This window comes from uncultured Succiniclasticum sp. (genome assembly GCF_902793885.1).
Lineage (GTDB): Bacteria > Bacillota > Negativicutes > Acidaminococcales > Acidaminococcaceae > Succiniclasticum.
Genome location: NZ_CADBFF010000001.1, coordinates 1 through 115343, shown reverse-complemented (window position 1 = coordinate 115343; position 115343 = coordinate 1). Strand labels below are relative to the sequence as shown.

109 protein-coding genes and 2 pseudogenes (1 of these 111 running past the window's edge) are annotated in these 115343 nt (G+C 48.7%); 18 read left to right on the top strand and 93 right to left on the bottom strand.

Going from position 1 to position 115343, the window contains the following annotated elements:
- From QZV31_RS00540 to ispE, 38 genes are all read right to left on the bottom strand, one after another.
- Positions 1-1092, bottom strand: partial view of a translocation/assembly module TamB domain-containing protein gene (locus tag QZV31_RS00540; RefSeq protein ID WP_295356648.1) — the start only. Its footprint begins 3225 nt before the window's first position; only the first 1092 of its 4317 coding nucleotides appear in the window; it begins with the start codon at positions 1090-1092; the stop codon falls past the left edge of the window.
- Positions 1093-1427: 335 nt separating this feature from the next.
- Complete coding sequence (locus QZV31_RS00535; protein WP_295356645.1) at positions 1428-2879, bottom strand: TolC family protein; 1452 nt, start codon at positions 2877-2879, stop codon at positions 1428-1430.
- Between the two features lie 135 nt (positions 2880-3014).
- The gene (locus QZV31_RS00530) at positions 3015-4295 is read right to left on the bottom strand and encodes an MlaD family protein (protein ID WP_295356643.1); all 1281 of its coding nucleotides are present in this window, start codon (positions 4293-4295) and stop codon (positions 3015-3017) included.
- Positions 4292-5056: an ABC transporter ATP-binding protein gene (locus QZV31_RS00525; RefSeq protein ID WP_295356641.1), complete on the bottom strand. Its 765-nt coding sequence runs from the start codon at positions 5054-5056 to the stop codon at positions 4292-4294. The genes QZV31_RS00530 and QZV31_RS00525 overlap by 4 nt, the downstream gene beginning before the upstream one ends.
- A 10-nt stretch (positions 5057-5066) precedes the next feature.
- Positions 5067-5843 (bottom strand): ABC transporter permease, encoded by a 777-nt coding sequence (locus QZV31_RS00520; protein WP_093729057.1) that lies wholly within the window; start codon positions 5841-5843, stop codon positions 5067-5069.
- Positions 5844-5951: 108 nt separating this feature from the next.
- Positions 5952-7634, bottom strand: coding sequence for a SpoIVB peptidase S55 domain-containing protein (locus QZV31_RS00515; RefSeq protein ID WP_295356636.1), 1683 nt, complete (start codon positions 7632-7634; stop codon positions 5952-5954).
- Positions 7635-7794: 160 nt separating this feature from the next.
- A complete protein-coding gene (locus tag QZV31_RS00510) occupies positions 7795-9204 on the bottom strand; it encodes a phosphodiester glycosidase family protein (protein ID WP_295356634.1) in 1410 nt (469 codons plus the stop codon).
- 82 nt (positions 9205-9286) lie between these two features.
- On the bottom strand, positions 9287-10309 hold the full coding sequence (locus QZV31_RS00505; RefSeq protein ID WP_295356630.1) for a rod shape-determining protein: 1023 nt from the start codon (positions 10307-10309) through the stop codon (positions 9287-9289).
- A 94-nt stretch (positions 10310-10403) separates the two neighbouring features.
- Positions 10404-11672 (bottom strand): UDP-N-acetylglucosamine 1-carboxyvinyltransferase, encoded by a 1269-nt coding sequence (gene murA, locus QZV31_RS00500; protein WP_295356627.1) that lies wholly within the window; start codon positions 11670-11672, stop codon positions 10404-10406.
- A gap of 229 nt (positions 11673-11901) precedes the next feature.
- Positions 11902-12393 (bottom strand): hypothetical protein, encoded by a 492-nt coding sequence (locus QZV31_RS00495; RefSeq protein WP_093729052.1) that lies wholly within the window; start codon positions 12391-12393, stop codon positions 11902-11904.
- Between the two features lie 5 nt (positions 12394-12398).
- The gene (locus tag QZV31_RS00490; RefSeq protein ID WP_093729051.1) at positions 12399-12587 is read right to left on the bottom strand and encodes a hypothetical protein; all 189 of its coding nucleotides are present in this window, start codon (positions 12585-12587) and stop codon (positions 12399-12401) included.
- 67 nt (positions 12588-12654) lie between these two features.
- Positions 12655-13686: a hypothetical protein gene (locus tag QZV31_RS00485; protein ID WP_295356622.1), complete on the bottom strand. Its 1032-nt coding sequence runs from the start codon at positions 13684-13686 to the stop codon at positions 12655-12657.
- A gap of 200 nt (positions 13687-13886) precedes the next feature.
- Positions 13887-14309, bottom strand: coding sequence for an ATP synthase F1 subunit epsilon (gene atpC, locus QZV31_RS00480; RefSeq protein ID WP_176760348.1), 423 nt, complete (start codon positions 14307-14309; stop codon positions 13887-13889).
- A 4-nt stretch (positions 14310-14313) separates the two neighbouring features.
- A complete protein-coding gene (gene atpD / locus QZV31_RS00475; RefSeq protein ID WP_093729048.1) occupies positions 14314-15726 on the bottom strand; it encodes a F0F1 ATP synthase subunit beta in 1413 nt (470 codons plus the stop codon).
- A 15-nt stretch (positions 15727-15741) separates the two neighbouring features.
- Positions 15742-16641 carry an ATP synthase F1 subunit gamma gene (gene atpG, locus QZV31_RS00470; protein WP_093729047.1) on the bottom strand — a complete coding sequence of 300 codons (900 nt, stop codon included), beginning with the start codon at positions 16639-16641 and terminating at the stop codon, positions 15742-15744.
- 7 nt (positions 16642-16648) lie between these two features.
- Entirely contained in the window at positions 16649-18508 is a 1860-nt protein-coding gene (gene atpA / locus QZV31_RS00465) for a F0F1 ATP synthase subunit alpha (RefSeq protein ID WP_295356940.1), read from the bottom strand.
- Positions 18509-18616: 108 nt separating this feature from the next.
- Positions 18617-19099: a F0F1 ATP synthase subunit B gene (gene atpF / locus QZV31_RS00460; RefSeq protein ID WP_093729046.1), complete on the bottom strand. Its 483-nt coding sequence runs from the start codon at positions 19097-19099 to the stop codon at positions 18617-18619.
- Positions 19100-19159: 60 nt separating this feature from the next.
- Positions 19160-19411 (bottom strand): F0F1 ATP synthase subunit C, encoded by a 252-nt coding sequence (gene atpE / locus QZV31_RS00455; protein WP_093729045.1) that lies wholly within the window; start codon positions 19409-19411, stop codon positions 19160-19162.
- A 64-nt stretch (positions 19412-19475) separates the two neighbouring features.
- Entirely contained in the window at positions 19476-20162 is a 687-nt protein-coding gene (gene atpB / locus QZV31_RS00450) for a F0F1 ATP synthase subunit A (protein WP_093729044.1), read from the bottom strand.
- 24 nt (positions 20163-20186) lie between these two features.
- On the bottom strand, positions 20187-20594 hold the full coding sequence (locus QZV31_RS00445) for a hypothetical protein (protein ID WP_295356609.1): 408 nt from the start codon (positions 20592-20594) through the stop codon (positions 20187-20189).
- A 267-nt stretch (positions 20595-20861) separates the two neighbouring features.
- A complete protein-coding gene (gene wecB / locus QZV31_RS00440; protein ID WP_366508663.1) occupies positions 20862-22019 on the bottom strand; it encodes a UDP-N-acetylglucosamine 2-epimerase (non-hydrolyzing) in 1158 nt (385 codons plus the stop codon).
- 16 nt (positions 22020-22035) lie between these two features.
- Positions 22036-23040, bottom strand: coding sequence for an MraY family glycosyltransferase (locus QZV31_RS00435; RefSeq protein WP_256324715.1), 1005 nt, complete (start codon positions 23038-23040; stop codon positions 22036-22038).
- A gap of 115 nt (positions 23041-23155) precedes the next feature.
- Positions 23156-23623, bottom strand: a complete 468-nt coding sequence (locus QZV31_RS00430) for a cytidine/deoxycytidylate deaminase family protein (protein ID WP_093729041.1) — start codon at positions 23621-23623, stop codon at positions 23156-23158.
- A 124-nt stretch (positions 23624-23747) separates the two neighbouring features.
- Positions 23748-24368 carry a uracil phosphoribosyltransferase gene (gene upp, locus QZV31_RS00425; protein ID WP_295356603.1) on the bottom strand — a complete coding sequence of 207 codons (621 nt, stop codon included), beginning with the start codon at positions 24366-24368 and terminating at the stop codon, positions 23748-23750.
- A 39-nt stretch (positions 24369-24407) separates the two neighbouring features.
- Entirely contained in the window at positions 24408-24950 is a 543-nt protein-coding gene (locus tag QZV31_RS00420) for a TIGR01440 family protein (protein ID WP_295356600.1), read from the bottom strand.
- A gap of 15 nt (positions 24951-24965) precedes the next feature.
- A complete protein-coding gene (gene rpiB / locus QZV31_RS00415) occupies positions 24966-25403 on the bottom strand; it encodes a ribose 5-phosphate isomerase B (RefSeq protein WP_295356598.1) in 438 nt (145 codons plus the stop codon).
- Positions 25404-25643: 240 nt separating this feature from the next.
- Positions 25644-26759 (bottom strand): L-threonylcarbamoyladenylate synthase, encoded by a 1116-nt coding sequence (locus QZV31_RS00410; RefSeq protein ID WP_295356595.1) that lies wholly within the window; start codon positions 26757-26759, stop codon positions 25644-25646.
- 29 nt (positions 26760-26788) lie between these two features.
- On the bottom strand, positions 26789-27922 hold the full coding sequence (locus QZV31_RS00405; protein WP_295356593.1) for a HemK/PrmC family methyltransferase: 1134 nt from the start codon (positions 27920-27922) through the stop codon (positions 26789-26791).
- Positions 27923-27924: 2 nt separating this feature from the next.
- Positions 27925-28992: a peptide chain release factor 1 gene (prfA, locus tag QZV31_RS00400; protein ID WP_093729036.1), complete on the bottom strand. Its 1068-nt coding sequence runs from the start codon at positions 28990-28992 to the stop codon at positions 27925-27927.
- Entirely contained in the window at positions 28986-29954 is a 969-nt protein-coding gene (locus QZV31_RS00395) for a DUF1385 domain-containing protein (RefSeq protein WP_366508667.1), read from the bottom strand. The genes prfA and QZV31_RS00395 overlap by 7 nt, the downstream gene beginning before the upstream one ends.
- A 101-nt stretch (positions 29955-30055) precedes the next feature.
- The gene (rpmE, locus tag QZV31_RS00390) at positions 30056-30265 is read right to left on the bottom strand and encodes a 50S ribosomal protein L31 (protein WP_093729034.1); all 210 of its coding nucleotides are present in this window, start codon (positions 30263-30265) and stop codon (positions 30056-30058) included.
- A 54-nt stretch (positions 30266-30319) separates the two neighbouring features.
- Positions 30320-30940, bottom strand: coding sequence for an aminoacyl-tRNA hydrolase (pth, locus tag QZV31_RS00385; RefSeq protein WP_295356584.1), 621 nt, complete (start codon positions 30938-30940; stop codon positions 30320-30322).
- Positions 30937-31902 carry a polysaccharide deacetylase family protein gene (locus tag QZV31_RS00380; RefSeq protein WP_295356581.1) on the bottom strand — a complete coding sequence of 322 codons (966 nt, stop codon included), beginning with the start codon at positions 31900-31902 and terminating at the stop codon, positions 30937-30939. Before QZV31_RS00380 ends, pth begins: the two co-directional genes overlap by 4 nt.
- A 227-nt stretch (positions 31903-32129) precedes the next feature.
- The gene (locus QZV31_RS00375; protein ID WP_295356578.1) at positions 32130-33086 is read right to left on the bottom strand and encodes a ribose-phosphate pyrophosphokinase; all 957 of its coding nucleotides are present in this window, start codon (positions 33084-33086) and stop codon (positions 32130-32132) included.
- Between the two features lie 172 nt (positions 33087-33258).
- Positions 33259-34227, bottom strand: a complete 969-nt coding sequence (locus QZV31_RS00370; RefSeq protein WP_295356576.1) for an NTP transferase domain-containing protein — start codon at positions 34225-34227, stop codon at positions 33259-33261.
- Positions 34228-34411: 184 nt separating this feature from the next.
- Positions 34412-35230: a nucleotidyltransferase family protein gene (locus QZV31_RS00365; RefSeq protein WP_295356574.1), complete on the bottom strand. Its 819-nt coding sequence runs from the start codon at positions 35228-35230 to the stop codon at positions 34412-34414.
- Between the two features lie 9 nt (positions 35231-35239).
- Positions 35240-35956, bottom strand: a complete 717-nt coding sequence (locus tag QZV31_RS00360; protein WP_093729028.1) for a GntR family transcriptional regulator — start codon at positions 35954-35956, stop codon at positions 35240-35242.
- On the bottom strand, positions 35953-36813 hold the full coding sequence (gene ispE / locus QZV31_RS00355) for a 4-(cytidine 5'-diphospho)-2-C-methyl-D-erythritol kinase (protein ID WP_295356572.1): 861 nt from the start codon (positions 36811-36813) through the stop codon (positions 35953-35955). The genes QZV31_RS00360 and ispE overlap by 4 nt, the downstream gene beginning before the upstream one ends.
- Before the next feature lie 328 nt (positions 36814-37141).
- Between ispE and QZV31_RS00350 the strand changes: the two genes are divergently transcribed.
- Positions 37142-38050, top strand: coding sequence for a YitT family protein (locus QZV31_RS00350; protein WP_093729027.1), 909 nt, complete (start codon positions 37142-37144; stop codon positions 38048-38050).
- Between the two features lie 206 nt (positions 38051-38256).
- Here QZV31_RS00350 and ftsH read toward each other — a convergent pair whose 3' ends face one another.
- The gene (gene ftsH / locus QZV31_RS00345) at positions 38257-40464 is read right to left on the bottom strand and encodes an ATP-dependent zinc metalloprotease FtsH (protein WP_295356568.1); all 2208 of its coding nucleotides are present in this window, start codon (positions 40462-40464) and stop codon (positions 38257-38259) included.
- 328 nt (positions 40465-40792) lie between these two features.
- On the bottom strand, positions 40793-44233 hold the full coding sequence (locus QZV31_RS00340; protein WP_295356565.1) for a pyruvate carboxylase: 3441 nt from the start codon (positions 44231-44233) through the stop codon (positions 40793-40795).
- A 379-nt stretch (positions 44234-44612) separates the two neighbouring features.
- Between QZV31_RS00340 and QZV31_RS00335 the strand changes: the two genes are divergently transcribed.
- The gene (locus QZV31_RS00335) at positions 44613-46217 is read left to right on the top strand and encodes a hypothetical protein (RefSeq protein ID WP_295356562.1); all 1605 of its coding nucleotides are present in this window, start codon (positions 44613-44615) and stop codon (positions 46215-46217) included.
- 419 nt (positions 46218-46636) lie between these two features.
- On the opposite strand, the gene mutY is transcribed toward QZV31_RS00335, so the two are convergent.
- From mutY to QZV31_RS00285, 10 genes are all read right to left on the bottom strand, one after another.
- The gene (gene mutY / locus QZV31_RS00330; RefSeq protein ID WP_295356559.1) at positions 46637-47908 is read right to left on the bottom strand and encodes an A/G-specific adenine glycosylase; all 1272 of its coding nucleotides are present in this window, start codon (positions 47906-47908) and stop codon (positions 46637-46639) included.
- Positions 47878-51672 (bottom strand): autotransporter domain-containing protein, encoded by a 3795-nt coding sequence (locus QZV31_RS00325; protein ID WP_295356557.1) that lies wholly within the window; start codon positions 51670-51672, stop codon positions 47878-47880. Before QZV31_RS00325 ends, mutY begins: the two co-directional genes overlap by 31 nt.
- A 249-nt stretch (positions 51673-51921) precedes the next feature.
- Entirely contained in the window at positions 51922-53181 is a 1260-nt protein-coding gene (locus QZV31_RS00320) for an ATP-binding protein (protein WP_295356554.1), read from the bottom strand.
- Positions 53182-53403: 222 nt separating this feature from the next.
- Positions 53404-54858 carry an NADP-dependent phosphogluconate dehydrogenase gene (gene gndA, locus QZV31_RS00315; protein WP_295356552.1) on the bottom strand — a complete coding sequence of 485 codons (1455 nt, stop codon included), beginning with the start codon at positions 54856-54858 and terminating at the stop codon, positions 53404-53406.
- A gap of 208 nt (positions 54859-55066) precedes the next feature.
- Positions 55067-56119, bottom strand: coding sequence for an ABC transporter substrate-binding protein (locus QZV31_RS00310; protein WP_295356549.1), 1053 nt, complete (start codon positions 56117-56119; stop codon positions 55067-55069).
- A 233-nt stretch (positions 56120-56352) separates the two neighbouring features.
- Complete coding sequence (locus QZV31_RS00305; RefSeq protein ID WP_295356546.1) at positions 56353-57480, bottom strand: ABC transporter ATP-binding protein; 1128 nt, start codon at positions 57478-57480, stop codon at positions 56353-56355.
- Positions 57481-57626: 146 nt separating this feature from the next.
- On the bottom strand, positions 57627-59318 hold the full coding sequence (locus QZV31_RS00300) for an iron ABC transporter permease (RefSeq protein WP_093729017.1): 1692 nt from the start codon (positions 59316-59318) through the stop codon (positions 57627-57629).
- 257 nt (positions 59319-59575) lie between these two features.
- Entirely contained in the window at positions 59576-60433 is an 858-nt protein-coding gene (locus tag QZV31_RS00295) for a MurR/RpiR family transcriptional regulator (protein WP_295356545.1), read from the bottom strand.
- A gap of 246 nt (positions 60434-60679) precedes the next feature.
- Positions 60680-62167, bottom strand: coding sequence for a hypothetical protein (locus QZV31_RS00290; RefSeq protein ID WP_295356543.1), 1488 nt, complete (start codon positions 62165-62167; stop codon positions 60680-60682).
- A complete protein-coding gene (locus tag QZV31_RS00285) occupies positions 62167-63609 on the bottom strand; it encodes an MBOAT family O-acyltransferase (RefSeq protein ID WP_295356541.1) in 1443 nt (480 codons plus the stop codon). Before QZV31_RS00285 ends, QZV31_RS00290 begins: the two co-directional genes overlap by 1 nt.
- A 212-nt stretch (positions 63610-63821) precedes the next feature.
- Between QZV31_RS00285 and QZV31_RS00280 the strand changes: the two genes are divergently transcribed.
- A complete protein-coding gene (locus tag QZV31_RS00280; protein ID WP_295356539.1) occupies positions 63822-64181 on the top strand; it encodes a helix-turn-helix transcriptional regulator in 360 nt (119 codons plus the stop codon).
- A 122-nt stretch (positions 64182-64303) separates the two neighbouring features.
- Here the strand turns inward: QZV31_RS00280 and QZV31_RS00275 are convergent, their stop codons facing one another.
- The 10 genes from QZV31_RS00275 to QZV31_RS00230 all read right to left on the bottom strand — a co-directional run bounded on the left by QZV31_RS00275 (position 64304) and on the right by QZV31_RS00230 (position 73243).
- Entirely contained in the window at positions 64304-66001 is a 1698-nt protein-coding gene (locus tag QZV31_RS00275; protein WP_295356536.1) for a phospho-sugar mutase, read from the bottom strand.
- A gap of 169 nt (positions 66002-66170) precedes the next feature.
- Positions 66171-67406 carry an NADP-dependent malic enzyme gene (locus QZV31_RS00270; protein ID WP_295356533.1) on the bottom strand — a complete coding sequence of 412 codons (1236 nt, stop codon included), beginning with the start codon at positions 67404-67406 and terminating at the stop codon, positions 66171-66173.
- Between the two features lie 250 nt (positions 67407-67656).
- The gene (locus QZV31_RS00265) at positions 67657-68040 is read right to left on the bottom strand and encodes a GtrA family protein (protein WP_093729012.1); all 384 of its coding nucleotides are present in this window, start codon (positions 68038-68040) and stop codon (positions 67657-67659) included.
- A gap of 50 nt (positions 68041-68090) precedes the next feature.
- Complete coding sequence (locus QZV31_RS00260) at positions 68091-69398, bottom strand: ATP-binding protein (RefSeq protein ID WP_366508666.1); 1308 nt, start codon at positions 69396-69398, stop codon at positions 68091-68093.
- Positions 69399-69700: 302 nt separating this feature from the next.
- A complete protein-coding gene (locus QZV31_RS00255) occupies positions 69701-70459 on the bottom strand; it encodes a YdcF family protein (RefSeq protein WP_295356525.1) in 759 nt (252 codons plus the stop codon).
- Positions 70460-70518: 59 nt separating this feature from the next.
- On the bottom strand, positions 70519-70836 hold the full coding sequence (locus QZV31_RS00250; protein ID WP_295356522.1) for a type II toxin-antitoxin system RelE/ParE family toxin: 318 nt from the start codon (positions 70834-70836) through the stop codon (positions 70519-70521).
- Entirely contained in the window at positions 70833-71105 is a 273-nt protein-coding gene (locus tag QZV31_RS00245; protein ID WP_295356519.1) for a hypothetical protein, read from the bottom strand. The genes QZV31_RS00250 and QZV31_RS00245 overlap by 4 nt, the downstream gene beginning before the upstream one ends.
- Before the next feature lie 339 nt (positions 71106-71444).
- Complete coding sequence (locus tag QZV31_RS00240) at positions 71445-72464, bottom strand: virulence RhuM family protein (RefSeq protein ID WP_295356516.1); 1020 nt, start codon at positions 72462-72464, stop codon at positions 71445-71447.
- A gap of 162 nt (positions 72465-72626) precedes the next feature.
- Positions 72627-73022 carry a type II toxin-antitoxin system HicB family antitoxin gene (locus QZV31_RS00235; RefSeq protein ID WP_295356513.1) on the bottom strand — a complete coding sequence of 132 codons (396 nt, stop codon included), beginning with the start codon at positions 73020-73022 and terminating at the stop codon, positions 72627-72629.
- Between the two features lie 32 nt (positions 73023-73054).
- Positions 73055-73243, bottom strand: coding sequence for a type II toxin-antitoxin system HicA family toxin (locus QZV31_RS00230; protein WP_295356511.1), 189 nt, complete (start codon positions 73241-73243; stop codon positions 73055-73057).
- A gap of 372 nt (positions 73244-73615) precedes the next feature.
- Here QZV31_RS00230 and QZV31_RS00225 point away from each other — a divergent pair, with 372 nt between their 5' ends.
- Positions 73616-74320: a hypothetical protein gene (locus QZV31_RS00225; RefSeq protein ID WP_295356510.1), complete on the top strand. Its 705-nt coding sequence runs from the start codon at positions 73616-73618 to the stop codon at positions 74318-74320.
- Positions 74321-74582: 262 nt separating this feature from the next.
- Here QZV31_RS00225 and QZV31_RS00220 read toward each other — a convergent pair whose 3' ends face one another.
- The 27 genes and pseudogenes from QZV31_RS00220 to QZV31_RS00090 all read right to left on the bottom strand — a co-directional run bounded on the left by QZV31_RS00220 (position 74583) and on the right by QZV31_RS00090 (position 100110).
- A complete protein-coding gene (locus tag QZV31_RS00220) occupies positions 74583-75470 on the bottom strand; it encodes a BRO family protein (protein WP_295356507.1) in 888 nt (295 codons plus the stop codon).
- A 288-nt stretch (positions 75471-75758) separates the two neighbouring features.
- Positions 75759-76868: a UDP-galactopyranose mutase gene (gene glf, locus QZV31_RS00215; protein WP_295356505.1), complete on the bottom strand. Its 1110-nt coding sequence runs from the start codon at positions 76866-76868 to the stop codon at positions 75759-75761.
- Positions 76869-77003: 135 nt separating this feature from the next.
- The gene (locus QZV31_RS00210) at positions 77004-78119 is read right to left on the bottom strand and encodes a hypothetical protein (protein WP_295356504.1); all 1116 of its coding nucleotides are present in this window, start codon (positions 78117-78119) and stop codon (positions 77004-77006) included.
- A gap of 4 nt (positions 78120-78123) precedes the next feature.
- Entirely contained in the window at positions 78124-78861 is a 738-nt protein-coding gene (locus QZV31_RS00205; RefSeq protein WP_295356503.1) for a hypothetical protein, read from the bottom strand.
- Between the two features lie 3 nt (positions 78862-78864).
- Entirely contained in the window at positions 78865-80139 is a 1275-nt protein-coding gene (locus QZV31_RS00200; protein ID WP_295356501.1) for an AAA family ATPase, read from the bottom strand.
- A gap of 124 nt (positions 80140-80263) precedes the next feature.
- Positions 80264-82273, bottom strand: a complete 2010-nt coding sequence (locus QZV31_RS00195; protein WP_295356498.1) for an AAA family ATPase — start codon at positions 82271-82273, stop codon at positions 80264-80266.
- A gap of 167 nt (positions 82274-82440) precedes the next feature.
- On the bottom strand, positions 82441-83256 hold the full coding sequence (locus QZV31_RS00190) for a DUF2442 domain-containing protein (RefSeq protein ID WP_295356495.1): 816 nt from the start codon (positions 83254-83256) through the stop codon (positions 82441-82443).
- Positions 83219-84052: a hypothetical protein gene (locus QZV31_RS00185; RefSeq protein ID WP_295356493.1), complete on the bottom strand. Its 834-nt coding sequence runs from the start codon at positions 84050-84052 to the stop codon at positions 83219-83221. Before QZV31_RS00185 ends, QZV31_RS00190 begins: the two co-directional genes overlap by 38 nt.
- Positions 84053-84280: 228 nt before the next feature.
- Positions 84281-84976 carry a hypothetical protein gene (locus QZV31_RS00180; protein ID WP_295356491.1) on the bottom strand — a complete coding sequence of 232 codons (696 nt, stop codon included), beginning with the start codon at positions 84974-84976 and terminating at the stop codon, positions 84281-84283.
- A complete protein-coding gene (locus tag QZV31_RS00175; RefSeq protein ID WP_295356488.1) occupies positions 84960-85490 on the bottom strand; it encodes a hypothetical protein in 531 nt (176 codons plus the stop codon). Before QZV31_RS00175 ends, QZV31_RS00180 begins: the two co-directional genes overlap by 17 nt.
- 2 nt (positions 85491-85492) lie before the next feature.
- Entirely contained in the window at positions 85493-86332 is an 840-nt protein-coding gene (locus QZV31_RS00170) for a ParA family protein (RefSeq protein ID WP_295356485.1), read from the bottom strand.
- A gap of 634 nt (positions 86333-86966) precedes the next feature.
- Positions 86967-87410, bottom strand: a pseudogene (locus QZV31_RS00165) (UDP-galactopyranose mutase); the annotation flags it as partial.
- Between the two features lie 100 nt (positions 87411-87510).
- Positions 87511-88689 carry a UDP-N-acetylglucosamine 2-epimerase (non-hydrolyzing) gene (gene wecB, locus QZV31_RS00160; protein WP_295356481.1) on the bottom strand — a complete coding sequence of 393 codons (1179 nt, stop codon included), beginning with the start codon at positions 88687-88689 and terminating at the stop codon, positions 87511-87513.
- Positions 88690-88897: 208 nt separating this feature from the next.
- A complete protein-coding gene (locus tag QZV31_RS00155; RefSeq protein ID WP_295356478.1) occupies positions 88898-90202 on the bottom strand; it encodes an NAD-dependent epimerase/dehydratase family protein in 1305 nt (434 codons plus the stop codon).
- Positions 90203-90227: 25 nt separating this feature from the next.
- Positions 90228-91274, bottom strand: coding sequence for a polysaccharide biosynthesis protein (locus tag QZV31_RS00150; RefSeq protein ID WP_295356476.1), 1047 nt, complete (start codon positions 91272-91274; stop codon positions 90228-90230).
- Positions 91275-91307: 33 nt separating this feature from the next.
- Positions 91308-91874, bottom strand: coding sequence for a hypothetical protein (locus QZV31_RS00145; protein ID WP_295356475.1), 567 nt, complete (start codon positions 91872-91874; stop codon positions 91308-91310).
- A 257-nt stretch (positions 91875-92131) separates the two neighbouring features.
- Complete coding sequence (locus QZV31_RS00140) at positions 92132-92497, bottom strand: cupin domain-containing protein (protein WP_295356474.1); 366 nt, start codon at positions 92495-92497, stop codon at positions 92132-92134.
- Between the two features lie 58 nt (positions 92498-92555).
- Entirely contained in the window at positions 92556-93587 is a 1032-nt protein-coding gene (locus tag QZV31_RS00135) for a GDP-mannose 4,6-dehydratase (protein ID WP_295356473.1), read from the bottom strand.
- Positions 93588-93590: 3 nt separating this feature from the next.
- Positions 93591-94607, bottom strand: a complete 1017-nt coding sequence (locus QZV31_RS00130) for a hypothetical protein (protein WP_295356472.1) — start codon at positions 94605-94607, stop codon at positions 93591-93593.
- A 30-nt stretch (positions 94608-94637) separates the two neighbouring features.
- Entirely contained in the window at positions 94638-95942 is a 1305-nt protein-coding gene (gene gmhB, locus QZV31_RS00125) for a D-glycero-beta-D-manno-heptose 1,7-bisphosphate 7-phosphatase (protein ID WP_295356470.1), read from the bottom strand.
- A 13-nt stretch (positions 95943-95955) separates the two neighbouring features.
- On the bottom strand, positions 95956-96933 hold the full coding sequence (locus QZV31_RS00120; RefSeq protein ID WP_366508664.1) for a GDP-L-fucose synthase: 978 nt from the start codon (positions 96931-96933) through the stop codon (positions 95956-95958).
- Between the two features lie 246 nt (positions 96934-97179).
- Positions 97180-97563, bottom strand: coding sequence for a hypothetical protein (locus tag QZV31_RS00115; RefSeq protein ID WP_295356466.1), 384 nt, complete (start codon positions 97561-97563; stop codon positions 97180-97182).
- Between the two features lie 265 nt (positions 97564-97828).
- Positions 97829-97996, bottom strand: a complete 168-nt coding sequence (locus tag QZV31_RS00110; RefSeq protein WP_295356464.1) for a YvrJ family protein — start codon at positions 97994-97996, stop codon at positions 97829-97831.
- A 32-nt stretch (positions 97997-98028) separates the two neighbouring features.
- On the bottom strand, positions 98029-98250 hold the full coding sequence (locus QZV31_RS00105; protein ID WP_093729000.1) for a DUF2922 domain-containing protein: 222 nt from the start codon (positions 98248-98250) through the stop codon (positions 98029-98031).
- A 152-nt stretch (positions 98251-98402) separates the two neighbouring features.
- Positions 98403-98627 (bottom strand): DUF1659 domain-containing protein, encoded by a 225-nt coding sequence (locus tag QZV31_RS00100; RefSeq protein ID WP_295356462.1) that lies wholly within the window; start codon positions 98625-98627, stop codon positions 98403-98405.
- Between the two features lie 153 nt (positions 98628-98780).
- On the bottom strand, positions 98781-99407 hold the full coding sequence (locus QZV31_RS00095) for an N-acetylmuramoyl-L-alanine amidase (RefSeq protein WP_295356460.1): 627 nt from the start codon (positions 99405-99407) through the stop codon (positions 98781-98783).
- A 355-nt stretch (positions 99408-99762) separates the two neighbouring features.
- On the bottom strand, positions 99763-100110 hold the full coding sequence (locus tag QZV31_RS00090; protein WP_093728997.1) for a helix-turn-helix domain-containing protein: 348 nt from the start codon (positions 100108-100110) through the stop codon (positions 99763-99765).
- Between the two features lie 442 nt (positions 100111-100552).
- On the opposite strand from QZV31_RS00090, the gene QZV31_RS00085 reads away from it, so the two are divergent.
- From QZV31_RS00085 to QZV31_RS00060, 6 genes are all read left to right on the top strand, one after another.
- Entirely contained in the window at positions 100553-101323 is a 771-nt protein-coding gene (locus QZV31_RS00085; protein ID WP_295356456.1) for a sigma-70 family RNA polymerase sigma factor, read from the top strand.
- Between the two features lie 233 nt (positions 101324-101556).
- On the top strand, positions 101557-102699 hold the full coding sequence (locus tag QZV31_RS00080; RefSeq protein ID WP_295356455.1) for a hypothetical protein: 1143 nt from the start codon (positions 101557-101559) through the stop codon (positions 102697-102699).
- Positions 102696-103472, top strand: coding sequence for an ATP-binding protein (locus QZV31_RS00075; protein ID WP_295356454.1), 777 nt, complete (start codon positions 102696-102698; stop codon positions 103470-103472). Before QZV31_RS00080 ends, QZV31_RS00075 begins: the two co-directional genes overlap by 4 nt.
- A gap of 17 nt (positions 103473-103489) precedes the next feature.
- Positions 103490-104941 (top strand): replicative DNA helicase, encoded by a 1452-nt coding sequence (locus tag QZV31_RS00070; protein ID WP_295356453.1) that lies wholly within the window; start codon positions 103490-103492, stop codon positions 104939-104941.
- A 110-nt stretch (positions 104942-105051) separates the two neighbouring features.
- Positions 105052-105423, top strand: a complete 372-nt coding sequence (locus QZV31_RS00065) for a hypothetical protein (RefSeq protein WP_295356452.1) — start codon at positions 105052-105054, stop codon at positions 105421-105423.
- Positions 105416-106504, top strand: coding sequence for a HigA family addiction module antitoxin (locus tag QZV31_RS00060; protein ID WP_295356450.1), 1089 nt, complete (start codon positions 105416-105418; stop codon positions 106502-106504). The genes QZV31_RS00065 and QZV31_RS00060 overlap by 8 nt, the downstream gene beginning before the upstream one ends.
- 100 nt (positions 106505-106604) lie before the next feature.
- Here QZV31_RS00060 and QZV31_RS00055 read toward each other — a convergent pair whose 3' ends face one another.
- From QZV31_RS00055 to QZV31_RS00040, 4 genes are all read right to left on the bottom strand, one after another.
- A complete protein-coding gene (locus tag QZV31_RS00055) occupies positions 106605-107411 on the bottom strand; it encodes an MBL fold metallo-hydrolase (protein WP_295356449.1) in 807 nt (268 codons plus the stop codon).
- Between the two features lie 46 nt (positions 107412-107457).
- Positions 107458-108282: a polysaccharide deacetylase family protein gene (locus QZV31_RS00050; protein ID WP_295356446.1), complete on the bottom strand. Its 825-nt coding sequence runs from the start codon at positions 108280-108282 to the stop codon at positions 107458-107460.
- Positions 108283-108872: 590 nt separating this feature from the next.
- Positions 108873-109244 (bottom strand): DUF6864 domain-containing function, encoded by a 372-nt coding sequence (locus QZV31_RS00045; protein ID WP_295356443.1) that lies wholly within the window; start codon positions 109242-109244, stop codon positions 108873-108875.
- A gap of 6 nt (positions 109245-109250) precedes the next feature.
- Positions 109251-109742, bottom strand: coding sequence for a hypothetical protein (locus tag QZV31_RS00040; protein WP_295356440.1), 492 nt, complete (start codon positions 109740-109742; stop codon positions 109251-109253).
- Positions 109743-110035: 293 nt separating this feature from the next.
- Between QZV31_RS00040 and QZV31_RS12940 the strand changes: the two are divergent.
- The 8 genes and pseudogenes from QZV31_RS12940 to QZV31_RS12930 all read left to right on the top strand — a co-directional run.
- Positions 110036-110182 (top strand): annotated as a pseudogene (locus QZV31_RS12940) (integrase core domain-containing protein); the annotation flags it as partial.
- A gap of 57 nt (positions 110183-110239) precedes the next feature.
- Positions 110240-110446, top strand: coding sequence for an Ada metal-binding domain-containing protein (locus QZV31_RS12935; protein ID WP_366508662.1), 207 nt, complete (start codon positions 110240-110242; stop codon positions 110444-110446).
- A gap of 127 nt (positions 110447-110573) precedes the next feature.
- Positions 110574-110780, top strand: a complete 207-nt coding sequence (locus tag QZV31_RS00035; RefSeq protein WP_295356437.1) for a hypothetical protein — start codon at positions 110574-110576, stop codon at positions 110778-110780.
- Positions 110752-111216, top strand: a complete 465-nt coding sequence (locus QZV31_RS00030; RefSeq protein WP_295356434.1) for a DUF2335 domain-containing protein — start codon at positions 110752-110754, stop codon at positions 111214-111216. The genes QZV31_RS00035 and QZV31_RS00030 overlap by 29 nt, the downstream gene beginning before the upstream one ends.
- A gap of 336 nt (positions 111217-111552) precedes the next feature.
- Positions 111553-112044: a peptidoglycan recognition family protein gene (locus tag QZV31_RS00025; RefSeq protein ID WP_295356431.1), complete on the top strand. Its 492-nt coding sequence runs from the start codon at positions 111553-111555 to the stop codon at positions 112042-112044.
- A gap of 18 nt (positions 112045-112062) precedes the next feature.
- Positions 112063-112257: a hypothetical protein gene (locus QZV31_RS00020; RefSeq protein ID WP_295356429.1), complete on the top strand. Its 195-nt coding sequence runs from the start codon at positions 112063-112065 to the stop codon at positions 112255-112257.
- Positions 112254-112544: a 3D domain-containing protein gene (locus QZV31_RS00015; RefSeq protein ID WP_295356427.1), complete on the top strand. Its 291-nt coding sequence runs from the start codon at positions 112254-112256 to the stop codon at positions 112542-112544. The genes QZV31_RS00020 and QZV31_RS00015 overlap by 4 nt, the downstream gene beginning before the upstream one ends.
- On the top strand, positions 112511-112723 hold the full coding sequence (locus QZV31_RS12930) for a Lar family restriction alleviation protein (protein ID WP_366508661.1): 213 nt from the start codon (positions 112511-112513) through the stop codon (positions 112721-112723). The genes QZV31_RS00015 and QZV31_RS12930 overlap by 34 nt, the downstream gene beginning before the upstream one ends.
- 190 nt (positions 112724-112913) lie before the next feature.
- Here the strand turns inward: QZV31_RS12930 and QZV31_RS00010 are convergent, their stop codons facing one another.
- Both QZV31_RS00010 and QZV31_RS00005 read right to left on the bottom strand, forming a co-directional pair.
- Positions 112914-113462, bottom strand: a complete 549-nt coding sequence (locus tag QZV31_RS00010; RefSeq protein ID WP_295356425.1) for a hypothetical protein — start codon at positions 113460-113462, stop codon at positions 112914-112916.
- A 591-nt stretch (positions 113463-114053) separates the two neighbouring features.
- Complete coding sequence (locus QZV31_RS00005) at positions 114054-115244, bottom strand: IS256 family transposase (RefSeq protein WP_093731167.1); 1191 nt, start codon at positions 115242-115244, stop codon at positions 114054-114056.
- Positions 115245-115343 lie beyond the last annotated feature (99 nt).

The following is a 115343-nucleotide window of genomic DNA, read 5'->3' as shown; positions in this document are numbered from 1 at the left end:
TTCTAATTCATATACGCCCTGACCGCTGATCCTGCCCCCCCTGTACGCAGCGCTGAAATAATTGATTGCAGCCTTATTCCCGGCCATTACGGCTTCCGCTTCAATATTTGTGAGGGTTTCGCCCTCATACGAAACCTTCTCTGACCGTAACGAAAGATGTCCCTCCGGATTATCCAGGTCATGGATATCCACGGTACCGGAAAGAACAGCGGTCTGCCCGTTGATGCTTACCTGCAGCTGATCGGTCGAAATTACATGGTCTGCCGAAGACACCGCACCCGTGATTCGGAACGGCACATCCTGATCCTTCATCTGATAGCTGCCCCGTATATCCCGCAGGTTCATTTTACCTTTCAGTACGGTATTTTTTCCATCGTTGCTCCATTCTCCGTCAATATCGGTAACCAGACCGGCAGCACCTTTAACCTGTCCATACCGTAACGCAAGCGGATGATAAGGGGCCAGATCCACCCCGTCCGACTTCATGACGATTTTTCCGATTCCCTTATTGTCGATACTGCCTAAGACCGTTGCGGGCTCCATCCCCGGAGCGCTTACCTTAAAATTCAGATCAAACGCCGGATTATAACTGCCATCTACACTGCCGTCGATCTGATATTGCCAGGTTCCCTCCGGCAGCTGCACCACGGCAGTCCCCTGTTTTATGTTAATTTTCCCGTAAAACGGGGTCGTCTCAGACTGGGACGGTTTCAAAAGCTTTTCATAGTTCCAGCTTTCATCTTTGCTTTGGATAATATAAACAGTCGGCTTTTCCAGCTCTATCAAAGAAACTGCTTTTTCCAGCCCGGAAAATGCTTTGAACGGATTGACCGACACGCGGATTTCCGGTACGGTTGCAACATTCTGTTGCTTCTTGTCTCTGACCGTTACATCCCTGATCAAAAGCGTATTACTGCCGGGCCAGGTAATGGGACCGATCTGTACCGAGCCATTCACATAATCCGCTGCCAGCTTTTCCGCGTAAGGACCGGCCTGCTGCAGCAGACCTGGCAGCACGATCTGTGTTGTACCTAAAAACAAGGCGCAAAAAAGTACTGCAATGCCTGCAATCCATTTTGCCAGACGATTCATCGTGTATTCGCGCCTCCGTTAAATTACATGGTTTTATGGATAGAATATTAAGCATATTACTCGAAAACAATCCCGTACATTTCAGGATCGTTTCGATGCATAATTATATAAAACGAGTGATATAAAAACACTATTATCCCATATTAAAATAATTATAGCAGAAAACCCGCGGAATTACAGTATTTTTTTGTATCGCTTCTGTGAATTTTTCCAGCAGAACAACAGGGTTACAAACATTTTTTCAAAAAAACTGTTGGCCGGTGATCATCCGAAAATGAAATCGCAGCCAACAGTCCGTGTATCCAACATCTTTCAAATCAGTCTGATACGGTTATTCAGTTTTTCTTTTTTGCTGCCGACGCAGCTTTTCGCCGTTCTGCCCGGGCTTTTTCCAGCGTCTTCACCGTTTCTTTAATCGTTTTGTCGGAATCCGTAGCTTCTACCGCTGCATTATACACGGCTTTGGTCGCTTTATAACGTTCGCCGTAGGGCAGGTATTGGTAATCGGAAGGACGGGCTTCAATACCCATGGCGGTATCCAGCGCCACTTTGGCAAGGTTATAGTCGTACAAGGATGTGTTGAAATTATTCCGGGCCTGATGGAGTGCTACCTGCGCGTCCAATACGTCCGTGTTAGTACCTACGCCCGCCTCATAACGGACCTGGGCGATATGGTAATCTTCCTCTGCCTTGGATACGGCAACCTGGGTGGTAGAAATCCGCTTTTCCGCTTCCCGCAATGTGTTGTAGCAGTTCCGCACATCCAGTTCTACGTTATCCGTATCCTGCCGATAGGATTCCTTGGCAACCATCAGATTCGCCTTGGCTTTCGCCACATTCGATTTCGTTATTCCACTATCAAATACATTCATATCAACTCTAAACCCTGTACTCCAACTTGAATTATCATTGCCAGGCCAATGACCATCGTGCCAACTATTAGAAGCAACACCTGTCACCGACGGAAGCCAACCAGCTTTAGCCCCGTTCAACGCCGCCTCTGCCGCTTTTACCTGCAGACGGCTTTGCTGCAGGTCCAGCCGATGGAGCATCGCATAGTTGATACAGTTGGGGAGCACTTCTTTATACTCCTTATATCCCAATTCTTCCACCGGTTTCAGTTTGGTATCCTGGTCAATGCCTATCATATTGTTCAGTCGGGCTTCCGCAATGCTATGGCGGTTTTCCGCTTTGATCAGATCCTGCTGGGCCGAGGTCAGTTCCACCTCACTGCGGAGCAGATCCACCTTGGCCACTACGCCCACATCATACTGGGCCTGCACATTTTTCAGATGGTCTTGTAAAGCGACTACGGACTGCTCACAGACCTGTTGGGCGTCTATCGCTGCCAGCAGCGTATAGTATGCATTAGAAACTGTCTGCTTCATCGTAATAAACGCCAGTTCATCTCCCAGCACACTGCTCTGGTATTTGGCCTTTGCAATTTTTTCTGACGCATTTTTAGCAATATCGAAAATAGGTATTGACAAACTCAGAGAGTTATTATAGCTATTGCCTATAGTTCCGTTGTTCCAACGACCACCACGTCCTGTACTGTGGCTTAAAGAAACCTTGGGCCCGAAGCTTTCCCGGGCCGCATTATAGTCCGCCCGCGCCGCGTCCAGCGTGTATTCAGCTTTCTTTATATCCGCATGGGTTTTAAACGCCTTGTCGATGGCTGTCTGCAGATCAATCGACAGACTTTTTTCCGCAAACGCTCCCGGCGCCAGCAATACGGTAAACAACGCACTTAACAGAGCGGTACGTGCCGTTTTTTTCATTTCCATGTCCATACCTCCATTTTTCTGACTACTAAGTCAGCCAAATAATTATATATGGTTTTTGACAAAAAAGTCAAATTTATAACAGTAAAAACATTTCAACCGGCCTATCCGGTGAAAACGCTTTCTATAAATCAGTTCTCAGAAATAAGCTCTCACGCCCACATACACATCCCGCTTGCTGCCATGAAGCAGGTCCAGACCTTCTCCTACCAAGAATAATTTATCCTTGAGCATATATTCCCCGCCCAGCCGCAGTTTGCTGTGGCTGAAATCATACAACTGGGAATAAACCCGGAACCGGTCATTTATATTATAACCCAGTCCTACGCCAAATTTTCCCTGCATGGCGCCGGTGCTCACATCCAGGTTATGGAACCGCTTGCCAAAATACAGGTCCAGCTTGGTATCGTCCCCGATGCTGGAAGCGCCCAGATAGCCATAGGTTCCTTTCTTTTCCTTGTCAAACTGCATACCGAAATTACTGCGCCAGTTTCCGCCTTTGACGTTATGGAACACGTCCACATGAGTTTTCACTTTCATCCCGTCGCCCAGGCCCAACATCTTATTGGCCCGCTCTGTCACACCCCGGGCATTATGAATGGTCGCCTTCAGGTCCTCTTTTGTCTGGGGGTCCCGGGCCACGTCAGCCAGGGTCTGGGTAATATCTTCCAGATTTTTACTGGTCACAGCCAGATTTTTAGCCATGACTGCTACATTCCTGCCGGTCTGCCCATTAGCATCCGCGCCTTCCATCAGGCTTTCCAGGTGTCCCATGGCCTGATTCATTCTTACGCTCATCTGATTGAACTGGGCAATCATATTCTTTATTTCCGCCTGGTTTTCCTTGGCTGATTCAGCCATCACCTTGGTAAATTTGTTCAGATTATTACTGATTTCCCGGGCATTGATGAAGCCGTCCCGCATGGATTTTTGGACTTCTTTATCGCCAAACACGTTGTTCAGGGCATCCGCAATGCCTTCCACTTTTTCCAGTACCTTGCCGGAATTGGCCATAAACTCGTTGATATCTCCGCTGGACTGGCCGGTCAGACTGCTGCCCGGTTTCACAAATACCCCGCTGTACTTCTTAGGCGGGCGCACATCCACGAATTTTTCTCCCATCACACCGTCCGAGCCAATGGAAAACTCCGCTTCCTGGGGTATTTTTACATCGCCGTTGACACGCATGGTAACGACGACCTGTTCCGGTTCTACCCTGGCCGATTTCACTGACCCGATGGGAACCCCTGCATACCGTACCGCACTGCCGACCTGAAGACCGTTCACCGAAGGATAAGATACATGCAGGTCATACCCGCCGTCAAAAAGTTTAAAGGCCCCCAGAAAGCTGATCATCCCTGCCAGAATCACAGCTCCGCCCAGTGTCAGGGCACCGACCTTTGCTTCACTTGTTTTCATCGAAATGCCTCCGTCGCTCCTGCTATCTCTTCCCCGGTAATGAATCCCCGGATCAGGGGATTCTCCGAGTGTCTGAATTCCTCCGGTGTTCCTACTGCCACAATCTTTCCGTTGTTAATCAGCGCCACCCTGTCGGCCGCCTCGTATACCGAATCCATATCATGTGTCACCAGAATTGAGGTTACCTTATGTTTACGCTGCGTCTTTCGAATCAGACGGCTGATGTTCATCATGCGTATGGGATCCAGTCCGGCCGTAGGCTCGTCATAGAGCACGATACGCGGACCAAACGCCAGGGCTCTGGCCAGGCTTACCCGCTTTTTCATGCCGCCGGACAGTTCCACCGGATACATACCTTTGGCATCCAGCATCCCCACGTCTTGCAACAGTTCATCCACCTTCTGCCGGATTTCTTCTTCCTGCAGCCGGAAATGCTGCCGCAGACCAAACGCCACGTTTTCCCCCACATCCAAAAAATCAAACAGCGCGGAGTACTGGAACACCATCCCTATATGCTTACGGATCTCGTTCCATTCCTCCTCCGTCAGGTGGGAAACATCCTGTCCTTCAATGCAGACTTTTCCGCCTGTAGGTTCCAACAGCCCGATCAGCACTTTCAGGATCGTGCTCTTACCGGTACCCGACGGCCCGATGACCGCCATGGTCTCCCCTTTTTTTACTTCCAGGTCAACCCCCTGCAGCACTTTCTTTTCGCCAAAGGCCAACTCCACGCCCTGCAGGGAAATCACAGATTCCGCCATTATGCCTCGCTTATTTATCTACATACAACAGTACAGTCAGAAAGTAATCAAAGATAAAAATCAATATGATGGAGAGGACTACCGATGCCGTAGTGGCCAGACCGACCCCTTCGGCGCCCTGTTTTGCATTGAGTCCCTTAAAACATCCGACGATGCTGATGATAGCGCCGAACACAACGCCCTTGATCATCCCGCCAACCACATCAAACGTTACACAAAGCTGTCTGATAGAATTCAGATACGTCATGGAACCGATATCCGCATAGTAATGGGCTACAAAATAGCCGCCCGCATTACCGATAAAATTACCGAATACCACCAGCACCGGCATCATCATCGCGATAGCCAGAAACCGCGGCACTACCAGATACTGTACAGGACTTGTGGCCATGACCCGCAACGCATCGATCTGTTCCGTCACTTTCATGGTCCCCAGCTCTGCCGCAATCGCTGCGCCGATACGGCCTGCAACCACAACCCCTGTCAGGACGGGTACCAGTTCCCGCCCCATGGCAATGGCTACGATTCCGCCTACGGTTCCAGAAGCCCCCAGGGCTACAAACTCCTTGGCTGTCTGTACAGAGAACACCATGCCGGTACACAGCATGGTCAACAGGACAATTGGCAGAGAATCCGCCCCCAAAAGAGCCATCTGACGCAGCATCTCCTTAATGCTGACTTCTCTGACTTTTGACAGCGTATCCAAAAAAAGCAGCATCATTTGTCCGGTAACCCGGCAAAAATTCAGGACTACGGCACCGACAAAAGTGCATATATCTTGAAGCATATGCTGCTCTCCTTTCCATGTAATACAGGTCTCCGGTATTATGCCTTTCCAATCAGAACGCATAAAACCATAACCCCAGATACAGAATACGAAAAACTTATGACAAATTTAAGGCAGTTTTACAGTGACCTTCTGCTCTCCGTCAACAATATAGTCAATGGCTACCGACTGTTTATTGCGCCCGCCTGACAGCAGGGAGACCAGCGAAGCTTCTTCCTCTTCTCCCTCCCGGACAGCTTTCCGTTTTGTGTCCGGCGCGTATTCGATAATAATATCATTGTTGCGGTCCGCTTTGTTAACTTCCCGCACATAATCCGAAAGTTTTATATCCTTTTTCCGTTCTTCCTTTTTGGTCTGGGACTCGCCGCCTTCTTTCTGCTTCCGCAGCAGCTCCTGAATCCAGGCCAGAGACGCTCCGCCCCTCACATTTAAGCGGATGGTGCCGGAAGCATCACCAGGCAGCTTATAAGCAACTTTCCGGACGAACTCCTGTCCCCGGTATGGTTTCAGCGTAACTTTCAGGTGGATGGTATCCCCGGCTTTGGGTTCCTTTTCTACCACTTCCGCCTTTTTTATCTCTGCCACCAGACTTTCCGTACTGGCGTCCACATTCACGTCAATATTGGTGATTCGTACCCTTTCCAGCTTATTCTGCAACAGGACCTGTACGGTTTCCTGCAGTTCAGTCGGCAGCTGTTTTAGAATCGCCGCCTTGTCAAAATACATGTTTTCCCGGGAAATATGCAGCAATTCCCCTTTACTGTCCTGTGCCGTTATATCGAACAGAATACGGGCGCTGCCCCCTGTCCCGTGATCAGCAATTTTGGCAGCCTGACTGGTCAGCACAGAGGCCGCAAGCGTTGGAGCCAGATACTCGTCATTGACGATTTTTACCCTGGCGCTTCCGTTCCGGGACCGGGTAGAGTCAGACACGGAAACATATAACGGTATATAGGCAGGCAGACGTCCGATCTGTCCTGCAATCCCCGCATTGCGATCCTGATTGAAGGAACCGGCGGCCGCTCCGATAGTACCGATCTTATAGGCCGTCTGCAAATTGGGAATGGAAGCCAGCACCCATGTCCTGGTCAGGAAAAAATCAGCATTCCCCCGTTTCATAAAGGGATGGCCGAAGGCAAGGATCCTGCCCCGTTCGTCCGTCCAGGTCACGGTTCCCAACGCCCCCAGTGTCAGATCGCCCTGTATCAGGGCCGCCCCTACCGAACTTCCCGGTTCCAAGTCCTTATCAGAGGAAACGCCGCCGGAAGCCCCGGCATCGGTCACTGTCACGCCCATAGGCTCCAGAGTTTCCTGTAATACGGCAATACCTGCCGGTGCGAAGCCGCCTGCCAGCAAAGGCGTACCCTTCGGCAGCAAAGAAGCTTTTGCATCCGGCCGATGCGGTTCCGGTTTATCCAAAAGGTCCAGCATATCCTGGATGGGCGTCAGCAGGCAATAATGCGGATCGCTGAATGCCGTGCCATACGCAATGGCCCCCGCCAGTTTTCCGTCAATATACACCGGACTGCCGCTCATTCCCTGGGCGATACCGCCGCTGCGTTCCATTACGCCGCCGCCAGCCCGGATCAGAATCTGGTAACCCATGGACTCACTGCCCGTGACTCCCAGCACCTCCACCGGAAACGTCTCTATCGTATCACCGGAAATTACGGTTTTTGCATAACCCCGCATCCCCGCTTTCAAATTATCTACCGGCATCAGGGGTGTCCGCGCGAGAGCCTGAACCTCAACAGATAATAACAAACAGAGCAGGAGGAATAATCGTTTCATAGTTTTGTCCCTTACAATTAACGTACAATTCACCTATTATAATGTTTAATTATACAACGAATACCACATTTTGGCAAAGTGATTTACACCCGAATCACGGTTGCTGAATTTTATCGGACACAGTTTACCGCTATTCTATCATCTTCCGGCCTTTTGCCTGCTATTTTCTGAAAATGCCAAGCCCAATACTGACCGGCCGCTCCGAACCGTCAGACGGACGATTCATGATCTTTCCGTCCAACACCATCTCAGAAGAACCGCCACCGTCCAAATTCACAGCGGATACTGCGCCGAACCGTTTCAGATACGTGGCAAATTCTTTCAGGGACATCCCGGCGGAATACTGACTCCGGCCGTCCACTACCATCAGCAATACCGTTCCGTCAGCCTTGACGCCGACCCCTGTCCTGGGCGCGCGCCCGTAGGCAATATCCGAAGCCATAGATTCTTCCCGGGACCGGACATTGACTACTCCCTTTTCCACAAGCAGGGGACCGCCTCCGACAACCAGCCGGGCCTCGTCCGCCAGACGGCTTCCCAGCGTCTGGGCTATGGCAACCCGGTCACCGCGCCTTATATGTGCCAGCGCATCCGCATTTGCACCGTGACCGGACAGCACCAGAGAATCGTGATCCAGCCGCATATTCCCTTTGGCAGACACTTCCGTGGCGCGTCCCTTGCTGACCCGTACTTCCCGCCCATGCTCGTTGGTGCGGGTGCTGCCGGCATAATTCCGGTTAAACAGTACCAGATCATCTGTAATCCGCTGCCTGTTCAGACCTTTTATCGTAAGGGTCCGGCCATCCGGCAGAGAAACCGTTCCCAGATACGACAGGTCCTTCTGTATCGATGCCTTCCCCTCTTTATCTACTATAAATGCGCTGCGGGGCGTATCATCCACGCCAAAAAAGCTGCCATCCCATTTACAGTTGCCGATGACCCAGCCGTCTGTATCAAAATAGCAGGCATTTACCGCTGCCCTTGCCCCATTTGCGGCTACCGCTCTCGCCAGTCGGCCACGTCCATTGACAGCACCGGCGCCGGAAAACGGCCGCAGTTCGTATCGGCTGTCGGGAGCCAGGGTCAGGGCATATATGCGTACCGGCAGCCCGGACATATCATCCTGCCAGAATGTATAGGCCAGCCCATTTCCCAGATCTTTTGTAACTTTGACGATCTGGATACGATACACATCGATGACAAGACGGTTGGGTCTCTTCAATACAGTGACCTTATGCTGCGCCGGTTTCTTCAGGCCGACCACCAGTTGCGATTTCTTTTTCCCTTTCTTAATCAAAGAAATATCCGCGATGGAAGCGTCATCGATCTTACGCTGCATTTTATTGGCAGCCGTATCAATGTCAAGAACAACCCCGTTCTTCGTACTGTTGTCTTTATATTTTGCCGGCTCGTCCATGTCCAGCACGATGCGGATCCGTGTGGCGCCGCTTCCTACCCGCATACCTGTAATCTGCGCCTGTACAGATGCCTGCAGACACAGTAAAATAACCGTAAGTAACGGGATAATCTTTCCTGTTCCCGCAAAAACCCTTTGCAAAATATTATTCATAACCTTTTCCCTGTAAAATCAGCAGGACGGCATGGAGGCTGAACAATACGAAGCTTCCATAGCCGTCCCAAAACTTTTCAATTTAAAACATGGCGTTGCTGTATACTGTACCGGGGCGCAACTTGTCCAGATTGTCCAACGCCTTTCCGGTACCGAAAGCCACACAGTCCAGCGGATTGTCTGCCACAAATACACGGATCCCCGTTTCCTCTTCCAGTACTTTGGCAAACCCACCCAGCAAGGCTCCGCCACCGGTAAGATAGATCCCGTTATCCACAATATCGGCAGATAATTCTGGCGGACATTTTTCCAACAGGGAGCGAATCTTTCCGAGCAGTGTTTCCAGCGGTTCTTCCAAGGCCTTCCGAACATCCTCGGAGGTAACCTTCACAGTGGCCGGCAAGCCGTTAATCCCGTCTCTCCCGCGGACTTCCATCGTTTTAATCTCCGCACCCGGATATACATTCCCTATTGTTTTTTTGATTGTTTCCCCTGTGGTATCGCCAATCAGAATATTATATTCTTTCTTCACATAACGAACTATGCTTTCATCAAACTTATCGCCGCCAATACGGACGGAATCACTGTCAACCACGCCTCCCAGGCTTAAAATGCCGATATCCGTAGTGCCGCCGCCAATGTCTACCACCATTTTTCCGGAAGGCACCATAATATCCAGCCCGGCACCCAACGCAGCGGCCAGGGGTTCTTCAATCAGATAGGTCTTGGATACGCCGGCCTGAATGGTCGCTTCGAGTACGGCTCTCTTTTCCACAGAGGTAATATGCACCGGAATACAGGTCATCACCCGTGGTTTAAAAAAGAAACTTTTCCCTGCCACCTTATTTATGATATACTCCAGCATCTTCTGGGTTATTGTATAGTTGGCAATTACACCTTCTTTTAACGGACGCACCGCTATGATTCCCTGCGGCGTACGCCCCAGCATATCCCGGGCTTCCGTTCCTACTGCCAGTATCCGATTGCTTGCTTTTTCCACTGCGACAACGGAAGGCTCGTTCAGCACGATCCCTTTGCCTTTTACATAAACCAGAATATTGGCTGTCCCTAAATCAATGCCAATATCCGTACTTCCACCAAACATAATATTTCTCCTAGCAAACCCTAATACAAATCAGTATCATTCTGCATATTCCCTGCGGTTATGATGTAATGCAGACTATTTTACCCTAACGCGCTCAGTCCTTTACGCTGATGCGCTGGATATCGGCACCCAAACCTTTCAACTTTCCGACAATGTCTTCATATCCGCGGTCGATATGGTGCAGGTTTCCGACAGTGGTCGTTCCTTCCGCAACCAGTCCGGCCAGGATCATAGCCGCACCGGCCCGCAGGTCCGTAGCGCTCACCTCACAGCCCGTCAGCTTGGCAGGCCCTTCAATAATAGCGCCCCGGGCGCCTGTGGTTGCAATATTTGCGCCCATACGGTTCAACTCCACCACATGCATAAACCGGTTTTCAAATACCGTTTCCATCACCGTGCTGCGGCCCTGGGAAATGGTCATCATAGCCATGAACTGCGCCTGCATATCCGTGGGGAAACCGGGATAGGGCAAAGTCTTCACATTTACGCCTTTCAATTCTCCCGGACAGGCCACATGGATCCGGTCAATGTCCTCTTCAATCAGCACACCGGCTTCACGCAGTTTGGCCAGCAGCGGTTTCTGATGTTCCGCCAGCACATTCTCGATAATTACATCGCCATGGGTCATGGCAGCTGCAATCATATAGGTACCCGCCTCAATACGGTCGGGAATCGCGGTATGCTCCGCGCCATGCATGTGTTTTACACCTTCGATGCGGATCACATCCGTGCCTGCGCCCCGGATACGGGCTCCCATCTGATTCAGGTAGTTGGCCAGATCGACGATTTCCGGTTCCTCCGCCGGATTCTCCAGCGTGGTGGTCCCTTCCGCCAGACAGGCTGCCATCATGATATTTTCCGTGGCGCCTACGCTGGGAAAGTCCAGATAGATGTCCGCGCCTTTCAGCCCATTGGGAGCATAAGCTTCCACAAAGCCATGATCCTGGGAAATCTTTGCACCTAACGCTTCAAAGCCTTTTAAATGCAGATCGATGGGACGGCTTCCGATCGCACAGCCGCCCGGCTGGGAAATACGGGCATGACCCATACGGGCCAGCAACGGCCCTAATACCACGAAAGAAGCCCGCATGGTACGGACCAGTTCGTAGGGGGCTTCATAAGCGGTGATCCGGGACGTATCCAGGACCAGCTCATGTTCCTTACTGTCATCAATCTTAACTCCCAGATATTTTAAAACGCCGCAAATCGTGCGTACATCTTCCAATTTCGGAATCTCGTCCAGGTGACTGGGCGTCTCACCCAAAATAGATGCTGCAATAATCGGCAGCACCGCATTTTTCGCCCCGCTCGTCTTTACTGTGCCAACCAGGCGGTTGCCGCCTCTGACGATCAACTTATCCACAAGCTTACCCCCTACCGTTGATTTTATAAAATTCGTTTGATGTCTTATTTTATAAACACCGATTCCATGAGTTTGTGAGACGAATGAATCCGTGTTTTTCTTACAATTAACTCTATCATTATAAGCGTCATTTAGCAAGAGGAAACGAAAAAAAATTCCACTGCACCCTGCGTGCAAAAAAGAAAACGCCACGCCTGTAAGCGCAGCGCCCGTAATGAAATATATCCTACTACTTGTCCAGGTTGCTGAGATTCTTTGCCACGGTTTCCTGCAGCTTCTTTTCTTTCAGCTTTAACAGTTCGGCATGCTGTCTTTCCTGTTCCGCACGCTCTTCCTCCAGCTCCTTCATGCGCTTCGCCTTGGCAGCCTTGCGTTCCTGGCGAAGCTTTTCCAGTTCTTCCTCGCTGATCTGGTTCTTTTCGAGCTCGTGTTTGCGCTCTATCTCCATCTCGGCGCGTTCCGCCGCGATGCGCCGCTTTTCTTCTTCGCGCTTGTGATCAATCTCCAACTGCGCTTTTTGCTCAAAGGAAAGATCCACAGTGCGGGCCGCGCGTTGCCGGTAGAACAGGTAGACCACAACGACGGGCCAGAAAATAAAGGTTGCCGCTACCCAGAAGTTCTTGTTGGGAACCTCATGTTTTATAGCATCCTTGTAAACATAATACGCCACTACGCAGCGTATCGCAATCTGTGCCAAACGTATTAATAACTGCTCGTCCATGATGCTTAAAACCCTGCCCTTCGACGGTCAGCAAGTATATTATAGTAGGTTTCTTTTTCTCTGATAAGCTTTTTCAGCTCAGCGATCTTATCCGGTTCAAACTCTTTCCTGAGCTGGGCCTTAAGGTCCGCAATCTCACTCTTGAGCTGCCCCATACGGTTGCCGGCTAAACTGCTTAAAGCATCTTTTGCCATTTCTCCTTAGCCTCCTAAAAAACAGTGCGGCCTGGCCGCTGAATCTTCTCTTAAAGCCTCTCCCCTGTTACCTTTCGGGCGCATTGGGATCGGGAAGCGGCACCAGTTCCGCTGCCTGGCGTTTGCAGTCGTTGATAGCCATGGAGTTCAAAACGCACATATTGCCGCGCTTAAGAACCAGGTCCAGGCGCGTCAGCAGGCGCGTGGTCCTCTGCAGCATAACCGCAAATTGATAATCCTGCTTATCCGCAAGAATGAATTCATTGTAATCCGGGGTTCTCTGCACCAACAGACCGATGCCCTCTATCTTGCTCCTCCATACGTCCCGCAGGCGTTCTACATCACTCCTGATGCTCTCCACGGTATCGCCCAGACGGTTTATCCGGCCTACCGCGTCGGCAAGTTTCAGGCTGCGCCAGTCAATCTGATCCTTCAGAGCGAAAGCTTCCTCCTTGGTGAGTTCGGTTATCGGTTTATCGCAAAGTTCGGCATACAAGGCATCCGTATCCACAACGACAGGCACGCCCAGTATTCCATTCAGAACCGCACCTTCTTCTATCATACCATTGTCGCTATGGTGGGGGGCCGGAACGGTTCCCATCGTGTCAAGCACGCTGTCGCCTTCTTCGGTATCCGGGAACCCTTCGATGTGCAGTACCTGGTCTTTTTCCACTTTCTGCGTCATCGTCTTTCCATAAATGGCAAGACTCGTCAACATACCTGTGCCAACCACATCCCACTGCTGTTCATGAAGCGCCTTTAAAGCGGCTGTCATATTGCGGATATCATCCATCTGCGGACGTCCGGCATGCACACTTTCCATGCCCTTATAACTAATGAGGCCGGGCGGGTTAGTCATACGGCTGTAAAGCTGGGCCAAAGCACCAAACTCATCCCATAGCTCCAACTTGAACTTACCGTAATCAACAACCTTCTCGAGAACCTGCTTATTAACAGTATAGTAACGGATTTTCTCGTCATTGTAACGTTCCAAACTGCTTCTGACAATCTGCGCGGAATTACTCAAAGCCGTATACAACCTAAAACCCGCAACGGCAAGTCCCGCAACGGCTATCACAGCCCCCGGATGCACTGCCACACTTACACCTCCAGTAAGTTTCCAGACCTTCCGCCTGCAGTCATGAAAACACTCTTAAGGAAATACTGATCAAGGAAAATTCAGCAAACAATATTACAAATAGTTTGATAAAAAAGAGGTTCGTCCGAATGTAATTCCGGACGAATCCCTCCGTAAACCTTACTGACGCAGACCAACCTGTGGTCTGCCCGGAGATCTGGTCAGCGGGATTCCGCCGCCAGCCTTACGGTCTTCAGACGCGCTTCCGAACGGCGCAGGCTGCCCATAACGCGGTCCATATCAACCTCGTCATCCGGATTCGCCAGGCGCTCACGGGCACGCAACGCCGAAGCTTCGGCGCGGTCAACGTCAATTTCATCGGCAGTCTCGGCTGCCTCCGTCATAACCACAACCTTGTTGTCCTTAACCTCCATAAAGCCACCCTGTATACACAGGAAATGAGCAATGCCCTCGGCATCGCGGTACTTCAGCGGAGCTTCCTTAAGGGCGGCAATCAACGGGGCATGGCGCGGCAAAATGCCGACACCTCCCCACAGGGTAACCGCTTCCACATAAGAAATAGCATCCGACTTCAGTACATACTTGTCAGGAGCCAGGACCTCAAAACGCATTAAACTGGACATAGAATCACTCCACTTCCATGCTCTTGGCCTTCGCGATAGCATCATCAATCGTGCCGACCATGTAGAACGCGCCTTCCGGCAGATCGTCATGCTTGCCTTCCAGGATTTCCTTGAAGCCACGGATCGTTTCTTTCAGCGGAACATACTGACCGGGCTGACCGGTAAACTGTTCAGCAACGAAGAAGCTCTGGGACAGGAAACGCTGGATCTTACGGGCACGGGCAACGGTAATCTTGTCATCCTCGCCCAGTTCTTCCATACCCAGAATCGCGATGATGTCCTGCAATTCTTTATAACGCTGCAGAATGGCCTGTACGCCACGGGCTACCTTGTAATGTTCCTCGCCCAGAACCTGCGGGCTCAGGATACGGCTGGTGGAATCCAGGGGATCCACGGCCGGATAAATACCAAGTTCCGCAATCTGACGGGAAAGTACGGTGGTAGCATCCAGATGGGCGAACGTTCCGGCAGGCGCAGGGTCAGTCAAGTCATCGGCAGGAACATATACAGCCTGTACCGATGTGATGGAACCATGCTTGGTAGAAGTGATACGCTCCTGCAGGGCACCGATGTCATTAGCCAGCGTAGGCTGATAACCTACGGCGGAAGGCATACGGCCCAGCAACGCGGATACTTCGGAACCAGCCTGAATAAAACGGAAAATGTTGTCGATGAAGAGCAGTACGTCCTGACCGCCTACATCACGGAAATATTCTGCCATGGTCAGGCCGGACAGGCCTACGCGCATACGCGCTCCCGGCGGCTCGTTCATCTGACCGTAAACCAGTACGGTCTTGTCGATAACGCCGGACTCCTTCATTTCGCCCCAGAGGTCGTTGCCCTCACGGGTACGCTCGCCTACGCCGGCGAATACGGAATAACCGCCGTGCGCCGTGGCGACGTTATGAATGAGTTCCATGATCAATACTGTTTTACCTACGCCGGCGCCGCCGAACAGACCTACCTTACCACCCAGGGCATACGGTGCGATCAGGTCAACGACCTTGATGCCTGTTTCCAGAATCTGCTCAGAAGTGGCCTGGTTTTCCAGGGCCGGGGCAGGACGGTGAATCGGCCAGTAGTCGGCCGCTTCTACTTTTGTGTCATCATGATCCACGGTTTCGCCCAGTACGTTGAAAATACGGCCCAGGCAGCCGGGACCTACGGGAACCTTAATAGGCGCGCCCGTGTCAATTGCATCCATACCGCGTACGAGGCCGTCCGTAGAGCTCATGGCTACGCAGCGGACAACATCTTCACCGATATGCTGCATTACTTCGGCAGTCAGGTGAATCTTGATGTTTTCACCTACCGTGCCGTCAATATGAATAGCATTGTAGATCGCAGGGAGCTGTTTCGGCGGAAACTGAATGTCGATAACAGGACCCAGGACCGTTACAATTTTGCCAGTCGTCATCAATGCTTTCCTCCCTTAACTGTTCAGCGCTTCCGCACCGCCGACGATTTCGTTGATTTCGTTCGTGATGCCAGCCTGGCGGGCCTTATTGTAAGACAGCTCCAGGTTGCGGATGAGGTCCGACGCGTTATCAGTAGCACTGCTCATCGCAGTCATACGAGCACCCAGCTCGCTGGCAGCGCACTGCATAAGCGCGGCATAGATCTCCGTTTTTACATAATATGGCAGCAACTGTTTGATCACGTCTACGGGGTTCGGCTCGAAAATAATTTCGTTAGCCGAAGCCTGAGCCCCTGACGCACTACTGTCCTTCTCCTCCACCGCAGCCGGCGGAACGATGGGAAGTACATGCTTCGTCACCGGGGTAGACGACAGTGCCGATTTAAACTCAGTATAGATCAGCACGACCTCGTCCACGGAGCCGTTCAGGAAAATCTTGATGGCCGCGCGGGCAATATCGTTCGCGTTTTCATAACTGGGCTTATCGGAAAATCCAAACAACGCCTCGGAAATATCATACCCGCGGCGGCTGAAAAATTCCTTGGCCTTACGCCCAACTGTAATCAAAGTGTAATCGTCGCTGTCCATCAATTCCATCTGCGCGTGTTTCAGCACATTGGAATTGTACGGGCCAGCCAAGCCCTTATCGGAGCTTACTACAATGTAGCCGGTACGCTTAACAGGTCTCTGCTCCAGCAGCGGCATGCTTTTGGGATCGATATGCCCCAGAACGCTGCGGTCGCTTACCGCGTCCTGCAGAAGCTGTTTAATCTTTTCGGCAAACGGCTTGGTGGTAATAGCGCGTTCCTGCGCCTTACGCAGCCTGGCGGACGCTACCATCTTCATGGCTTTGGTTATCTGCCTGATATTGGTAACGGATCGCATATGCCGATGTATTTCGCGTGGGTTTGGCATAAATCAATCACCTCGCTTCACTGGAAGCAAAGGTCTGCTTAAAGTTCTTAATAGCGGTCTTGAGAACCTCTTCATTCTCAGAGGTAATCTTTTTCTCCTTCTTAATGGATTCGGCAACCTCGGGGTTGTTGGAAGCCATATACTGCAGGAGTTCTGACTCAAAACGACCTACATCGGAAACCGGGATATCATCCACATATCCGTTGGTGGCCGCGTACAGGGAAATAACCTGTTTTTCGACAGGCATAGGTTCATACTGCCCCTGCTTCAGGATCTCGGTCATGCGCTGGCCACGGTCCAGCTGCGCCTTGGTAGCCTTATCCAGATCGGAACCGAACTGTGCGAAAGCCGCCAGTTCGCGGAACTGGGCAAGGTCCAGACGAAGGGTACCGGCCACGGATTTCATAGCCTTGATCTGGGCGCTGCCGCCTACACGGGATACGGACAGACCTACGTTGATAGCAGGACGTACGCCGGAGTAGAACAACTCGGATTCCAGATAGATCTGACCGTCGGTAATGGAAATTACGTTCGTGGGAATGTAACCGCCAACGTCGCCGGCCTGGGTCTCAATAATAGGCAAAGCCGTGATGGAACCACCGCCGGCCGCTTCATTACGGCGTGCAGCGCGTTCCAGCAGACGGGAATGCAAGTAGAATACGTCGCCGGGATATGCTTCACGTCCGGGCGGACGGCGCAGCAGCAACGACATGGCGCGGTATGCAACCGCGTGCTTGGACAGATCATCGTAAATGATCAGAACGTCTTTCTTCTGGTCCATGAAATACTCGGCGATGGTTACGCCGGCATAAGGAGCCAGGAACTGCATGGGAGCGGGATCGGCTGCCGTAGCGGCAACAATGATCGTATAGGCGTTGGCGCCGCGCTCTTCAAAGGTCTTGGACAGACGGGCAACACGGCTCGCCTTCTGACCAATTGCTACATAAATACAGATTACGCCGGTATCCTTCTGGTTCAGAATGGTATCAATCGCAATCGCAGACTTACCGGTACCGCGGTCGCCGATGATCAGTTCGCGCTGTCCGCGTCCGATCGGAACCAGGGCGTCAATTGCCTTAATACCGGTCTGCAACGGAACGTCTACAGATTTACGGTCAGCAATACCGTAGGCCGGGGATTCAACACAGCGGGTCTCGCTGGTACGAATTTCGCCCTTGCCATCTATGGGCTGGCCCAGAGCATTAACGATGCGGCCCAGCATGGCCTCGCCTACCGGCACTTCCATGATGCGGCCGGTACGGCGTACTACGTCGCCCTGCTTGATCATCTGGTCATTGCCCATCAAAACGATACCGACCTCATTCGGGCGAAGGTTCTGTACCATGCCGGTTACGCCGTGAGGCAGTTCTACCAGCTCGGAAGCCATCGCGCCGCGCATGCCCGTTACCGTAGCGATGCCGTCGCCTACCTTCTCAACAATACCGAATTCTTCCAGGTCAACATCGGCTTTGTAGGCCTGAACCTTGGCAGCCAGGGCTTCAGCGATACCCTTGGGAGCGGAAAGGCTCTGCCCCGCCATATCTACCTTGCCTAACTCACCCTTTACACGCTCCAGCTGACGTTTGGTGCTGGCGTCATAAATCTGGTCGCCGATCTGCAGAATAACGCCTCCGATAATGGACGGCTCCACTACAGTTTCAAGGGCAACCTTCTCAGCGCCGAGACGGGCGCCGATCAACTTAGCTACGGCAGCCGTTTCTTCCTCGTTCAGGGTTGCGGCCACCGTAGCTTTAACTACAGCGGCGCCATCCTTAACGCAACGGTTAACGACTTCCGGATTCACCTGCAGACCCTGCAGGCTTTTTTCTATGAAAGAAAGCTTTTCATCCTTCATATTGTTATCCATCACCTCCATATCTCCCGCTTTCAGGCGGCGAGATTGCTTGCGGCGGAAAACCGCAAGGCTTCAGCCGGCTGCTAAGCCGGAAATACAGTCTCTAAAAAAGACATTTGATTACTTGTTCAAAACCTTGTCCGCCGTCTTGGCGATCAGGGCCTGGTCCTCAGCACCGGTAAGCTTTTCGGAAACGACCTTGCCGGCGATTTCCGTGGCGAGGGAAATAACCTCAGTACGGACATCGAGCATAGCCTGCTGCTTCTCCTGCTCAATATGCTCACGGGCGGTAGCCATGAGCTGTTCTTTCTCTTCCTGAGCCTGCGACATATAGTCGTCATGAAGTTTCTGGCCAATCTTGGTGGCCTTATCAACAATTGCAGTTGCCTCCGCACGGGCGTCAGCCAACTGCTGCGCATACTGTTTCTTCAGTTCCTCGGCCTCCAGGCGGGTCTGCTCAGCAGAGTCAAGGTTATTGATGATACGGTTACGGCGATCATCCATGACCTTCAATAACGGCTTATAGCAGAACTTAGCCAAAATAGCCAACAGGATTATGAAGTTTAGGACCTGCGCAATAATGGTTGCATCAATATTTACCAACTTCCCACACTTCCTTTTCTATAAATTCCTTCTATCGAGGTGTATCGGAATGTCCGGCTATCAGCCTACAAACGGGTTGGCGAATACCAGAACGATCGCGATAACGATGGCGATAATAGGCATGGATTCGATAAGGCCTACAGAGATGAACATGGTAACCTGAAAGTTGGACGCCTGCTCGGGCTGACGGGCCATGCATTCAATCGTCGTGCTGGTAACACGGCTGTTGCCCAGTGCTGCGCCCAAGGCCGCACCGGCACCAATCAAACCTGCAGCAAGTACAGAAGCTACTACCATAAGAGCATTTTCCATTTGTAAAATCTTCCTTTCTCTTTAAAAAAATAATAAATTTTTAAACAGTCCACAACTGTTACTATCAGCCGTGAACGGCTTTAAATACGGGGGCTAAAGCCACAATGGTCAGCATCGTGAAAATAAAGGCCTGTAAGAAACCGATAACCAGACTGAATCCAATCCAGATATCAGGAACCAGCCACGGGGTCAGCCTGTTCAGGACGACCAGCAGAATTTCGCCGGCCAGGATATTACCGAACAGACGGGCTGCCATGGTAATAGGACGGGCAAAATCTTCCAAAAGATTAAGCGGGAGCATGACGGGCGTCGGCGAGATAAGATGTTTGAAATATCCCAGACCGTGACGGGCTACACCGATTATATATACCAGAACGGCAACCATAACCGACAAACCCAGCGCCACATTTATGTCGTTGGTAGGTGAAGTGAAATGTACGCCAACGGCAGGCAGCATGCCCAGTTCATTGCCTACGAAGATGTAGAGGAACAGGGTGATGATGAACGGGGTCATCATGCGGCGCCCTTCGACGCCCATGTTCTTTTCCATCAGATCTCCCAGCCAGTCGATGAACATCTCCACTACATTCTGTACCCCCGAGGGAATCAGCTTACGCTGGCTCGTAGCCGCCGCAACAATAATGATGACGATAGCCATCGTAAGCCAGGACATATACAGCGTCTGCATATGAACGGTGGTACCTAAGAAATCAATCTTCTGAGGTAAATAATGAATAATCTCTGGACCCATATTATTCTCCTTTCCTCACGGCCCTCAGCTTTCCTTCTTCTGCTCCTTCCGGCCCGTGAAAATTAACAAATTTACTACCAGCGCAAGATGCATCAGTGTAAATACGACGAGCATCCAAACGATACCGGCATTATACCTGTGGACCAGGTACAGCATAACAAGCGCCAGAGCAAGGCGTCTCACAAAATTCATGAACACCCGGAACTTAAGTTCCCTCTCTGACATCCTGTTGAAGCCCTTCAGTATACTTATCACAAGCAGCAGGCTGTCCAGCAGGCTCCAGACGATACCGGCCCCAACCCCTGGCAGCGCAGATTTCATCAGCAGGGTGACACTCACAATCACCGCCGCCGCTATATAAACCTGGCGCCTGTAAAGTCCGGCCAGCGCCACGACGATTTCGCGTTTGTCCATTCCCTGAAAGCTGAACATGTTGCTCCTTGTGCGCGGGAGCATGCCCCAACGGCGATTTTATACCTATCAAATACAATCGCGTCTCCAGGGCATACCTCTACCCAAATACAACCTATAAATCAACTGTATTTTACAATAAAAACGGCAATTTGCCAATACCTTTTTGAAAAATATGTAAATTTTTTACCCTGACCGGAAAAACTTGCGCAGCGATTTTCACAACCGTTTTCCGCCTTCCTTTTGACAGGTCATCAAAAGGCGGCGGGCGCCGTATCACGTATCAGGTCAACACCCTTTAAACTCCTCGGGAGGGTCTACCGGAAATCCTTTTGCCGACAGAACCGCACGCACGATCCGTTCACAGGCCCGGCCGTCCCCGTAGGGATTCACCGCTTCCGCCATGGACCGGTAATAGGCCTCATCATCTAACAGCCGGCAGGTCTCTTCCTTCACCACGTCGTACCCGGTGCCGGTCAGGCGGACCGTGCCCGCCACTACCGCTTCCGGACGTTCCGTAGTATCCCGCAGCACCAGCACGGGTTTGCCCAACGCCGGCGCCTCTTCCTGGATGCCGCCGCTGTCCGTCAGGACGATATCCGCACGGTTCATCAGATTGGCAAAGGGTTCGTAGTCCATGGGTTCCGTCAGGTACACCCTGTCGGTACCCGCCAGTTCCGCCTGCACCACTTCCCGCACTTTGGGATTTTTATGTACGGGGAAAACAGCCGCCGCTTCCGGATGCTGTTCCAGCGTTGTCTTCAGCGCCCGGTACACCTGCCGCATGGGTTCCCCCAGATTCTCCCGCCGGTGGGTGGTCATGAGGATCAGCCGTTTCCCGCTGTCCAAGGCTTTGTTGATCACCGGATCCGCAAACACAAAATCCTTTTTTACCGTGGTGTTCAGCGCATCAATTACGGTATTTCCCGTTACATAGATGGCTTTTTCCGGCACATTTTCCTTCAATAAATTATTGCGGCTCACGGTGGTAGGCGCAAAATGAAAATCCGCCAGGGAACCGGTCAGTTTCCGGTTCATCTCTTCCGGATAGGGAGAAAACTTGTTGCCGGTACGCAGGCCTGCTTCCACATGCCCCAGTTGGATCTGGGCATAATACGCCGCCAGGGACCCCGCAAAGGTCGTAGTGGTATCGCCGTGGACCAGGATCAGGTCCGGCTGCGCTTTGGCAATCACGTCTTTCAGGCCCAGCAGCGCTTTTACCGTGATATCGTACAAGGTCTGCCCGCTGGTCATGATATTCAGGTCATAGTCCGGTTTAATGGCAAACAGTTCCAGCACCTGGTCCAGCATTTCCCGATGCTGGGCCGTTACCGCCACTACCGGTTCGATGAAGTCCCTATATTTCCGCATTTCCAGCACCAGCGGACACATTTTGATGGCTTCCGGCCGGGTGCCGAATACTGTCATGATTCTCAGTTTTTTCAAAACAAGACCTCCTCACTCACGGGTTCCGCAAAATCCCAATCTTCTTCGCGCCAACGGCTACGGCGATCACAATCAACACGATCACGGCGCAGGCGATATAAATATTGGCCATCGCCAGCACGAAGGCTCCCAGACTCAGGATGATACTGATGGCATACATCAGCAGCACGGCCTGCTTCTGGCTCAGCCCAAGGGCCAGCAGCCGGTGATGCAGATGTCCTTTGTCCGGCTGGAAGATGGGCTTTCCGTTGCTGTAGCGGCGCAAAATGGCAAACGCCGTGTCCATAATCGGCAGTCCCAGGGCCACCGCCGGCACGATCAGCGCAATCGTCGCCGCGCTTTTCACAGCGCCGAAGATCGCAATCGACGCCAGCATGTATCCGATAAACATGCTGCCCGTGTCCCCCATAAAAATGGTAGCCGGATTAAAATTATAATGGATGAACCCGAAAATACCGCCGGCCAGCGCCGCCGTCATGGTCGCCACGGGATAGTATCCCTGATGCACCGCCACCAGGATGATGGTGATGGAAGCGATGCCGGACACGCCGGCCGCCAGCCCGTCCAGGCCGTCGATCAGATTGACTACATTAATAAAGCTGATGACCCAGAAGATCGTAAAGGGAATCGACAGATATTCCAGATAGAAGTAACCGCCCAGGGGATTGTTCAGCCACTCGATCTTAATATCAAAGGCCACCAGGATACAGGCAGCCAGAATCTGTCCCAGCAGCTTCACCTTGGCCGGCAGGGAATACTTGTCGTCCAGTATGCCCACGATCACGATCCAGGCGCCCCCCAGCAGGATCCCCATCAGATCCCGCGTAATGGGCAGACTGCAGACGACCGCGAGGACACAGCCAAGAAAAATGGCCAGCCCTCCCAGTCTGGGCATAATGTGAGTATGCACTTTTCGTTTATCCGGTTTATCCACTGCCCCGATGGCAAAAGCCAGTTTTTTAATGTAAGGTGTCAACAGAAAACTGGCTAACAGGGCAATCACAAAAGCTAAAATATACAACCAACAGACCTCGGTCTTTCTGCGAATAGAATCAGAATCATTCTGCCTGTTTGTTCCTCAGGCAGCTTGCAACAGCGGATCAAAGGCGCCGCGTTACGGGCCGGCCGCTGTTTTCTTACGGCGTTTCCGCGTCCAGTACTTCCACCCGGATTCCGGAACCCGCCAGCATATCTTCCGCCAGCTTATCGGGATACGGATCCTTATATACGATCCGTTCGATGCCTGCATTGATCAGGATCTTTGTACAAACCACGCAGGGCTGGTTCGTGCAGTACAGGGTACCGCCTTCCACGGACACGCCATGTACCGCGGCCTGCACTACCGCGTTCTGCTCCGCATGGATCCCCCGGCACAGTTCGTGATTTTTTCCCGACGGCACATGCAGCTGCTCCCGCAGGCACCCGACTTCCCCACAGTGAGGCATGCCCTTGGGCGTTCCGTTATAACCCGTAGCCAGAATCTGCTTGTTTTTCACAATGACCGCGCCAACACTGCGGCGCAGACAGGTAGAACGCTTGCTGACCACCTGGGCGATCTCCATAAAATAATGGTCCCAGTCCGGTCTGATTTCAGTACTGCTCATAACAATCCCTTCATTCCGCCGTCCTGCATCCACACAGACAGCGCAATCCGTAACCTATCTTTTTTATAAAATTCCTGCTTACTCTCCGTTTTTGCACCAGGTGAATCCTTCGGCCCGCTCCCTCTTACAGGGTACCGAAAACCCGGTCGCCTGCATCGCCCAGTCCGGGCAGGATATATGCCTTATCATTCAGCTCCCGGTCGATGGCCGCCGTGTAGATCTCCACGTCCGGATGTTCTTTATTGATCACTTTGATTCCTTCCGGCGCCGCTACCAGCACCATCAGACAGATATTATGCAGGCCCTTTTCCTTCAGCATGGTAATGGCCGCCGCCGCGGAACCGCCGGTGGCCAGCATGGGATCCACCACGATGCATTTCGCGTCCAGCTGTTTGGGCAGGCCGCAGTAATACTCTACCGGCTTATGGGTTACCGGATCCCGGTACAGCCCGATATGGCCCACATGGGCATGTGGGATCATATTGATCACGCCGTTCAGAAGCCCCAGACCGGCACGCAGGATCGGGATGATAGTCACTTCGTCTTTCAGCCGGGTACCGGTCATCTTTTCCAGCGGCGTTTCAATCTCCACCGGTTCGGTTTCCCAGTCTTTCGTGACATCATATGTCATCAGGGAAGCAATTTCTCCCAGCAGCTCACGAAAGTTCTTACTGTTGCAGTTCTTGTCCCGCATCATGGTCAGCTTATGGGCAATCAGCGGATGCTCTACTACGTGTACGTTCATGGGTAAGGCTCCTTTCAGATTAATATTGCTCAACATATATTAAAAATATTTCGCTCTCTCTCCCCCGATGAGAGGCGGACGGGTACGGGCCGCCGTCAGCACCGCGTCTCCGATGTGCCGGACAGAAAGGCGTACCGGCACTGCCACCCGTTTCAGGTGCATGCCGATCAGCGTCTGCCCGATATCAAGGCCCAGGTCCGCGGTTACGGACTCCACCACCACCGGACGGTCAAACAGTTCATAGGCGCGGCTGGCCGCGCTGCCGCCGGCTTCCGGTACAGGATGCACCGTCACTTCCGTCAGGCCGAACCGTTCCAGCGCGTCCTCTTCCACCACCAGCGCCCGGTTCAGGTGTTCACAGCACTGTACTGCCAGGAACAGTCCGTGGCTGCGGGTGGCAGCCAGAACCGCATTGATGATCGTTTCCGCAGTCTCCGGCGAACGGGCCGTACCGATTTGAGACCCCAGCACCTCGCTGGTACTGCAGCCCAGTACAAAGATGCGTCCTTCTTTTGGCTTTGCCACGGCAATCAGCTCTTCAGCCGCCGCCGTAACCTCCGCAGCAATTTGGGACAGATCCATTTTATCGTTTCCCCTTTATTCCTCAATCGCCATGATCTTGTTTACCCGGCGTTCATGCCGCCCGCCGGCAAATTCCGTATCCAGCCAGGCATCCAGGATGCGGGTCGCAAGCCCCGCGCCCAGCACGCGTTCGCCTAAACAGATCACGTTGGCATTATTATGTTCCCGGCTCATGGCGGCAGAAAACACATCCCCGCACAGGGCCGCGCGGATCCCCTTAACCTTGTTGGCCGCCATGGACATGCCGATACCGGTGCCGCAGACCAGGATCCCCCGTTCCGACTTCCCTGCCGTAATTTCACGGCAGACCTTCAGCGCAATATCCGGATAGTCGCAGGACTCCTCCGTATAGGTACCTGCGTCAGAGACTTCCATGCCCCGTTCCGCCAGATGCTGTTTCAATACTTCTTTCAGATGAATCCCGCCGTGATCACTGCCGATTACAATTTTCATAGAGCGCCTCCTGCCGGTCCGGAATCAGAATCCGGTCTTTTACCGATTGAAACAACCACATGCCTATTCAATATATTTTATCATAAAATGCCCTGCAGTACCATATGTAGTTTTTCAGGAAAAAACATCCCGGAAAAACAGATGGCTGCAGTCCCATTCCGCAGATTTTTACCGAAAAAAACAGTCTCCGAATTGTCATTCACAGCGCGTGCCTTGCGTGAATGAGCCTTTACAGAACCCTCACACTTTCACCGTCAGCAACAAATCCGGAAAGCCGCTGCCGCTCTTGATAACAATTGTATTGTCCTCCGCCTGCAGGATCTGATAGCCTGCCGCTTTCCGCAGCCGGTTCATCACCGCCAGCCCCAGTCCTTTTTCGTCTACGCCCATGCCGATGATAAAATCCGGAGACACCCTGTCAAAATCACGCAGCAGTTCATAGAGATGCTCGGCCAGATCCGGTTTGCCCTGCCCCCAGGAAAAAATTTCCGCCCTGTGGCCCCGGCGCAGACTTTCCTCCAGCCTGGTTTTCACCGCGTCATCACACAGGACCCCCACATGCAGGCCAAGTTTCTGGGAGCGCTGCACCGCCTCTGTCAGACGCAGCGCGGCCTGTTCCCCTTCATACAGATACAAAGGCGCTTTGGGCGCATAGTGACGGTACTTCATGCCCGGCGCCCTGGGACGCAGGGCCGGATCGCCGTTGAGAGCCGGATCGATCTCCACAGCCCCCAGCCGATCCTCCAGCATCTCCCGGGTGATCCCCCCGGGCCGCAAAATGGTGGGCACCGGGGACGTGGTATCCACCACCGTCGATTCCACACCGATCCCGCAGCTGCCGCCGTCCAGGATGGCCGCTACCTTCCCGGTCATATCCTCAGCCACATCTTTGGCGTTGGTGGGACTGGGCTTGCCGGACACATTGGCGCTGGGCGCGGCGATGGGACAGCCTGCCGCCCGGATCAGGGCCGCCGCCACCGGATGGGAAGGCATACGGACCGCTACCGTATCCAGCCCGGCCGTCACGATATCCGGCACAACGGAAGAACGGGGTACCACAATAGTCAGCGGTCCCGGCCAGAACGTTTCCATCAGCGCCCGGGCATTGGCGTTCAGCCCGGTGGTCAGCGCATGGATCTGTTCCGGATCCGCAATATGCAGGATCAGCGGATTATCCGCCGGACGGCCCTTGGCCGCAAAAATCTTTGCTACCGCCTCCGCCTGCAGACCGTCTGCACCCAGACCATAGACCGTTTCCGTAGGAAAGGCAACCACCTCGCCCGCCGCAATCAGGCCGGCCGCTTCCGCAATCGCCCCTTCCGGATCCTTTTTTAATTCCAAAAACTTCGTTTCCATGACTCAATTCCCCTGCGCAATCCAATTCATCATAACAGCTTTTTCACCCATTCCGCTTTGGAACTGCCCGGTCTTGCGGCAAATACCATCCGGTCAATACCCGCATAATCATTTACCACCGCCGTTACTGTAAAGCCCTGCGCCCGGCACAGCCCGGCCACCGGTTCCCCCTGACCGATCCCCACTTCAAAGGCCGCCAGTCCGTCCGGTTTCACATGCTGCGGCAGACCTGCCGCAATTTTTCGGTAGGCATCCAGTCCGTCAGCGCCGCCGTCCAATGCCAGACGGGGTTCCTTCTGCACATCCCGGGCCAGCGTCCCGATGACCTGCGCCGGAATGTAAGGCGGGTTGGATACCACAATATCAAACTGGGCGGTCTGCGGGATCCCGGTCCAAAAATCAGACTGCCGGAACCAGACCCGCTCACTTACGCCCAACAAGCCGGCATTTTCTTTTGCCACAGCCAGAGCCTCCGGGGAAATATCCACGGCAAGCCCCCGGCTTTCCGGCAGTAATTTTAATAAGGAAAGCAGAATGGCGCCGCTGCCGGTGCCGATATCCAGAATATCGGGACCCCGATGGCCCGTAGGTTCCTTTTCTCTTTCATCCTCCTGCAGCAGGCCGGCCCGCTCCGCCGTCTGCGAAGCCACCGCCTCCCGATCCGCCACTTCCTGCTGCCACACAGCCGCCTGCTCCGGATCCGTCTCTTCCCGGAGCTTTTCCGCAGAAAGGATCCTTGCCTTTTCCACCGCCGCTCTGGCCTCCTCCGCCTTTTTACGCCAGAAGGCTTCCTTTTCCAGCAGGGCCAGACTCTTTCCCGTGCAGTACTGCACCAGCTTCTCTACCAGCAGCTCCGTTTCCGGGCGGGGGATCAGCACAGCAGGCGTAACATGGAAGTCCCACTGCAAAAATGTTTTTCTTCCGATAATATAGGCCAGCGGTTCCCAGGCAGCCCGCCGCAGTACGAACTCCCGGTATTTTTTCAGTTCTTCCGGGAGCAATTCCTGCTGCAGCCGCATGAACAGGTCGATCCGCCGGCAGTCCAACACGTCACAAAGCAGTACCTCCGCATCCAGGCGTGGATTTTCCAGGCCCTTTCCGGAAAAGTACTGCTGTGTCCATTGCAATATTTTATTTACAGTCCAAACGGTCGGTTCCGTCATTTTTATTTCACCTGCTGTAATTTTTCCGCCTGGCTCGCTGTCACCAGTGCATCCAGCAGCTCCGACAGGTCCCCGTTCACGATAGCGTCCAGTTTGTGCAGCGTCAGGCCGATCCGGTGATCGGTAACCCGCCCCTGGGGATAATTATAGGTACGGATCCGCTCACTGCGGTCCCCGGTGCCCACCTGACTCTTCCGTTCCGCCGCTTCCGACTGCTGCTGTTCCTGCTGCTTCATCTCCAGAATACGGGAGCGCAGCACCCGCAGGCATTTTTCCCGGTTCTTCAGCTGGGACTTTTCATCCTGGCACTGGGCCACGATCCCCGTGGGGATATGGGTCATACGCACCGCGGACTCCGTCTTGTTCACATACTGTCCGCCAGCGCCCCCGGCCCGGTAGGTATCGATCCGGATATCCTCCATGCGGATATCCACGTCCACCTCTTCCGCCACCGGCAGCACCGCCACCGTACAGGTAGAGGTATGGATCCGCCCCTGGGATTCCGTTTCCGGTACCCGCTGCACCCGGTGCACGCCGCTTTCAAACTTCATACGGCCATAGACTCCGGCGCCGGAGATCTGGGCTACCACTTCCTTAAAACCGCCCAGCTCCGTAGGGTTGGAATCCATCAGTTCCACGGACCAGCCCATGGTGTCCGCATACCGGGTGTACATGCGGAACAAAACCTCCGCAAACAAGGCCGCCTCTTCCCCGCCGGCCCCGGCCCGGATCTCCAGAATGATATCCTTGTCGTCGTTGGGGTCCCCGGGCAAAAGCAGCAGGGTCAGTTTCTTTTCATAGTCCTCCAGCACCGGCTTTAACGATTCCGCTTCTTCCCGGGCCATCTCCGCCAGTTCCGGATCGCTGTTCTCTTCCGCCACAGCCATGTCGTCATCGTACAGGGCTTTCTGCTCTTTATACTCCCGGTAGACCGTTACGATCTCCTGCAGTTTGGCATGGGCCTTTGCGTATTTTAAATACTGTTCCGGGTCGGAAACCACATCCGGGTCAGACAGCTTCGCTTCCAGATCCAGATATTTTTCTTCTACCCCGTGTAATTTTTCTAACATGTCTTTTCCTCACAGGAGACCGGCACGGACACCGTCTCCGCCATTGCCGGCGCCTGCAACGCGATAGCGTCCGGCACCTGCATCTCCACTTTCTGCAATTCCTCTTCCGGCAGCACCGCCTTCACGGAAGCAATGGCCACCTCGATCATCTCGTCGTCCGGTTCCCGGGTGGTGAGCTTCTGCAGCAGCAGCCCCGGCAGGATCATCCGGTGCACCCAGGGTTTGTCGTTATTCTTTCCGGCAAAGCGGATCAGCTCGTAACTGATGCCCGCCACCACCGGCATTAACACGATCCGGGACAGGATCCGTTCCGCCAGGTTGGGCCAGCCCAGAAAGGCAAAAATAAAGATGCTGATCAACATGACGATCATCAGGAAGTTGGTGCCGCAGCGGGGGTGCAGCCGGGGAAAGGTCCGCACGTTTTCCACCGTCAGGGGCATGCCCGCTTCGTAGGTGAAGATCGTCTTGTGCTCCGCCCCGTGGTACTTGAACACCCGCTGGATATCTTCCATAGAAGATATGGCGGCAATATAGACAAGAAAAATGCCCATGCGTAAAAAGCCTTCCGCCAGATTCAGGGTCAGGCTGCTTTGGGTCCACTGCTGCAGATAGCGCATGGACCAGGTGGGAATGGCAATAAAAAGACCGACAGCCAGGGCCACGGACACCACCATGGTCAGGGCCATCTCCTTGTCGTCCATCTGCTCATCTTCGTCGCCGGAGACCTGGGCGGAATAGCTGAGGGCCTTCATGCCCATCACCAGAGATTCCACCAGGGCCACCACGCCCCGGAGCAGCGGTTTTTTTAAAATCGGATACCGGTCGGAGATACTGTTGACCGGTTTTACATCCACGTCGATGGTACCGTCCGCTTTGCGAACTGCTACCGCCACGTCTTTGGGACCGCGCATCATCACGCCTTCGATGACCGCCTGTCCGCCAATACTCAGTTTAGCCATAATTGATTTATATGTTTATCAGACAAGACCGGGAAGCGCTTGCCGGAACAAGTTCCCCCATATACAACTACAGCAGAGCCTAAGCTCTGCTGTGTGAGTTGCTTTTATTTGCTTTCTACATTGTAACGCTTGTTGAATTTTTCGATACGGCCGCGGGCTGCTACGTTGCGCTGCTGACCGGTATAGAAGGGATGGCATTTGCTGCATACGTCCACGCGCAGCTCCGGTTTGGTGGAGCCGGTGGTGAAGGTGTTGCCGCAGCCACAGGTTACTTTGCAGTCAGTATAAAATTTCGGATGGATTTTTTCTTTCATTTCTATGCACCTCTTTTTTTATTTGCATTAATATTACCCGACATTAATGCTTCACTATAATATCACACTCTTTTGCAGAGTGCAAGTAGCAGTTTTAGATTTTTTTTTGGTATTGAACTGTTGCATCACTTTGCTTAAGTCGCCGTCTTCTTTCAGCCACAGTTCCAGAGCGTCAGCCATTTTTTTCACGGCATCTTCAATGAGCTGTTTATCGTCGCCGGCAAATGGCTGCAGCACGTGGCTGATCACTGCCTGCTGTTCATGGACCGGGTGACCGATGCCCAGCCGGAACCGGGGAAAGGCGTCCGTCCCCAGGTTGCTGATAATGGATTTGATCCCGTTATGGCCGCCGCTGGATCCGTTCTTCCGGATCCGGATGGTTCCCAGTGGCAAATCCATATCGTCATGGACCACCGCCACGTCTTCCGGGGCGATATTATAGAAGTGAGCCCAGGGGCCCACGGCGTTGCCGCTTAAATTCATATAGGTCGTCGGCTTCAGCAGAAATACTTTTTCCGGCGCCCGGTATTCCACAAACATGGCGTTCCGGTCCGTTCGCCAGCTTCCTTCCAGATTCCAGCGATGGGCCAGCTCGTCCGCCACCATAAAACCGATATTATGCCGGGTCTTATCGTACTCTTTGCCGATATTCCCCAGTCCCGCAATAATTTTCATCTGATTTTCTCCTGATATTCTTCCAACGATACCAAATGATACCCTTTTTCCTGCAGGCTGTCAATGAGGGGAGCCACTGCGTCCACCGTGGCCTGCCGGGACGCTTTGTAACCGGGGCTGTCCCCGTCGTGCAGCAGCACGATGGATCCGTCTTCTGCTTTGTCCATGACCCGGCGATAAATTTCCTGACTGTCAATCCCCGTCCAGTCCCGGGGAATCACAGACCAGTTGACCACCGTCAGGTTCTGCGCTGCCGCGGTTTCCATCACCGAAAAATCCCGGAACCCGTGAGGGGGCCGCCAGTACACCGGATCTTTTCCGGTGATAGCGTGCAGTACAGCTTTGCCCTGCTCCAGATCCTTCCGTTTTTCTTCTTCCGTCAGCTTCAGGAAGTCCCGGTGCCGAAAGGCGTGCAGTCCCACCGTATGTCCTTCCGCCGTCATGCGCCGCACCAGTTCCGGATATTGCTGCGCCTGCTCCGCCACCAGAAAGAACGTGACATGAATCTTTTTTGCTTTTAACAAATCCAGCAGGCGGTCGGTATAGGGCGGATAGGGGCCGTCGTCAAAGGTCAGGGCAATAAATCTGTCTGACAACATAGCCGGAGAAGAGGATTCTCCACTTTCCGGAACAGACTTTTGCGCCACCGGTCCGGACAGCCTTTCGGATGCAGTCACAGAAGTTTTGGCTGCAGGGTTTCCCGTCACGCCATTGTTCACTGCTGTGCCCTGTAACGGCAGAGCATGCTTTCCACTGACCTGCAAATCCGTCAGCCGGTTCACCGTTTTCCCGTACCCGTTGCCAATCGGATACACTGCCGCCGCCAGCGCGCCGGAACCTGCCAGCAGGCAGACTGCGGAAACCAGCACCGCCATTTTCCGGGAAATTTTACCGCAGCGCCCCATCCAAAGCAAAATCAAGGCTGCCAGATAAAACGCTCCCAAGATACATAACACACGCATAAACACTACCTTTGCAAGAAGAACACCGATTCACTGTATTTGCATAACTGCCGGCACGCAAAAGCACGAAGCAGACGCGTAAACAAATGAATCACGTTTCCCTTGATTACTAAAAATACGAAAGGCTCCGCATACCATGACACGGAGCCTGAGAAAACCGAATCCTACGAAAACACCGGTCCGTAAACCGGACCCATGGGTACCTTACATTAAGAAACTTCCTGTCCTTACACTTCTTCAAACAGCTGGCTTACGGACCAGTCGTTGTAGATGCGCAGCATGGTCTCTGCCAGAATCGGGGCAATGGACAGCACCTTGATCTTGGGGTGTTTTTTCTCCGGCGTCAGCGGGATGGTATTGGTCACTACCAGTTCCGTAATTTCCGAAGCGGCGATACGGCTGATAGCCGGAGCGGTCAGGATGGGATGGGTGCAGCAGGCATAAACTTCCCTGGCCCCAAACTTCTTCAGCGCCTTGGCCCCTTCTGTCAGGGAACCAGCTGTATCTACCATATCGTCCACCATGATGGCCGTCTTGCCTTCTACGCTGCCGATCAGGTTCATGACTTCCGCCACACCCGGTTCCGGACGGCGTTTATCAATAATGGCCAGACCGCAGCTCAGACGTTCCGCAAACACACGGGCACGGCTTACGCCGCCCAGGTCAGGGGAAACCACGATCATATCCTTCAGGTCTTTCTGTTTAATGTAATCTGCCAGAACCGGCGCAGCCGGCATATGATCCAACGGGATGTTGAAGAAGCCCTGGATCTGGGCCGCATGCAGGTCGATGGTCAGCACCCGGGTGATGCCTGCGCACTGCAGAATATCCGCCATCAGCTTGGCCGTAATGGGTTCACGGCCCCGGGCCTTGCGATCCTGACGGGCGTAACCATAAAAGGGGATCACCGCAATGATATGATTGGCGGAGGCGCGCTTGAACGCATCAGCCATGATCAGCAGTTCCATGACATTGTCATTGACAACGGGTCCGCATGTAGGCTGGACAATAAATACATCTTTGCCGCGAACGCTCTCGTTGATCATGGCCTGCACTTCGCCGTTGTTGAACCGGTTGATGACCGCATCGCCTAACGTGGTTCCCAGATAGGCCGCGATTTCCCGTGCCAGGTCCGGATTTGCGTTGCCTGTAAAAATCCTGAATTTGTCTTCATTTGCCAACATTTTGGACTTCCTCCCCTGTTTTTCATGGATTTCTGAAATGACTTGCCGCAAATTACTGTTTTAAAATTCCCTATTTAGTATATACCAAATCACCCATTTTTCACAAGTATTTTTATTGAGGAAAAAACGGGGCAACCCGGTTTTAACTTTTTATAAATAATTTTGTTCTTCTTTATTTGTTTATCTCACAGTCATGGACATGGGTAAATTCTACACGGCAGCCGTCGGCCACCTTCACGTTTTCCAGGCGCACGTTGGGGCCGATCTCGCAGTCCTCCCCGATCACCGTCGCCCCCTGCAGCCAGGTGTTGGGGTAGATCACGGTATCCGGCGCAATTTTTACACTCTTTTCAATGAAAGTGGAAGCCGGATCCATAATGGTCACGCCGTCATCCATGTGCCGTTCCGCGATCCGGCGGCGCATGACGCTTTCCGCCTCGGCCAGCTGGCGGCGGCTGTTGACACCCATGATCATCTCGCTGTCCGCGGTGATCACGCCGCCCACCTTTTTACCCATGGCCCGCAGCTTGGCCAGCACATCCGTCAGGTAATACTCACCCTGGGCGTTATCGTTGCCCAGGGTCCGCAGCACTTCAAACAGCAGCGGCGCTTCCACACAATAGTTCCCGGTATTGATCTCTTTGATCTGCTTCTGCTCTTCGGAAGCATCCTTCTGTTCCACAATGCCGGCCACGTCCCCGTTAGCATCCCGCAGGATCCGTCCGTAACCGAAAGGATCATCCATCAGGGCGGACATAACCGTAGCCGCCGCGCCGGATTTAACATGCTCCGCATAGAACTTTTCCAGTTCATCCGCCTCCAGCAGCGGCGTATCCCCGCACAGGATCATCACCGTGCCGGTAAAATCTTTCAGGGTATCCGCAGCCTGCAGCACCGCATGACCGGTCCCCAGCTGTTCCGCCTGCAGGGCGATCCGGGCCCGGTCTCCCACCAGTTCCCGCACCAGCTCCGCGCCGTGGCCGATCACCACCACGTTATCACGGCAGCCGGCCGCTTCCGCCGCGTCCATCACATGCTCCAGCATGGGGTGCCCGCCCACTTTGTGCAGCACTTTCGGTAATTTGGATTTCATGCGCGTGCCCTTGCCTGCCGCCAGAATTATAGCTGTTAAGTTTGCCATTCTTTCTCTCTCCTCTTTATTGCATATCGAATTTTAATTTCACGGTTTTATGAAAACAGTTTTGTCATCCGCTGCATTTTTATTGCAAACCGAATTTCAGTTGCACATTTTTACAATTTTTTTCGGTTTCTTGTATTTTATGAAATTTTTGTACCGGCTACATTATATAACTATGCTTCTGTAATTACAAATACTTTTCCGCGAGCGGCCACTCCTCCGCCTTATCCAGGTCCGTACCGATGCAGGCATATTCCGTGATCACTGCCCGGCCCCGGTAACCGAACAAGGCGGAGACCTTAGCCTCCACATCCGCCAGGGACAACTGCCGGAACAACAGCTTCACAATAAAAGAAACTCCCAGCCAGGCCGCCAGCTTCAGCGGATTTTTGCGCAGGGCGAACACCTCCTGCATTTTTTCGATACAGCCGGGGAACAGGGAAACGGAAACCAGCGAAACGTTGCCGCCGGTAAAGTCCCCTTCTTTTAAATGAAAGAATGTGCGCCGCAGCGTAGGGTAATCCCGCAGACAGGCCTCTTTCCGGACAATGGCATAGACCCCGTCCGCCTCCGCCGCTTCCGCCCGGGCAATAAAATCATCCAGCGCCTCACCGGTGAGGAAAGGCAGGTCGTCGCAGACGGTCACCACCCTGGTTATATTCTCATGGCCCGGCTGCTCCCGCAATTTTTGTATGGCCGCCGCCGCACATTCCGCCATGCTGCCGTCACAGACACAAAGCAGCAGATCCGGGGCCGCCTGCCGAAACGCATTTACGTGTGCGCTGTGGGTCACCAGGACCACAGACGCCACCCGCCTGCTCTGCCGGACAGCTTCCCGTATATACTCCAGCAGGCGCCGGCCCTTCAACTCCGCCAGCGCCCTGGCCCGCAGTCCCTGTCCCGGCAGGGATACCGTCCCCCCACCGCCGGCCAGGATCACCAGGTCATATGTAAAGAGACGCTGATCAGCCAGCGTCTCCGTTTCTTTTCGCATTTCCGTATTCATTGTCTTCCGTCACTTTTTGGCCCCCAGGGAATTCCGCAGCTCCTCGCCGCCCTTCCGCTCCGACATGGCAATCATCAGCGTCCGCTCCGCATTTTCCAGATGGATGCGGGCCGCTTCCTGACTTTTCTCCACATTCCGGGCCGCAATGCTTTCCACCAGGCGGCGGTGTTCCTCCTGGGTGTCTTTCAGCCGGCCGGGATAGCGCATGGATACGCCCCGGATCACGGTAATCTGCTCCCGCAGGTTGTTGATGATGTTGCGCAGCCGCTCGTTCCGGCTGGCCTTATACAGCACGTCGTGGAATTCGATGTCCGCTTCCACCACTTTGGCCATATCATTTTCTTCGATGGCGTTGCCGACCTTAACCAGCAGGCGCTGCAGTTCCTCCAGCTCCTCATCGCTGATCCGCTCGGCCGCCAGCCCCGCCGCCAGAGTATCCAGACTGATACGGATTTCATACACGTCGTTGATATCCCGGATCGACATATTGGACACATAGGTCCCCCGCCGGGGGATCATCACCACAAAGCCTTCCATCTCCAGCTTGCGGATTGCTTCCCGCACCGGCGTGCGGCTAACGCCCATCTCATCCGCCATCTGTATCTCCATCAGCCGTTCGCCCGGCGCAAACACGCCGTTGATGATCGCGTCGCGGATGTGTTCGCACACCAGCTCCCGCAACGGTTTATAACTGTCCAGACGAATCTGTTCCAGATGTCCGCTCATACACTTTTCCTCCCAACCAGTTCCGCCACCGCTGCTTCCAGACACAGCGACTGCAGTATCCCGGCAATTCGTTCGCCGGCTTCTCTGTTCTTTACAAATCCAAACACGGTAGGACCGCTGCCGCTCATCATGACCGGCTCCGCCCCATACGCCAGCATGTCCTCCCGGATCTCTCCGATTTCCGGGTGCGCCCCTGCCGTCACCGGTTCCAGCACATTGCCCAACCGCCGCAGCACGCCCGGCACATCGCCGGCCCGTACGGCCTGCACCATACCGTCAATATCCGGATGGATCACATTTTTCTGCTTATCAAATTCCCGGTACGCCCAGGGCGTGGAAATCTCCAGCTGCGGTTTTGCCAGCACCAGCTGCAGCGGCGGCAAGTCCGGCAGCGGCGTCAGTATTTCACCCCGGCCGGTGGCCAGCGCCGTTCCGCCCGCTACACAAAAAGGTACGTCAGACCCCAGCTTAGCGCCCAGCCGTTCCAGTTTTTCCGCAGGCAGACCCAGCTCCCAGTACCGGTTCAGGCCCCGCAGGACCGCAGCGGCATCCGTGCTGCCCCCTGCCAGTCCCGCAGTCAGAAAAATCCGTTTTTCAATATGGATATGCACCCGCGGCTCCCGCCGGGCAAACTCTCCCATCAGCACAGCCGCTTTGTACGCCAGGTTGGAAGGACCTCCCTCCAGCTCCGGCCGGTCTGTGGTCACTTCCAGTTCCGGGCTCTCCGTAATGGTTACGGTATCCGACAGACTGACCGTCTGCATCACCATCGCGACCTCGTGATACTTATCCGGCCGCAGCCCCAGTACATCCAGCCCCAGATTAATCTTGGCATATCCTGTTTCCGTCAGTTTCATAAAAGGTTCCCTGTCATTACGGCAAGCAGCGTCGGTCTTATCCAAATCCGTACCACTGCGTTCCGCAAACATAAAAATAATACTGTATACAAAATACCACATGTATTTTAGCATATTTTATGTTTTTTTTAAATATTTGCCGCGGAAAAAAAAGAAACGCGGATCAATTCGTCTGTACACAGCCAGCGAGCGAACCCATTGAAGCTGTGTTTTCCCGAAAGAATTAATCCGCTTCCCCCTGAAAAAACAAATTCAATAAAATTCCTCTTGCATTTTTCCGCCATAGTGGTATGCTAGGTAAGTATTTCATTGCAAGGAGTATTATATAATGAATAAACAGTTAAAACGTTACCTGACCATCACCCTGGGGACCTGCATCTCCGGCGTAGCGCTGAATGCGTTCTTCCTGCCCCACCACCTATTAAGCGGCGGCATCACCGGCCTGGGCATGATCCTGTACTACCTGTTCGGCTGGCAGGTCAGCCTGACCAACATTCTCTTCAACATTCCCCTGTTCATCCTGGCCTATAAACTCATGAGCCGCAACTATTTCATCAGCGGCATCTACGGCACCCTGGTCCTGTCCTTCTTCCTGCAGCTGTTCGCGCCGCTGCAGCAATTAACCCAGGTCCACGACCCCATGCTGAGCTGTATCGCCGGCGGCGTGCTCCACGGCATCGGGCTGGGCACCCTGTACCGGGTGGGCGGCAGTACCGGCGGCAGCGACATCATCGGCGCCATCGTCCAAAAATTCTACAGCATCAGCATCGGCACCACCGGTTTCCTGATCAACATCGTACTGCTGACGGCAGGCGCCTTTTTCTTCGGACTGGAACCGGCCCTGTACACCCTCACAGCTTACTTCATCGTATTTAAAGTCTCCAACGCCTTCACCGACGGCTTTGACTTCAAGAAAAATATTATCATCATCAGCGACCGGAACGAAGAAATCGCGGAAGCCATCATCAAAATCGTAGGCCGCGGCGTCACCTACATCGAAGGGGAAGGCGCCTACACCCACCAGCACCGGAAACTGCTGTTCTGCGTGGTCAAACTGACCCAGGTAGCCAAAATCAAACAACTGGTGAAAAAGCTGGACCCCTTTGCCTTCATGATCGTCCAGGACGCCAGCGACGTCTTCGGTCGGGGCTTCACCCAGCGGACCGACCACACCGTACAGCGCCCGCCGGAACTGCGCACCGGCTGGAGCGAAATGGGCGAAGCGGAAAAAATCTAAAACAGTTATTAAAAAAGCGGAGATGATATCCCTTACTCCCCTTTCTCGTTTCACACGTCAAAAGGGGGGTCTTCAGAGATATCGTCTCCGCTTTTTTATCTTTCTTTATAATTTGTTTGTCAAATTTCTTTTTTCTTTCAAATAAAAACTCCCCGAATAGCAGGGAGTTTTTATTTTTACAATTTTACCAAATCGGCAACCACAAACTATTCTTTTTTCTCTTCGTCAGCCGAGCGGAACTCCGCATCGGTGAGACCGCTGTTTTCCTCAACCGTACGGGCTTCCCGTTCTGCTTCCTCCGGGTCCGCTTCCGCCTTACGGATGGCTTCTCGCATTTCCGCGTCCACTTCCGCAATGGTTTTTTCCCGCTCCGGGGGATTCTCCGAAGAAGCAGCTTCCGCCGTCCCGTCCGTCGCTTCCGTTCCCAGGGCGCCGCTTGCCATGCCGGCCGCAGCCGAAGCCGCCGTCCACTGGGCCTGCTTGGCCGCCAGTTCTTCCGCTTCCCGGCGGGCTTTTTCCTCATCCTTCACCCGCTGTTCCGCATTGCGGGATTCGGCTTCTTCCGCCGCTCTCCGCACCGCTTCCACCGGGTCCTCGTTATTCAGCACCGCCATGAATTCCACACCGGTGATGGTTTCCTTTTCCAGCAGGTACGCCGCCAGCCGGTCCAGTTCCTCCCGATGCTCCCGCAAAATAGCCAGAGCCTTCTGGTGTGCTTCCTTAATAATCTCCATGACCTTCACGTCCACCTTCGCCAGGGTGGTCTCGCTGCAGGTCAGGGTAGCGTCGCCGCCCAGATACGCGTTATGGATAGTCTCCATGCCCATCATGCCGAATTCTTCCGTCATGCCGAAACGGGTCACCATGGCCCGGGCCAGACGGGTGGCCTGCTCAATATCGTTGGAAGCGCCGGCGGTCATGTGGTTGAACACCACTTCTTCCGCAGCCCGGCCGCCGGTAAAGGTCACAATCTTGGTAAACAGGTCTTCCTTGGTATAATTCAGCTTCTCCTGTTCGTCCACCTGCATGGTGTAACCCAGGGAACCGTTGGTATGGGGAATGATCGTAATCTTTTCCACCGGGGCGCTGTGGGTCTGGCTGGCCGCTACCAGCGCGTGCCCGATTTCATGATACGCCGTATTCTTCTTTTCCTCTTCGGAAATCACCATGTTCTTGCGCTGATACCCAGCGATGATGATATCCACCGCCTGCTCCAGGTCGGCGTTGGTCACTTTGTCCCGGTTGTTGCGCACGGCACACAGGGCCGCTTCGTTGATGATGTTGGCCAGTTCCGCGCCGCTGGCGCCGGGGGTGGAGCGTGCAATCTTCTTCAGGTCCACATCGTCCTGCATCTTCACGTCTTTGGCATGAACTTTCAGGATCGACTCACGTCCGTTCACATCCGGCAGTTCCACCGGAATCCGGCGGTCAAACCGGCCCGGACGCAACAGAGCCGCGTCCAGGGATTCCGGACGGTTGGTAGCCGCCAGGATGATGACGCCCTTGCTGCCGTCAAAACCGTCCATTTCGGACAGCAGCTGGTTCAGGGTCTGCTCCCGTTCATCGTTGCTGCCGAAGGCGCCGCTGTCACGCTTTTTGCCGATGGCATCGATTTCGTCGATAAACACAATACAGGGAGCCTTTTTCTGGGCTTCCTTAAACAAGTCACGGACACGGGCCGCGCCCATGCCGACAAACATTTCAATAAATTCGGAACCGGAAATGCTGAAGAAGGGCACCCGGGCTTCCCCGGCGATGGCCTTGGCCAGCAGCGTCTTACCGGTGCCGGGAGGGCCAACCAGCAACGCGCCCTTCGGCATGGTAGCGCCGATGGAGGAATACTTGCCGGGATTGTGCAGGAAGTCCACCAGTTCCACCAGCGCTTCCTTGGCTTCGTCCTGTCCGGCCACGTCCGCAAAGGTGACGCCGGTCTGGGCCTGCATATACACCTTGGCATTGCTCTTGCCAAAGTTACCCATGCCGCCAAAGCCCTTGCCGCCCATGTAGCGCATGATCAGCTGGCCAATGATAAAGAAGAACAGGATTGGCAGGATCCAGTTATAGAATATGCTTTCCAGCGGTCCGCTTTCCTTGGGGATGACCTGAGAAAAGGTCACCTTGCTTTTCATCAGCTTTTCTACCAGCTGATTGTCGTCTACCCGGCCGGTGACATAAATCTTTTTATCCTCCGGGTCCTTGGCCGTAGCAGCGATCCGCTTGTCGCTGATCTCCACCTTGCCGAACTTGCCCTCGTCCACCATCTGGATAAAGGCATCATAGGACAGATCGGACACCTTGGTCTTGAACATGGCGGGGAACACCCAGGTGTTCAGAGCCATGAGCACCACCATGGCCAGGATGTAGTAATAGTAAAGAGGCCGTCTGCCGTTGTTATTGTTGTTGTTATTGTTCATAAATCTATTTCACCTCGCAGCTGCAGTACAGTTTTTCATAGCAGTTTTTTCATAGTAACATGATAGTATATTCTATCGCGAAAGCACAGCCTTGGCAATATGCCGTGGGTGAAATAATTGAAAAATAAATAACCCGGCTAATGCCATCTTCATAGCGCGGCGCAAACGCTTCGGTGCCTGGCTTCGCTGCGTGCCGTTGGCACGGGGCTTAGAAGCCTGCGGTTCAGTTTGTTTTGCGTGGCTGAGAATACTGCGTGTATTTCTCTTCCTCGCGCCCTCCGGGAGTGCGCCGCTTATTCAGATGGTATCAGGCCGGGTAATAATGTTTTTAATTCTTCGAATCAATCTCCAGCAGGCAGTCCCCGCTCTCAATGCGGCTGCCGGCCTGAACATGGATCTGGCCGATGATACCGCCGATAGGCGCCGCGATGGTGGTTTCCATCTTCATGGCCTCCGTGACCAGCAGCGGCGTTCCCTTGGTTACACTCTGGCCCTTTTCCACCAGCAGCTTCACCACGGAACCGGACAGGGTGGCCCCCACTTCATCCGGATTGCTCTTGTCCGCTTTCTTGCGGGCCACGTTTTCCGTCTTCACATTCTTGTCGAAGATCTCCAGCTCACGGGGCATACCGTTAAATTCAAAGGACACGGTGCGCTTGCCGTTTTCGTTAGGCTCGCTGATGTGGATCAGTTTGATGATGACCACTTTGCCCTTTTCGATTTCCACATCCACTTCCTCGCCGACAGTCATGCCGAAGAAGAAGGTCGGTGTATCCAGCACGCTTACGTCGCCGTATTCCTCGCAGCGGGTCACCCACTGTTTGAACACATCGGGATAGAGGCAATAAGAGGAAACCGCTTCGTCCGTGGTAGGCGCGTTCATGGCTTCCAGTTTTTTCCGTACCTCTTCAAAATCAACGGGAGGCAGCACCGCGCCGGGACGCTGGGTAATAGGTTTCTTTCCTTTCAGCACGATCTTCTGCAGCCGTTTCGGGAACCCGCCGTAAGGTGTGCCGATACGGCCTTCAAAGAACTCGATGACGGATTTCGGGAAGTCCATGGTATCCCCTTTGGCATACACATCCTCTTCCGTAATCTCGTTCTGCACCATGTACAGGGTCATGTCGCCGACAACTTTGGAAGAAGGCGTAACCTTGATCACATCGCCGAACATCATGCTGACGCGGTGATACATGTCCTTGATATCTTCCCAGCGGTCCAACAGCCCCAGGGCAGCAGCCTGCTGCTTCAGGTTGGTGTACTGCCCGCCGGGCATCTCATGCACATAGACTTCCGGGTTGGGGAAGTTTTCGGTTTTGTCCGCCGCTTTGTAATAGGGACGGATGGTCTCCCAGTACCGGGAGAATTCGTTCAGCGCGTCCACGCTCAGCTTGGGCTGACGGGGATGTCCTTCCAGGGCATAATACAGACTGGAGGCCGAAGGCTGGGCGGTCCCGTTGCTCATGGCGCTCATGGCCACGTCCACGATATCCACCCCGGCGTCGATGGCCCGGGCATAGGTGTAAATGGTGTTGCCGCTGCCTTCGTGGCTGTGCAGATGGATGGGCACCGTCACCGCATCCTTCATGGCGCTGATCAGTTCATAGGCAGCCTGGGGTTTCAAAAGGCCGGCCATATCCTTGATAGCGATGATGTTGGCCCCGGCCCGTTCCAGTTCCTTGGCCATATCCACAAAATACTTCAGATTATATTTATCCCGTTCCGGATCCAGAATGTCCCCGGTGTAGCACAGGGCCGGTTCCGCCACTTTGTTGCACTCCCGCACCGCTTCAATGGACAGGCGCATGTTGTCCAGGCTGTTCAGGGAGTCGAAGATACGGAACACGTCCACGCCGTTCTTGGCGGACAGGCGGATAAACTCTTTTACCACGTTATCCGGATAGCTGGTGTAGCCGACCGCGTTGGCGCCCCGCAGCAGCATCTGGAACAGTACGTTGGGGGCCGCTTCCTTAAATTCCTGCAGCCGCCGCCAGGGGCTTTCGTCCAGGAACCGGTAGGCCACGTCGAAGGTAGCGCCGCCCCAGCACTCAAAGGAGAACAGCTCCGGCAGTTTGCCGGCGGTGTCTTTAATGACCCGCAGCATGTCCGCCGTGCGCAGGCGGGTGGCGAACAGAGACTGGTGGGCGTCACGGAAGGTAGTATCCGTCAGCAGCACTTCCTTCTGCTCCTGTACCCACTTCGCCAGCCCTTCCGGCCCTTTGGCGTCCAGGATCTGTTTCGTGCCGGCTGGCAGTTCACCGGTGAAAGGCTTGGGCATATTCATGGGCGCAAATTCCGGTTTGGGTACCACGCCCACATTGGCGTAGCCGTTTACCGTAATGTCCCCAATATAATGCAGCAGTTTGGTGCCACGGTCCCGGCCTTCCGGGAAATGGAACAGCTCCGGCGTCTCGTCCAGGAAATTGGTGGTATAGGTACCGTTGATAAAATGCGGATGCTGCAGCAGGTTTTCCAAAAATGCGATGTTGGTCTTCACGCCGCGGATACGGAACTCCTTCAGGCAGCGCAGCATCTTGGTCACTGCGATGGTATGGTTCAGACCCCAGGTGGTGGCCTTAACCAGCAACGAATCATAGTACGGGGTGATGACGGAACCCGTGAAGGCATTGCCCGCGTCCAGACGGATGCCCATGCCGCCGCCGCTGCGGTAGGCGATGAGCTTGCCCGTATCCGGCATGAAATTGTTCAGCGGGTCTTCCGTAGTGATACGGCACTGGATGGCTTCGCCCCGGATGCCGATCTTGTCCTGCTCCGGAATGCCCACTTCCGGGCTGTGGATACCGTAGCCCTCCGCAATGCGGATCTGGCTCTGGACGATATCGATCCCCGTAATGGCTTCCGTAACGGTATGTTCCACCTGGATACGGGGGTTTACTTCAATAAAATAGAATTCGTCGTCAGCGGTAACCAAAAATTCCACGGTGCCGGCGCTGATGTAATCCACATTTTTCATCAGCTTCACCGCCGCGTCGCAGATCCGCTGCCGCAGTTCCGGCTTCACGAAAGTGGCCGGAGCCATCTCCACCACCTTCTGGTGACGGCGCTGCACGGAGCAGTCGCGCTCGTACAGGTGCACGATCTCGCCCTGTTCGTCCCCCAGAATCTGCACTTCAATATGTTTCGGGTCTTTCAGATATTTTTCCAGATAAATTTCATCGTTGCCAAAAGCTTTCAGCGCTTCGGACTTGGCCAGGGCATAAGCGGTATCCACTTCCTCCGGGGAATTGACCGCGCGCATGCCGCGACCGCCGCCGCCGTTGACCGCCTTGATCAGCAGCGGATACCCGTACTTTTCGCCGAAAGCCCGCACGTCTTCCACGGAAGAAATGGGACCATCGCTGCCGGGGATCATGGGAATGTCCGCCAGCTTCGCCTGGGCACGGGCATTGACCTTATCGCCGAACATGATCAGGTGTTCCACCCGGGGACCGATAAAGATGAACCCTTCTTCGGCGCAGCGTTTGGCCAGCTCGGCATTTTCCGAAAGGAACCCGTAACCGGGATGGATGGCGTCCACGTCATGCTCATGGGCGATCCGCATGATATCCTCAATATCCAGATAGGCTTCCACCGGGCCCTTGCCCCGGCCTACCAGATAGGCTTCATCGGCTTTATTGCGATGCAGGGATAAGGTATCCTCTTTGGAAAAAATCGCAATGGTGTGAATCCCCAGCTCGTTACAGGCGCGGAACACGCGGATGGCAATTTCGCCCCGGTTCGCAACTAAAACCGTCTTAATCTTTCTCATCTTGTCTCCTCCTTGGAATGTGCAGGCATTTTGTCGGGAAACGAGGTCCTGCTGCTGAAAACGGCAGAGTAAACCGGCGCTCCCTCCGATATGTGGCTCTATTGTATTATAAGAGATTTACAAATTCAACCGTTTCAAGCCATGTATACATTATTCTTGTAAATTATGTGAAATCTTAAAACGGCTCTTGCATGAAAGCAAATTGTGATATAATATGCTGTAATGTAAAATATTTCTATAATAATGGCAGGATTGTCCGGGAAGAAATATCCGGACCCTTTGGGAATATGCATCCGAATCACCCGGCATCGCCCCATTACCAATTGTACCTGTATCCTGCTTTTCTCTGAACAAAACACGATGCAACTGAGGTTACAAAATGTCTTCCAATAAAGAAATCACCAATACAACTACAGATTACCAAAGCCTCTACCTGTATGTGGTGGAACACATAGACAGCAAGGGGAACTACGACGCTTCCCCCCTGCCGGACAATCTGATGCGGGAATATACCTACGGCACCGAGGACGCCGCCATGTTCCGGTCCAAAACCGAAGACGGCGACATGGAACAAGCCAAAGATATCTACCTGCTGCTGAAGGCCTGGCTGAAAAATCCCACCCAGAAAACCAAAAATAATCTGTATGAGAAAGTCTACACCACGCCCATCATCACAGTATTTTTTGCCCTGGCCGGCCAGCTTCGCGGCGAAAAGCTCAGCTACGACCTGCTGCATCTGGCCCAGGAATGGTTCTACACCGCCAAGGACCGGGAAGCGGTCAAGTTCGCCTACCTGATCTGCGGGCTCATCGGCCTGGACCAGGTACGCAAGTCCTTTTCCGAGCATCTGTACAACGACCTGTTCACCATGGCCCGCTGCGAGGAGTTTACCATTTTCCTGTGCATGGCCTGTCAGTTAAGCGAAATCCGCCCGCAGAAAGAACTGTGGTTCCTCGCCCGGCATACAAGGGGCTGGGGCAGGGCCATCACCCTGCTGTTGCTGCAATACAGAACCCCGGCCCAGCGTCTCTGGCTGCTGAAAAATGGGCTGGAACTGCGGGTCTTCTGGCCGCCCCTGTCGCCGGTCATCATCAGGGAAAGCCAACTGCCGCAGCTGCTGCAGCAGGAAGAAATTCCGGAAGATATCTATCTGGCCGCCGCCAACGTCATCATCACCTATCTGATTTTCCTGCTCCCCGACCGGGACCCGGCGGAGGATAACATCGAGAACTCGATGATACCGTCGCTGCATATTCCGTTGGAGCTGTTGCTGCAGGATTTCCTGCGGCATGCGGAAACCTACGCCAAAACGCCGCGGAACCTGCTGACCATCTTTGCCGTCAAGGACCGGCTGGAAGTACTGGCCGCCGAAAAAAAAGGAGCCGTCCTCACCGCCAACGCAGCCCAGCTGCTGATTGGCAAGTGCGACAGCCTGATTTTTTACAAAGACTGGGAACCGGAGATCCGGTCTTCCCTGTTCGACCGCAACGGCAGACTGAATGCGGAGATCGTGGACTTTGCCGCCGATCTGGATATTGACATCTGGCCAGATGTGATCAAGTTCTACAATGAGCATCCGAAGGATCAGACCGCTCTTCGCTACCTGATGTTTGCGGAAGCCGGCGGCGACGAGAAGCGGATCGATACCCGGCGCCATCTGTTCCTGGACTGCGCCGAGGCCCATCTGCGGCAGTACATGGAAGATGAAAACCTGCTGGTCAATTTTGCCAATTACCTGCGGGATTACCCCGGGGAAGGAGAACCGCTGCTGCAGGCCTGCCTGACTTCTATTTACGAGCACGCTATCGGCATGGCGGCCCTGTCGGTATCCGCCTGGCCCCGGGACAAGGTGCCCGTGGAACTTAAGAAGGCCGTGATCCAGGCGATGCAGCTGAACCAGAATCCGTTTATCGGGATGGTGCTGCAGTCGATTATTGATGAACGGGAGCCGGGACCGGTGGAGTTTGAGCAGGGGGACATATAGTCACGTTGCAGGGAAACCCGCCTCCCACTCCTCTGTACGCCGCGCATCGCTTCGCTCAGCGTGGCTTCCCTCGTCGACTGGGACCCTCACGGGTTGCCCCGTCAACGCTCAACAATATCTTAAAGTAACATTTCAATAAGACAAATACAAAATAAAAGCGTGCAGGGTTTCGCAAACCTGTGCATGTTTGTGATTCCATGGATTTATGCGCCTGTGGCTTCGAAACTCGGAATCGTGTTGAAAAGGCAACCCGCCTCCCACTCCTCTGTACGCCGCGCATCGCTTCGCTCAGCGTGGCTTCCCTCGTCGACTGGGACCCTTCCGGGTTGCCTTTTCAACGCTCAACGCAATTACACAAACGTGCACAATGGTTTGTTCAATCCCTGCACGCTTTTATTTTTATCTGTCTTTTTATAAAACTATTTTGTTGTTGGTTCATTCCCGTCCCGAAGGATACGGTTATGGGGTCCCGCCAGGTTATAATCCTCCAGTTCTGCCATCGGAACCCAGCGCCAGTCGGTCGGAAGTGTTGCCGCATCCGGATTGGGTGTAAATCGATCTTCCGGATCCGTTTTGCGGGTTTGTTTCGCAGCAGTTGCCTGCGCACATTTACCTGTTACCGTCGCTGCCTCTGCTGTATAAACCGCCATTTGCCAGATTTTATGAGAAAAGACATGCCGGATCTTCCGGACCCTTCGGGATATGTTTCCGACAGCGACTCCCATTCCCGACAGCAAAGCAGTCAGCGCTTCCCTTCCCTGCTCACCTTCTCCCGCACAGTTGGGGAATTCCCACATGCCTGCCAGCAACCCTTTGGACGGACGCTGGTGAAGAAGGTAAAATGTAGCAGCTTCTGTTGGAATGCCTGCCTGATCCCTACGACCATTGCAGCACGATTGCATCGGTTTATCCTGCACCGCTTCTTCCTTCCTCAGTTTCACCACAAACACCGTAATAGGTTCCACCGGAACTTCCTTCTTCGTGATCCGCAGGGGAATCTCATTTTCCTTCCCTGCCTTTTTCGCCAGGCACACCCCAACCAGCGGGCACACTTCACAGCGGGGCTGCCCCGGAATACAAACGGTAGCGCCCAAGTCCATCAAGGCCTCATTGAAATCCCCGGGACGTGCGGCATCCTGCCGTGTTTTTACCAGCTCCGTAATTTCTTTTTTCACCTTGGCGGAAAGAATGTTCTCTTCCATATTATAAATGCGTGCAAACACCCGGAGTACGTTGCCGTCCACCGCGGTTTCCTGCTTGCCGTACGCCATGCTGAGGATAGCGCCTGCTGTGTAGTCGCCGATGCCTTTCAGTTTGCGTATCTCTTCCCTGGTTTCCGGCACCCTGCCGCCGTAATGCTCCATGACCTCCCGCACCGCCGTGTGAAGGTTCCGGGCGCGGCTGTAATAACCCAGTCCCTGCCACTGCCGCACCACGTCTTCTTCTTCCGCAGCAGCCAGCGTGGGAATATCCGGGAAGTGTTCCATCCAGTTTGTATAATAGGATTTTACCGCTTCCACCCTTGTCTGCTGCAGCATGATCTCCGAGACCCACACCTTGTACGGATCACGGGGCGATTCCGTCCGCCAGGGAAGCTTTCGTTTGTATTTGTCGTACCACTGCATTAACAGCGGCGTCCAGTCTGAATTCAACAATGTTTTCACCACATTCTCTTTACGGTAATACTGCACGACCAGTCCTTATCATGACTTCCCCGCTGGAAGGTTGCGTCGCCGCCCACCGTCCAGCCTTTGGCTACTTCGGCTTCCCCGCCGATGGACAGCACAAAGTGGGTTTTATCCTGCACGTTCCGCATGTCATAGGTGTTGGCCTGATTACCCATGTAACTGTACCGCAGTTTTGGCTCCGCTCCCGCAAAGGCGTGCTTCACCCCGGCCCGGATGGCATAGCTGCCCCCCGCCAGATACCGTTTGAACTCTACCCCGGCTCCCATGCCGAAGTAATTGTTGTGCTTGCTGTCTACCACCTGATTATATATGCCGGCCCCGTCTTCCCGGTAGCTGTTCTGCCACAGCCGGGATAACTGCGCGTTCACATAGGGACGCACATGCCAGGGCACATTTTTCTCCGCCTGCAGGTCGTACAGGTACTCGCCGCCTAATTCCAGAACGCGGCTGTGGTAATCCGCCCCGGCCGTCAGGCCCAGGTTGGTAATGCCACGGCGCAGCTTGTTCCGCAGCCAGCCATAGTCCAGATACACCAGGCCTTCACTCCTGCCTTTGCTGTATCCGCCGTACAAACCGAACCGCACATCCCGCAGTTCATTGCTGGCAGTGGTGTCGGAAAAACTGGTCTTACTGTATCCGGCAAACACGCCGGCCCGCCAGTTTTTGCCATAAGCCTTGTCCCATCCTAACAGGGTCGCGGTGCTGTGATAATCCGTATCGTTCCGCATATCCCCCCAGTTCTTGCCGAACTTCAGCCAGATATCGTTGTCCGCCGGTTCCAGGGTCCGCAGGGTAACCGGCACCCCTTCATCCTGACTTTCATCCAGATGCTGCACGGGAATGTTGGTTTGCGCCTCTTTCGCCGTAAATGCATCTTTCAGCCGGGAAGACAGCAGATGCTGAATCACCGTACTGCGCTGGGCCAGCGCCATACTTTTCGCCGATGCGTTGGAGGCAATGGAAGACAGGGTTTTCTTTGTTTCTTCAGGCGTCAGAGAAAACAGGGGCCGCATCTCATTCCGGCGGGCGTCGCCTTTGGCCGTCAGGTTATCAAACATCTCCATCATGGCTTCGTAGGTTTCTCCCTGCACCGCATCAACGGCTCCCAGGTTGTTGGCCTCTTTACCGGTCACTACTGCCGTGTTTCCTTCTATTGCGCCAATCTCATCCAGCATGCCAAACTTATAGGGCGCGTTTTGGGTATTCTTCACGGAACCGTAGACCCCATCTGCCTGTACTACGGCAAATGTTTCATCCGGCAGCAAATTTTTCGCAACGATCTGGGCATTATCCAGCATCGCCAGCCCGCTTACCTGAATGGTGCCGGCGCTGCCGCCGGCCACGCCTTGCAAGATACCGTCCGAGAGCAGATTTCCGTTAATGGTCATGGCACTTTCGCTGTTGAGCGCCCCTGCCGTGCCGCAGTTGATGAAAAACCCTTTATCCGTCTCGTTCAATTGGGATGCAAAATCCGGCGCCACCATACGGCTCATATCATGGACCGTATAACTTCCGCCTAACAGCGTGGCGCCCTGAGCCACATACACGCCCACCACGTCCGCCTTGCCGCCGTAGGTCAGCGTACCGCTCTTCACGTTCAGTTTCATGTTGTCCGGGCCGCTGATATTTCCGTTGTATGCCAGGTTCGCCGCAAAATTCAGGTTCGTCACCAGATTGGGAATATAGGCGTCATAGGCATAGCCGTTCTCCCCGGTTTTCCCATTATACTGGATACGCAGCGGTGATTTTATCAGGGTAATGGTCTTTACATTCGGATCGTTCTGATAGGCAGAAATAACTTCCTGTTGGCTTGCCGCAGGCCAGTCCAGAAACTCGCCCAGTTTGACCTCCGGATACTTCTCTTTCAGCCAGTCAGCAAACTCCGGAACTTTTCGCGTCTGTCTGAGCCCGTCATAACTGCCGTCGGTATTGAAATGCTTCCAGTCACTGGTGATGTTCCCGCTGAGGGAGGCCCCTTCCAAAATGTTAATGTTCTGCACAAAAGCGTTTTTTCCGATATAGATTGCGTTCTCCGCGCCGGACAGGGAACCGGTCAGATTGAATTCCCTGACCTGCGGCCCGTTCAGTTCATCCGCCCCCGCATTATATACATTCTCATCCATGTCCGTCAGGTCCGGGTTTTGCGGCATGATAATCGCGCCGTTGTCCTCATTCACACCCCGTTTGTAACGGATATAGGAGCCCCGGTATTCATCAAAGGCGCCGTTAGTGCTGGAGCCGAAATCAAAGCGGACGCCCGTACCGCCCTGCCCGTTGGCAGTCACCGTACCCGCCTGATTCACCACCTGGTCCCGGCCGTAAGCGATCAGGATGCCGTTGCCCCGGAGGCCGTCCGCATAGATGTTCGTGGCCTCGGGAACGATCACCGTGTTCTGCATGCCGTCTACCCGGATACCGGTGGCGCCCGTACCGTTGGTCAGTATGTCCGCCGCCTGGGTCACCGTATTGTTGGATCCGTAGATATGCAGACCGATGCCCAGCGGCACCGTGCTGGGTTTCCCCTGAATATAGGCCGTGCCCTCTTCATTCCGGGCAAAATAGCCCTGGGTGTTGGTAAGGGTTTGCCCGTTCCCGTAAACGGAGTGGCCAAAGAACGCCTCCCGGTCGATGTCATAACCCATGTCCTGCATCAAGGCCAGTTCTACTTCCATAAAAGAAGTATAATTACTGTAAGCACGGTGGCTCATCATACCGGCCGTCTGCAGATGGGAGCCTTCAAACGTATCGCGTTCCCAGCCATTGACGGGAACACCGTTAACGCCGAAGAACGTAGCCCCCGCCAGGGCATCCGTCACATTCGGGCCTATAAAAAAGGCTTTCCCGTTTTTCCCGGAAGCATCTTCCTTTTTAAATCGGTTATTTACAATAAAGAAATCGCTTTCCTTTACACCGGGGTCCGCTTTCTTTTTTTCCGCAAAGCCCGCCGCCGACAGGATTTCCATCCCCGGTTTCGCCGGGTTCAGGTTCTGATCCACCAGATGCAGGTTCCAGGATCTGACATCGGTTACTTGGGAACTAAACCGCGTCATCTCCTCCCCGGTTGCTTTGGAACACTTTACCTCTGAACGGTTCTTTGGTACATAGACATTTCCTTGTTCGTCCAGATAGTCCACCAAATTATAGATACCCAGGGCGTGCCCCAGCTCATGACGGAACGTACCCACAAAATCCGCCGCCTGTTCGTTGGTCGGCAGCACCGTATCGGTGTCCACCCACCAGCCGTCCACCGTTCCCTGGCGGGCCGCCCCCACATACTGGCCTATTAAGATGAGGCTATACCCATAATCTCCCGGAGGCAGTTTATCTGCGTCTTCCTGCATCCGCAGCAGCGATTTTCCGTCCTGCAGCTGCTGCACCACAAAATTAACATTGGTATCGCGGAAATCTCCCTTTTCCTTCGTATGAGAAAAGGTTTTCGCATAGGCATTCTGCACGCCTTCCTGCGTGGTCACAAAAACCTGCCAGGGCTGCCCGTTTTTCACTTTCGCCCCCAGCAGCCCCGTCCAGTAGGCCGTGCCGGATTTTGCCGGTTCAATCAGAGATGGGTCCAGTGTATACTCGGCTTTGTTTACAAAACGCCCAATTCCCTCACCCTTGGTCATTTCCTGTATTTCCACCACCGGTTTTCCATTGTAATACACATATTCCGGCGCTTTTACAAACGCATGGCCGTAGGCGGGCATGGCCAGCAATGCAGCCAGAATGGCTGCTGTCAGCTGCTTTTTTTGTTTTCTGTGAGTGTTCATATAAAAGGTCCCCTCAAAATAAATTTTTGCAACGATTTACAATTATTTATAATTACTTACAATTATTTGCAATTATTTGCAATATTTTGTTTTATCAGATAATTATAGCCTGCTGCACAGCAATAAGTCAATAAAAGCAAAAAGTATGTAGATACGTAAGGAAACCAAATCTATCTAAAGCCTATAAATAACAGAAAAGCTCAAAAGAAACAGCATCGCAAAACCGGAAACGCTTGCTATTCCATGGACTCATTTGATTGCCTCTGCGGTGTATTTCGTTCCTCTGCCATTACCGACAGACTGCACATAACCTTTATCCATGAGCCTGCGCAAAATGGAAACCACTTTCGTTTTTCCGAAGCCGGTTTCTTCAACAAGAGAAGAACTTGGCAGAGCCCTTCTCTTGATCAGCAGATAAATCCGGTTCTCATCCGCAGTTAACGCATTGCAAGCGTCCATCACCGGAAGCATTATCTTAATCGAATTCTCAAACACTTCAAAGATCGGTTTTCTATCGTTATCTTTATACGATTCTTTAATCCTGCGGATTCCGGTCCCAAACCGCTCTATTAAATGCAACCGGAAAAAGAGATTGCCGATAATTCGATTTCGAAGAACAGAAAGACCTCCCCTCAAATACTCTTCTTTCGTTACACCCTGCGGCAGCCCGCCGGGAGACGTAATCTCAATTTTATCCGGGAACATTTCAACATGAATATTGGTTTCTACATCCCATGTTCTGTGAACCAGCGCGTTGGCAACCGCTTCACGATAAGCTGCTTCCGGAATCAGAATGACAGTTTCCCTTTCACTGCCATTGATTTGTTCATATTGATAATATTTACGATACATAGATAACGCTGCATCATACTGGGTCAGGATAGATTCCCGCTCATGCAACTCCCGGTCAAGCAAAATATTTATACTGTCTCCAAATCGTATCATGTCAATACCGGAAAAACTGTTTTGATCTGCTAAAAGCTCTGCCGCAACGGTAAAGCCTTCCCCGTCTTTATACAACTCCAGCGTCTTTAATGTATCCGGCGTAACATTCTCCAGATGCAACACCGTTTTAAGTTTTCTCTCCAAAACAGCAAAATGCAATTCCTGATTACGTGCCACAGACTCTTCAAATGAAAGATTCTGTCCTTCCAAAATCAATCTGGTCAAGGACAGACGGTCAACAGGCACTGTTGCGGAATCATTCCGACGATACGCTTTTGCCTTATACAGATACGGTTTATGCAACCCTTCCGAAACAGTTAAAGTAATCACTGATGTTCTTTCATTAATTTCCAGAATATATTCCGGTACAGGGTCAAGACTGTCGTTAATGCGGTTTTCTATATCCAGGCATACTTTTTCCGGATTCTCTATGCCTTTCACTACACCATTATCCATAACGCCAAAAAGAATTTTGCCCGTCCCATAATTAGCAAATGCGCTGACAGTTTTTAAAAATGTATTAGTAACGGATTCTTTAAATTCCAAATTCTTTGATTCTCTCACAGTGCGCCTCCTGATAATAAACGAATTTTCGTCGATACCATTTTAACAAAAAACGAACGAAAAAGCAACCGTAAAATTTTTCGTTCGTTTTTTTGTTCGTTTTTGTTTTTTCTTTCTACAGCATAATAGGATGCTGGCAGCAAACCTTTTTCCAGACGTTGGCGAAGGAGATAAAACACCCTCGTCTGTCACCGAAGGTGTTTTTAGTTTCAGCTTTGTTCTTTATTCCATCCATTCTGTATGGAAGGTGCCTTCTTTGTCCACGCGCTGATAGGTGTGGGCGCCAAAGTAATCCCGTTGGGCCTGCAGCACATTGGCGTTGCCGCTGGCGGTGCGGTAGGCATCAAAGTAGGACAGGGCACTGCTCAGCGCCACTACGGACACACCCCGTTCCGCGGCCAGCGCTACTACGCGGCCCCAGCCGGCCCGGGCTTTCTTCAGTGCTTCCGCGAAGAAATCGCTGAACAGCAGGTTCTTCATACCGGCCTGTTTCGCAAAGCTTTCGCTGACGTCATCCAGGAACCGGGCCCGGATGATGCAGCCGTTCCGCCAGATTTTGGAAATCTTATCCATCTGCAGGTTCCAGCCGTAAGTCTCGCTGGCGGTCCCCAGCAGGTTGAAGCCCTGGGCGTAAGCGCAGATTTTTGCCGCATACAACGTGTTGCGCAAATCTTCCAGCAGCTGCGCTTTTTCTTCCGCCGTAAAGGTTTCTTTCCGGCAGCAGGCAGCGGCTTCCAACACTTCCGGCAGTTCTGCGTACACTTTTTCCAACGCAGTCCGTTCTTCTTTATAGGTACTCATATTACGGGCAAACACCGCTTCCGTAATGGTCGGCGTAGCCACACCCAGTTCCAGGGCGCTCATGCTGGTCCAGCGGCCGGTGCCTTTCTGCCTGGCCACGTCCAGAATCACATCCACCATGGCCCTGCCGGTCTCCCCATCTTTTTTCTTTAAAATGTTGGCGGTGATCTCAACTAAATAGGAAGAAAGCTCCCCTTTGTTCCATTCGTCCCAGACCTTTGCCATCTCTTCCGGCTCCATGCCCAGCACCTGCCGCATGATGGTGTACACATCAGCGATGAGCTGCATGTCCGCATACTCGATGCCGTTGTGGACCATCTTCACATAATGGCCGGCACCGTCGCTTCCGATATAGGTGACGCAGGGTTCCTTGCCGCTCTCCCCCGCCTTGGCGGAAATGGCCTGCAGCATGGGTTCCAGCTGCACATAGGCTTTTTCAGTGCAGCCCGGCATCAGGCTGGGTCCGTGAAGAGCCCCTTCTTCGCCGCCGCTGACACCCATGCCTACAAATTCCATCCCCAGTTCCGCCAGCTTCGCGCTGCGCCGCCGGGTATCCTCAAAATAGGAATTGCCGCCGTCAATGACAATATCGCCCTTCTCCAGCAGCGGAGTCAGCGTATCCAGCATGGCATCCACCGGCGCCCCCGCCTGGATCATCAGAATGATCTTCCGGGGCCGTTCCAGATTCTGCACCAGCTCTTCCAGACTGTACGCCGCCTGCAGACAGGGATCGCTGCCAAAATTTTTCATAAACTCATCCGTTTTGGCTGCGGTTCTGTTAAAAACAAGAACCGGAACATTTTTACTCGCCAGGTTTCTCGCAAGGTTAGCCCCCATAACAGCCAAACCGATCAAGCCGATTTTTGCATTTTGCATTCGTTTGCTCCTTTATATGAACAAGTGGAGAAAAGCGCCGGGCTTACCCCGGAAGGGCTTGCCCCATCGAAGCGTGTCGCGACGAACCGCAACTCGGATTGCGCGTGAGTCGGCGATGCGATTCGGGGGAGGGAGGGGTAAGCCCGGCGCTTTATAATTTTTCAAAAAAGGCGCACGCAACACGCATGCGCCTTTGGGATGGCAATGATTATTTCTTAACAGCCTTGTTCCATGCTTCCAGCAGGCGGGCACGGTTGTCGCCGGACCACTGGAAATCGTATTTCAGCAGCTTCGCGTCTTTGAAAGCCAGCGCTTCTTTCGGCGGATTGGCTTCCGGATTGGTCAGGAACTGATAGGAATTGTTCTTCTGACCGATTTCCTGGGCTTTCTTCGTTAAGCACCAGTCGATGAACTTCTTGGCAGCTTCCTTCTGGGGAGCGTTCTTGATCATGGCAACAGCGCCCAATTCGTAAGCGGTGCCTTCTTCCGGCAGGGACAGAGCCACGTTCTTGTTGCCTTCCTTCATCAGGCGGATGCCGTTATGCAGGTAGGTGATGCCGATGGCGCATTCGCCCAGAGCCGCGGAACGGGCCGGAGCTGCGCCGGCTTTGGTGTACTGTTTAACCTGTTTGTCCAGTTTGGCCAGGTAATCCAGGCCTTTTTCTTCGCCCAGGCGCTGTACGGTTGCGGAAACCAGCACATAACCGGTGGAAGCGGACCCCGGGTTGCCCATAACGATCTGACCCTTGAATTCCGGTTTCAGCAGGTCATCCCAGGATTTCGGGGGCTGCGCTTTGTGTTCCTCAAACCAGCGTTTGTCCAGGATAAAGCCCAGATAGCCCTGGTAAATGCCGGTCCAGAAGCCTTCCGGATCCTTGAATTCGGCTTTGATCTTTTCCGCATTGGGGGACTTGTAAGCTTCCAGCAGGCCTTCCTTTTTCGCCATGATGAAGCTGTCGGCGCTGCCGCCATACCACAGGCTGGCCTGGGGATTGTTCTTTTCTGCGCGGATACGGCTCAGGGTCTCGCCGCCGGACATACGCACGAATTTCACTTTGATGCCGGTATCTTTTTCAAACTCGGAAGCCACCACCTTGGCTGCCTGTTCTACGATACCCATGTACATAACCAGTTCTTTGTCGTTGCCTTTCGCTGCTTTCTTGTCGTCAGCCTTTTTGTCTCCGCCGCCGCAGCCGGCAAACGAAACGGTCAGTGCTGCCATGGCTGCCAGTGCAGCTGCTTTTTTCCAGGTAAATTTCATGTTCCTTTTCCTCCTTAAAAAATATAAAATGTATTGTTTTTTTAGAGCCGGCACCGGGAACGTTTGAATAAGCGAAGCACTCCCGAAGGGCGCGAGGAATTGTTCATTAAAGAAGGTCTTCCAATAAACGAGACAATTCTTTACACGGAACTACGCAACGCGGGACACACCCGAGCGTTTGCTGAGCGCTATGAAAACGTTTCCGGTGTCGGCATAATCATCACTGCTACAATTTATTTCTTTATGGCGTGCAGACTTTCCCGCTGAATGCGCAGATACACCGTCTCGCCGGGCTTGTAAACTTTCTTGCTGCTGGGGTTGTAGGTCTGGGTCACCAGTTCCTGGTCTCCCACCTGCACCACATAGTCCTGCATCTGGCCCATGTAGGTGGAGCTTGTAACTTCCGCCTTTACATCGCCGTCATCCGCCAGTTCAATGGCCTCCGGACGAATCACTACTTCCACCGTATCGCCGGCAGCCAGTTCGCCCTGAATGCACTTGGCAGTGAATTCCTGGCCGAACATTTCCACTACCGCGGTACCGATTTCCATGCCGGGGCCCGCCTTGCTTTCCAGCCTCGTGCCCTGGCTGCTGACGCTCTTCACCCTGGCCGGCACAAAGTTGGCGCTGCCGATGAAGTCCGCCACAAAGTGGCTGGCCGGGTACTGGTAAATCTCCGTGGGGCTGCCCACCTGCTCGATCTTGCCGCCGTTCATGATGATGACCTTGTCGGACAGGGCCATGGCCTCACTCTGGTCATGGGTTACGTACACGCTGGTGATGCCGATGCGCTGCTGGATCTTGCGGATCTCCGTGCGCATGTACACACGCAGCTTGGCATCCAGATTGGACAGGGGTTCGTCAAAGAGCAGCACCGCCGGTTCCATAACCAGGGCCCGGGCTAACGCCACACGCTGCTGCTGACCGCCGGAGAGCTGGTTGGGCATCCGGTGTTCCATGCCCTTCAGGCCTACCAGGTCCAGCATCTTCATTACTTTTTCCTCGATGGTCTTCTTGTCCATCTTTTTATTTACCAGGCCGTAGCCTACGTTATCATACACATCATAATGAGGGAACAGCGCGTAGCTCTGGAACACCATGCTGGAGTCCCGCTTGTCCGGGGTCAGCTCGTTGATGCGCACGCCGTCCAGGAGGATCTCCCCGTCGCTGATGCCTTCAAAGCCCGCGATCATGCGCAGGGTCGTGGTCTTGCCGCAGCCGGACGGTCCCAGCAGGGTCACGAACTGGCCGCTGGCGATATCCACGTTGATGTGGTCCACCGCCAAAAAGGTGCCGGTGCCTTCATGGGTCACATATTCCTTGGTCAGATTTTTTAACTGGATGCTAGCCTGTTTTGCCATTTTCAAATTCTCCTTCTCACTTGTCTGAATTACCCTGTGCTGCGTTGTCGTCGGTGGTCGTAGATTGGGCTACACCGTCCCTCCTCCGCCTTGCACAGGAAAATTTATCCTGCACAATACTTTTTCATGTTTTCTGTATGCCTGACTTATGCCTGACTTTTCTGCGGGTTGCTGCCCAGCCGGTTCAGCATCAGCTTAATGACTACAATTGCTACATATACAATGAGGATCAGGATGGTGGAGAAGGCCGAAGCCACACCGAACTGGTTGTCTTCCACCTGGTCCAGGATCAGGACCGTCAGCAGACTGTAGTTGGCGGACACCAGGAAGATGACCGCGCTGATACTGGTCATGCTGCGGATGAAGGAGTAGATCAGGCCGCCGAAGAAGGCGCTCTTGATCAGGGGCAGGGTCACCGTGGTGAACACCCGGCTGGCATTGGAACCCAGGTCCGCCGCCGCTTCTTCAATGCTGGGGTCAATCTGCTGCAGGCTGCTTTCCCCGGCCCGGATGCCGATGGGCAGGGCCCGGATCACAAACGCCGCGATAAGGATGGCCGCCGTACCGGTAAGCTGTACGGGAGGCTCGTTAAAGGTCAGGATGTAGCCGATACCGATTACGGTGCCCGGTACCGCGATACTCAGCAGGGACGAGAAGTTGATGAAGCCCCGGCCGATGAATTTCTTCCGTACCACCAGGTAAGCGATGATCATGCCCAGGATACCGGCGATGGGCGTGGCGATGATGCTCAGCAGAGTGGTGTCCTTGATAGCGTCCATGCCAACTTCCAGCGCGTATTTGTAATGGGCTGTGGTGAAACTGTAGTCAACGCCCCACATCTTAATGAAGGACGCGATAGGAATCAGGATGTAGATGGCCAGCACGATGGCGGTCACCAGGAAACAGAAGCCGCCCACCAGGCCCACGATCTGGGGATCGTCGATCATGGTGCGTTCCCGGGAGGCCTTGCCGGTTACGGTGATGTAGGTCTTCTTTTCAATCCAGTACTTGGACAGGATGAACAGGATGATGGCGATGTCCAGCAGCACTACCGCCACTGCCGCGCCGCCCTGCACGTCGTAGCTGCCGATGGCCTGCAGGTACACCTGGGTGGCCAGGGTGGAGAAGTTGCCGCCGATGGCCATGGGGTTAGCGAAGTCGGCCACCGATTTGATGAACACCAGCAGGAAAGCGTTGGCGATGCCGGGCCGTACCAGGGGAATCGTCACCGAACTGAAGGTGCGCCACTTGGAGGATCCTAAGTCCCGGGCCGCGTCTTCAATGCTGGGGTCGATGGATTGCAGCATGCCTGCCAGCAGCAGGAACGCGATGGGGAAGTAGGAAATCGTCTGTACGAAGATCAGGCCTTTCAGCCCGTAGATATTGGTGTTGCTCCAGCCCAGGAGACTGTAGGTCACCAGGCCCCGGCTGCCAAACAGCATGATGATGGACAGAGCCACGGAGAAAGGCGGCGATACCATGGGGAGGAGAGCCATCAGGTTGAAGAGCTTTTTGCCTTTGATGGCCAGATGGGACGAGCAGTAGGCAAAGAGGAAACCCACCGAAGTGGCCAGCACCCCCACGATGATCGCCAGCATCAGGGTGTTCACCAGCGCCTGATAGGTCTCGCTCATTGTCACGATGTTGACGTAGGCCTGCAGGCTGAAGTTGCCGTCCAGGTCCGTGAAGCTCTGTTTCACCACCATCAGCAGCGGCCACACCACAAAGACAAAAAGGGCCAGGATCATACCCACCGAGACCGTTGCAATAATCGGATCCCGGAACGTGTTCCTGGTCGTTTTAATCTGATTCGATATGTAAGTTCCCAGCTTTCCCATTTAGGAGCCCTCCCTGTTCATATTGAATAGTTTATTTCTTTTTTATTTTTCGTTTTGACTAATTTCTTTCTTTTTTCTTCATTCTAACGGGGAAAGACTATTCTGTCAAGCTGAAAACAGGGAGGTTTTTACACTTATAACACATTTTGTAAAATTATGAGATAATTTCTTTGGAACTGTTTTATTGTCACCGTTAACATGCAATTCGAAAAATTTTCTTCCTATTATATTAGGATGCGGGCAGCCATGAATCGTTATTACATTTTCTGCGCGGCAATGGCTTTCCGCACCTGCTTCATATTATCAATATACTCGTCCATGCAGCGCTGCATCACACCGGTGTACAGACAGTCAATAATCGCCAGATGTACCAGACGGGAGGCCATGGCCTCGCTGCGGTAGCTGGTCTCCCGGGCCAGCCCCGTCAGCACCACATCCGCCAGCTTCGTGGCCGGGGATTTCAGATAGCTGGTGATCAGAATGATCTTACTGCCCCGGGACCGCACCATCTCCAGCACCTTCAGCAGGTCAATGCTGGCCCCCGTGTGGGAAATGGCGATCACCACATCCTCCGGTTTCAAGAGGGACGCCGATGCGATTTGCAGATGGGGATCACTGTAGGCATGCACGTCCAGCCCGAACCGCATAAACCGGTGGGCGATGTCCTGGGCGATGTTGCCGCTGCCGCCGTAGCCGTAGGCATCGATCCGCTCTGTCTTCGACACCAGGTCAATGGCCTGCTCCAGCGCCTTGTAATCCAGCATCTTCTGGGTCTCCTGCAGGGCGTCGATCATATCCTGAAAGACCTTGCGGGTAATATCTCGGGGGGTATCGTCCGCATTCACTTCCTGGGACAGGGACTCCGCCGGGGAAAAGAGGTCCCCTGCCAACGCCTGCTTCAGGCCCTGGAAACCGCTGAATCCCAGCTTATGGCAGAAACGGAACACCGTGGCGTCCGCGCTGGACGTGGCGTCCGCCAGCTCGCTCATGGTCATGTGCATCACATCCGCCGGGTTCTTCAATATATAATCCGCCAGCTTCTGTTCCGATTTGGTCAGGCCGTTATAGCTGCTGCGCAGCAACGGCAGGCAGGTAGTCTGCTGAAAGTTTTCCATGAAAATCCCCCCCAAATAAAAATGATATAATATTGTCTGACGTCGTGAACGTTTCTGACAATATTATATCATAATTGATATAACTTGTAGTCACCAAATGAATTCCTATTATCAACATAATTCGTACTAAGAAAAAGTACGCTAGTTACTATAGCTTATCTTTTCATTATTGCAGCTATACTCAAGTTCCCCACGGTACATAAAAAGGCTGCAGATCACACCAACTCCTTAAGGAATTCACCCTATTTATCTTTTGGCTTGCGAATTACCGCAGGTATCAAAACAAACACTATCAATCACCATCTGTAATTCATTATCATAAATAACAAAATTCAATCCCCTTGAATTCTTTGAATACTCTCTTCCTTTAACAAGTATAGAACTTTTAGCTCCGCCCAGGTCTTTATAACCAGAGCTTTTAATCCGATATCCATCATTTTTGTTGCGGAAACGCCCCGCTTTATTTAATGGACCGCCTGAATACTCATATATTTCACCATTTGTTTTAACGCCTATATAGCTTTTGCGAAACATTGTTTTTCTGTCCCAATTCTGTTTAAAACCAATTTCTTTTAATAGCAATTTTGATGAATTCTTCATGTTATTTGCGGCATCATCCTTTGCACTAACGATTATGGTATACCTGTCATCTTTTATAAGTCTAAGATAATTATCAATGTCTTTTGTATCTGAAACTTTATAATTCTTTTCTATATTGTTTAAAGCAAATTTCGTGTTCTCAAACTGAATATCTTTAAAGCTTTTAACTTTATATTTATCGTGTAATAATTTGCCGATAAATGCAGATATTTTCATATTACCTCTAAAATTTCCATGATTCAACACGTTTTCCACAGTGGGATTTTTGCATATTTGCCTGTAATATATTTCTTCATTCAAATCTACTCGATCCACACCGTGTTTTCTACAAAGTTCCTTATGAAAAACATATTTTGAATCATCATATCCTCTTTGCGGTGTAATTACAGTAATCAATTTAATTTCATTCTTTTTACACAAATCTCTTATTTTTACAAAATACTCTTCCATAACTTTTTCTTTTTCAATAGGCTTAACCTTGCTGAAATTGACAGTAGTTATAGGTTTATAGTTTTTATAAAACCCGTCCTTACCAAAGAGCCAACCTTTTTGTATACTTTGATTTTTCTTAACAAAGTCGCTTTCATTTAAGCCTTTCCATCTCGTATGAAAACGAAAATTTGTCAAATAATAGCTTAATATCGTTTGTTTCTTATCTATCTTGCATATAGTATCAATGGCTTCCATTTTTACCAGTGATAGATGCATTGGGTCTATGCACTTTCTCGTTAGCCCTTCCGTGGTATTTAAAGGCGACTCCGGATGCCAATTATATAGAAATCGCCCTTCCAATACCACAACTTTTGGCTTTTGAAAACGCAATGCTTCTTCTAACCAAAAATAGCTTAGAATTATACTTTGTTGTTCACTTCCTAGATTGTAACTGCGAATTCCGTAATCATTATATATTTTTTGTGGGCAAAAATTATTAACTGCAACACTACTCCCCAAAAACAAAACATCTACAGTGTTCTTTTTCATGTTATAAAAGCCATTATAAGTTTCTGTGGATGGCCAAGGGGAATTACTTGAATAATACTTTGGTCTCAATAACCAATTAACATAATATAACGAGGAAGTTAGAATGCACAAAAAAAGTACAGACAATAAAATTTTTTTTACATTTTCTTTCATCAAAATCCCCCATAGATAAAATCTTTTGCATTAAATCCAAATCCATAGGTTCCAAAAACCCAAACCACGCAGATTGATACAATATAAATAATCCATCTTACAAGTAACGGTTGTGCATTAAACCAGTCCCGAATACAGTATTTTTCTTGTATCAGACTAACTATTATAAGAACTATTATTGAAGTACTCAGAACAATCCATTCTTTAATATCTAATCCTAATCCAAATATTTCATTATTAAATAGAATCCATGGGTTCAGGTAACACACCATATTCTTAATCATTTTAAAAGCAACTGTAAGCCCTTGCGCTCTAAAAATGATCCAGGCGAACATAACAAGAAAAAAAGTAATTAAAACATTTAAGAATTTGTACCAAACATTTTCCTTTTGAAAGCCTAAAACATTATAAAATTTATCAAATGACTTTTCTAAAACATCACCAACGATTTGATAAACACCGTGTAAAGCTCCCCAAAAAACAAATCGCCAATCAGAGCCATGCCAAAAGCCGCTTACTAAAAAAGTTATCATCAGATTCGCGAATTTAAAAGCTCTGCCGTTTCGATTTCCCCCAAGGGGAATATAAATATAATCTCTCAGCCAATAACTTAATGAAATATGCCAACGTCTCCAAAACTCTTTGACAGATGTAGAAAAATATGGATGACGGAAATTGTCTGTAATGTGAATACCAAATAGTTGTGCAACACCTTGGGAAATCGTCGTACAGGAATAAAAATCTGTATAAAGCTGTATACTATATAGTATGCCTGCAATCAAGACATAAAAGCCCACATAATCATTTGGGTTATTAAATACTGCATCTACAAAAACTCCTGCCTTATCTGCAATCATAAATTTTAAAAAGAAGCCCCAAATTATCAATTGAATGCCACGAACTATTTGTTCATAGTTAAATATATGCTCGCTAATCAGTTGTTTATGTAAATCAGAAAACCTTGGAATTGGTCCCTGTATAATTTGCGGAAAAAAAGATATAAATAACATGTATTTCAGATAGTTTTTTTCAGCAATAGTTTTATTCTGGTAACAATCAACCAAATATGAAATCATCTGCAATGAATAAAATGAAAGCCCTATAGGAATAAGAATCGAATATGTATTATGGTTTATGCCAGATAATTTAGCAAAATCAAGAAATTTTACAGTCAAAAGCGGTCCGGCAGAGGAAAGAACTGCTAAAATCAGCCAGATTTTTGAATCTTGAAACTTCTGGCGATTTAATAAAACACCCCATATATAACTTATAGTGATAGAAACTATAAACACAAAAATCTGTTGCCAATGATTGCAAGCAAAGTAATAAAAAGAAGTACTGCCAATTAATAATACCAACCACTGCCACTTTTTAGGTATCAAATAATATAAAACAAAAGATATCAATAAAAGAATATAAAATTCTATCGTTAAGTAATTCATATAAAACCTTTCTGAACAAAAAATCAAAATCCTAATATCCTAAAGCCAATATAACCTGCCGACAAATCTAAGCATGTGCTTTCAACAAAGTAAGTAATACTTTAGTTATTTTAATATATATTTCCATTATTTTCAATATCCTGTTTATCGTTACTTTCGTCCCAAAAAACATCTACTTGCTTTATAATTTCTATATAAGGCAGGTGCACACGATGTTAGATAAACTGATATTAGGAAAGAAAATTAAAGAAGCGCGCCAACGAACCGGGTTAAACCAATCGGATTTCGGCAAGAAGATAGGTATTTCAAAACAGGCCTTGTCCAGTATTGAACGTGGACTGTACTGGCCTGGGCTTGATACGTTGGAAAACATATCTGCATTGTGCGGGCTTACACTGAACGACTTTTCAGATAAATTCAGCACTCCCCATAGAATTTTAGAAGAGAGAGAGGAGTATAACACGTTCACCGACAGAGAGCGAAAACTTATCCATCGTTTCCGTCTACTACGCGATGACCAAAAAAAAGCATTGGAAATACTTCTTCACATTAGCAATTCCAATATAAAATAGCGTCACCACTTGATAATTAACAAGGGTGACGCTACATTTTTGTAAACTATTAAGTTGTTAGTTCAAAAAAGCAGCCGCAACCGTCAACCGGAGCGACTGCTCTCGCAGTAAATATAATTTGTTTATCCGTTGATCCGCTTCTTCAAATCTTCCACAATTCTCTTTTCAATGACTTCTGCCGCCACTTTATCCGGCGCGCTGACGGTAATGTATGTCTTCAGCTTCGGTTCGGTGCCGGAGGGACGCACTACTACGGAACCGTGGCCTTCCAGCAAGAACTTCAGCACATTTTCTTTCGGCAGCCCGTCGATGCCGGTGTTGTAGTCCAGCAGGGTTTCTACTTTACGGCCACCAAATTCTGTAATACCGGCGGTCTGGAAATCTTTCATGATCTCTTTCATCTTCGCAAAGCCCGCCGCGCCCTCAAACTGATAGGAGTACAGAGTGTTCAGGCAGTAGCCGTGGCGCTGGTACAGTTCCTCCAGTTTGTCCAACAGGCTGATGCCTCTCGTCTTGTAGTAGCAGAACATTTCGCAGATCAGGAAGGCGGCGTCCACCGCGTCCTTGTCCCGCACATAGGAACCGCTCAGATACCCGTAACTTTCTTCAAAGCCGAAAATGTAGGAATCGGCTTTCCCCTGTTTCTCCAGCAGCCCGATCTGCTCGCCGATGTATTTGAAACCGGTGAGCACGTTCACCGTGCGCACGCCGTAATGGCTGGCAATCTGTTCCACCATGTCCGTAGTCACAATAGTCTTGATCACCACCGGGTCCTTAGGCATGGTCCCGTTCTCCCTGCGGCGGGCACAGACATAATCCGTCAGCAGCATGCCCGTCTGGTTGCCGGTGAGGAGCTGGTAGTTTCCTTCCTTATCTTTCACTGCGATGCCCACGCGGTCCGAGTCCGGATCCGTGGCCAGCAGCAGGTCCGCATTGTACTTGGCCGCGTACTCCATGCCCAAAGCCATGGCTTCATGAATCTCCGGATTGGGATAGGGGCAGGTGGGGAAGTTTCCGTCGGGCTGTTCCTGTTCTTTCACCACGGTAATGTTGGTGTAGCCGGTTTCCTTCAAGGTCCGCAGCACCGGCTTCAGGCCCGCCCCGTTCAGCGGCGAGTACACGATGGCCACGTCCTTGTTGATTTCCGCATCGCCCACCACAGACTGCTTCTTCACTTCTTCCACGAAGGCGGTGTACACCTCGTCCGGGATCCAGGCAATGCTGCCGGCTTTCAGGCCCTCTTCAAAAGCGATCCGCTTGCTGTCCGCAAACAGGTCCAGCTTTTCAATTTCCCCCAGCACTTCGTTGGCCGCCGCGGTAGTCATCTGGCACCCGTCGGCCCCGTACACTTTGTATCCGTTATATTTGGAGGGATTGTGGGAAGCCGTCACCATAATGCCCGCCGCGCACTGCAAAGTCCGGGTAGCATAGGAAACACAGGGCACCGGCATCAGTTCTTTAAAAATGTAGGCCTTGATCCCATTGGCCGCAAACACCTCCGCTGCAATCTTCGCAAACACATCGCTCTTGATGCGGCTGTCGTAGCTGATGGCGATGCTGCGTTTTTCCGCCGGGAAGTGATTGATCACATAATTGCTTAATCCCTGGGACGCCCGGGCCACAATATACACGTTCATGCGGTTGGTGCCGGCCCCGATGACGCCCCGGAGGCCCGCCGTGCCAAACTCCAGATCCTTGTAAAACGCGTCCTCAATTTTTGCTTCGTCACCGGTCATGGCCTCCAGCTCCGGTTTCAGATCCGGATCCGCCACCGCCTTCTCCATCCAGATTTCATACTTTGCTTTTAATGTACTCTCCATGTCGCACCTCTCCAAAAACTATTTAAAAAATATAATCACCCGATTACTAACTTCCTATAATATTTAATTATAACAAATAACGGCACGAAATAAAAGGAGCTGTGACAAAAGTCACAGCCCCTCCAATGTTTTACTAAACTTTAAAATTGTTACGTTTCCTTACCACGGATTAATATCCTGCCAGCAGCTCTTCCGTGTGTTTATAAACCTCTGCCGGATCCTTGATCACCCGGGCCACGCCGGTTTCAATGGCTGCTTTGGCAACCGCTGCCGCAACCGCCGGAGCAACCCGTTTGTCAAAGGCATCGGCTACTACGTAATCTTCCCGCAGATCCTTGTCGTCGATCAGGTTGGCAATAGCATAGGTCGCCGCCACCTTCATCTTCTCATTGATCTCTCTGGCACGTACGTCGATGGCGCCGCGGAATACGCCCGGGAATACGTTTACGTTGTTAACCTGGTTGGGGGCATCACTGCGGCCCGTACCAGCTACCCGTGCGCCAGCCGCTTTGGCAAAGTCGTACATGGCTTCCGGAACCGGATTGGCCAGTGAGAATACGATGGAGTCCGGCGCCATGGATTTAATGATCTCTTCCGTAAATACGCCAGGGGAAGAAGCGCCGATGAGCACATCCGCGCCTACCGCCACGTCTTTCAGCTTGCCGCTGATCTTGTTCTTATTAGTGGTCTTGCACAGCATCTCCTGAATGCGGTCCAAAGGTTTGCCCCAATGGCAGCCTTCGTACAGGGTATCGTTGCGGCCTGCCATGATGAGGTTTTCCGCGCCCATTTCCACCAGCAGACGACCGATGGCCGTGCCTGCCGCACCGCAGCCGTTCATAACGATCTTGGCGGTCTTCAGGTCTTTCTTAACAAAACGCAGGGCGCCCAGTACCGCGCTGACAGCCGCGATAGCCGTGCCGTGCTGGTCATCGTGGAATACGGGGATATCCATGATCTCTTTCAGTTTATCTTCAATGTCGTAGCATTTCGGGGAAGAAATATCTTCCAGGTTGATGGCCGCAAAGGAAGTCTCCAGCGCTTTTACGATGGCAACAAACTTGTCGGGATCTTTTTCGTTGATGCAGACCGGAATCGCGTCCACACCGCCGAACCGTTTGAACAGGACAGCCTTGCCTTCCATAACCGGCATGGCAGCAGCAGCGCCGATGTCGCCCAGGCCCAGCACGCGGGTACCGTCGGTGCAGATACCGGCCATGTTGCCGCGGCAGGTGTACTCAAAGGCCATGTCCGGGGCTTTTTTGATTTCCTTGCAGGGTTCCGCCACGCCGGGGGTATAGGCAACCGCCAGGTCGTGCCGGTCATTCAGAGGCGCTTTGCAGCGGATCTCCATCTTGCCGTGATTCTCCAGATGCATTTTCAAGGACTCTTGCTGTAAATCCATGTACCATCCCTCCTAAATAAAATTTTCTCTTTTGCACGTTTCTATACTTTATAATACAGAATAGTATACACTAATTTCCATATTATGTTATATTACTATCATACTATATTTAAGAAGAATAAGCAACATAAAGCCAAATGATTTATGCAAAATATTTACGGGCCGGGGCACGTTTACAGATACGCGTTTCTGCCTGTTTATATAAAAATGATTTACAAAAGTACCCTTGAACTCCCTTTTTACAAATAATCTATCCCCGCACCGCTTTCCGTTTCATCACATAGTTCCAGAACATGACGATGAAAGTGGCCCCGATTTTCGCCAGCATGTAATGCAGGCCGAACTTTTCCACAAACAGCCACATGCAGACCTGGTTGATTCCCAGCCCCACGATGCTGGAGCCGATGAACAGCGCCGCCTGCCGGCCGGTCTGTTTCCCCGCGCCGGTAAATACGAATCTCACGCAGAGCCAGTAGTTGACAATGACCGAAACCGTAAAGGAGATGGCCGCGGAGTACAGGTAGTGGATGCCAAACCATTCAGTACATATGTACAGAAGGGCGTAATCCACCAGGAAGGATGCGCCGCCGACGATGGCGAATCGCAGGATTTCATAGAGTTGGTCTTTTTTCATATTGGTTCACCATAGTTGTTACGCTGCGTTTATATTGTCAGTATAACAGATTAATCTTTAATACAAAAAACAGCATATAGCGGAACAGACTTTATGTTATTCTCAAATCCGAAATTCTTCTCAGAAACACGAATGGAATACGCAGGAGCATACCGTTTTATATATTCATGCAAACTGGTTGCACTCACATGGCTGCCGCTTTTCACTTCTACAGGAATCAGCCTGCCCTGTAAGGGAACGATGAAATCAACCTCCTGGGTTCCTTTCTCATTTCTCCAGAAATACGGTCTGAATCCCGAGCGGATCAACTGGATCCCAACATAATTTTCTGTCATCCCACCCTTAAAATCCGTCAGTTCTTCTTCCATAAACAGGATATCCTCCGCCCGGATATCTTTCTGGGCGCAAAGGAGTCCCATATCCGACAAATAGATTTTAAAGTCATCAATATCTTTATAGTTTTCCAGTGGTTTCAGTACCTGACCGGCCCGCCAGATACGGAAAATCAGATTGGCAGAAGCCAACCATTCAATGGCGTTCTCATATTCTGCGGCCCGCGCGCCTGTTTTGATAATTTTGTACTGGAAGCGGGTATTCTTTTTGGAAAGCTGCACTGCCACAGTTCCATAAGTAAGACGGGTCTTCTTAATCTCGTTCGAACTTTCCTGGTACTTGCTCATATCATCCAGGTAATCCATCTGAACGGTTTCCAGCACATGCCGGACCTGCGTAAAATCCTCTGTATCCAAAAACCGGACCACGGCTTCCGGCATGCCTCCGACAGCCAGGTAGCGACGGTACAGCTTCAGGGCAGCCTCGTGCAGGGCGGCAGGCATGGGCGCATTTTTCCGGTAACAATCATAAATCTGTTTCACCAGATTCCCTTCCCCCATGGCCAGCAGAAATTCTTCCATATCCATGGGATACATGGTATACCGGTCTACCTTGCCTACCGGAAACGCAAACTTCTCGCGGTTAACAGCAACTCCGAGAAGGCTTCCGGCAGCAATCACATGATACTCCGGCGCTTCCTCACAAAAATATTTCAACGAGGTAACGGCCCGTTCACAAAGCTGGATCTCATCAAAAACAATCAGCGTTTTGCCTTTGGTAATCGTCTGGCCGCTGATGTGGGACAAAAGCGGCAAAAGATAAGATGGGCTGATGTTTTCTTCAAAGGTAGCGGCTAATGTAATATTGGTCTGAAAATTGAAATACGCCACATTATCGTAATTCTTTTTTCCAAATTCCAACACAGCATACGTCTTGCCAACCTGACGCGCCCCCTGAATAATCAGGGGTTTTCTGTATTTGTCGGCCTTCCAGCACTCCAAATAGGTTGAAACCTTACGGTACAGATACATAATGCGCCTCCCGATTTGGAATTTAGTGTAATTTTATAATAGCACAATACAGAATGTAATGCAAATAAATTATAAAAATTGCATTAGATTCTTTATTTAATCTGGTTTAAACCGGTTCCTTTTGGGATTTAGCAAATTACTTCCATAAAAAAAGTTTTTGCACTGAAATGCAAAAACTTTTTATAAATGTAAAGAAGCAAAATGCCTGTTCCGTTATGCAAGTTAACGTGAGCGTTTTTGAAAAAAACAAAATCGCTCACATTAAATTGATTGACCCCAAATTGACCACGGTTCTTTCACTGCGCCCCCAGCTTCACTGCCAGTATCCCCAGATACTCTTTCATGGCAATGGCAGAAGTCCGTACCGCTTCCGCAGACGGCGTAAAAGAAAACGCATCGATGGCAGTCTCTTTATTCGTCTTATAATCCGTCGGGTACGGGATCACACTCACACCTTCCCGCTCAAAAATCAGTACGGACCTTGGCAGATGGTAACCGGAAGTTACCAAGATAACTTTATCCATCCCCATCTTTTCACAAAGCTGCTTAGTATACCTGGCATTTTCCACTGTATTACGGCTTCGATCCTCTTTCAGTATAAACGCCTCGCCGATCCCGGCACCCTTCAACAACCGGTATTCAATCTCCGCTTCCGTCCCGGTATATGAAAACACCTGTCCGCCAGATACCAGGATTGGCAACTTAAGAGCCCTGTGCAACCGGATTCCCATCAACAGACGGTTGGCCGGGTCCGCGGCGGCCTGCCCTTCCCCGTCAAAATCTTTGACTCCGCCTACGCTGCCACCGCCAAGCACAACAATCGCATCCGCATTCCGCAAGGCAGACAGTTCCGGCTGCGCATAATAGTTTTCCAGCGGCTGCAGGAGACGGTCAGACACCAGGGTAATACTCAGCAAATACATCACCGCAAGGGCCACGAAATAATATCGCGTCCTCCGGGTTTTTACAAACAGCATATGGGCAAGCAACAGCAACAGTATAAACAAACCCGGCGGCAAAAGCCAGGCATACAGCAATTTTACGACATACAGCATGGTATCTCCGTTTCAATTATTCATCTGTTTGTGTATTGTATTTTATCGTGCCGTCCGTCTTACTCTTCTTCCCCAAAAAGCACCGTCATATATTCCTGCTTCTGCAACAGAACGCGAACGACCTCCACGTAATTGCCACGCACACGATAAAACGCCTTGTACGCCTTAAAATTCACAGAATAAAAACCGGTAAAGAGGCCCCGGTAATATAAAGGGATACCGCTTTCCGGAAACTCCCGTTTTTGCGCAATCACATCCAAAAAATCCGTAATATAACGCTCCGTAACCTCCAAACTGGCCGAAGCAGAAAACACATCATCCCAAACCTTATCTATATCCTTCCGGGCAGAAGGCGAATACCGGACTACGTAACTCACTTTGCCTCTTCCCTCCGGCGATGAAAGTGCTCTCTCATCTCTTCCTCAGATATCCAGCCTTCTTCTTCCGCAGACCGGATCCCCGCATTCAGTTCGCAGAACAACTGAATCATCGCCTCCGCCTTCTGGAAATGCTCCTCGTCCTTCATATCACGGATGCTGTAGGCGCCATGACCATTTCGGGTTAAATACACCGGGGAACCAGCCTTAACTTTTTCCAACACATTTCCATAATTACGCAGTTCAGAAACAGGAGCAATCACAGGCATAAGAGTACCTCAACTTTCATAAAAAATAAAACCGCTTTATATGATAACAGAACAACATATATCGTTTCGCAACAGCAACAAATTGCGCCGCTACCTCATGTTACCATAAAAGCAGTCTTGTTTCAATATTTTTTCGTAAAATTAGTCGAAGAATTTGAACGTTGTTTCAAACCGTTACAATTTGTAACGGTTGACTACAAATTGTAGTCAACTCACTACTTTCCCTCTTAATTCGAATTTTCAAAACGCTCCAATACTTTGCCGCACGTCTGCTATCAGGTTGATCGGTCAGTACACCTATAACATCAACCACAGGATTATTTACGTACCCTGCTAAAATTAATCCTTCTTCGTCCCAATCATCTTCTTCACTTCTTTGTCGAAATCAGATTCAATGCGCTGCGTTTTATTGAATTCTTCATACTCGGCTATAGCTTTTGCGTCGGCTGCATTTCTGGAAATACGACCGGAACCCTGCAAAATGTCATACCGGCGGAAAGCCAAGAACTCGTTCACGCTGGCAGCGAACTCTTCCATAGTAAATGTCATTTCCCTCTCAATCAGGTCTTCGATGTAATCAAAGTAACCTGAAACAGCGCTTTCCAGTCTCCGAATCTGTGTCTCACTGAGATAGTTTTTGGCAACCGTGACATCGGATTTCAGCACTCGGCCATCCGGGGAATTCTTCCAGACAGTAAGACCCATGTGTTCTTTTGTATGGTCTGCACGGCTGTGTATGATTTCCGCAGCAGTCTGGCCGGTAATCGCATAATGGAATTTGTTCTGGACCATAGCATAAAACTGGCGAGTAACTTCGGAGTCTTTATCATAATCGATACTGCACTCCGCAAAAATATCTGTGATCTGTTGCCAGATACGCCGTTCGCTTGCCCGGATAGAGCGGACACGTTCCAGCAGTTCGCGGAAATAATCCTTGCCGAAAATGGTGCGGGCCTGCTTCAGGCGCTCGTCATCCATCGCAAAACCTTTAATAATATATTCTTTTAGTATGCCGGCGGCCCAGATCCGGAACTGTGTCGCCCGACGGGAATTAACACGATACCCGACAGAGATGATGGCGTCAAGGTTGTAGAATTTAGTTTCCCGAGATTGTGTTTTTCCACGTATTGCACCATGTTGAGTGGTTGTTGCAATTTCTGCAACAACCACGTTTTCATCCAATTCACCTTCAACAAAAATATTCTTAAGATGTCTGCTTATGGAAGACTTGTCAACTCCAAACAATTCGGCCATGGCCTTCTGGGTCAGCCAGATGGTTTCATCTTTGATGATAGCATTAACGGAAACATCTCCATCGGCAGACCGATACATTAAAAATTTAAGCTGGTTTGTATCCATATTATTTCCTTTTTTTATCCGCCTCGTCAAGTTAACGTGAGCGTTTTTGAGAAAATATCAAAATTGCTCACGTTAACTTGATTGACACACCTTTTATTATCAAAACCTAAAATCCATTCCACGTTATTTCATAGTTGCATTTGCAATAAAACAGATTCCTACTTATTTTTCAATCCCCAGTTCATTCATCAACGCATTCTGCAGCAAATTAGAAAAATTAATGTTTTTATTGATAGCCAATGTATTCAACCATGACGGAATCGTTACATTCTTTCTGACAGACCTGGTATCGTGCAACTTCCTGTATTCCAATGTATCTGCTTTGAACAAAGCAATCGTTGTATTTGTCGGCACATCAATTTCATCAATCGATGAAGGTTGAGGAATGGGTATATTATTCTCTTCCCGATTCCATAACATAAGATTCAATACATCCTCTGCGTTTTCAAACGCCTCCTCCCAGGTATCTCCCTGCGTAAAAGCGTCTTCCAAATCCGGAAACTCAACTACAAATCCATCCTCTTCCTTAATAATCAATGCAGGAAATTTATATTTCATATTGCGCATACCTCCCACGTAAAGCAACTTGCTTATTTCTTTATCCCTGATTGCTTTAAAATCCGGTTCAGCAGTCCTTTCTTAACATCAGCAGTAGAATGTCGCGGCACAGGAAAATCTTTTCCCGTTATCGGACTATGATATATATCATGATTTCCACCCGGCCGAACAAAAAAGCAACCATTATCCTTCAGGAGCTTTAATAACTCAGATATTTTCAAAATTCAGCACCTCTTCTTTATTATTTGCTCCATTGATATTATACGCATTTATACGTATGATGTCAATGGGGCACCGCAGCCATAACCATTTTAGAACTTTTGTTCGTGTTTATTTTACGACACTCTCCCCAAAAAGTAAAGAAGAAACACAAAAGCCCGGCGTCAACCGGGCTTTTACTATCTTGTTCTCTCACTCTCTCAAGCAGTTTTATATCTCTTGCCATTTTGCACAATCATATCCCCCATCCGCCACGCTAACGTCACAAATACCCGGTATAATTTGAAAAAAAGATAATTGTGTCAGCGCCGGGCCAACTCAGCCTTTACTAAAAACTCCCGGCACTGCCAATGGCTACCGGGAGGGCGTACATCATGAAAAAAGTTTTAGCAACAGCGTTAGTTTTAAGTTCTTTGTTTTACAGCTTACAGGCAAAGGCCGCATCGAGCCTGGCACACGCCACGCCAACGGTAAATGTTCCTCTCTGCCAGATCTTCATGAAAGAGTATTCAAGGCCGCTCATCGACACGGTAAGAATAACGGTACCTGAAGCGAAACAGTTAGGGTATTTTTTTGAGCCAAAAAAGGACTGTGTTATTCTACATCAGTATAACGGCACGGCCGGCCTGTTCAAATTTCCGCATTATAATGATTTTAAGCTCTCCTGGTACGACGTCGTACCCTTTGGCACGGTCGTACTGGATGACGCAGACTGGGAACGGTTCCGAAGAATCAATTTTAGTGCAGATGCCGGCAATTGTCTTGACTGCGCCTTATATAAAAAGACGAAAGACGTTTATAAGCTGAAAGACCACCTGGTAAATTTAAGAGCCTTTGCCTCTATGCTGGAAGCCTTAAACGTCAGAGATAACTATGCAATCAAACAGTCTGCGTTCAACAGGCTGATGCAAACCAACAAAAAATTTGCATCCACAGTAGAAAAGGCAAAGGCCAACGGGTTCAGACTCTGTCCGGTCGTTCCTGATGATTATGCCGGCATGAATCTTGATTCTTATGTTGATACTGTTCAGGATCACTTACATGCAGTGGAAGAAAAAATGAAAGAAGCGATCAAGTAACTATAATATCAATGATACCTCTTTCGGCCGAACTACCAATAGTAACCATTTTCGTGACCTCACGAAAATGGTTATGACATTCAATCTTTGAGTTCTCACACGCTGTTATCTGTCTTATATTATTTCATTTATTCTACATCTAACTTCAACCCTACCCCCACCTCAGTGAGGGGAAGCGTGTTCATCATCTCTTGTTTCGCCGCGAACGATACGCGTCGGAGTACCCGGTGTCAAACAGAATTTTCTCCGCCCCATCTTCTTTTCATTTGTTATCACTATCTTCCTCTTCCGTTACATGAACACTGGCTTCAATCATTTGCTTAACAACGTGGTTCAACTGCCTGGCATTTTTACTTGTTATAACCGAACGGCCAAGTTGCAATTCCAAATCCCGGCGGGCATTTCCGGCTACTGAACCACCGCGCCGAGCAATATCCTGATTATTTTCAAAACCTTCCGGCTTTTCCTGCCGCGATAACTCACGGGTCGCCACTTCGGCAAGCTGATTCAACGTGAGCTCTGTTGTGCTCATATTGTCCCGCAAACTTTCCTTTTTTAACCCTTTCAGATTTTTATACTGGCGGGTACTCATTCCGGACCATGCTCTAGTCAGTTCATCTGTCAGAATGGCATATTCCTTTCCTTGCCTCACGCCCCTGTCTTTCCATTCATCCGTCAGTTCCTTACGGGCACTGATTGCCTGCAGACGCTGATTAATCCACTCACGGGTATAGCCTTTCCGCTCATATGTCGCAACCAGGCGTTCCGCTATCAGTTCCGGATCCAGAGTTTCTTCAATTCTCTCTCTGCCTACTTGCGCCAGCCACAACTTAAAAGGCTCTGCTTTTTTGGAAGGAATAGACTGGATGATACGGAGAAGCTGTTCCGTATTGGCAACATCAGTTAAACGACGCTTGCCGTCGGTAGCTTTCAATTTCAACTGACTACAATTTGTAGTCAGTTCATTCCCTTCGGCTTTAAGACGAATTTTCAAAACGCTCCAATACTTTGCCGCACGTCTGCTATCGGGTTGATCAGTCAGTATACCTATAACATCAACCACAGAAAAGTACCACTCTTCTTCCTCTTCGTTCCAGGCTGTACGAACCGGCTGATCCTCAAACAACTGCATATTTTCTATATCAGACATTACTGTCTCCTTTTCAAGCATTATTAACATCCAATTAGAACTTTTGTTCGCATTTATTTTATCACACTCACCCTAACATGTAAAGAAGAAAATAATAAACACGACACATACGAGTTTTAGGGAATGAATAGAAAAGAGGTAAAAAGCGAAATTCCGCTTTTTACCTCTGAAACCACAGGATTATTGATAGCCAAACCACAATATATTATAGCCCAACCGCAGGATAATTAATAGGCTACTAAAGCGGGAACCAACTCTCGCAACTAAAATAAAATCACCAGTGTTTTTTCACTCCAACCCTTCCACTCTCTCCAGCGCCGCCGCGATCACCTGATCCATGTCATAATACTTGTACTCGCCCAGGCGGCCGCCGAAAATCACCTTGTCTTCCTTGTCCGCCAGCGCCTTGTAGGAGGCATACAACGCACTGTTGCGTTCGTCGTTCACCGGGTAGTAGGGCTCATCCCCCGGCTTCCACTCGGAACTGTACTCCCGGCTGATCACCGTCCTGGGCAGATCGTTCCCCGCCTCATCCTTGCCAAACTCAAACCACTTGTGCTCGATGATCCGGGTCCAGGGCGTCTCACGGTCCGTATAGTTCACCGCCGCATTGCCCTGGAAGTTTGGCATATCCAGCAGTTCCGTTTCAAAACGCACCGAACGGTATTCCAGATATCCCAGTTTATAATGGAAGTACGCATCAATAGGACCGGTATAGATTACCTTTTCCGCCAGCGCATCCCATTTGGCTTTGTCAGCTAAATAATCTTCATTCAGGCGCACTTCCACACCTTCCAGCATTTTGGCCACCATCTTCGTGTAACCGCCAATGGGGATACCCTGGTACAAGGCATTAAAATAATTGTTATCAAACGTATAACGCACCGGCAGCCGCCGGATGATGAACGCCGGCAGATCCTTGCAGTCCCGGCCCCACTGTTTTTCCGTGTAGCCTTTGATCAGCTTCTCAAAAATATCCCGGCCTACCAGAGAAATGGCCTGCTCTTCCAGATTGCGAGGCACACCGGTAATCTCTTTCCGCTGTTCCGCAATCTTGGCCGCCGCTTCTTCCGGGGTCACCACGCCCCACATTTTATTAAAGGTGTACATATTGAAGGGCAGGGAATATAATTCTCCCTTGTAATTCGCCACCGGACTGTTGGTGAAACGGTTGAACACCGTAAAAGCCTGCAGGTAGTCCCAGACCTTTTTATCATTGGTGTGGAAAATATGGGCGCCATACTTGTGTACCTGAATGCCCTCCACATTTTCCGTATACACATTCCCTGCAATATTGGGACGCTTATCAATGACCAGAACGTTTTTCCCCGCAGCGTGCAGCTGCTGCGCCATCACCGCGCCATAAAGGCCGGAGCCAACGATTAAATAGTTATACATAAGATATTCCCCTTTCAAGACCTATATCATTGGCACGAATTCTATCATCGGCGGATTGACAGTTGATTTCCTGATAATAGTTTCCTCATTTCCTTTTTTCATTTCATTCACTTAAGTACGATAAAATATCACGCCTTACAGTTTGTTTTTTACAAAATCTAAAATCATTTCGTCAATATATAGTAACTTGACAACAGCATCCGAATATTTTTTGTTAATCTCTTCTTCACTCTCTTTGGTGCCGTGGTACGATTTATTCCTGACATCAATAAGTTCTTCTAACAGCTTTTTATTAATAATTTGTTTTTGCCCATGATGATTATAATCCTCAATTCCCATCCATTTCAAAATATTCTCCAGTTTTCTGGCTCTTCCAATATCGCTGACCTTCATAAGCCCATCTTTAAGAAATGACAATACTCTTTTTCTTTTACTATTTTCTATACATGGCTCAACATGCAAGAGTATATCATCGACTTCATCCTTTGATAACAGTTTGTTTGAACCATTAAATTTTTCAAATTCTTTCTCACAAAACTCAATGATAGAAAACAAATGAAAAAACTTGCTCTTTATCTTTTCTGTTCCTAAGGCTAAATAGTATTCATTCATAAGAAATTCGACAACATCACTTTTTGGCAGTAACCATTTATCAATTTTCAATTCTTCTGTTGGAATCGTAGGATAAATAACTACGTGAACTCCGCACTGTATAAAAAAATTCTCTTCAACATGTACAACATTTTGTTTGTTGTCATCCGGTTCCGTAACTTTGCGACGGACATCAGCACAAAGCCTACATCTACTTCGTTCCCATTCCGCCTGACTCCAAAGTGCCTCCACCCTGGGTTGATAAGACTGCCTGTTTGCATTGTGTTTAATGAAAACCAAACTGAGTTCCTTACATATTCGATTGATAATCTTTTCAACAAAATGTTTGGCATATGTCTCATCATTCGTCAACAATCTGGAAATCTCACAAAAAACCTTATAATTGTCCCCTTTTGTACTGTCCCCATCATCCAAATTAATTGAATATAATTTAACTTTTACAGTATTTTTAAAAACTGGACCATTGTCACAACAAGAAAATTCACATGTTTTTAACGTGTTTTCAATAATTGCCTCAACATCTTTCATTTTAAAAATAATTTCAGAAGTAGGATTATTAGAATGAATTGAAAATCTATTATATGTCAATGGAACTGTGACACAGTATTCAAAAACTCTACAAGCAGACATTATTCCCATGAACTTACCTTATAGCTCTGATTTTTCTCTTAAGGAAAAACAGCCAAACCCCTACATACTCCATATACTCTTCCGCACATTCAAGTTCCTTCACTTTCTTTTCAAGCACAGCTTTAGTCAATTTATTCTTTTTTGAAAGACCTTCAATAAATCTACAAAATGAATCATATACATCCTTGCGGCCTTTTACAAGACAAGTTGAAGTATCAATCATCTTTCCAGTTGCTTTATCAACAATGCCATTCAAATGCAAAACTTCATTTATGTCATGTTCCATTTCTTTGTCCTTGGATGATGTAAAAATCCTGCCGTTCCTGTCATATCTAATCATTTGCATCTGAATTTTATCCAATGGACTCAAATGTAAAAGCTGATTTCCTTTCGCTGCATCACAGCACAAAATCTTTTCGTTAGGGGATACAACCGTGACCAATCTCCCACCTTCACAGCAACCCAACATATTGAAATAGGAAAGAGCATCTGCCCCAGACTGCTGAACAGGAACAAGATGCTCAATAACCATATGATTATTATTCCGGATACGTTTCATGCAATAAGCGCATAATCCATGCTGTTCTTTAAGTAATTGAGCCTTGATAATCGTTTTATCAAGCGTATCGAAACAGGAACGTACAAGTTGAGCATCATCCTTATCTGTATCATCCCAATGGCAATCCCGTTTCACCCTGCTTATTTCCACTCTGACATTTACGTCAGGGCCTTTTTTTTCTATATAAAGCATTTTTCAGGCTTCCTCAATCCATCTGTTTACTTCAATAAAATCATTAATTGACTTGGCTACATAGGAATCTTTTCCGTAAGCAGTTTCAATGGACTCCTGCAATTTTAACAAGCCTTTTTTATCATAGGCATTCAGAAGTTTTTCTGCCTCATCGTAATAAGCGGAAACTTCTTCCGGCATATCCTTTGTACCTTGCCGCAACTCCAAGACATCGTTTATTTTATAGCCAAAGGCATTTTCCAAACTAATTATCTCGTCAACACTCTTCATTAAAAATAAAGATGCATCTTTTGCAGAAGACAAAATAATTGGCGAATGCGTCGCAACAATAAACTGGACTTTGGGAAACGTATTTTTCAAGGCGTCCAATATTTTCCACTGCCAGGCAGGATGCAAGTGCATCTCAATTTCATCAATTAATACAATGCCTTCCTGTTCCTTTAAACTTGTAAGTTCAGGGTTCAGAACGGAAATACGATAAGCCAATTCAATCGCTGTGCAGAGTATACTTTGGAATCCGGCACTCAGATTATAAAACGGCGTTTCTTTACAATCATCTACATAAACAAGATATCCCCATTCAAAAGAATGATATATCTTTGGATTCTTAGCTTTATTATCTATTGCCTGAACGAAAGTTGAAACAATGCTCTTGAACAGTTTATATTCGCGGACTTCTTTCCCTTTTTGCAAAGCCGTAAGTTCCATCTGCATACACCATAACAGGATATCATCAATGTTTAATTCTTTGTTGAAAGTGTTTTTATAACCGCTCAAGCGCGCTGTTCGTTGTTGCTGCAGCGTCATTCCAAAAACTGTCTTGGCGTTAAAAACAGTACTGCCAGCCCTGCCAGAATTTTGATAATTAAGAAGAGGCAATGGTAAATTTTCATCTACTAATGTTTTGATATGGTGCATGATACTGTTACCTTCAACTTTCATTGTAGATGAAACTACTTGCTTCACAAGTGTGCTTTTATAAATATTATCACCAATACCTATCAAGGTATCAATAATTACAGGCGTATGATACCGTTGTGCAGAAGTAGCGTCCCCCATGGTGGAAGTAGTAACATGAATGTCAGATTGTTCAATCATCGCAAACGATGATACCGGGATTAAATGCAGTGTGTTAGACAGCGCAACTGCAATCGCATTTAACAATGATGTTTTGCCTGCCCCATTATTTCCAATAAGCAAGTTCAAGCCAGGCTTAAACTCAACGCTTAAATTCTGTATCCCTTTATAATTTTGTAAAGAAATATTTTTCAGATACATCTTACCCTCCATTAAAATATCTACATTACTGAATGATAATTTTATTATATCATACACTGTTACCAATATAAACCATACTTTGGCATAAGAAAGCACTTATTTAGAAATAAATTAACGGCTCATCTTAATCTTGCAAAATATCACGAATAACCTTAAACAATTCAATAAACGCTGAAAAATCCATGTTTTCAAAAGGAAACTCCTTATTTAATATTCTTTTTGCAAACTGCACTTTAGTCAATGCATAATTAGGTGAATTCACCCCTAATTGATAATTAACAACTCCTCCTTCTTCGTTACCATCAATGATATTAATTTTACCATCACCGCACACATTCTTTTTAAAGCAAACCAGACCATTTTTTTCACAAAAGCCAAGTTCGTCAAAATCATTCCCCATGTATAAACGTCTTTTAATATTATTAGGAAACATGACTTCCTTCTTTATCTCATCATCCCGGTAATAATGCTCTATACAAATTGCCGGGGTCTTTTTACGAAATTCAGGGACAGGCAGGAGTAACGAATAAACATTATTTTTCCAATTTCTGTAAGTTTCATTTTGAATAAGATCCTTGGTGATTGTCCGATTATCATTATCAGCAATAAATATGAGCTTCCTTGATTGCTCTATTTTGCTAAATTGCTTACACATGTTAACCAACTCTCTATCGCCCATATTTAATACCACTGAATCAGGATTTGGGTTCTTCTTAGAATCATATTCCAAAAAATCAAACTCCAATTTGCTCAACCAATCAGAACAACGCGGGTCGGCACACAATGCCTGGAATGCAGCTTTCATATGACGCCAGTCACTTGAGCCCTCAGTGATAATCAGCGGTCTTTCATTTCTTTTGTTAATCTCATTTTTGATTTCTTCTTGAAACTTAGCGGTTTCTTTAAAATATTCATATGCGCTTTCAAATTCAGTAAATTGTTCCGGATTAATACTTAAACCCGAAGGAATATCATAAATATTAAAGCCATCTTCCCCAAATTCTTCCTGCATACCAAGCAATAATAATGGTGAATGCGTACTTATAATGAATTGAATTTTAGGAAACAATTTTATAAGTTTAGGCAGTACTTCTCTCTGCAAATGTACATGCAAATGTAATTCCGCTTCATCTATTATAACTAACCCCTTAATCTGATCAAGAGCAAAACTCTCATTACTATTCAAGTTATCTGCGTATTTAATAATAGTTGCAAAAATATGAAATAGTGCAAGTTGGCCTGTTGATAACCAATCTAACGAACGTACTACTGCTTTGTTTGTATTAGTATTGACAATATTGAATCTCACATTTTTAAAAGAACGATCTAATAGATTAAACTTAATTTCATCCCCTAAAATCTCAGACATAATTCTTTCAACATTCTTTTTAACACTAACTGATGAAACTAAACTATTGCAAGACTCTGTCGGGAAAAATAACTTAAAGCCTCTATTCTTAAGATCAATATCTACACGCGCATCAAAAATGACACTGATTAGCCACTGAATTGTAGAATTGATTTCATTCTCTACGGTAATCGGATTTTTCATTTTATCAGAGTAAGTCTTTTCGATAAAAGCCGATTCATTAACCTCACGGCCATGAAAATACTGACTGCCCATCCAACATGGTTGCATATACCTGTCCGGTCCAAAATAACAAACCACGTCCTGCCCAAAAGCTTTCAAAGCATCATTCTTACTCGTGTTAACTCTTTTATAATTATCTTGTATTCCCCAATTAAAAAATTCCGAAATATGATTATCATACATTTTAAGGTAATCCTCTTTAGAAGAATTACCACACTTATACATATATTCAAACGCACTACTATCCTGTTTAAATTTTATATGTGCAAACATAGCATTTTGTCCAATGCTAATCTGATATGGTGCAATTTCTTTAAAATACTGATTTCTTATTCCTTCTGTTTTTTTCATTGCGTTTGAAAACGCCACGTCTGCAATTTCATAACAAGCATCAATAATATGAGATAGCAATATTGATTTTCCGCTTCCATTCTTCCCTACAATTACTACGGGTTTGGGAATCGTTTCCCCGTTTTGCATAAAACTAATATCAAGTTTCTTAATAGGGCCAACATTTATATAATGTAATTTTTCAACATACATAATAACGCATACTCCTTGTATTAAGATAAAGCATGATGTGCTCAGGTGTTTATCTTTTTACTTACGATTTTACAGACACTTCACATCCGTGCTGTTTAATTATTAGGATACATACTTAATAAATTAATTATTAAATTTTCCTCTCCAGAATAATTATACTACTAAAATCAGGTTGTCTTTCTCTGCAAAACCTCATTTTTTAAAAACAATTTGTGTTTTGAATCAACTTGTATAGGGTTCAATTTTTTATTCGCCACCAAATAATCAATATTTTGTTTTGTACAATTTAATAATTTACAAGTTTGCGCAGTAGTAATCAAACGTTTTTCCAGCAAAATTCTTAAATCATCTTTTGTCAAAGGCAATGTCTTTCCCATCTTATATAGTTCATAATACATAATTGTAGCTTGCGGATTCCATTGAATACCATAACCATCCGGTTGTAATTCAACCTGATTAAAAAGTTCTTCGCGGTTAATATACGGCATGCATAACATGTATTTATTTATTATTTTTTTCATATCTATAATTTTAACTGTTTCATTTCTAAAAATCGTCAACAGTTTTTTATTAGAAAGAGGAACAACATCCACTACTTTTGTTTTCCACCTTTTGCTTAAAAACGAAGGAAAGGCTTCTTTTTTAACTTCAGTTAAATAGTAAGAATCTTGTTCACACCGTCCTTTTGAGAACCACAGCAAAGAAAACTCATCATACGATGAAAGTTTATGGTGCTTTAAAATCTGCCCAATATTCTGTCTTTCAGAGGGAATGATACGTTGTTGTATCCAACGTTTGCTCCAATAACTATTTAAACTATATTCTCCACGTTTTACAAAAGAAGATATAATAAGAGGTGTGTTCCAAACATTCGCATTGTCTGGCAATTCAATATAAAACGCTTTTGCTTTTTCGTAATAGAGTAAATAACCTAATAAAGATTTTTCACCTATACCTTTTTCTTTGATTGCAAAAACTCTCATATTTTTCCCACCTCTTCCATATCATTTCCTGTGTTAATCTAATACGCTTTTCACTAATGATTCCTTCCAAACCTGCTGTAATAGAAGGTATATCTTCTTTCTTCAGCGGTTCAACTTCCGGTTCCTGCCCTACTGGTATCAAGCTCAAATTCTCCCACGCTGAACTTTTACCCATGAAACATTGTATTCGTTTATCCTCCATGATATCAATCTTATCTAGTGTCACATCATTTTCATTACGGCAAAAGAAAGATAAACCATGATCAAACAACGGTGCCAAACGCATTGTTTGATTCTTCTTGTTACGGAGGATTTCTATATTACCTCCGTGCCTGTCCCGATTTAAAATCAGGAAATCAACCAAAAACATTTCATAGATGTTTTTTTGCCAATGAGCACGAATGCAAAAATCTAATGGAGTTTCTCCAAACGTTTTCTCTGCTTCGTAATAAACATCAAACGCAATTTTATCCTCTCCTGGCTTTTTAAAATCCTTTGATGCACATAACCAGGTTTCCATCTGTTTATTATCAATAGTAATCATTGCATGAATAAGTTGATATGATAAATGTTCAATATGCAAAAGTGTCAACAGTCTATCTACAATAATTTCATTGATACATTCATGGCCCGTAATACCATCAACAGAATTATAATTCGAAAGTTTGTAATAAATTTTTCCGTCCGCTCTTTTCTCATATGATTTTAAAAATGACCCAGCAGTACCAGAAGACTCGCGCTCCTGCGTCCAAATTAAGTGAGTCATATCCTGCATTTTATGAATTATCTGGTCCATAAATATAATATCTCCTTTCACAAAAATATTAGCAGAAAACTTGACTAAAGTCAAATTTATGTAAGTGCAAAATAACATATTGCCTTTACGCGTAAAAAAAGACCGGTAGTCAGCCGGTCATCAGAATCCAATTTTTCAAATAATACTATTCAAAATCAATAATAAATCTCTTCTTTTAAATCTCTTATCGACTTCTTAAAGATGCCTAAGAAATGATAAAAAAATTGTTTATTCACTGAATAATGTATTATTTACTTCCATTTTGGTCGTTTTAGACAGACAATCCAAAAAATCCTTTTTATTCTCCGGATGCATTTTATCGACATTTTCATAGTAATTTACAAATAAAATTTCTAAAAACTTTTCTGTTACTTCATTGTATAGCTTTACACATTCTCTCAATGATTTTTCATTATATTTGGGCAATAAGGCCAAAGCACTTATTGAATCAAACGTTGTTATATCCCCATGTACTGTTCTGCATAACGTTTTATAGTTTTTTTGTATCACTGTGAAAGACTTCTGCTGCACTTTTCCAACAAAATGCTTATCCGCCTTTGCTATATCAAAAATTCTATAAACGTTTTTTTCTTCAGTGACATCATTAGTTTTGATCAAAACTAATGCCTTTAAAAAATTTTCAATACTACATCTGAGCTGTATTTTACTAGTCTTATATAAACCTTGTATCATACAAAAAAGCGCAATCATTAAATCTGAACCTACTTCTTTTAAATATAATAAGCTTTGTTCACTATATCTTTGTATCTTTAATTCCGCCAAAAATATTAAAAATGCATATAACTTTTTGTGCATGGATTTAAAACTATCACTCTGCTCTTTATTGATATTTAATTGATAATTAACAATAAAATTAACAAAACTATCAAAATCTGATGTAATACGCCTACTCATCATTTTCACCAAATAATCTCTGCAAGGTATCGTTCCATGAAAATAAGTGTCCTTCTTGTTCTGCATCTCGCTGCATAACTTTAACTCGTTTTTTATTTTGAATTATACATGCAACCCATTTAGTTAAAGTATCCATTCTCTTTTTGTTTTCTTCTTCAACTTCACAGATTATCAGACCTATTATTTCATTTCTTGACCTTTTTTCCCATCTTGAAATATGTAACAATAAAACCTCATCAGCAAATTGAACTAACTGAAAGTTATTTTGAAATAATTCCACATCCTTCAATAATGATGGTAAAATGCCAATCAAATTATAAGTAACATTATTTAATTTATAACCAGATGTATTCGTGCCATGCACAATTTCATTACGATATTTTTTTAATACATTTGAAGCAATTTTAAAATTTAAATTATTATTTGAATCTAACAACCAACACAATTCTTCAAAAAAGTTAAATAGTTGCTCTGTTTCAGCCTTATCATCCATTTTTTTCTTATTTTCAATAAACAAGGACAAGATTAACTCACCTCCACTCTTTTCAAAAACTCTTGAACTATACCTGAAAATTGTAATTTTAGATGGGAATCATCAATATCCATAATAAACTTTCCGTTCAATTGTCCTGTTGCAACACTAGCGCGTTTTAATAATATCGGCTTATATAAATAGGGACTCCATTTTTCAGACCTTGAAAGATAATCTGTCGCCTTTTTATATACTCTGGTTCTACGTTCCACCATCGTTAATACTAAGCCTGCACATTTACAAGAACAGCCATAATTTTCTTTTCTTTCCTTGATTATTCCATCCAATAAATCCAGTCCAATCATGCTTATAGGTTCGGGCTTAGTAGGTATCAGATAATAATCCGAAGCTATTATAGCGCTTGTCATCCAAACAGACGGCGTTGGTGGGCAATCAATAATGCAAATGTCATATTCGCTATTTTCTTTTAAATAATTAAGGTAGTTTTTTAGCTTATGCTCTGTTCCTTGACCTGGCGCCATTTCAAATCTAAATAAATCCAACCTTCCAGGTATTAAATCAAAACCACGTTCTGTTTCCAGTGGTTTGATACTATCATAAGTTAAGGGGGGAATTGACTTTACACCACGTGTAACAGAAACCATTGCAGCTTTTGTATAGTTAAACACGTCAATTATAGTTATATTGCAATTATCCACATAACGTATATATTCATCACCATTAAGAAGACATTGTGTCGCATTAAACTGTGGATCCACATCAATAATTAAGACTTTTTTGGAATGTCTTTTTACCAAAAAGTCTGCTATATTTACCACTAAGGTTGTCTTGCCAACGCCGCCTTTCATATTAACAAAGCTTACAATAACCATTTCAACCACCTTTTTACAACAGCCACTATAATCATGTATTCACAAATATGATAGTATCTCGTATAATCCAATTATCAGAAATGGTAATTGGATATTTCCTTTCTCCCAAATTTTCTGAGAAATTCAATTCGGCTCCGTTTCAAAAAACGACAACTAAAATGATATACATACGGCCAAATGCCTCATGCCATACATGTACTATCATTGTAAATGATAGTACCAAAAATAGCAATAGGGTTTTACAAGGATCTTCTGGATGAACTGAACTGTGCAGATGAATGCGAGGCAAGAACTGCTTTCTGCAGTCTGGTTGACAGTAAGCACACAATAACATACTGCCTTTTCAATTTCATATAACCATGAGAAAATTACCATATCCTGATTTAATAATAACTCTTTAGACACAAAGAACAACAATTCTAATTTATTTTGACCAGGTATCTCTGAATCTTTTCCCAAACTTACATAACTCAAAATACGGACAAGGAATCTTTAATAATCTCTTCAAGAAACCAAACAACAGTAAGCGTTTCTACATGTTTTATGAATAATGTCATAAAGCCCGAGTCCGAAAAATCGAAACCGGGCTTTTTCATTTTCGTGAATCACGTTGTTTAGAATCACTTATACTTTTTTATAACAACCCTTCCGCTCTCTCCAACGCCGCTGCAATCACCTGGTCCATGTCATAGTACTTGTACTCGCCCAAGCGGCCGCCGAAGATTACCTTGTCTTCCTTGTCCGCCAGCGCCTTGTAGGAGGCATACAACGTACTGTTTCTTTCGTCGTTCACCGGGTAGTAGGGTTCATCCCCGGGCTTCCACTCGGAACTGTACTCCCGGCTGATCACTGTCCTGGGCAGATCGTTCCCTGCCTCGTCCTTGCCAAACTCAAACCACTTGTGCTCGATGATCCGGGTCCAGGGCGTCTCCCGGTCCGTATAGTTCACCGCCGCATTCCCCTGATAATTGGGTATATCCAGCAGTTCCGTTTCAAAACGCACCGAACGGTATTCCAGATACCCCAGTTTATAATGGAAGTACGCATCAATAGGACCGGTATAGATTACCTTTTCCGAGGCCGGAACCAACGATCAAATAATTGTACATAAAAATTATCCTTTCAGAAAAATCAAAATATTATCCATTTCTCCCTGTCAGATTACAGCCTATAAACACCTAAAACTTTCTCCACACCATCTTATTTACCACACCCACGTAGCTCTGGATAATTTTAACAACCTTGTCACTTACGTTTTCATCCACATAGTCCGGCACCGGGATACCGTTATCGCCGTTCTTCACCATTTCCACAGCAGTATCCACCGCCTGCAACAGGCCTTTAGTATCAATACCGCTCAAAATGAAGCAGCCTTTGTCCAGGGCTTCCGGGCGCTCCGTACTGGTACGGATGCAAACGGCCGGAATGGGATGGCCGATGGACGTAAAGAACGAACTCTCCTCGGGCAGGGTTCCGCTGTCGCTTACCACGCAGAAAGCATTCATCTGCAGGCAATTATAGTCATGGAAGCCCAGAGGTTCGTGCTGGATCACCCTTCTGTCCAGTACAAACTTACCATCCGCTTTCATCTGTTCCAGTCGTTTGCGGCTGCGAGGGTGACAGCTGTACAAAATGGGCATATCATATTTTTCCGCCATCTTGTTAATCGCAGTAAACAGGCTTAAGAAATTCTTCTCCGTATCAATATTCTCTTCCCGGTGAGCGGACAGCAGAATGTATCTTCCCTTCTCCAGTCCAAGCCTGGCATGCACATCGGACGCCAGAATCTTCTCCAGATTCATGTGCAGCACTTCCGCCATGGGGGAACCGGTCACGTAGGTACGTTCTTTGGGCAGGCCGCAGTCTGCCAGGTAACGGCGGGCATGTTCGGAATAAGCCAGGTTCACATCAGAAATGATATCCACAATGCGGCGGTTGGTTTCTTCCGGCAGGCACTCATCCTTGCAGCGGTTGCCCGCTTCCATATGGAAAATAGGAATATGAAGGCGCTTCGCCCCGATGACAGACAGGCAACTGTTAGTATCACCCAGCACCAATACCGCGTCCGGCTGCAGCTTCACCATCAGCTGATAGCTTTTGGCAATAATATTGCCCATGGTCTCGCCTAAGTCAGCGCCCACGGCGTCCATGTATACTTCCGGGTCGTCCAGTTCCAAATCATGGAAGAACACACCATTCAGCGTATAATCATAGTTCTGCCCCGTATGGGCCAAAATGGTATCAAAATAGTTACGGCACTTTTTAATCACCGCTGCCAGACGGATAATTTCCGGACGGGTGCCAACAATAATTAATAATTTCAGTTTCCCATTCTCTTTCCATGAAGCGTTTCCCATAAAATGTTACCTCTCTTTTAAATCTTTAATCTGTTGTTGCCGAAAAAGCACAACGCAAACCTTGCTTGTTGTAAAACTTCCGTTAATTCATGCTTGCAAAAACACTTATTGAAAACATGATTTCTTCTAACAGCAATACCGCACTACCCTTATATAACATTTCCGTGATTACAATCATTATAATCACGGAAATCATAATTTACAATATTTACTTCACCACCGGTTCCCCAAAGGTATCCGGATGATTCGGGTCAAACATTTCATTGGCCCACATTACAGTAACCAGTTTTTCTGTATTCGATAAATTAATAATATTATGTGTATAGCCCGGCAGCATATGGACAGCCTGAATCCTGTCACCGCTCACTTCAAACTCAATGACTTCGTCCGTACCAATCTTCCGTTCCTGAATCAGACCGTGACCGCTGACCACAATGAAGAACTCCCACTTGCTGTTATGCCAGTGCTGGCCCTTGGTGATTCCCGGTTTGGAAATATTTACACTGAACTGTCCATGATCCACCGTCTTCAGCAGCTCCGTGAAGCTACCCCGGGCGTCCGCATTCATGCGCAAATCAAAAGCAACCTTTTCCTTCGGCAGATAGGAAAGGTACATGCTGTACAGTTTCTTTTCAAAGCTGCCCTCCGGAATGGCAGGCATAACCAAATTCTTTGGCTGGTCATGGAAGGTGTGCAACAGCTCCACAATCCGCCCCAAGGTAGCCTTGTGGGTCACAGGGGCGCCGCAGTACCGGCCGTTTTCACACCACAAAGGCGTCAGGCCATCGAAAACACATTCCTGTGCCTTTTCACCATCCTTGCCATCATTTATTCCATGGCACAAACCATCGTGCATAACGCAGGCAACCGTTTCCTCTGTTTTCGGATACTCACACCGATGCGGTTTCCCTTCCAATGCGTCATACATTTCCTCGATCAAATCATCAATGAACAACATCTCCAGCTCCACCGCCGGGTCGTTCACCGTAATAGGCAAATCGTTGGCAATGTTATTGCAGAAGGTACCCACAGCCGAATTGTAATTGGGCCGCACCCATTTGCCCACCAGATTAGGGAAACGGTACACATACACAGTGGCGCCGGTTTCCTTTGCGTAACCAAAGAATAACTCCTCGCCGGCCTTCTTGCTGAGCCCATACTCCGACGTGCCAAACCTGCCCGCCAAGGTAGCCTGCAGGGAACTGGACAACATCACGGGACAGGTATTTTTATGCTTTTTCAGCGTATCCAGCAAGGTGGAAGCAAAGCCAAAGTTACCTTCCTTGAACTCTTTCGGATCCTGGGGACGGTTCACCCCTGCCAGATTGAACACGAAATCACAGTCAGCACAGAACGCATCCAGTTCTTCCAATGTATTCTCTCTGTCGTACTCATAAATCTTATCAATCTTAATGTTCGGCCTGGTACGGTTCTTCCCGTCCCGGATGTTCTTCAAATTTTCCACTAAGTTCCTGCCCACAAACCCGGCAGAACCGGTCACCAGAATATTCACGAAAGCAGCCTCTCTTTCATCCCAGTTAATTATGCCTTATCCCTTCCAGCTCTTCCTTCACATAATCCGTGGTCAGAATCTTCTTCACGACCCCTTCCACATCCAGTCGTTTGGTATTATGACTGGTGTAACTCTCATCCGCCTGGGTCTCTACCTTGCCCTGCACAAAATACTTGTCATAATTCAGGTCCCGGTTATCAGCGGCAACGCGGAAATACTTGCCCATATCCTCTGAACGGAGACGCTCCTCTCGGGTCATCAGGGTCTCATACAGTTTTTCCCCGTGGCGCGTACCGATAATGGTCGTACCCGTATCACCAAAGAGCTGCTGCACCGCCAGGGCCAAATCCCCAATGGTGGACGCATCCGCCTTTTGAATAAACAGATCCCCCGGATCGGCGTTCATAAAGGCAAAACGCACCAACTCTACCGCCTCATCCAGGTTCATCAGAAAACGGGTCATCTCCGGATTGGTAATGGTAATGGGATGGCCGGCATGAATCTGGTCAATGAACAGCGGAATCACCGAACCGCGGCTGCACATGACATTGCCGTAGCGGGTACAGCAGATCACCGTGCCGCCCCGTTCCGCAGCTACACGGGCATTAGCATAGATGACATGCTCCATCATGGCCTTGGAAATGCCCATAGCATTAATGGGATACGCCGCCTTATCCGTACTCAGGCACACCACCCGTTTTACCCCGGCATCAATGGCCGCATGGAGTACGTTATCCGTGCCTTCCACATTGGTCTTTACCGCCTGCATGGGAAAAAACTCGCAGCTGGGCACCTGCTTCAGGGCCGCTGCATGGAAAATATAATCCACCCCGGGCATGGCATCCGCCACCGAACGGGGATCCCGTACATCACCAACATAAAATTTAACTTTCTTAGCATGCTCCGGATACTTGGATTGCAATACATGCCGCATATCATCCTGTTTCTTCTCATCCCGGGAAAAAATGCGAATCTGTTCAATATCGGATACAAGAAAATGCTTCAAAACTGTGTTCCCGAAGCTTCCCGTACCTCCTGTGATTAATAAAGTTGCACCGTTAAATGCCGACATACTGAAGCCCTCCGCAATACTTGTTGAATCAAATTATACAGACAAACTACACCCATTTTCAACCATGCCATCCTCCGGCACCGTCACATGATTGCCAATGGTCAGCGTACTTCCAATATGGGCTCTCCTGCCCACATGAGCATGGGTACGCACTACCGAATTCGTATAAATCAAAACATAATCGTCCACCACGCTGTCCAGGTGAACCTCCACACCGGCATTTAAGATGACGCCATTACCCACTTTGGCATTGCTCTGCACCACCGCATTGTTCAAAATAATGCAACCCGTGCCAATCGTCGCATAGGGACTGATATAGGCAGAGCTGACAATGATATTCGGAAAGTCATATCCAATCGCCGCAGCCTCTTTGTAAACCTTTTCCCGCAGCGTGTTGTTTCCGATCACCACAACCAGTTTTTGATATTCACCAAAAAGTCTGGCAATATCTCCGACTTTACCAACCACTTCCGCGCCATTGATGATAGCACCCGGCTCATAGCCGTCATCCACAAACGCACAGTCGAAAATCTGTTGTGCATGTTCCAACACAACCCTGCCAAAGCCGCCGGCCCCTACCAGTAAAAGTTTCTCTCTCATCTGTTTTGCCTTTAGATTCATTAAAAATATAAAGTATAGTAATTAACATACAAAAATCGCATTCGATTATTTTTTTATTATATCATATTATAAATAGTCTTTGTCATAAGCAATTTTTTTCTACAAATTTTTAACCACATTTTTCTTAAACCCGATAGAAACACCAACTGAATGGTGTCCCAGATTTTTCGTTTTCATGCCGTTTGAACTGTGGCTGAACATATATCCCAAGCCACACTCGCATATTCGCCCTTATCTCATTGCAGCCAGATATCTTTATGGCTTTCGTCCAACTCAACGCCACGGCTATACATGGAAACAAGCACAGTATCTTCCGTATATTCAAATGAATGAAAGACATTCCTGTTAATGCAAAAAAAATCTCCCTGTTGGATAGAATACTCTTCCTTCAGATCCTTCGTTTGCCATACCACTAATTTAAACGCGCCGGAGACAACGTAGAACGCCTCTCTGTTAAATTTATGATAATGCCCGCCACGTACGGATCCCCTTACAGAAGTAATAACATTAACCTGTTTCCAACCGTCATGCACCAGTTGTTTCAGACAGCCGGCCTCATTTTCAAACACAAAATCAGGCGCTAAAAACTCAATCAAATTCATTTTTTCTCCTATATTAAATAATTTGTTTTATACAATTAAATACAATACGTTTTCCCTGTCATCTGGTAAGGAAAACCTCTCCTTTCCCCACTCTGTCCCTCCAGTAATTCAGCAGATCATGCATGGTGGTATCAAAAGAAATTTCGGGTTCCCAGCCCGTATGCTCTTTAAACTTTCTGCAGTCCGGCACCTGCAGATCCGCATCGATCGGACGCAGTCTTTCCGGATCCGTCACAATCTGAATGACGTCTTTCTTTGAACTGAAGGAGATTAGCGTATTCAGCGTATCTCCCACCTCACAGGTGTAAGAACCCCCGATATTGTAATATTCGCCCGGAACCGGATCCACGGTTACCAGCATATAATAGGCACGCACTGCGTCCCGCACATCCGCATAGGTACGCAGCGACTTTAAATTACCTACCTTAACCACCGGTTCAATGATGCCGGCTTCAATCATGGCAATCTGCTTGGCGAACGTCGACTCATGAAACACATCGCCCCGGCGCGGACCCGTATGTGTGAACATGCGGGTGGTTATAACCGTCATACCAAATGCCTCCGCATAATAGCGCCCCAGCAAATCCGTCCCTACCTTACTGATCGCGTACGGGCTTGCCGGATGGAACGGGCACTCCTCATGAATGCCGGTTTCCGGCTTCTTTGCCGCCGGAATTTTTCCAAAAACTTCAGAAGACGCGCATACATGGATCACCGGCTTATACCCTTTATCCTGTTCCATGGCCAGCCGGAACGCTTCCAGCAACCGGCATGTACCGAGGATGTTTGTATTCAGCGTATCGATGGGCGCAGTAAAGGATGTAAGCGGATAACTCTGGGCGGCCAGATGAAACACATAATCCGGCTTAACTGTATTGACCAGATGGATCAGGGACAACTCATCGTTCAGATCCGCATATTCAAAAAATAACCGGTCCTTCCGGTTCGCCCTGTCCAAAAGATGCGCAACATTATCCAGAGGACTGCGCCACCGGCAGACCCCATAAACATCCCAATCCGTATTTGCCAGTAAAAAATCCGCCAGGTGGGACCCTACCATTCCTGTAATACCCGTAATCAATGCTTTCATTCTTTACACCCCTTTCCTGTCACGAACAGGCAGATATTCTTCCGGCGAATAATAAATAATCGTTGTACCGCTGTTTTCAAACTCAAACGGAACATAAATCAAATCCGCCAGTTCCCGTTTTACCGCTTCCGTCCTGTCTTCCGGAACATAAAACAGCAAAAAGCCCCCGCCACCGGCTCCCAGAAGCTTCCCCCCCAGGGCGCCAGCGCAAACGGCCTTCCTGTATATATCATCAATCTCATCCGTGCTGATCTTCCGGCCCGTTTGTTTTTTTAACTGCCATGTATAGTCCAGCAGTCTGCCAAATTCATCCAGGCTTTTGGTTTTATCCACCAGAATCTTTTCCGCTTCGTCTACAAGCTGCTTCATCTCCTGTAATTGTTTCGCCTTATCCCGTATATGGCTGCAGGTATCATTCTGAATATCCGCCGAAAAACGGGAAAAGCCCGTAAAAAACAACAGCAGTCTTTGATTCAGCTCCTGCTTTCTTGCAGGCGAGATGATAACAGGATCTACCCGATATCCGTCTTTAGTAAAACTGATCCGGTTCAAACCGCCAAATGCCGCTGCGATCTGATCCTGCAGTCCGCCGGCTTCTTTGCAAAGAACACGTTCCAGATAAATGGCTTCATCCGCCAGCCTCTTTTTACTGACATATTTGCCCTTTAGCGCATAAAACGCGTTCAGCAGTCCTACCGCAAAGGAGCTGCTGGTCCCCAGACCGGTTCTCGCAGGCAGATCCGCGTCATAGGTAATAACCAGTTCATGCATATCAAGAAACTTCATCGCCTCGCGTACCATCGGGTGTTCTATCTCATCCGTCCGTTCCACCCTTTCGATACGGGAATACGTCACCTGGCTTTTATATTCAAAAAACCGCGGCAAATGACGCACCGTCACATAACAATATTTATCAAACGTGGAAGATAAAACAGCACCCCCGTATTCATCAAAAAAATCCGCCATATCCGTGCCACCGCCAAAAAAGGACATGCGGAAAGGGGTCTTGGTAATGATCATGACTCCGGTTCCTCCAAATAAAATTAATTTTTACGGCAAATACTGCAGAAAATCCTGCAAGGACCGGACGGTCACATCCTGCCCGAAGGCTTCCTCACCAATCAAAGCGGTGCGGCAGCCGGCAGCCTTTCCGGCTTCTATGTCGTTCTTCCCGTCGCCCACCATCCAGGACTGCTGCAAATCAATATTCAAATCTTTCGCCGCCGTCAGCAGCATGCCCGGTTTCGGCTTGCGGCAGCCACATTCTCTTTTCAGCTCGGCAACTTCGTTGGGAAAGCCCTTATCCGGATGGTGCGGACAGAAATAAATCGCGTCCAGATACGCGCCCTCGTTCCCTAACAGCGTCTCCATCTTATTATGGATCTCGCGAAGCTGGTCTACCGTGACTTCTCCTCTGGCAATCACAGGCTGATTTGTTGCAACCACAGCCAGATATCCTCTCTCATTGATTTGCCGAATCGCCTCCGCCACACCGGGCAACAGTTCAAAATCGTCTATATTGCGAAGAAAACCCACATACCGGTTAATGGTTCCGTCCCGGTCAAGAAACACCGCCTTTTGCCTGTTCAACAGGTTTCTCGAAGTGATCCTGCCCTTCTCATAGTCTTCGCAAACGTTTTTAAATCTGTCAGGCGTGCCCATGTCTTTCACATATTCGGGACTGTCATAGCAAAACAAGCGGCCGGTACGGCAGAGGGGTTTTAAAATCTGCCGGTCCAGGTCAACCTTAAAAATCCTGCCGCTTCCATCCACTTGGGAACTGATCAAGCCGGCATCGATCCCACTCATATCCAGCACCACCGGATTGATAATATGCAGCCCGGCATTCACACAGTTACTGTACCACCGGGGCCGTTCATCTTCTTTGGCAAGCCACTGGGTAACCCTTCCGGTTTCATCCGCAATCAGCAGCCCACTGTCATAGGGATGACTGTTCGCATGCACAAACAGCGTCGCCAGCCCGCCTTTCGCCTTATGGTACGCAACAAACCGATGGAAATCAACATCAAACACCGCATCTGCATTCAACAGAAGAAAATCTTCCGTTAGCTGATCCCGGAGCCGGAACAGGGAGCCGGCATTTCCCAGGGGCGTCTCCTCTATAAAATAGGAAATAGTTACACCGAACGCTGCACCGTCCCCAAAGTACCGAATAATATGTTCCGCAAGATGGGAAACCGTAATAATAATATCTGTGAACCCCTGTCGCTGAAGGCATTCAATCTCCCGTTCCAGCACAGGCTTCCCGCCAATTTTTATCATCGGTTTCGGAATATCAGAAGCCACCGAAGAAATACGCGTTCCCCGGCCTCCTGCCATAATCACCGTCTTCATCGCCGTCTCTCACCTATTTACGATAGTTATCTTTATTGATCTTATAATCCTCATAGGTTTGCCGCAGCCCTTCTTCAAAGCTGATGATAGGTTTCCAGCCCAGTGCAAAAAGCCGACTTGAATCAAGCAACTTCCGGGGGGTTCCGTCGGGATGAATATGATCATAGACGATTTTTCCCTTAAAGCCCACAATCTCCGCAATTTTCGCGCCAAGCTGTTTCATCGTCAAATCAGAACCGCAGCCGATATTGATCCATGAAAGCCCCGGCGTATCCGATTCTTTCCCCGGATCCCCGGAATAATGCTGCATTAAAAAGAAGCAGGCGTCCGCAATATCATCGATGTGAAGAAATTCACGCATGGCCGAACCGGTCCCCCACATAACAACCTGTCCGCTTCCCGTTTCCTTCGCGTCATGGAATTTGCGAAGCAGGGCCGGAATCACATGGGAGTGTTCCGGATGATAATTATCCCCGGGCCCGTAAAGATTACAGGGCATCACCGAAATAAAATCCGCTTTTTCCGGATGATGGGTATTCAGATACTCGCAAAGCTTCAGCCCGGAAATCTTGGCAAGGGCATATCCTTCATTGGTAATTTCCAACGGTGAAGTCAGCAGATATTCCTCTTTAATCGGCTGGGGGCAGTCGCGGGGATAAATGCAGCCGCTGCCAAGGAAACAAAACTTTTTAACGCCGGTATGAAACGCTGCCATAATCGTATTAAACTCTATCATGGTATTAATATACATAAACTGGTCCAGCGCTTCCCGGTTCGCCTGGATGCCGCCCACTTTGGCAGCCGCCATAAAGACAAAATCCGGCTTTTCCTGTTCAAAAAATTCTTGTACCATAGCCTGATCGGTAAGGTCCAGTTCTTTATGGCTTCGCGTCACAATATTGGTAAATCCTTCCTTTTTTAACTTACGAACAATGGCAGAGCCCACCAGGCCATTATGCCCCGCTACGTAAATTTTGTCGGTTTTTTGCATAACATGTTTTGTTCTCACAATTGTTCTCCTTTACAATACTTAGTTTCCCGCCTTACCGGCAAAAAACAACACCGCTTGCTTCAATGGCAATGTAACGTACTATATTACTAAATATTATAGCAAATTAAAAAACATAATAAAAGAAGAATACGGACAAATTACAAAAAGCCCGGCATCCATCAGCCGGGCTTTGAAAATATGATAAGCAGTATTCAATTAACACTATCCATACAGATTTAACGCAATCTAATTCCCCCTCAGCACTTCGTCCCTCACAGCTTCCTCCGCCAACTGCATATCCCGGTACATCTTTACCGCATTTTTTATATGGGTAGGCCGCTGCGAAAGCATCAGCCAGAAAATGGTATCCGTTCTTTCTTCCCGTTCCCACTCCGCTTTCGGCATGGGCAACCGGTCAATATCCTGGGCCAGATGACGGAAGGCTGCCGTAACGGCGTAGCAGAGATCCCGGGTGCGTTTTCCCTTCCAGTTGTACTGGTCCCGATACATCCAGCTTTTGAACCGGGGCAGGTACACCCACCGTTTTCCGAAAATCGCCTGTAACCGCAGGGCGTTGCCAAAATCCGTTAACGGCAGGTCCATCAGTTCCTTCAACATTTTGTTCGTCATGTTTAATCCTCCCCTATTTGTACGGCACATTGCGTACAACTTTTTTATTTTAATATGTTTAACTGCAGCCCCTAAGGCTTCACGGATTATGCAAAGTTAAAAAAACATTTAAAATAATAGGTAATTTTGTTGATTTTATTATAGGTAAGACGCCGGCAAAAAACCGGCGTCTCCTTTTACCACTCTTGTTGCGAAGCTTCGCCGTTTTGTTGACACGTGCAACTTACACCTGTCTTCCCGGTTCAGCCTCGCAACGTACCCGCCTTCACTTTTTCGGCGCTTCGCCCCGCAGGGCGGCGATGTTGCAGCTCAGCTCCCCGATGACTTCCGTCAGGCCTGCCAGCTTGTTTTCCATACGCACCAATAAAAACCAGCTCAGCACCATAGGGAAACCGAAATCCTTAATAAAACCAAATACTTCGGAAACGTCCATCCGCAGCCTCCTATTCTATTGCAGGCCGAAGGTTACTCAGCCACCACGTCCCGGGTGACGGTGCGAAGACAGCCTTCCACGGCTTCCACCAGGTCGCCGCCGGTAGAATTGAACACATTGTTTTCCACTACCGTCTGCATGGCGGCATCGATTTCCGCCTTGGTCACGCCTTTCTTCGGTTCCTCAATGTTCAGGGTCACTTTCTTGCCAATTGCATTTTTAAACACTAAATCCAGATCCGTATCGCTTTTCATAGTATGACTCCTCCTTTTACTCTTGTTGCTGCGCCGGGGTTGTCCCGCCTCCCACGATTCGGTGTGCCGCACTTTACTCTGTACAGCGTGGCTTCCCTCATCGACTGGGATCCTTCCGGGATAAGCCCCGGCGAATTACCAAACCTCAACAATCACTCTTCACTCAACGTCGCCCGCTCAATGACGGTCAAGCCGGTAATCTCGTTGTCGAAGAGACCGCCCAGGGCTTTGCCGGTAGCCAGCAACTTGTCCGGTTCGGCGTCCGGTTTCACGTTGGAATAGGTGTAGCTCTTGCTTACCGGGTTCCCGTCTGCATCCTGACCACGGGAAATGGATACGCTCAGGCTGCGTTTTACTACATTCATGACTGCTGCCATGTAATCACGTCCTTTCTTTTTCCTTTGCGCCGGTGATGTCCCCTCCCACGACCCGGTACGCCGCACTTTACTCCGTGCAGCGTGACTTCCCTCAACGATCGGGGCCTTTCCGGGACACACCCGGCGCACTAAATCACTGCATACAACAAATAATTAGGCTTCTTCCGCAGTATCCAGATAATACTGCGCCTTGGCCCGCAACAGCAGGCCGCCGGGGTACAGCGCGCCGCCCAGGGTGTCGGGTTCCGGCAGAAACCACAGGTCCCAGCGCATGTCCGGGTCGCCGTCGCCGGGGCCGTAGCCGTCCACAAAAGCGATTTCGCAGTGGGTCATCACCGTGTCTTCCGCAAGGGGCAGGCACAGCTCCCGGCAAAGCAGCGCCACGATTTTAGCCATCGCCTCAATCTGCTTCCGGGTAGGCGGTTCTTCTCCGTAATCGATGACGGCGCAGTCCGTCCGGGCCAGGTGGTCGTTTTCATAGGCCACGTCCAGCAGGCTGGCATCTTTCCCGGCCGGGGCCCAGCAGTGGGCGTCACAGCCGCACAGCAGGGCGATGCCGATGGCGCCGGTGTTGTGCATCCAGGTGTGTGCCTTAAAGCTTAAAAAGCTTTTGCAGTTCAGGTACACCGTGCCGTCCCGGTCAATACAAATATGGTAAGCATCTTCATTATGACCGTAGTGACCGCCGGTCCAGTGGAGAAAGATGCGGCGAATGCCACTGCGCGCTTCCCGGGCCATGTCGCGGATCATTTCTTCCGTTGCAGGGTTTGAATTGAGCATGAATAACACCTCCTTCCGTTTTATAGTGCGCGGGACTGTCCCGCCTCCCACTCCTCGGTACGCCGCGCACGCTTCGCTTTGCGTGGCTTCCCTCGTCGACTGGGACCCTTCCGGGACAGCCTCCGCGCCTTAGTGGCCAATCTCAAATTTCGGTTTCAGCCCGGGACCCTCACGGGACAGCACCCGGGGCTGTAGAAGCCGAATGGTTTATTTTGGCCCCCACTTATATACTCCGGCAAGGGTCCAAAATATGAGGATAAATTTTTAATTTTTTTTGCAAAACGAACAGCGTCCTGCCAAAATTGTTGACAAGACGCTGTTCCGCTATGTATTATTCAGTTTTAGTCCTTTTCCATTATTTATTGTTGCGTGTCAGTTTTTTGCGCAGTATGTTGAACAAGCCCTGAATGTAATCTTCCACGATTTTCCGGCAGGCCGGACACAAGGGCAGAATCTTCAGAAAGGCCAGCTGCAAACCTTCGTCAGATCTTTTTTGTAACTCCGGCACTGCTTGAATGATTTTCCAGTGGGCCTCACTAGGCTCGAACTTCTCCGTTTCCCAGTCGGAAACTGCATTCTTTGAAGCGCCAACCACAAAACCAAATTCACTTTGGTTAAGGCCTGCCTGTTCCCGTATCAGCTTGCATCGCTGTCCCTTCGATAATCCTTCTATGTTTTGTTTGCTGTTCTCCTCCATGATCATTCAGATCCCTTCTCTCGTACTTGTAAATTTTCAGCCATAGCCGCCGTAACCGGGGACTTATCATGGCGGAACCATGACAGCGATCCCATTCCGACAGCTGACTGCAACAGGAAAACATGGCTATTGTAAAACTTTAATTTTCGCTGTCAACAGGAAATTTCGCAAGTTTTCGCCGTTTCAACTCTTCCGATTTGTTTTTCAAACTAATAATTCTACCGTTCCAAGTAAATTCCAAGTTTATCAAAGTTAATTCCAAGTCCTTTTTTGTATATACAAAAAGAAAATCAAAGTAAATTCCAAGTTTTCAAGGTGCACTCATGATAAGGGCCTATTGACAAAATCTTTGGAAACATTTATTCTAAAAAAGTCGCTACATCGATAGTATGCTTTCGCGATATTAAGTATATTCATTTTCTAACACAGTTATACGGAGGTAATTAGCATGGACAAAACAATAAGCAAAAATGTATCCGGATTCACAAACAACAGCGAGGCTTCTGACCAGCCGGCTTTTGTCAGCAACCGATGGCAACCCGACTGGCCCGATTACACGATTGACATAGCCTGGCCCCAAACTCCCCCTGATTTGCTGTCCATCCCTGCAAACCAGCTGAAACAGCTGATGCTGCAGGCCCGAGCCTATGACCCCAGGGCCATTGAGATCTTCACCACACTGGCCATGCCCATTGCCAAATACTACAGCAGCCTGCCCAACGTTGTATCTGTACTGGGGAAAGACGAAGCGTACAGCATCGCCAACCATACCATGATGGACTTTCTGATGCACGAACGGTTACGGAAAGAAAAGCAGGATATTCCCACCATGCTGAAACGGTCCATCCGCTGCGACCTGATGAACCAGATCGACCGGATCAAAAACCGAAGGTACTTCGAAACATCCAGTAAACCGGGAAACAGCAGCCAGTCCGAGGATGACGACGACAATACCGATGTCATCGCAAATTTACCGGCTGACACACGATTAGGTCCGGAACACCAGACACTGCTGGCAGAGCAGAAACATCGGGTACAGGAATGTCTGAAATATCTGAGTCCGAGAGAAAAGCAGGTAATCCATGGAATTTTCTACCGTCAGCTGAGCGTAGCTGAAATTGCCGGGGAACTGCATTGTTCCAAATTATGCGTAAGCACGGCCAAATATTGTGCCCTGAAGAAGCTGCGCCGCATTTTTGAGGAGCAGCATGTTGTATAAGTGTCGGGGTGTCCCTTGATTTTTTAACTGATACCTTACTCCGGGTGTGTCCCGTCTCCCACTCCTCGGTGTGCCCGTGCCGCATTTTCACAAATTGTATAAGTGCCGGGGGTGTCCCGCCTCCCACTTCCTCACTGCGCACGCTCGCTACGTTCGCGTTGCTCGGTGTCGTCAGACTGGGACCCTCACGGGACATCCCCCGGCACTAACTTACAAAAATTGGAGGTAAAACTTTGAACTTAGAAATAGCCATCAAAGAAAAAGACAACGTCGTCAAATTGAAAATCACTTCTCCGGACAAACCGTTGGTGATTGAATTAACAACAAACGATTTGGGTACGCCTGTAGCAGTAGCTACTGAACAAAACGAAAGCGTCTCGCCCGCCACAGAAGCTGCGACGACAGACGAGACGTTAAAGGCGGAGACCAATGCCCTTGCCGCCAAACTGGTTGCTATGAACCGGGAATATGAACGGGTGAAAAAGGCAGCGTACCGGGCGGGCATAAGGCTGAAAGAAAACCTGAAAGCGTTAGGCCAGACCGCAGCTATTTCAGCAGCCGGCAGTCCCGGTCTTGCACTGGCAGGTGTCCCCTGCGCGGTCCCCCGTGTCCCGGAGGCTTGTCCCCAGGGCATGGCGACTGTCCCCAAGGGCGACTTCGCTGTTCTGGGGACTTGTCCCCAGAATGTCCCTAACAGTGTCCCCGGGGACACTTGGGGACAGTGGGCAGAGGATACTACTTATACTAATACTTATAATATTAATACCAAATCAAAAACCACATCTACCATGTCTGACCCTGTTATGTCCCGCAAAGAAACAGCAACAACCAACGCCCTCTCCCCGGAACCGGTCGGCAACTGCCTGCCTTTTGTTCCGGAAAATAATCCGCACCGGTTCATTCCGCTGGCCAACTTACCAGAGGTGTATCAGAACCTGTTACAGGCATGGAACCAGCTGCCTCTGCGGTCAAAGCTGAAAGGCCTGTACCCGGATATGATGGAAAAACTGCATACTCTGCTGCAGGAATTCGGGGAAGCTACCCTGCACAAAGCGATCCGCATGGTTGCGGACAGCCCTTTCCTGCTGGGGAAAAGCTCTAACAGCAGCGGCTGGGTCATTTACTTTGGCTGGCTGCTGAAGCCGGGCAATCTGCAGAAAATACTGGACAACAAATACCGGAACCGGGAGCAAGAGTGGGGACAGAACTATTACGGCGCCACCTGTCCCGAATACACCCCCTGGACAGACACAGAGAGCTGCTATCTGGATCCCGGCTTTATGACGGAGGGGCTGACAACCCTGAATGAGCATACGCGAAGCTGTCTGGAACAGGCAGCCAAACTGTTGGGACTGAAAAAGGAGAATGCCGCATGAACGAAATGAAAACAGAAACACCAGAAGACTCCACCGAGGCCCTGATCCGGTATGAATACCGCCGCAAAGCCTTCTGCGGGCTGGACACTATGTGCTACTGGGACTTTGCCCACGACAACGGAGAAAACCCGTTCATCACCAATACGGGCCTGCAGTACGTATACAACTACAAGGAAATGAAAGAAGAAGGCATGGGCATCATGTACTTTGGGGGCGCCGGCGCCGGCAAAAGTTATGCCGCCGCCCAGATCGTCAACGCCCTGACGGACGCAGGCTACGACTGCCTCTTCACCAGCTTCCGCAACATCCTGACCGAGCTGGGCACCCTCAGCAACGAAGGCAAACGGAACTATCTGAACCAGCTCTTCCGCAAAGACCTGCTGGTCTTCGATGAATACGGCTGCGAAGGAGAAGGAAATTACAGCAACCAGATGGTGCTGTACATCATCAGCAACTGCTACCAGCGCCATATCCCCATGCTGGTCACCACCCCCTACCACAGGGAAAGCCTGGTGAAAAGCAACAACGCCCTGCGCCTGCAGACCTTAAGCCGCCTGTGGCAGCGCTGCTGCTGTGTCCAGGTGGTCGCGCCACCCAGCCGCCGTCACCAGACCCAGGAGCAGATGAACAAAACGGAAGCCTTGCTGAAAGGCCCCGGCCCCTGGTATGAAGAACCGGACAATTATAAAGAGCCCTGCCAGGAAGAAAAGGAAAAGGTTCGGCGGAAGGAAGAAGCGAAGCTTAAGGCAATCGAAGCGAAGAAGAAAAAATAAAGGAGATAATATTTACCATGCAAGAACGTGTACCCGCCCAGAACATTGAAGCGGAACAAAGTGTGTTAAGCGCTATCCTCATCGATAACAGCGTTATTGATAAAATAGCAGAAATTCTGAAGTCCCCTGACTTTTACCGCATTGTTCATCAGATCATTTACCAAACCATGCTGGATATGCACGCCAAGCACCAGCCCATCGATATGATCACCCTCATTGAAGAGCTGAAAAACCAGAACAAGCTGGATGACGTAGGCGGCGTCAGCTACATTACCCTGTTGGCCAATATCGTCCCTACGTCCGCCAACGCCCTGCACCATGCCCGCATCGTGGTAAACAACGCCCTGTTGCGGCAATTGGGAGAAAGCGGCGCTGCCATCACCGCCCTGAGCTTTGAAAAAGAGGAAGATATCCAAAGCCTCATCGACCGGGCGGAACAGACCCTGCACTCGGTCTCCCTGCGGAAACACGGCAAGGCCTTTGTGCCCATCCACGATATCCTGACCCACACCATGGACCGGATGACCGACCTGCAGACCGGAGGTACCACAGTTACCGGCCTTTCCACCGGCTTTGCAGATTTGGACCGACTCACCACCGGCCTCCACCCTTCGGATTTCATCATCTTAGCCGCACGGCCTTCCATGGGGAAAACAGCCCTGGCTTTAAACATTGCCCAGAACGTAGCCCTGCGGGGCGCAAAAGAAAAAGAGGCCCCCAAACGGGTAGCCTTCTTCAGTCTGGAAATGAGCAGCGACCAGTTGGTACAGCGGATGCTCTGTACCGAAGCAGACACCAGCCTGAAAACCCTGGCTGCAGAGTCCGGCACAGGAGTCCGCTCCGACTGCCCACAGCCGGAAAACTGGAAACAGCAAATCAGCCAAAATTCACACAACAGCAGCGCGCCGGCCAACTCCCTTGCCCAATGGAACCGGCTGTGGGAAGCAGCCGCCAAATTGGATGAAGCCCACATTTTTATTGACGACACCCCGGGCCTTTCCATTCTGGACCTGCGAAGCCGTGCAAGGCGTTTACAGGCGGAAGGGGGACTGGACTTTCTCGTCATCGACTACCTGCAGCTGATGCAGGGCAGCCGCAGCCGCAAAGCCAACGACAACCGGCAGCAGGAAGTGACAGAAATCAGCCGGGGCTTAAAAGCCCTGGCCCGGGAACTGCAGGTACCCGTGCTGGCCCTCAGTCAGTTAAGCCGCAGCGTGGAACTGCGCCAAAGCAAGCAGCCCATGCTCAGCGATCTGCGGGAATCCGGCTCTCTGGAACAGGACGCAGACATCGTCATGTTCCTCTACCGGGAAGACTATTACAAAGGAGCCGAAGACACCCCGAGCCACATTACGGAACTGATCGTGGCCAAGCACCGCAACGGCCCTACCGGGCGAGTGACGCTGTTCTTTAAGGAAGATTGTACGAAGTTTATCAGTTTAACGAGAAGAAAAAAGGAGTTTGATTAAAACATAAAGCAAGGACTTTACATCTTGCTTTTCCTATTTCTCATTGACTAAGTAAGATGAAAACGCTATAATAAAATTACCTTTTAGGTAATTTTATTATAGGAGTAAACATGGACCTTATTTATACGACAGAGAAATTACGTAAACTCTGTCAGAGTACAAGCATTGCTACAAAGTTTTTTGGTGGGAAAAAAATCCTTGCAATTAGCCTGGCAGCCAGAATCAATGCACTGCAAAACGCGGTAAGTCTTAAAGATATTATCGTTCAAAACCAATTTTGCTTCCATCAACTGAAAAATAAGAACGGCAAAAATCTGAATGGCTACTTTGCTATTGATGTGAAATCACGCACCGATCCGTGGAGAATTATCCTACGCCCGTTAGACAATAATAAAAGACCATTTGTTCCATGTCATATTGATGCAATCGCCGAATATGTAGAAATAGTAGAAATAAGGGAGGTAAGCAAGCATTATGAGTAACTATATCGAATATAACGATAAAATTGCATTTCATCCCGGGTACTATATCAACGAGGTCATCGAAGAAAGCGGGCTTACCCAGTATGATTTTGCCAAAAGACTGGATACGACACCAAAAAATATTAGCTGTCTGGTAAACGGTGAACAAAGCCTCTCTGTTGATATTGCCATGAAATTATCCAGAATGCTGGATACCAGTGTAGAATACTGGCTAAACCTGCAAACCGCTTACGATACCGTCACCGCTGAAATAAAATCTGATAAAGCACTACAGGAAGAAAGAAAGATTTTTAATTATCTGGATTATAAATATTTTCAAACTAATTTTGCTCTTCCATCGCTTCCAAGAAAAAAAGACCTGCAAATTGAGCAGGTACGCAAATTTCTTAATGTTTCTACTCTTTCTGTTTTTAAGGATAGAAACATGACCGTAAATTTTAGAAGCAGTACAGCGGAATTAACCGAGTCTAATATTGTCAAAGCAAATATTATGGTTCAAATTGCAACCAATCAGGCATTAAAAAAACCTGCCCCAAAATTTGACAGGAACAAACTTAATGATGCTATAAAGTATGCACTAACATTAACAAGCGAGCATCAAAATTTTTACCCTTTGATTTACAAGGCATTCTTTGACGCAGGCGTAAATTTTATAATTTTACCAAATCTAACCGGATCAAAAATTAACGGTGCAACCAAAAAAATTAAAAATAATATCATGCTTCTGGTAAATGATCGGAGATTAAATGCCGATACTTTCTGGTTCACATTGTTCCATGAAATCGGACATATCGTTCATGGAGATTTTGGAATCACTTTTGACGGAAAAAACTGTCATGCTGAGGATGCCGCAGATATTTTTGCGGAAAATATGCTAATTCCCCTTGACGCCTATCAAAAGTTTTTAAACGAACACGGGCATGCCATCACCGTGCAAAACATTTCACATTTTGCAAATCAAATTAACCGAGATCCCGGTATTGTCCTTGGTCGACTGTTAAATGACGGTCACATTGATTACCGTGACGAACGTTTTAAAACACTGCAAAAAAAATATAAGATATGTACCAAGGTTAACTGACCGGCAACAAGCCGGTCTTTTTTTCAATAGTCAACAACAATTGTACAAATTCAGAAAAAAAGTTTTTGCACCAAAATGCAAAAACTTTATAGATTTATCCTTATTCTACCTCCAACTTCAACCCCACCCCCACCTCAGTGAGGGGAAGTGTGTTCATCATCTCGTGTTTCGCCGCGAACGATACGCAGTGGCAGGGGTACAGCATCCCTTTCGTATAGTGTTCCAGAAAGCGAATCGTTTCCGTAAGCTGCTGATTCTTTTTCAGCAGATGGAATCCGCCGATGATACCGGAAACCGTTTTATGCCTGCTCATTCGCAATGCCTGCAAAACAATATTGCAGATTCCGCTGTGAGAACAGCCGGTAACGATGAAGACGCCTTCCTTCCCCTCATAGGCAAGGGCCGAATCATCCATCACAAAATCGGCCTGCCCGGTATCCGTACATTCACCAATCGGCTCCCTGGATTCAAAGGAAGTGACTCTCGGGATTTCACCGAGAAAGGTCAGCCGTTCCGTAATCTTCACCGGTCTGCTGCCGTCAATCACCTGCAGACCGTGGTCAATACAATCCTGCCTTGAAAAAGGCGCGCCTACATCCACACCCATGTACCTCTTCGGCACAAAAACGCCCGAATGAGCCACCAGCTTAACATTCTTCAAGTCGTATTTATCCCATAAAAACGTAAGGCCACGGCTGTGGTCATTATGCCCGTGGGAAAGAACAATATACGTCAATGCGTTCATATCAACCTGCATCTGTTCCGCATTGCGGAGAAACGCATCGGAGTACCCGGTGTCAAACAGAATTTTCTCTGCCCCGTCCTCAATATATACACTGAAAGCGGGCTCGCCAAGATAATACTGATCGATATAGGTGTTGTTGTCCATAAGAACTGTAAGTTTCATAGGGTTTTACCTTTGGAATTGCAAATAAAGAAATCATTTCCCATCTTCACCTGTTCCTGAATATAGACTCAATATGCTCGTTCCAACTGAACACCCCGTAGCGCTGCAGCGTATACATAGTCTGCTTTTCCTCCGGGGAAACCTCGGCCAGAAACGCCATATCATAGTGATTTTTCACAGCCGCCAGCACGGCATCGTTAACCTTGCCTTCCGGATAGGCCAGCGCATAGACCGGTTTTCCCAGCACCTTTTCCAACGCGGCCCGGGATTCCCGCATCTCAAAGTTGACGCTCTGCGCTCCCATCTCCGCCAGATTTTCATGGCTGACCGTATGCGAGCCGATCTTCATCCCATTCGCCTGCATCTCCCGCAATTCATCTGCCGTCATCCGGTTGTCGTGCCCAATGGTCCCGCTTACCACAAAAAACGTGCCCGGTACCTGCTCTTCCAACAAAATCGGGTACGCATACCTATAATTATCCGCGTAGCCGTCGTCAAAGGAAATCAACACCGCTTTTTCCGGCAGTTCTGCCGTCCCCATCCTAAACTGCTGTAAATCGCTTACATCAATAAACTTGTATCCGGCTTTCTTAAACTCCTGAATATGCCGGCGAAAAACCTCCGGCGGCACATTCAGAAGATCCTCTTTCCGAGCCGGCCGCACCTCATGGTAGCACAAAGCCGTAATCCGCGGAATTTCCGGTGTAGTTTTCTTTACCAGCTGCAGCCTCTTCATCTCCTGCCGCACATCCGGCCCGTAAATGCTGCGGGCCAGGGTTCCTAACAAAGAAGAATCCTGCGCCAGCCAGCCCATGTGACAGGCCATGGAAAACAGCCCGGTACATAAACAGATAATTCCTGTAATAATCAAACACTCTCTGAATTCTTTGTCCATAAATTATAACGGTAATTTATACAATAACTACAGTCCTGCCCACCGCTAACAGCTATCTTTTCTGCTTCAGCCTGATTCTTATATTGTGTAAAAAGGCTCTACCATAAAACAACAAGTCATTGGTATATGTCCAGCCACACAGATAGTATATTTTAAAATACTCTTTTTTTATCTATAGTTGTATTAATAACTTCAAAGTAGTAATTTTCATTTAGTTCAATCCATGTTTTGGGTTTTGGAATCGAAATTCTCTGCAAAAGAATTTTATTGCCAATATTTCCAAGCACATACCCAGATATTTCTTTAACAAGCGTGTCTTACCACAATTATTTGCTCCCACAAATACGTTAATACGACTCGGCTAATTAGTATGCCGTTTTTTTAACAAAACCTTTTGAATTTTAAATTCATAATGATTGCCGTTAATCTCTGTGGTACCTTCCATTTTTACTCCCATTTACAACCATACAAAACTAACACTCACTTCCACAAAACCTTAAACGTTAGGAAGTTTCTTAGCGCTGATATTACCATCATCAAACAAACAGTTATCAAAATCGCTCCCATTATTGTCTTTCCATAAAGAAACAATACTCCAGTTTTTTTACCTGGCTTTCGCCTAATGAATAAATCCAAAAATGGATAAACAGTTTTTTACCGTTAAATATACCGATTTCAATAGGTTGTTTTGTTCCCGTTCCTAATGAATTGTCAAAACCAAAACAGGCAAACTTAATCAATTTTTTAGTACTATCATAATCAACTTTTAAATCGCTTTTCCCTTTATCTCCCTTTGGGAATAAGAATTCAATAGAGAAAGCGAATTCGCCATTTAACTCTATGTCTAATTTTACGGAATCATCATTTAAGTAATTAAACGCTGTGCCTGAATCGACAATATCATATACAGAACTCTTTTTTTGTATAGACACTTTCATATTACTTTATTCCCCTTCCTGTCTTTCAGTACCGAATGGTTTTCCCTGTATTTCAATGTCTTCATTATTTAAAATTTTACCTTTTCCACTGTTCTCCGGTGTTTCAGTAATTACATATTTATTAGTATCATTTATAGCTATTACACAAGATCTTATTTGATCCGTATCAGACTTAATTGCGTCAATTTTTTTAGTAATCTTCCCAATAAGAGTTTTTATATCTTTTCTGACATTTGTTATTTCAACTACCTCATTTTCAGCCCTGTTATATATTAACTCCATCCTAGCGCTTCCAGCTATACTCATACCAATTGCAATTATTGATAAAATTATAGAGGAAATTGTTGCTGCGAACGAAAATTCAGCATAAAACTGTTCATTAGACTTTGTTGCCATCGCCCAAATTATGACAAGGAATAAAATGACAATTATAAATATCAAAGCAAGTATTATAAGATCCTTTTTGCAATATTTGGACTTTTTTTCATCTTTATTCATTTTCGCCTCTTTGCCTGCCCCCGTTTTATGTAACATTTGTCTTTTTGACCTTTTGTATATACAATAAAACTCCTTTATCTTCTTCGCAGCTATTTTATTCTAACACAATCAAATATGTATGTAAAGCATTCACTTTAGAGTATCCCCCAAGTCTACAACTTATTTCCCCTCTCCCATAAAATCCTCCATCGTCAAAGAAAATTCGGAACTGATCTCTTTCCGCTTCAACACAATTCGCACCGTAACTCAGAAAAAATTCCCATCCGTTATTAGCGCCGGGAATTTTTAATCACCGGGAGGAGTATCTTAACCTGCACTGGTTCAATAATCTCCAGGAGGCACGGGAGATAATCACCCGATGGAAAGACGAGTACAATATGGTTCGCCCGCATAGTGCGCTGGGCCAAAAGACTCCGGCAGAATATGCGCAAACATTTTGATTATTGCAGCTATACTAAAATTCCCCGTGGTACATAAAACGGGGGCAGGTCACACCGATGAAACGCATACTCGCACTTACCGCCGTCCTAATCCTGATCTGTTCCACCGCCCTCGCCTATGTCGGGAACCGTAACACCCGCAAATTCCACCACGATACCTGCGGTTCCGTCGCCAAGATGAAACCCAGCAACAGGGTTTACATAGAAACCCGCGACGAAGCCATCGCCAGCGGCTATGTTCCCTGCCAACGCTGCAGGCCATAACTGAATTATTCACAGGAATATTTCTTTTTTTATTGAACTTTATGATAAAAAGTGGTATATTAAAGTGTACAAAAATGCTATTCAAATTGCTGATTGAAACTATAACAAATAATAAGGAGGTGCTTCTATGAAAAAACTACAGAAAATAGTGGCTATGGTAATGTGCGGTTTTTCGACATTTACCATTTTTCCTACTGTAAATTATGCTGATTACTACACCAAAGATGCATCTTCTTTGATTTCAAAAGCTTGGTACAAGACAGGAAGCAATTTAAAGAAAGCTATGGAAAAGGTGATAACAGAAAGTGAAGAAGCAGCAAAACAAAAAATTTAATGGTAAGGAAATCGCAAAAGATCAGGCAACAGGTCCAGCGATTCCAATAAATAATTCTCCTCTGCCCCAACAACAGTTTATTCATCAGGAAAGTTTTGCCGGACCGTTACCTCCGCCTTCTATATTGGCCGGATACCGAAATATTGATGCAACGTTTCCCGAAAGAATTCTCAAGGAATTTGAAGATTCTTCCTCACACATTCGCGAGATGGATAAAAAAGCCTTGCAAGCAAAAATAGATTCTGTTAAAAGAGGGCAATATATAGCCTGTGGTTTGTCTTTATTGTTGATAGGAATGGTTTTTTATTCGCTCCACTTGGGCAACACGACTTTCGCAGGTGTGGGTTTCTTAGCCTTTTTTACTATCATAATTACTGCTTTTGTAAATAGAGATAAAAAAAATCAGGAAACAGAAATCCCTAAAAGCGAAAAATAACCTGGCTACCATTTTGGTAACCAGGCTTTTTTATTGCTGTTTTCTTCCATTTTATAAGTACTTTAATAAAATGCTTTCTCTGTAAACTTATGAAGAAACCCCTGATAATACCGGTATAGAACAAAGTTCTATACCGGATTTTTATTGAAACGGAGGGTCGCAAGATGGTTGATTATGAAAAAATCGTACGAGAAGAACTTGAAGGTGTACGCGAAACACAGAAGTATGTTTTGTTTGAGCAAAAGGTGGTTCTGCCAGCAATATTATTGTTTTAATTATCTTGTTATCACTCCTTGTTCATTATTATATCATACCTGATAAACGGAGGCATTAAAAATGAAAGCACCTACAATTAAAGATTATAATTTGCAATTCACTAACCTTTTGCGCCGCCCGCGCACCGTCATGATCGTCGTGCACCACACCGGTGATCTTGTTGATAATGACCTGTCCGCCGAGCGGATCCACGCCATGCACCTCATGAACGGATGGGCCGGCTGCGGCTACCATTATATCATCCGGAAAGACGGGACGATCGAAGAAGGCCGCCCGGAATGGGCTTCCGGTGCACATGCGGAAGGATATAACAGCAACTCCATCGGCGTCCACCTTTGCGGTAATTTTCAATATACAGAACCCACTGAAGCCCTAATTGAGGCCGCGGCCTACCTGATCGGCTGGCTGTGTGACAAATACGACCTGATCCCGGACAAGCGACACGTAGTCGGGCACTGTGACCTGATGCCCACCGCCTGTCCCGGCCATTTCCTGTATGAAGATCTGCAGCTTATCCGTGGCAAAGCAATCTGGTACCAACAGCATTACTAATGAAAGGAAGGTCAAAAAATGCTCAGTAAAGGCGATAAGGTTGTTATGAACGATAAATATTACGTGTCATTAAAGAATGCCGGTAAAGTCTTCACCGTACGGGAAGGCCCGCAAATGGTCTGCGGGACAATGTGCGTGTGGCTTGAGGGTTATTGCGGAGCATATGCAGCGGATGGATTGACTAAGGTGGAAGAAAGCGTGGAACAAAAATGAAAAAGCTGATTTTGTTAACTGCTTTCTTCCAGACTCTGAACTGCAGCGCCTACTGCCACACAGGCAACCCCACCGCTTCCGGCGTCATGCCGCAGCCCGGGACGTGCGCAGCAGATCACTTGCCCTTTGGAACGCGGGTCACGCTGCCGGATGGGCGTGTGCTGGTTGTGACAGACCGATTCGGCGGCGGATATAAAGACCGCTTGGACATATTCATGGAATCAGAAGCTGCCTGCTGGCAATTTGGACGGAGATGGATGCAATGCAAAATCGAAACGCCGAACTAAAAAAATGTCCGTTTTGCGGAAACGCAATAGTTGAATATGGAGCATACATCCCAGCAGGCAGTAATGTGCAATATTTCATGTGTTATTGCGTCCTATGTGGCGCACACGGTCCACAATCCATAAAGAAAAACAGTAAAGAAGATGCTGCCAGATTGTGGAACAGAAGAGGCGGTCATTAAGGAGGAAATCATGTTACCTAAGATACTGCAGCCACACGATGAAAAAGAAAGTCGCTCCATCGAAACACAGCTCAATGAAGCGAAAGAAATATTAGCTACAACTCTGTTAGCAATAACAGTCCTTATAATTTCGTTGATGGCTATCTTGATTGAAATACATTTGAAAGAAGGCTTAGAGTTTGCAAACATCCTACTCCAGATTGTCGCCACCTTTTCCTGCATTCGCTTTTTCTTCATATCCTGCTTTTATCGCAGGCCGTAAAAAATAAATACCTAAACAGTAAATGTTAAAAAGGGTCCTTGCTACAGTTAAATATGCTATTCCAACGGGTATCTCACCGTTCAGACTATACATTGAATAAAAGTAGCATATTATCTCTGCAATTTTATCGAGGAATTGTACTTTATTTGGAATATTCTTCCAGATTCGATAAAAGCCAATCACATAAGGAGAATCCAAGGTTTCAGAATCAGATAAAAAACCAAATATCCTTTCAAGGGCTTCCTGTTTCTCTTCATCATTGCTTATTTCTTGGCCAGTTATATCATACCATTCAAAAGTTAAATTAGCCCATCCAGCTAGGTGGGAAACATTGTCCACATATTCTGGGTTCAAGAGTGGTTGCAGTCGCTGTAGTTTTTCTGCAAACTCCATTTGCCTATCAAATGCAGAGTGCCCAAGGATTCCTGCAAATTGGTTAAACGTTGAAAAATACCTGGCGTGTTCAGAAGCCATCATGTACGCTTTCCAGATCGCATGCTGGCGTGGACCTATCAATGATGCGTTGCTTATTGATTTTGCCATCATTAATGCAAATATGTCTGCCGGTGTCTGTACATCGCACATGCGACGAATCCTTTCCTGGTTCTCTAAAAACCTCATAATTTCTGGCGAAAACGGAGTATATGGATTAGAAATACTGCAAATAATACTCACTCTCCCTTCGTGATGATTTTGGCGCAAACAAATTATATCATGTCAGGGGAAGTAATAAAAGTTAAGCCTGAAGCCCACAAGTAGGCTGACTTTCGCTGTCCAAAATATACAGCTTTTATGCATGATTTTGATAGATTTATGCAAAAAATGAGTGAAGGAGTTCGTTAATCCTTTTTTTCAGCGATTTCTATAAGCCGCTTCATTACTGCATTCTTGAGTTCGTTAATCATTGTACACAGTTCGTTAGTCCGTCCACTCCAGAAATACACCGTACTTTTTCTGTCCTGACTTTAACAAGCGTTTAACAGCGAATTGAAGCACCTTTGAACGGTCTTTAATAGATAGTGTCAATAGTTTTGCGCAAATTTTAAAATCCCCTTGTAGTGGTTGAATTCAATCTATATACTCATATGATTCATCTGCGATTTCGTTCAGATGATCCATATTCATATAATTCTTGCACCCCCAGCGGCTGTTTGCCACATAACGAAGTCTGGCACAGACTAGCATCAAGGCGCTTGCTCCATCGGGAAATGCGCCTATGGCCTTCGTCCGTCGTTTAATCTCCCGGTTGACCCGCTCCATAGCATTGTTGGTACGGATCTTACGCCAATGCTCTGTAGGAAAGTTCATATAGGTCAGAGTTTCCTCTATGCCTTCTTCAACTTTTCTGGCAGCCGCAGACAATTTCATCTCACGAAGTTTATCGGCTACCTGTCTGGCTTTCTCCCGTGCTGCCGCTTTGCTTTCCTGGGCATGGATTGCTTTAAGCATTAAGCTCACGACACGCATCTTCTTCCGGGGTGTTACCGAGAAGATATTTCGGTAGAAGTGTACAGTACAACGCTGATATGCGGCATCCGGGAAGACTTCGGGTATAGATTCCAACATACCCAGGTTCTTATCTCCGATAATAAGACGAACGCCCTGCAGGCCACGGCTTTTGAGCCAGATAAAGAAGTTCTTCCAGCTTTGCCTGTCTTCCTTGAGGCCTTCTGCTGCACCAAGAATTTCTCGTGATCCTTCTTCGTTTACACCGATGGCAACCAGTACAGATACGTTCTGGATCTCGCCACCCCAACTGCGTTTTAAGTAAATGCCATCTACATAGACATAGGGATAGGCCCCGGTGAGGGGACGTGTACGCCAGGCTTCGATGTGTGTATAAGCCTTTTTATTTAAGTTGCTGATTGTGCCCGGCGATACCTTTGTGCCCCACAGGGCTTCGGTGATATCCTCCACACGACGGACGGATACTCCGGCCAGATACATTTCGATGAGTGCTTCTTCCACAGAGGTTTCCCTGCGGCGATAGCGTTCGATAATCGCTGTCTCGAAGGAAAGCCCTTTTAGCTTAGGAACTTTTAAGTCTACATTACCGGCAGTGGTCTGCAGCTTACGGTTGTAATGACCGGCCCGGTAGCCCTGACGGTTTGCGGAACGCTCGTATTTCTGTGCATTAACGAGATTCTCCGCTTCGTGATCCAGTAAAGCATTCAGTGTTTCTTCGACACTGTTTTTTACCAAATCCTTTAATTCATTATGGATTAATTCTTGATTCAACTGTATAATATTGTTGGACATGGGTAAATCCTCCTTGTTGATTTGGTGTGGTAACTTAATTCTACAAAAGGATTTACACCATGTCTATTTAATTTTGCGCAACTTATTGTACCTTATCAA

What these genes read in the sequence shown, in the direction of transcription:
- QZV31_RS00185 (WP_295356493.1), bottom strand. Translation starts at nt 84,052, where the DNA reads ATGGACCAGATAATTCATAAAATGCAGGATATGACTCACTTAATTTGG.
- atpE (WP_093729045.1), bottom strand. Translation starts at nt 19,411, where the DNA reads ATGGAAAATGCTCTTATGGTAGTAGCTTCTGTACTTGCTGCAGGTTTG.
- QZV31_RS00100 (WP_295356462.1), bottom strand. Translation starts at nt 98,627, where the DNA reads ATGGCAGCAGTCATGAATGTAGTAAAACGCAGCCTGAGCGTATCCATT.
- QZV31_RS12935 (WP_366508662.1), top strand. Translation starts at nt 110,240, where the DNA reads ATGAAACGCATACTCGCACTTACCGCCGTCCTAATCCTGATCTGTTCC.
- QZV31_RS00235 (WP_295356513.1), bottom strand. Translation starts at nt 73,022, where the DNA reads ATGAAATATAAATTTCCTGCATTGATTATTAAGGAAGAGGATGGATTT.
- QZV31_RS00130 (WP_295356472.1), bottom strand. Translation starts at nt 94,607, where the DNA reads ATGATCATTACCAAGACCCCTTTCCGCATGTCCTTTTTTGGCGGTGGC.
- QZV31_RS00300 (WP_093729017.1), bottom strand. Translation starts at nt 59,318, where the DNA reads ATGGGAAAGCTGGGAACTTACATATCGAATCAGATTAAAACGACCAGG.
- gndA (WP_295356552.1), bottom strand. Translation starts at nt 54,858, where the DNA reads ATGCAAAATGCAAAAATCGGCTTGATCGGTTTGGCTGTTATGGGGGCT.
- glf (WP_295356505.1), bottom strand. Translation starts at nt 76,868, where the DNA reads ATGTATAACTATTTAATCGTTGGCTCCGGCCTTTATGGCGCGGTGATG.
- QZV31_RS00245 (WP_295356519.1), bottom strand. Translation starts at nt 71,105, where the DNA reads ATGCCTGTGATTGCTCCTGTTTCTGAACTGCGTAATTATGGAAATGTG.
- QZV31_RS00005 (WP_093731167.1), bottom strand. Translation starts at nt 115,244, where the DNA reads ATGTCCAACAATATTATACAGTTGAATCAAGAATTAATCCATAATGAA.
- QZV31_RS00015 (WP_295356427.1), top strand. Translation starts at nt 112,254, where the DNA reads ATGAAAAAGCTGATTTTGTTAACTGCTTTCTTCCAGACTCTGAACTGC.
- QZV31_RS00075 (WP_295356454.1), top strand. Translation starts at nt 102,696, where the DNA reads ATGAACGAAATGAAAACAGAAACACCAGAAGACTCCACCGAGGCCCTG.
- QZV31_RS00060 (WP_295356450.1), top strand. Translation starts at nt 105,416, where the DNA reads ATGAGTAACTATATCGAATATAACGATAAAATTGCATTTCATCCCGGG.
- QZV31_RS00350 (WP_093729027.1), top strand. Translation starts at nt 37,142, where the DNA reads ATGAATAAACAGTTAAAACGTTACCTGACCATCACCCTGGGGACCTGC.
- QZV31_RS00110 (WP_295356464.1), bottom strand. Translation starts at nt 97,996, where the DNA reads ATGGACGTTTCCGAAGTATTTGGTTTTATTAAGGATTTCGGTTTCCCT.
- atpB (WP_093729044.1), bottom strand. Translation starts at nt 20,162, where the DNA reads ATGGGTCCAGAGATTATTCATTATTTACCTCAGAAGATTGATTTCTTA.
- QZV31_RS00225 (WP_295356510.1), top strand. Translation starts at nt 73,616, where the DNA reads ATGAAAAAAGTTTTAGCAACAGCGTTAGTTTTAAGTTCTTTGTTTTAC.
- prfA (WP_093729036.1), bottom strand. Translation starts at nt 28,992, where the DNA reads ATGTTAGAAAAATTACACGGGGTAGAAGAAAAATATCTGGATCTGGAA.
- ispE (WP_295356572.1), bottom strand. Translation starts at nt 36,813, where the DNA reads ATGAAACTGACGGAAACAGGATATGCCAAGATTAATCTGGGGCTGGAT.
- QZV31_RS00170 (WP_295356485.1), bottom strand. Translation starts at nt 86,332, where the DNA reads ATGGTTATTGTAAGCTTTGTTAATATGAAAGGCGGCGTTGGCAAGACA.
- QZV31_RS00035 (WP_295356437.1), top strand. Translation starts at nt 110,574, where the DNA reads ATGAAAAAACTACAGAAAATAGTGGCTATGGTAATGTGCGGTTTTTCG.
- QZV31_RS00525 (WP_295356641.1), bottom strand. Translation starts at nt 5,056, where the DNA reads ATGGCGGAATCTGTGATTTCCCTGCAGGGCGTGGAGTTGGCCTTTGGC.
- QZV31_RS00325 (WP_295356557.1), bottom strand. Translation starts at nt 51,672, where the DNA reads ATGAACACTCACAGAAAACAAAAAAAGCAGCTGACAGCAGCCATTCTG.
- QZV31_RS00010 (WP_295356425.1), bottom strand. Translation starts at nt 113,462, where the DNA reads ATGATGGCTTCTGAACACGCCAGGTATTTTTCAACGTTTAACCAATTT.
- QZV31_RS00265 (WP_093729012.1), bottom strand. Translation starts at nt 68,040, where the DNA reads ATGAAAAAAGACCAACTCTATGAAATCCTGCGATTCGCCATCGTCGGC.
- QZV31_RS00045 (WP_295356443.1), bottom strand. Translation starts at nt 109,244, where the DNA reads ATGAAAGTGTCTATACAAAAAAAGAGTTCTGTATATGATATTGTCGAT.
- QZV31_RS00190 (WP_295356495.1), bottom strand. Translation starts at nt 83,256, where the DNA reads ATGAGAGTTTTTGCAATCAAAGAAAAAGGTATAGGTGAAAAATCTTTA.
- QZV31_RS00240 (WP_295356516.1), bottom strand. Translation starts at nt 72,464, where the DNA reads ATGGATACAAACCAGCTTAAATTTTTAATGTATCGGTCTGCCGATGGA.
- QZV31_RS00270 (WP_295356533.1), bottom strand. Translation starts at nt 67,406, where the DNA reads ATGGATTTACAGCAAGAGTCCTTGAAAATGCATCTGGAGAATCACGGC.
- QZV31_RS00120 (WP_366508664.1), bottom strand. Translation starts at nt 96,933, where the DNA reads ATGCAAAAAACCGACAAAATTTACGTAGCGGGGCATAATGGCCTGGTG.
- QZV31_RS00495 (WP_093729052.1), bottom strand. Translation starts at nt 12,393, where the DNA reads ATGGACGAGCAGTTATTAATACGTTTGGCACAGATTGCGATACGCTGC.
- QZV31_RS00505 (WP_295356630.1), bottom strand. Translation starts at nt 10,309, where the DNA reads ATGTTTGGTGGAAGTACGGATATTGGCATTGATTTAGGGACAGCCAAT.
- QZV31_RS00445 (WP_295356609.1), bottom strand. Translation starts at nt 20,594, where the DNA reads ATGTTCAGCTTTCAGGGAATGGACAAACGCGAAATCGTCGTGGCGCTG.
- QZV31_RS00220 (WP_295356507.1), bottom strand. Translation starts at nt 75,470, where the DNA reads ATGTCTGATATAGAAAATATGCAGTTGTTTGAGGATCAGCCGGTTCGT.
- QZV31_RS00275 (WP_295356536.1), bottom strand. Translation starts at nt 66,001, where the DNA reads ATGGAGAGTACATTAAAAGCAAAGTATGAAATCTGGATGGAGAAGGCG.
- QZV31_RS00340 (WP_295356565.1), bottom strand. Translation starts at nt 44,233, where the DNA reads ATGAGAAAGATTAAGACGGTTTTAGTTGCGAACCGGGGCGAAATTGCC.
- QZV31_RS00490 (WP_093729051.1), bottom strand. Translation starts at nt 12,587, where the DNA reads ATGGCAAAAGATGCTTTAAGCAGTTTAGCCGGCAACCGTATGGGGCAG.
- QZV31_RS00405 (WP_295356593.1), bottom strand. Translation starts at nt 27,922, where the DNA reads ATGACGGAACCGACCGTTTGGACTGTAAATAAAATATTGCAATGGACA.
- atpC (WP_176760348.1), bottom strand. Translation starts at nt 14,309, where the DNA reads ATGTCCAGTTTAATGCGTTTTGAGGTCCTGGCTCCTGACAAGTATGTA.
- rpmE (WP_093729034.1), bottom strand. Translation starts at nt 30,265, where the DNA reads ATGAAAGAAAAAATCCATCCGAAATTTTATACTGACTGCAAAGTAACC.
- QZV31_RS00210 (WP_295356504.1), bottom strand. Translation starts at nt 78,119, where the DNA reads ATGGGAATAATGTCTGCTTGTAGAGTTTTTGAATACTGTGTCACAGTT.
- QZV31_RS00145 (WP_295356475.1), bottom strand. Translation starts at nt 91,874, where the DNA reads ATGAGAGAGAAACTTTTACTGGTAGGGGCCGGCGGCTTTGGCAGGGTT.
- QZV31_RS00195 (WP_295356498.1), bottom strand. Translation starts at nt 82,273, where the DNA reads ATGTATGTTGAAAAATTACATTATATAAATGTTGGCCCTATTAAGAAA.
- QZV31_RS00205 (WP_295356503.1), bottom strand. Translation starts at nt 78,861, where the DNA reads ATGCTTTATATAGAAAAAAAAGGCCCTGACGTAAATGTCAGAGTGGAA.
- QZV31_RS00065 (WP_295356452.1), top strand. Translation starts at nt 105,052, where the DNA reads ATGGACCTTATTTATACGACAGAGAAATTACGTAAACTCTGTCAGAGT.
- atpD (WP_093729048.1), bottom strand. Translation starts at nt 15,726, where the DNA reads ATGACGACTGGCAAAATTGTAACGGTCCTGGGTCCTGTTATCGACATT.
- QZV31_RS00380 (WP_295356581.1), bottom strand. Translation starts at nt 31,902, where the DNA reads ATGCGTGTGTTATGTATCTTGGGAGCGTTTTATCTGGCAGCCTTGATT.
- QZV31_RS00040 (WP_295356440.1), bottom strand. Translation starts at nt 109,742, where the DNA reads ATGAATAAAGATGAAAAAAAGTCCAAATATTGCAAAAAGGATCTTATA.
- QZV31_RS00535 (WP_295356645.1), bottom strand. Translation starts at nt 2,879, where the DNA reads ATGGAAATGAAAAAAACGGCACGTACCGCTCTGTTAAGTGCGTTGTTT.
- QZV31_RS00305 (WP_295356546.1), bottom strand. Translation starts at nt 57,480, where the DNA reads ATGGCAAAACAGGCTAGCATCCAGTTAAAAAATCTGACCAAGGAATAT.
- atpG (WP_093729047.1), bottom strand. Translation starts at nt 16,641, where the DNA reads ATGCCAAACCCACGCGAAATACATCGGCATATGCGATCCGTTACCAAT.
- QZV31_RS00370 (WP_295356576.1), bottom strand. Translation starts at nt 34,227, where the DNA reads ATGGCAAACTTAACAGCTATAATTCTGGCGGCAGGCAAGGGCACGCGC.
- upp (WP_295356603.1), bottom strand. Translation starts at nt 24,368, where the DNA reads ATGAACGTACACGTAGTAGAGCATCCGCTGATTGCCCATAAGCTGACC.
- QZV31_RS12930 (WP_366508661.1), top strand. Translation starts at nt 112,511, where the DNA reads ATGGATGCAATGCAAAATCGAAACGCCGAACTAAAAAAATGTCCGTTT.
- QZV31_RS00025 (WP_295356431.1), top strand. Translation starts at nt 111,553, where the DNA reads ATGAAAGCACCTACAATTAAAGATTATAATTTGCAATTCACTAACCTT.
- QZV31_RS00530 (WP_295356643.1), bottom strand. Translation starts at nt 4,295, where the DNA reads ATGAAAACAAGTGAAGCAAAGGTCGGTGCCCTGACACTGGGCGGAGCT.
- QZV31_RS00365 (WP_295356574.1), bottom strand. Translation starts at nt 35,230, where the DNA reads ATGAATACGGAAATGCGAAAAGAAACGGAGACGCTGGCTGATCAGCGT.
- QZV31_RS00285 (WP_295356541.1), bottom strand. Translation starts at nt 63,609, where the DNA reads ATGAATTACTTAACGATAGAATTTTATATTCTTTTATTGATATCTTTT.
- QZV31_RS00090 (WP_093728997.1), bottom strand. Translation starts at nt 100,110, where the DNA reads ATGATCATGGAGGAGAACAGCAAACAAAACATAGAAGGATTATCGAAG.
- QZV31_RS00070 (WP_295356453.1), top strand. Translation starts at nt 103,490, where the DNA reads ATGCAAGAACGTGTACCCGCCCAGAACATTGAAGCGGAACAAAGTGTG.
- QZV31_RS00430 (WP_093729041.1), bottom strand. Translation starts at nt 23,623, where the DNA reads ATGAGCAGTACTGAAATCAGACCGGACTGGGACCATTATTTTATGGAG.
- ftsH (WP_295356568.1), bottom strand. Translation starts at nt 40,464, where the DNA reads ATGAACAATAACAACAACAATAACAACGGCAGACGGCCTCTTTACTAT.
- pth (WP_295356584.1), bottom strand. Translation starts at nt 30,940, where the DNA reads ATGAAAATTATTGCGGGACTGGGGAATATCGGCAAAGAGTACGATAAG.
- QZV31_RS00115 (WP_295356466.1), bottom strand. Translation starts at nt 97,563, where the DNA reads ATGACGAACAAAATGTTGAAGGAACTGATGGACCTGCCGTTAACGGAT.
- QZV31_RS00200 (WP_295356501.1), bottom strand. Translation starts at nt 80,139, where the DNA reads ATGTATCTGAAAAATATTTCTTTACAAAATTATAAAGGGATACAGAAT.
- gmhB (WP_295356470.1), bottom strand. Translation starts at nt 95,942, where the DNA reads ATGAAGACGGTGATTATGGCAGGAGGCCGGGGAACGCGTATTTCTTCG.
- QZV31_RS00020 (WP_295356429.1), top strand. Translation starts at nt 112,063, where the DNA reads ATGCTCAGTAAAGGCGATAAGGTTGTTATGAACGATAAATATTACGTG.
- QZV31_RS00375 (WP_295356578.1), bottom strand. Translation starts at nt 33,086, where the DNA reads ATGTTGGCAAATGAAGACAAATTCAGGATTTTTACAGGCAACGCAAAT.
- QZV31_RS00135 (WP_295356473.1), bottom strand. Translation starts at nt 93,587, where the DNA reads ATGAAAGCATTGATTACGGGTATTACAGGAATGGTAGGGTCCCACCTG.
- QZV31_RS00055 (WP_295356449.1), bottom strand. Translation starts at nt 107,411, where the DNA reads ATGAAACTTACAGTTCTTATGGACAACAACACCTATATCGATCAGTAT.
- QZV31_RS00510 (WP_295356634.1), bottom strand. Translation starts at nt 9,204, where the DNA reads ATGAATAATATTTTGCAAAGGGTTTTTGCGGGAACAGGAAAGATTATC.
- atpA (WP_295356940.1), bottom strand. Translation starts at nt 18,508, where the DNA reads ATGGATAACAATATGAAGGATGAAAAGCTTTCTTTCATAGAAAAAAGC.
- QZV31_RS00140 (WP_295356474.1), bottom strand. Translation starts at nt 92,497, where the DNA reads ATGAATTTGATTGAGTTTTTAGCGCCTGATTTTGTGTTTGAAAATGAG.
- QZV31_RS00310 (WP_295356549.1), bottom strand. Translation starts at nt 56,119, where the DNA reads ATGAAATTTACCTGGAAAAAAGCAGCTGCACTGGCAGCCATGGCAGCA.
- QZV31_RS00095 (WP_295356460.1), bottom strand. Translation starts at nt 99,407, where the DNA reads ATGCTCAATTCAAACCCTGCAACGGAAGAAATGATCCGCGACATGGCC.
- QZV31_RS00280 (WP_295356539.1), top strand. Translation starts at nt 63,822, where the DNA reads ATGTTAGATAAACTGATATTAGGAAAGAAAATTAAAGAAGCGCGCCAA.
- QZV31_RS00295 (WP_295356545.1), bottom strand. Translation starts at nt 60,433, where the DNA reads ATGGAAAACTTTCAGCAGACTACCTGCCTGCCGTTGCTGCGCAGCAGC.
- rpiB (WP_295356598.1), bottom strand. Translation starts at nt 25,403, where the DNA reads ATGAAAATTGTAATCGGCAGTGATCACGGCGGGATTCATCTGAAAGAA.
- QZV31_RS00515 (WP_295356636.1), bottom strand. Translation starts at nt 7,634, where the DNA reads ATGAAACGATTATTCCTCCTGCTCTGTTTGTTATTATCTGTTGAGGTT.
- QZV31_RS00520 (WP_093729057.1), bottom strand. Translation starts at nt 5,843, where the DNA reads ATGCTTCAAGATATATGCACTTTTGTCGGTGCCGTAGTCCTGAATTTT.
- wecB (WP_295356481.1), bottom strand. Translation starts at nt 88,689, where the DNA reads ATGGGAAACGCTTCATGGAAAGAGAATGGGAAACTGAAATTATTAATT.
- QZV31_RS00150 (WP_295356476.1), bottom strand. Translation starts at nt 91,274, where the DNA reads ATGTCGGCATTTAACGGTGCAACTTTATTAATCACAGGAGGTACGGGA.
- QZV31_RS00420 (WP_295356600.1), bottom strand. Translation starts at nt 24,950, where the DNA reads ATGGATCTGTCCCAAATTGCTGCGGAGGTTACGGCGGCGGCTGAAGAG.
- QZV31_RS00335 (WP_295356562.1), top strand. Translation starts at nt 44,613, where the DNA reads ATGTCTTCCAATAAAGAAATCACCAATACAACTACAGATTACCAAAGC.
- QZV31_RS00255 (WP_295356525.1), bottom strand. Translation starts at nt 70,459, where the DNA reads ATGCTGTATGTCGTAAAATTGCTGTATGCCTGGCTTTTGCCGCCGGGT.
- QZV31_RS00290 (WP_295356543.1), bottom strand. Translation starts at nt 62,167, where the DNA reads ATGAAAGAAAATGTAAAAAAAATTTTATTGTCTGTACTTTTTTTGTGC.
- QZV31_RS00105 (WP_093729000.1), bottom strand. Translation starts at nt 98,250, where the DNA reads ATGAAAAGCGATACGGATCTGGATTTAGTGTTTAAAAATGCAATTGGC.
- QZV31_RS00085 (WP_295356456.1), top strand. Translation starts at nt 100,553, where the DNA reads ATGGACAAAACAATAAGCAAAAATGTATCCGGATTCACAAACAACAGC.
- QZV31_RS00410 (WP_295356595.1), bottom strand. Translation starts at nt 26,759, where the DNA reads ATGGAAACGAAGTTTTTGGAATTAAAAAAGGATCCGGAAGGGGCGATT.
- QZV31_RS00360 (WP_093729028.1), bottom strand. Translation starts at nt 35,956, where the DNA reads ATGAGCGGACATCTGGAACAGATTCGTCTGGACAGTTATAAACCGTTG.